Genomic DNA, 85,510 nt, shown 5'->3' on the forward strand with positions numbered 1-85,510 from the left:
TCCTTGGAGGTGGAGACGGGATTTGAACCCGTGTAGACGGCTTTGCAGGCCGTTGCCTCGCCTCTCGGCCACTCCACCAGGAGTGAGGGTTCGGGAAGATCCCCCACTTTCTGCGAGCGGACGACCAGGTTCGAACTGGCGACCTCAACCTTGGCAAGGTTGCGCTCTACCAACTGAGCTACGTCCGCTTGTCATTCCCGGTCCGCTTGCGCGTCCCGGCGACGTGTTGAACTCTAGCGGATTCCCGGGCCAGTACAAAAACGCGTTTGTGCAGCGTGCTGAGGTGCGCCTGCCCCGGCGCAGGTCATCGCGCGCCGCCCTAGACTCGACGACGTGCACGACCTCGCTCCAATAGCCCGCTTCGGCGGCCTCGTCGCGTCCGATCTGCGGGACGTGACCAGTGATCCCGCAGCCCTTGAATCGTCCGGTTTCTGGGCCGTATCCGCCGATTTCGAGGGCCGCCTCGTCTGCGCGCGCTTCGGCTCCGTACGCACCGAAGCGGTGCCCGCCCCCGTGCCCGGTGCCTGGCACGGGCCCGCGGCCGGTGACTGGACCTCGTCCCTGGACCGCGCCGCGTACATCGCGGGCGTACGGCGGATCCGCGAGTACATCGCGGCGGGCGAGGTCTACCAGGCCAACCTCTGCCGGGTGCTGACCGCGCCGCTGCCCGATCCGGACGCCGCCGACGTGGACGCGCTGACCGCGCTGCTGGCCCGCGGCAACCCCGCCCCGTACGCGGGAACGATCCGGCTGCCCGCCCACGGTGTGGAAATAGCCACCGCGTCCCCCGAACTCTTCCTGAAGCGGGACGGCCGGACCGTCGAATCGGGACCGATCAAGGGCACCGGGCGGACCGAGGGCGATCTGCTGGAGAAGGACCACGCGGAGAACGTGATGATCGTCGACCTGGTCCGCAACGACCTGGGCCGGGTCTGCGCGACCGGATCGGTCACCGTTCCCGACCTCTGCGTGGTCGAGAAGCACCCCGGCCTGGTCCACCTCGTCTCCACCGTGCGCGGGGAGCTCGCCGAGGGCGCCGGCTGGCCCGGACTCCTCGGCGCCGCGTTCCCGCCCGGCTCCGTCACGGGAGCACCCAAGTCCAGCGCCCTGCGGATCATCGAGGAGCTGGAGACCGCACCGCGCGGGCCCTACTGCGGGGGCATCGGCTGGGTCGACGCCGACCGCCGTACCGCCTCGCTCGCCGTCGGCATACGCACCTTCTGGGTCGACCGGACCGGTCCCGCGCCGGTCCTCCGCTTCGGCACCGGGGCCGGCATCACCTGGGGCTCCGATCCGGAACGCGAGTGGGACGAGACCGAACTCAAGGCGTCCAGGCTGCTCGCTGTAGCGTCGGGCGATCACGAAACAACCGGAAGGACCGCGTGATGAGGATTTGGGTCAACGGCGAACTGCGCGACGCCGAAGACGCCAGGGTGTCCGTGCTCGACCACGGACTCACCGTGGGGGACGGCATCTTCGAGACGGTCAAGACCGTCGACGGCAGGCCCTTCGCCCTCACCCGCCACCTCGACCGGCTGACCCGCTCGGCCCGCGGCCTCGGACTCCCCGCCCCCGACCTCGACGAGGTCCGCCGCGCCTGCGCCGACGTGATCGACGCCAACCCGATGGCACTCGGCAGGCTCCGCATCACCTATACCGGAGGGCTCTCCCCGCTCGGTTCCGACCGCGGCGACGCCGGACCCGGCCTCGTCGTCGCCCTCGGCGAGGCGGCCCGCCGGCCCGACACCACCGCCGTGATCACCGTCCCCTGGACGCGCAACGAACGCGGCGCGCTCACCGGTCTCAAGACCACCTCGTACGCCGAGAACGTCGTCGCCCTCGCCCGCGCACACGAGCACGGCGCCTCGGAAGCGCTCTTCGCCAACACCGCGGGGCAGCTCTGCGAAGGCACCGGGTCCAATGTCTTCGTCGTCCTCGACGGCCGGCTGCACACCCCGCCGGTCGCCTCCGGCTGCCTCGCCGGGATCACCCGCGCGCTGGCCGTGGAGTGGACGGGTGCGCAGGAGACCGAGCTGCCGTTCGACGTCCTGGAGCGGGCCGAGGAGATCTTCCTCACCTCCACCCTGCGTGATGTGCAGGCCGTCGACCGGGTGGACGGCCGGGAGCTGACCGGCGGGGTCGGCCCCGTGACCGCCAAGGCGATGCGGATCTTCGACGAGCGGGCCGGAAACGACCTCGACCCGTAGAGCCGGGCATGTCCGTACCGGAAATCGGGTGACGAGCCGGGCTCCAGTGGATAGAACATCTCCGATGACCACCACCCTCCGGCCGACCGGGCCGATCCAGCAAGGCGCCGACGGTGCGCAGTTCCGCACGTACGACGTGTGCGACAACGGACGGCCCGTCGGCGCCGTAGAGATCGGCACCGATCCCGGATTCGGTACGAAGGCGGGCGTGCTGCGCTCCCTGCGCATCGACGAGTCCCGCCGCAGGCGCGGTCGAGGCACCATCGCGGCGCTGGCGGCCGAAGAGGTGCTGCGCGGCTGGGGCTGCACCCGGATGACCGTGCTGGTGCCGGCGGACGATCCGGCGGGGCACGCGCTCGCCACCACGCTGGGGTACACCGAGCGCAGCAGGAACATGGTCAAGCAGCTGGAACCGACCCCGCCCGCCCTGCCCGGCGGCGTCACCGCCCGGCCGATGACGGAGGAAGAGTTCGCGCACTGGGAGCGCGACGCGATCACCGAGTACGCGCAGACCTGGATCGAACGCGGCGTCCCCGCGGATCAGGCCATGCGGAAGGCCGAGACCAGCCACGCCCAGAACCTGCCGAACGGCCTCGCAACCGAGGGAGCGCATCTGCATGTCCTCATGCACGAGGGCGAGGCCGTGGGACTGGTCTGGGTGGCACGGTACGAAATGCATCCGGGGATGCTGGTGGGCTACGTCTTCGACGTAGAGGTGCGTGCGGAGTTCCGGGGGCGGGGGTTCGGCCGGGCGCTGATGCTCCAGGCGGAGCGCATCGCGCTCGACGCGGGCGACGACCGGCTGGGACTGCACGTCCTCGCGTCCAACACGCCTGCCCTGCGGCTGTACGAGTCGCTCGGCTACCGGACGACTCGGTACAGCCTGGCCAAGAACCTCTGAGGACCGGGCCGCTCAGCCGCGCTCGGCGAGCAGCCGGTCGGCGATCTCCTCGATCCGCTCGCGCAGCCCGTCCTGGCTCTTGCCACCGTCCAGCCGCTCGTCGCCGATCACATACGTCGGGGTGCCGGTGACGCCGATCGCCTTGCCCTCGGCCTGGTCGGCGTCGACGATCAGCATGTGACGTCCGTCGATGAGCGCGGTGTCCATCTCCTCGGTGTCCAGGCCGAGTTCCCGTGCCACCTCGACGAGCAGCGGCTCACCGGTGCGGGCGAGATCGCCGGTACGGGCGAGCACCGCCTCGATGTACGGCCAGCCCTTCCCCTGGTCCGCAGCCTCCTCGGCGGCCTGCGCGGCGGCGTAGGCGTGCTTGTGCTTCTCCAGCGGGAAGTGCCGCAGCCGCACGTCCAGCCGGTCGCCGTACTTGGCCCGCAGGGCGTGCACATCGGTGAGGGCCTGGTGACAGTCGGGGCACTGGAGCTCGCACCAGACGTCGAGGACGACGGGGGCCGCAGGGGTGGAATCGCTCATGCGGCCAGTCTCCCAGGGCGTGCGCGAGCCTCCCAATCGGCACCCGGTCCGCCGGGTCTCCGTACGGCCGGCCCGGCACCGATCGGCACCTGGGGAGGATCCCGGCCCTGAAATGTCCCTGATGCGGTCCCGGATCGTGGCCACTGGGCCGGTCACCGGTGCAGGATGGAAGGGACGTTTCCCCGTGCGCCAGGAGGCACCGATGCTTGCCGAGACCATCTGCTCCGCGGTGTCCGCGGCGGGCCTGGGCATCGCCGCCGTCACCGCCTGGCGAAAGCGGTTCCTCGCCGCGACCCGCATCGCCGCCTACTCCCTCGTCCCGATCGCGCTGGTCCTGACCGGGATCGTGGACTGGGTAGCCGGGATCGCCTTCAAGCCGAGTGTCTGGCTCGGTTTCGGGCTGCTCGCGGTGGCCTGGCTGTTGTTCATGACGACCCGGACGATCGAGCGCCGCGGCGGCGGCACCCGCAAGGAGCGCCGGGCCGCCGCGCGGGCAGCGCAGGGCGAAGCGGTCGCCCCCGCGGCCTCGGCGCCGTCCCTGGGGGCAGGGCACCAGGGGACCGGGGCGCAGCCGAAGGCGAAGTCCCGGCAACAGTCCGCCGCGCCGGGTGAGGACTTCAGCGACATCGAGGCCATTCTGAAGAAGCACGGAATCTGATCCCTGCCACTGACTCCGCTCCTGACTCCGCCCCGGCTCCGGAGGGCCGGGGCAGTCGATCCACGGATGATGAATCGATTCATGGTCGATTGTTGACGGTGTACAGACGCAGAGCTAGCTTGTGGTGATCGGATTGAGACAATTCACTCCGTGGGAGAGGGGCGGCTCGGGGAGCCGGGCCCTCCGGTACGGGGCCGGCCCGTCCCGCAACGCCGTCCGTACGATGGGGACACGCCGCGGACCGGTGCGGCCGAAGGCATCAGTGGGGCAGGGCAAGTGGCGCGTGTGGCAGGGATCAAGGATGTGGCCCGGCAGGCCGGAGTCTCCGTGGGCACCGTGTCCAACGTGATCAACCGGCCCGAGGCGGTGCTGCCGGAGACCCGCGCCCGGGTGCTCGCCGCCATCGAGGAACTCGGGTACGTACGCAGCGAGTCGGCGCGCCAGCTCAGGGCGGGCCGCAGCCGGATCATGGCCCTGCTCGTCCTCGACATGGGCAACCCGTTCTTCGTGGACGTGGCCCGCGGCGCCGAGCGCGCCGCCCGGGCGGCCGGTCTCGGTGTCATGGTCTGCAACAGCGACCAGAGCCCGGCGGAGGAGGCCGAGTACCTCGGGCTCTTCGCCGAACAGCGGGTCTGCGGCGTGCTGGTCACCCCGGCCGACGCGAGCGGCCGGAACCTGGAGGCGTTCGCCCGGCACCGGATCCCCTATGTGCTGGTGGACCGGGTCGCGCCGGGCACGGGGACCTGCGCGGTCTCCGTCGACGACGTCCGCGGCGGCGCCCTCGCCGTCGGCCATCTGCTCTCGGCCGGCCACCGCTCGGTGGCGTACGTCAGCGGCCCTGGCGACCTCCATCAGATCCGGGACCGGCGCGAAGGCGCCCTGGCGGCTCTCGCGGACGCCGGACTGCCGCCCGAGGCGCTCGTCGAGATCCCCTCCGAGCGGCTGGACGTGGCGGCGGGCCGCGATGCCGGGGCCCGGCTGCTCGGCCTGGTGCCCCGGCCGACCGCGGTCTTCTGCGCCAACGACCTGCTCGCCCTGGGCGTGCTCCAGGCGCTGTACGCGGCGGGCGTCCGGGTGCCCCAGGACATCGCCATCGTCGGCTACGACGACATCGAGTTCGCCGCCGCCGCCGCGGTACCGCTCACCTCGGTCCGCCAGCCCGCGGTGGTCATGGGCCGGCTGGCCGCGGAGCTCCTGCTGGAGGAGTCGGACGACGAGGACGGCACGCACGAGCACCGCAGTGTGGTGCTCCAGCCGGAGCTCGTGGTGCGGGCGTCCAGCTCGACACCGCGCTGAGACGGCGGAGCGGAAGCGACCGGGCCGCGCCCACGGCAGCTCGAATTCGCCGTGTGCCAGGCGGTGTTGACCGGCGGTGACAGTGTCCTGGCGTTCCGCTCGGGGGAGTTGGGCGCACGGCGCTCCGGGCGCGGCACCGAATGTGTGGCGGGCGATCGGACGCCGGAGCGAATCCGGGCCGGTGCCGGGGTGGGTGAACTCCCGGTGCAAAAAGGCGTGTTGATCGCCAACGGGGGGTGGTCTGAGTCATGATCGTCCTGAGATGGTCGACACCACCCGGGGCGATGTCCCCGCAAGCCCTGACGAAGAGCCGCGCGGCTGCCTCTTCGCGCTCTCCCAGCCCCCTTTGATGATCTTCCTCGCGGTGGTCGGCAGCCTGTTGCTGATGGCCGCGTTGCACGATCTCTTCATGCTGTGAACGGTCAGCCGGCCGCTTCCTTGCGGCGTGCCCGGTACGCGGCCACATGCAGACGGTTGCCGCAGGTGCGGCTGGAGCAGTAGCGGCGGGAGCGGTTGCGGGACAGGTCCACGAAGGCGTGCCGGCAGTCCGGTGCCTCGCACCTCCGCAGCCGTTCCTGCTCGCCGGCCACCACGATGAAGGCCAGCGCCATGCCGCAGTCGGCGGCGAGGTGGTCGGCGATCGACGCGTCCGGGGCGAAGTAGTGCACATGCCAGTCGTAGCCGTCGTGATTGCTGAGCTGGGGTGTGGTGCCGGCGGCGGCGACGAGCGCGTTGACGAGCGAGGCGGCGGTCCGGGCGTCGTCCGTCGCGAAGATCTCGGCGAAGCGCGTCCGTACGTCCCGGACCGCCCGCAGGTCCTTGTCGTGGAGCTCGTCCACGCCGCTGATCCGATGGCGCCGCGCGAAGTCGTAGAGCGCTTCGATGTCGGCGAGGCCGTCGCTCCGCCCGCTCTCCGGCTGTCCGCCCTCCGGCGGCTCGCTCTCCGGTGCGGTGTTCACCAGTTCGACCACCGTGTCGAGGGCGATCCGGGTGTCGTGGGGGATCAGCACGCTTCAGCTCCCTGCCTCCGGCGGGCGGGTGTCCGCCGATGCGGGCTGACTCTACTGGCTCGGCCGTGCCGCACAGCGGCCCGAGACGGCCCGTGGAGCGTGCGGAGAGCGGATACCGGCCACGGGCGGGCATCCATGTCCGGTAGGCGTCCCCCGGGGCGCGAGGCGGGCGTCACGAGCCCCCCGGGCGCACGCCGACGCCGTCACCACGGTGGATTCCGTGATGACGGCGCCGGTGTCAGCCTTATGAGGTTTTCCGCGCGGCGCCGTCTCCCCGAGTCGGACGGCGCCGTGCAGCTCTCGGCCTGGCTCAGCTCTCGGCCAGGATGTGTGAGAGCTCCGTATCGAGGTCGAAGTGACGATGCTCGGTGCCTGGCGGAACCGCGGCGTCGGTCCGCTTCAGGAACGACTCCAGGGCCCTCGCCGGGGCTTCGAGCAGGGCTTCGCCCTCTGGGGAGCTCAGCGCGATGCAGACGACGCCCTGGCCGTGACTACGGGATGGCCAGACGCGGACGTCTCCGGTGCCGGTGGGCCGGTGCAGCCCCTCGGCAAGGAGGTCGCGGGCGAATACCCATTCGACCGTCTCCTCCGCTCCGGTATGGAAGGTGGCGTGCACGGCATACGGATCGGCCGTGTCATACCGCAGGCCCGCGGGTACAGGCAGTGAGGACTCGCTCGACACAACGAGGCGCAGGTGCAGCTCGCAGCTGACCGTGGTGTTCATAAGCGCCAGGGCCTTTCGCTCAGTGTGCGCTCGGGGATTCGCACGTCGGCGAAATCGACATGCCACCTACGGTGGCGTTGTAAACCCCTCTGACCTTTTTGTGTTCCTTCAGGTAGCTCGTACGGCGGTGTGTAACTTTCGGTTATGCGGCCATTCCGGTGATGAAGGCCGTTCCGGTAGGTTGGCTCTCATGAATGCGGAGCGTGACGTGCGGAACGGGGACGCCGCGTCGGCGACACCGGTGTCCGGTACGGGGGACAGGGCGGGCGTGACGGGTGAAGTCACCGAGGGTGTGACCAAGGAGCGGGAGCTCGGCTCCAGGGCGCCCGGGTTCATCAAGGCGTCCAGGACGCTGCACCTGAGCTGGCAGGTCGGCGTCTTCATCGTCGGCCTCGCCGTGGTCGTGGCGGGCATCATCATGCTGCCCCTGCCCGGCCCCGGCTGGCTGGTGATCTTCGGCGGCATGGCGATCTGGGCGACCGAATTCGTCTGGGCGCAGCTGGTGCTCCGCTGGACCAGGCGGAAGGTGACCGAGGCCGCCCAGCGGGCGCTCGACCCCAAGGTCCGGCGGCGCAACATCATCCTCACGTCGGTCGGCCTGGTGATCATCGCGGTGCTGGTGGGGATCTACGTCTGGAAGTTCGGCATCACCATGCCGTGGAAGATCCACGAGTGACCCGGGGGTGGTCATGGGGCGCCGCTGACATGGGGTAATGTTTGGCCTGCGCCCGGGCGATTAGCTCAGTGGGAGAGCGCTTCGTTCACACCGAAGAGGTCACTGGTTCGAACCCAGTATCGCCCACCCCGGACAGAGGGCCCGTGAGACCGCAGAGTCTCACGGGCCCTCTGCGTTTTCCGTTTCCGGCCGGCCTCCCGGCCCCTCGGCGGTGTTCCGGTGAGTGATTCGCAAGCGCTTTCGTGAACGATTCAATCCATGAGGTAGCGGACGGTCCGGGTCCGCAAAAGCGGGAGGGCCATCCGGATATCGGGGCCGGACGGACTTCCGAGGCCGCGGGAATTCCCGGAAAGGGATCGGTCCTCGGCGTCCGCGAGCAATGTCGCGGACGATTCGAGAACTCCGCCGGGAATTCCCGCCGCGGTGGCGGCGGGCGCGAACTGCTCGATTTCACGGGCGAGTTCACGCGGCCGCTGCCCGGGGCCGCCCCGTGATCCGGCCGGCCCCGTGCGACGCACCGTCAGCGCATCCGGCCCAGGGACTGCTTCAGCCGCCGCGCATCGCGCAGTCGCTGCTCGTACGTCGCCCCGACCACCAGCAACAGCAGCCCGGCCACAGCGGGCGGCAGCCAGCGCGGCAGCGCGCCGACCACCTGGACCACGTACGGCGCCAGTTCGTGCACCGCGTCCAGGCCCAGCACCGCGCCACCGACCAGCAGCAGCGCCTGGAGCCGCAGCCGGGCGCCCGCCAGGGTGATCACCAGGGCCGCCGCACCGAGCAGCAGCGGCCGCAGCCAGTGCGGATCGAGCCAGGCCGCGAAGAGGCTCGGCACCAGCGTCACCGTGAGACCCGCCCCGTACGCCGTCCACGACGACGCCTCCGGGTCGCGGCGCCGGCGCAGCACACCGACCACCAGGGCGGGCACCGTCACCGGCAGGGTGTACGCCTCCGGGTCCGACACCCCCGAGGCCGAGAGCCGCACCCAGGTCGCCAGGACGAACAGGGCCACCGCCAGGTACCCGGCCACCGGCCGGCGCTCGGCCCGTACGGCCGTGCCCGCCGCGAGCACCCCGCTCAGCGCCAGCACCAGCGCCAGGAACGGCCGGTCCGGCACCGCCATGACCACCGCCACCGCGGCCGCCATCGCCCCGGTCAGCTCGACCGGAAGAGCCGACGGGCGGTTCCGCAGCCGGGCCCCGAGCAGCACCGTCACCAGGGTGACGGCCAGCATCAGCGGCGCCGCCCGGTATCCGGCGAGCCCCAGCGACGCCCCGGCCGCACGGGCGAGCACCATCGCGCACAGCACGGCCCCGCAGGCCGACACCGACTGTGCGATCCGCAGCGTCCCCGCCGCACGCGCCACTCGGGCCTGCGGCGATTCCCGCGTCGGCGTCGCGGTGTCGTCGAGCAGCACCGCGACCGCCCCGAACACCAGCAACAGCACCGCGAACACCGCGTACGTGGCGGCCTGAGCCGCGAGCGAGAGGAGCCCCGTGCTCACCGCGCCGATCAGCCCGCACACCAGCGCGGCCGTCCCCGGCGCACCCGCCCCCCGGCGCAGGCCCCGCACCGCCACCGCGAACACCGCGGCGACCAGCACCGACTGCGCCGCCACGGCCGTGGCGTACGACAGTCCCAGCACCGCGGGCAGCGTGACGAGCCCCGCCCAGCAGAGCACCGTCGCGACGGTCCCCGCCGCACTCCGCCACGCCGGACCCGGCAGGACCACCGGACCGGCCGCCCCTGCCGGCCGGTCCCACGACCGGTGCGCCAGGCCGAGCAGACCGGCCACCACCAGCAGCACCAGCGGAGCCGCGGTCAGCTGGGACCACGCCGGACCCTCCGTGCCCAGGGCGGCCCGTACGCCACCGTCCGGCGCGCCGGACCACACGCGGGCCAGCTGCGACACCGTACCCATCAGCGACATCCCGACCGGCGGCGCCGAGGCCAGCACCGCGGCCGCGGTCACCGCCGACGAGGCCCACACCAGACCCTGCCCGACCGGCCGGGGCAGCGGCGCCCGTACCGACGCCAACAGCACCGCACCGCACAGCAGATACACCGGCACCGACCAGTCCCACTCCATCCCGGCGCGCAGCACACCGCCCACCGCGGCCACCCCGGCCAACCCGGCCAGCACACCGCCGGCCACCGCGAGGCCCCTGGGCGCACGCCACGCCCCGAACAGTGCGATCACCGCGCCCGCGAGCAGCAGTGCGGCCGGTGCCAGCGCGTCCGGCACCGCATCGGCGGACACCGACTGCGCCAGGGCCACCGCCAGTCCCAGCAGGCCCGTCGTCCAGCCGCCGACACAGGCCGTCACCCGGACCGCGAGGCCCGGCCCGCGCACCGCGATCGCGCAGTCCAGCGCCGCCGTCAGCAGCAGCGCCCAGCCGAACACCGAGGCACCCGCACCCGCCGACCAGGCCCACAGCAGCAGCGGCAGCTGAGCGCTCACCACCGCCAGCGGCAGCGGCAGCCGCAGCCGGTCGAGCAACAGCCCGTACCCGGCCCACAGCACCGCCAGAACGGCCGAGGCGGCCGCGGCGAAACCGGGCCCGTCGGCGTCCGGCACCGCGACCCGGTGCAGCGCGTAGGCGTCGAGGATCATCAGCACGGAGGCCAGAGCGCCGAGCGACTCGGCCGTCGCGGACAGCCCGCGGCGCAGCAGCACGGCGGGGGCGGCGAGCGCCGCGAGTGTCACCACGGCGAGCACCGCCGAACGGCCGGCGATCCCCATGTGACCCCAGCTGACCAGGGTGAACGCGATCGCCGCGATCGTCAGCAGCAGACCGCCCAGGGTGAGCAGCACGTTCTGCGCGCTGCGCGGTCCGGCCTGCGCGGCAGGAGACCCGGGCACAGCCGCGAACGGGGCCGCGGGCCGAGCTGTCGAGGGCGGCCCGAACGGGGCGGCGAACTGCGGAGCCGGCGGTCCGGCGGGAGGCCCGGCGGGAGACGTCAGCACGCTCAGCAGCCAGGCACGGCGAACCAGCAACTGGGACCGGCGGGCGTCCAGCCGGGCCAGTTCGCGATCGAGGAGCGCCAATTCCTCGGCGGGTGGCGGCACATGTTCCATGGACGCGAGTGTGGCGCGAGCCACAGGTTCGGACATGCGCTCGGATACTCAGTTGCCCGGCTGAGTACGAGCAGACTGGGGTCATGGACTGGAGCCACTACCGATTTGTGAGTGTCTGGGATCTTCCCGCACCGCCCGACGCCGTGTACGAGATCCTCGAACGCGCCGACGACTACCCGCGCTGGTGGCCGCAGGTCCGTGAGGTCACCTCGGTCGACGGCACCACCGGCACCACCCGTATCCGCTCGCTGCTCCCGTACGACCTCGTCCTGACCGTCCGCGAACGTCGCCGCGACCCCCGGGCCAGGGTGATCGAGGCGACGCTCAGCGGCGATCTGGACGGCTGGATCCGGTGGACGGTCGGCCCGCACGACGGTGGCAGCCGGGCCGTCTACGAGCAGGAGGTCGAGGTGCGCCGGCGGCTGATGCGGCTGCTGGCGGTGCCCGGACGCCCGGTGTTCCGGGCCAATCACGCCCTGATGATGCGTGCCGGGCGGCGGGGTCTCGCGGCCAGGCTGGAAGCAGTTTGAACCTGACCCGCAGAGACCTGTATGGTTCAACCCGTTCCCGGGCGATTAGCTCAGTGGGAGAGCGCTTCGTTCACACCGAAGAGGTCACTGGTTCGAACCCAGTATCGCCCACCCGGAAGAAGCCGGTCCGTCAGCAGAATCGACGGACCGGCTTCTGCGTGTGCGGAAGCGGACACCGGGCATCCGGTCACGCCGCGGCGGGCAGCTCCGGGCGCAGCGGCCAGGCCGGATCCACCGCCTCCGCCGTGCCGTTCTTCGCGAACCACGCCTGCAGCCCACGTGCCTGCGCCGCGTGCCACACGGCCTGCAGGGTGTGCAGCTCCGGCGGGGTCAGCCGGTCCAGCCGGGACGAGAACCGCCGCCCCACCGCCCGCACCAGCTCCAGCGAGGCCGCCGCGTCGGCCGCCGCGTCATGGGCGCCGTCGAGCACCACGCCGTACAGCTCGCAGAGATCGGTGAGGGTCCGCCGGCCCTTGCGGTAGCGGTCCAGATGTTTGTCGAGCACGCGCGGATCCAGCACGCACAGTGGGGAGTTCTGCAGATACGGCCCGAGCGACGAGGCGCGGTGACGCTTCAGCTCCCGGTCCAGCAGCGTCAGGTCGAACGGCGCGTTCATCACGACCAGCGGGCGCCCCGCCGCGCACTGCTCGGCCAGCGCACGGGCTATCTCCTCCACCACCGGCGCCGGCCAGCGGCCGTTGCGCTGAAGGTGATCGTCGGTCAGACCGTGGATCTCGGTGGCCCCCACGGGTACCGGTATCCCCGGATTCACCAGCCAGCGGGTGACGCGCATCCGCCCGCCCGCCGCGTCCTGGACGACCAGGGCGGCCGAGACGATCCGGTCCCCCTCGACGTCGACTCCTGTTGTCTCGGTGTCAAAAGCGGCCAGTGGCCCCTCGTACCAGTGAGTCATCCCCGAACTCCTCGTGCCCGAACGGCAGATGTGTGATTCCTCTGCCCGGTCCGGTGATACCCGCGCCCTTTGCCTGATACGCCGTTTGCGGGCCGTCCGGTGCGGTGACAACACAGGTGAGGGGTACGGAAGTTGTCCGTCGCCCCGCCCCGGAGAACCGATCGGCACAGCCCGGAAGGCACACGCAGCCATGGCGCTCGCGCAGCCCGAACCGAGCGGGCTGCTGTCACAGCGGATCGAACCGCTGCGCGGCACACTCGCAACCACCGCCTGCATGGAGACGCTCCAGGTGGGCTATCTGCACGCCGTCGCGGCCGCGGCGGGGTGCTCCCTGTCGCAGCCCTTCCCCGACAACGGCATCGACTGGCATGTCAGCCACGGCGCCCCAGGCCATGCCGTGGACGACGAAGTGACCATAAAGGTGCAGCTCAAGTGCACGTACCAGATCCCGCCGAACCCGCCGGGACCGACATTCGCCTTCACGCTCGACAACGCCCACCTCGTGAAACTGGCCCGGACGCCCGTGTCGGTGCACAAGATCCTCGTCGTGATGATCGTGCCGCGCAGCCAGGACGACTGGCTCCGCGCCGGACACGACCGGCTGGACCTGCGGCACTGCTGCTACTGGACCAACCTGGCCGGCCACGCGGTGACGGGCCGGCACCGGACGACCGTGCGGATCCCGACCTCGCGCATCTTCGACGACCGGGCGCTCTGCGAGATCATGACCCGCGTAGGGGCGGGAGGGAGACCCTGATGCACCGGCCGATGGGCGAATACGACGACTGCGCGGACGGAGCGGTCCCGCCGGCCACCCGCCCGCACCCCGCCGAGACCGCGGGACCGTGGCCCGACGCACCCGGACTCCCGGGGGGCGTCCCGGACCCCGCCAGGGTCGACCCCGCGGTGCTCGGCGCCCTGCTCGGCCGGCACGGCTGGCAGCGCCGGGGCGGGGCGGCCGGGCGCTACAGCCGCTGGACCCCTCCGGGCCCACCGGCCCCGCCCGGCGGCGGGACGAGCCTCCTGGTCCCCGACACCACCGCCTTCCCCGACAGCGAGGACCTCCTCGCCGAGGCACTGACCGCGCTCGCCCGCAGCGCCGCACCCTCGGCCCGCGAGGTCCTGGTCTCCCTCGCCGTGCCCAGCGACGAGATCCGCTGGTGGCGCGAGGTCCCCGAAGCGGTCGCGGGCGCGGCCGGCTGGGCCGGGGCGGAGCGGCTGCACACCGCCGCCCGGCAGATACTGCTCGCCGGAGCCCTGGCCGTACGCGAGAACGCCGGCTACCACGGCGCACGCCACCGCCGCAGGGCCCGGGCCGCGCTCGAAGGCCTCCTCGTCGGGCCCGCTCCCGGCGGCCGCGAACTCGCCGCGTTCGTGCCGGTCGAACCGGGCCGCGCCGTCGCCGTACGCCTCTACCAGGCGCTGCAGGCCACTCGCGAGGCTGTGGACTACCAGCGGGCCACCGGCGGCTACGAAGCCTTCGACACCGCTGTCGGGGCGGGCGTCAGCCGGGAGCTGACCGAGGCCGTCATCGCACTCGTCCGGGGCTCGGAAGGGGCTGGGATAGCGCTGGAGTGGGCGCCCGCCGCCGGGACGCCCGAGGGCTGCCCGGCGCGGCCCGAGCCGGTGGAGTTCTCGCCGGGCGACCTGCCCGCCCTGCGCCGGGCCGGCGCCCGCTACCTCCACGACGAGCCCGCCCTGGCGGTACGGATCACCGGCGCCGTCGTCCGGATGCGCCGCTCGGCACCGCGCGGCGCCGGGATCGTGCGGCTGCGGGTGCTGGCCGGCGCCGAGGTGCCGCACGTGCGGCTGGAGCTGGACGAGGAGGCGTACCGGATCGCGGGCCACGCCCATCTCGTGGGGCTGCCGATCCGGGTGGAGGGCAGGCTGGAGAGCCGCGGCGGCTTCCGGCGGCTGACGAGGACCTCGCACGTCGTGCCCGTGCAGGTCGACGACGCGGAACGGGACCGGCTGATGAAGTCGCTCCAGGAGAACGTCGACCACTTCGAGGAGGCCTGCACCGGCGAATAGGGCCCGGGGCCGGGGGCTCGCGGGGGAGCGGTGGGGCCGGCCGCCCAATCCGTTTCGCAGAGGGGGCCCGCGGCTCGGTACGATTCGTATCGCACGCGCACTGTGAACGCGTGCGTTCCCCCTGAGTCAGGAGAGACCGGTGTCAGACGTCCGTGTGATCATCCAACGCGATTCCGAGCGGGAAGAGCGCGTGGTGACGACGGGCACTACGGCGGCCGAGCTCTTTCCCGGCGAGCGCACCGTTGTCGCCGCCCGGGTCGCCGGTGAGCTGAAGGACCTCGAATACGTCGTCGCCGACGGCGAGGTCGTCGAGCCCGTCGAGATCTCCTCCGAGGACGGCCTGAACATCCTGCGGCACTCCACCGCGCACGTGATGGCGCAGGCCGTGCAGCAGCTCTTCCCCGAGGCCAAGCTGGGCATCGGTCCGCCGGTCAAGGACGGCTTCTACTACGACTTCGACGTCGAGAAGCCGTTCACGCCCGAGGACCTCAAGGCCATCGAGAAGAAGATGCAGGAGATCCAGAAGCGGGGCCAGAAGTTCTCCCGCCGGGTCGTGACGGACGAGGCGGCCCGCGAGGAGCTGGCCGACGAGCCGTACAAGCTGGAGCTCATCGGCATCAAGGGCTCCGCCTCCTCCGACGACGGCGCGGACGTCGAGGTGGGCGGCGGCGAGCTGACCATCTACGACAACCTCGACCCGAAGACCGGCGACCTGTGCTGGAAGGACCTCTGCCGGGGTCCGCACCTGCCGACCACCCGGTTCATCCCGGCGTTCAAGCTGATGCGCAACGCCGCGGCGTACTGGCGCGGCAGCGAGAAGAACCCGATGCTCCAGCGCATCTACGGCACCGCGTGGCCCACTAAGGACGAGCTGAAGGCGCACCTGGAGTTCCTGGAGGAGGCCGCCAAGCGCGACCACCGCAAGCTCGGCAACGAGCTGGACCTCTTCTCCTTCCCGGACGAGATCGGTCCCGGTCTCGCGGTCTTCCACCCCAAGGGCGGCATCATCCGCCGCGCCATGGAGGACTACTCGCGCCGGCGCCACGAGGAGGAGGGCTACGAGTTCGTCTACTCCCCGCACGCCACCAAGGGCAAGCTCTTCGAGAAGTCCGGCCACCTGGACTGGTACGCCGACGGCATGTACCCGCCCATGCAGCTCGACGACGGGGTGGACTACTACCTCAAGCCGATGAACTGCCCGATGCACAACCTGATCTTCGACGCGCGCGGACGTTCCTACCGTGAACTGCCGCTGCGCCTCTTCGAGTTCGGCACGGTGTACCGGTACGAGAAATCCGGCGTGGTGCACGGCCTGACCCGCTCGCGCGGCTTCACGCAGGACGACGCGCACATCTACTGCACCAAGGAGCAGATGGCGGAGGAGCTCGACCGTACGCTCACCTTCGTCCTGAACCTGCTCCGCGACTACGGTCTGACCGACTTCTACCTGGAGCTCTCCACCAAGGACCCGGAGAAGTTCGTCGGCTCCGACGAGATCTGGGAGGAGGCCACCGAGACGCTGCGCCAGGTCGCCGAGAAGCAGGGCCTGCCGCTGGTCCCGGACCCGGGCGGCGCCGCGTTCTACGGCCCGAAGATCTCGGTGCAGTGCAAGGACGCCATCGGCCGTACCTGGCAGATGTCGACCGTGCAGCTCGACTTCAACCTGCCGGAGCGCTTCGACCTGGAGTACACCGGCCCGGACGGCACCAAGCAGCGCCCGGTCATGATCCACCGCGCCCTGTTCGGCTCCATCGAGCGGTTCTTCGCGGTGCTGCTGGAGCACTACGCGGGTGCGTTCCCGGTGTGGCTGGCCCCGGTCCAGGCGGTGGGCATCCCGATCGGTGACGCGCACATCCCCTACCTCCAGGAGTTCGCGGCGAAGGCCCGGAAGAAGGGGCTGCGGGTCGACGTGGACGCCTCCTCGGACCGGATGCAGAAGAAGATCCGCAACCAGCAGAAGGCCAAGGTGCCCTTCATGATCATCGCGGGCGACGAGGACATGGCCAATGGCGCCGTCTCCTTCCGCTACCGCGACGGATCGCAGGAGAACGGCATCCCGGTCGAGGACGCCATCGCCAAGATCCAGAAGGCCGTCGAGGACCGCGTCCAGGTCTGACGTCCAGGTCTGACGGACACAGCAGGTGAGAGGCCCCCGGAGAGCTACCCGCCCTCCGGGGGCCTCTTCTCGTCCTCCCGCCGGAAGACCTGGAGCAGCCAGGACGAGAACGACCCCGTCACCGCCCCCAGCAGCGCCAGCCCGCAGACCATCAGCCCCGCGGCGACGACCCGGCCGCCGGGTGTGACCGGCACCGCGTCCCCGTACCCCACCGTCGTGAGCGTCTCGCACGCCCACCACACCGCGTCGCCGAAGGTATGGATCGTGGAATCCGGGACCTTGTGTTCCTGGTGGTAGACCGCGAGCGCCGCCGAGAAGCCGAGGAGCAGGGCGGACGCGCCGGCGTAGCTGATCACACGCGCGTACAGGCTCAGCCGCGGCTGCTCCCGGCGCTGCTGGACCGCGGTGTAGACCCGGATCAGGCGCAGCGGCCGCAGCAGCGGAAGCAGCAGCACCATCGTGTCCAGCCAGTGCACCCGGACGAAGCGGTGGCCGAGGCCGCTGAGCCGGAGCCGTACGGCGTAGTCCGCCGCGAAGACCAGCCAGGTGGTGCCGACCAGGACGAGGGCGATGTCCCGCCGGGGTTCGGCGTCGTCGGGGGCCAGGACCCAGAACGCGTAGCCGAGCAGGAAGAGCAGGGAAACACCGAAGAGCGGCACTTCGGTGCGTTGCTCCCAGCGCCGGAGGAGTGGGGAGGTGGAGTCGGCGGACCGGTCGCTCATCGCCTCAGCATCGCCGTACGCCGACGGGTGCGGCCCCGGCGACACGCACCCGGGGAGTGAAGCAATATGCTGATCGCCATGACGAGTGAGCCGGAGCAGCAGATCGGAGTGGGAACGCCCGATGCGTTCCAGCGCCTGTGGACGCCCCACCGGATGGCGTACATCCAGGGCGAGAACAAGCCGACCGGTCCGGAGGCCGGCGACGGCTGTCCGTTCTGCGGGATCCCGTCGAGTACGGACGAGGACGGGCTCGTCGTCGCGCGCGGCAAGTACGTCTACGCCGTGCTGAACCTGTATCCGTACAACGGCGGCCATCTGATGGTGGTGCCGTACCGGCACGTCGCGGACTACACGGAGCTGGACGGCCCGGAGACCATGGAGCTGGCCGACTTCACCAAGCGGGCGATGGTGGCGCTGCGGGCGGCCTCGGGAGCGCACGGATTCAACATCGGCATGAACCAGGGTTCGGTGGCGGGGGCCGGGATCGCGGCCCATCTGCACCAGCACCTGGTGCCGCGCTGGGGTGGCGACACCAACTTCATGCCGGTGGTCGGCCACACGAAGGTGCTGCCGCAGCTGCTCGCCGACACCCGCAAGATGCTGGCCGACGCCTGGCCGGCCGGCTGATCCCGGCCCTGGCTTCCGCAAGGGCCGCCCCGGCTGCTGTTTCCTGCCGGGGCGGCCTTCGCGCGTCGGGGCGCCCGGCTACGCGTCGTACAGGTCGGCCTTGCGCGGGGTCGGGTCCTGCACCGCGCCGCTCAGTATCATCGAGCGGTTGTCGAAGCGCTCGGTATCGACGCCGTTCTCCTTGAGGACGCGCAGGGCGGCGCTGTGGACGGCGCGCAGGACCGGCGTCGCGGCACGCATCGCGTCGTCCGCCATGAAGCGGTGGCGCCACGGCTTCTCGGCCCAGGCGTGCCGCAGGCCGAACGGTTCGGGCAGGGCGATCTTGCCGCCCAGGTAGTCCAGCAGCGGCGGGTACCAGGTGAACGGGGCGCGCAGGGCGAGCCGGACGACCTCGCCGGGCTCGACCAGGGGGAGGGTTATGTCGCGGGTCTCCCAGAACCGGACGGTCTTGTTGACCGTCTTGGTCTTGGCCGCGGGCTTGCTGGTGAAGAGCGAGTGGACCGGCCCGAGCGCGTGTCCGGTGACCTCGATGCGCAGCGTCTCGTGGAGCACCGTGACCGTGATCATCATCGTGATGATCAACTGGCCTTCCCAGAGGGTGAACTGGACGCCCAGATAGTGCCGGTCGCCGCTGCCGAACTGCTGGTGGTTGCAGATCCGCTGTATCTCGTGCGGCTTGACCTGGAAGGTGGCGACGTCCTCGCCGTCGGGGCGGGAGACCGAGCCGGCGTTCTCCCCGACGGGGGACACGATCCAGTGGGTGACCGACGGGGTGGGGAACCCCCCGGTGTTCAGCGGGCCGCGCTCCAGCACCTTGAGCTGGTCGTGGATGGCCCGGATCAGGTCCCAGCTGCGGAACTGGTGGAACTCCTTGCCGGGGTCCTTGGAGACGAGCTCCTCGGCGAGCTGCCAGCTGCCCCAGCGGGTGCCCATGCCGAGGATGCCCTTGGGGCCCGCGTAGAAGACCGAGTTGGACTGCTGCTCGGCGGTGAGCTTCTCCAGGCCCTGGCGGAGCGCCTCGCGGGAGGTCTCGTTGGGGTTCTTCGGCACTGCCTCGGGGATCTTGGCGATGACGCCGCCGCCGGAGAGCAGCCCCTCCCAACGGGCGCGCATGTCCTTGGCGGAGGACTCGGCGATCCGCTTGGCGATGAACCAGCCGATGACGGGGGCGATGATCATCGCCCGGACGTAGAGCGCCAGGAATCCGTTGAGCGGCAGGCCGACCAGGAAGACCAGCGCCACGATGCCGATGATCGGCAGCAGCGCGCTGCCCAGGGCGGAGAGGGCCTTGTCCTTGGTGCCGCCGAGGTAGTCGCGCAGGCGGAAGGCGAGGACCCACAGGATCATGCCGGGCAGGAAGACGAAGCCGAACAGCGCGGTGACGGCGGTGAGTTTGGTGTCGCGGCTCTTGCGGAGGCGGCTCGCGGACAGACAGTGCTCGACGACCGTCTGCGGGTCGGTCCCGAAGGACTGGATGAGGGCGCCGCGGGCGCCGCCCAGCATGCGTTCCTGGACGGCGCGGGAGAACGCCTCGCCGAGATTGGGCTTGAAATAGTCGGACTTGAAGAGCTTGGAACGGCCCACCTTGACTTCGGACTTGTGCCATTCACTGTTGGCTTCAAGGATTTTCTCCACCGGGCTGTCGCGGTACGCGGCGGAGGCGAGGGCGTTCGTCGCCACCGCCTGTCCGCCCGAACCCTGGAGCGGGATCTGCGCTCCGGGAGAGAAATCGAATCCGTCGCTGGCCACTGTCGCCCCCACTCGCCGCCGAGGAACTGCTCCTGCGGCTGTTTCCCAACTGCCGTGCCCGGCACACCTTCTGAGCTGGGACCAAAGCGTATCGTCCGGATCGCCGCGCCGCCCGCCCCTGTGGACAAAGACGGGCGGCATGGCCGGTCATGAGTCGTTAGGGTTGTTCTCCGGCTGTCCCCGGAGGCGTTCGGCGAGCTGCGGGGGCATCGCTTCGTGCCGGGCGTACGCCCGGTCGAACCGGCCGGCGCCATGGGAGAGGGAGCGCAGGTCGACCGCGTACCGGCCGATCTCCAGCTCGGGCACCTCGGCCCGCACCAGGGTGCGGCCGGTGCCGGACTGTTCGGTTCCGATCACCCTGCCGCGCCGCCCGGACAGATCGCTCATCACCGGCCCGACATAGTCGTCGGGTACCAGGACCCGGACCTCGGCGACGGGTTCGAGGAGCTGGATACGGGTGTCCGCGGCGGCCTCGCGCAGGGCCAGCGCGCCCGCGGTCTGGAACGCCGCGTCGGAGGAGTCCACCGAGTGGGACTTGCCGTCCCGCAGCGTGATGCGCACATCGACGAGCGGATGGCCGGCCGAGACCCCGCGGGCGGCCTGGGCCCGCACCCCCTTCTCGACGGACGGGACGAACTGACGGGGCACCGCCCCGCCGACCACCTTGTCGACGAATTCGATGCCCGAGCCCGGAGGCAGCGGCTCCACGTCGATCTCGCAGATGGCGTACTGGCCGTGGCCGCCGGACTGCTTCACGTGCCTGCCGCGCCCGGCCGACGGGGCCGCGAAGGTCTCACGGAGCGACACCTTGTGCGGTACGGCGTCGACCTGGACGCCGTAGCGGCTGCGCAACCGGTCCAGCGCCACGTCCTGGTGGACCTCGCCGAGGCACCACAGGACCACCTGGTGGGTGTCCTGATTCTGTTCCAGGCGCATGGTCGGATCCTCGGCGACCAGTCGGGCGAGCCCCTGGGAGAGCTTGTCGTCGTCCGCCTTGCTGTGTGCCTCGATGGCCAGCGGCAGCAGCGGGTCCGGGGTGGTCCAGGGATCCAGCAGCAACGGCCGGTCCGGGTCGGAGAGGGTGTCCCCGGTCTCGGCGCCGCCCAGTTTGGCGACGCTGGCCAGATCCCCCGCGATACAGGCGGTGAGCGGGCGCTGCTGTTTGCCGAAGGGGGAGGAGAGCGCCCCGACGCGCACCTCGGTCTCGTGGAAGGGGCGGGGCTCGCGGCCGGGGTCGGTGAGTCCGTGGCCGAAGACGTGGACGGTCTCGTCGGGACGCAGGGTGCCGGAGAAGACGCGGACCAGCGAGATCCGGCCGACGTAGGGGTCGGAGGCCGTCTTGACGACCTCGGCGACGAGCGGGCCGTCCGGGTCGCAGGTCAGGACCGGCCGTGACGCCCCGTGCAAGGGGGTGACGTCGGGGAGCGGGCGCTCCGGCGGGGCCGGGAAGCCACCGGTGATCAGGTCCAGCAGCTCGACGGTGCCGATGCCCTGGCGGGCGCCCGGAGCGGCGGGGGCGGCGGTGAGGACGGGGTGGAAGGTGCCCCGGGCCACGGCGCGCTCCAGGTCGTCGACGAGTGTCTTGATGTCGACCTCGGCCCCGTCGAGGTACCGGTCCATCAGGGTCTCGTCCTCGCTCTCGGCGATGATCCCCTCGACGAGGCGGTCGCGGGCCTCCTGGAGCGCCGGCCGCTGGTCCTCGGCGGGCGGGTTCTCCCGCCGCTCGCCCGAGGAGTAGTCGAGGATCCGCTGGGTGAGGAGTCCGGTGAGCCCGGTGAGCGGGGCGTGCCCGTCGGCGCCCTCGGGGCCGTGGACGGGCAGATAGAGCGGGAGCACGGCATCGGGGTCGTCGCCGCCGAAGATCTCGCCGCAGATCCGGGTCATCTCCTCGAACGGGGTGCGGGCCGTGTCGAGGTGGGTGACGACGATGGCGCGCGGCATGCCGACGGCCGCGCACTCCTCCCAGACGGCGCGGGTGGCACCCGCCACCGCGTCGGCCTCCTGCGCGGCGGACACGACGAACAGGGCCGCGTCCGCCGCGCGCAGACCGGCCCTGAGTTCCCCGACGAAATCCGCGTAGCCGGGGGTGTCCAGCAGGTTGATCCTGTACCCGCCCCATTCGACGGGGACCAGGGAGAGCTGTACGGAACGCTGCTGGCGGTGTTCGATCTCGTCGTAGTCGGAGACGGTGGCACCGTCCTCGACCCGGCCCGCCCGGTTGACGGCGCCCGCGGTCAGTGCGAGGGCCTCGACGAGCGTGGTCTTTCCGGAGCCGCTGTGGCCGACCAGCACCACATTCCGTACGGATGAGGGCCGGCCGGCCGTCGCTGCCCTGCCGGCGGCCCCGGTGTGTGCGTGTGCCTTGTCGCCCATGATGCGTGCCTCCCAGATAGTTGCGGGGAGCGGAAGAGAACCGACGCGATGTGGGGAGAGAGCTGCACGGGCACTGGGGAGCCGCCGCGGCGGCTGCGGCGACGCCCGCGGTAATTCGAGCTTTCCACTCGGGCCGGGCCGCGTCCATACATGGCACGTCGCCGCGCGACGCCGGGTGCCCGGACGGTGGAGTCCGGCGGTGGTGACTACGATGGGCCAGCCGGTGGCCGTAGGGGCCGCTCGGCCCACCGACCCTCGGGAAGGCCATGCTGAACAAGTACGCGCGTGCATTTTTTACGCGTGTCCTCACACCGTTCGCCGCGCTGCTGCTCCGTCTCGGCGTGAGCCCCGACGCGGTCACTCTGATCGGTACGGCCGGGGTGATGGCAGGTGCGCTGGTCTTCTTCCCGATGGGGGAGTTCTTCTGGGGCACGATCGTCATCACGATCTTCGTCTTCTCCGACCTCGTCGACGGCAACATGGCCCGGCAGGCCGGTATCTCCAGCCGTTGGGGCGCGTTCCTGGACTCGACCCTGGACCGGGTCGCCGACGGGGCGATCTTCGGCGGATTCGCGCTCTGGTACGCGGGCAACGGCGACGACAACGCGCTCTGCGCGGTCGCGATCTTCTGCCTGGCCAGCGGCCAGGTGGTCTCGTACACGAAGGCGCGCGGCGAGTCGATCGGGCTGCCGGTCGCGGTCAACGGGCTCGTGGAGCGCGCCGAGCGGCTGGTGATCTCGCTGGTCGCGGCCGGGCTCGCCGGTCTGCACAAGTTCGGTGTGCCCGGGATCCAGGTCCTGCTGCCGATCGCGCTGTGGATCGTCGCCGTGGGCAGCCTGGTGACGCTCGTGCAGCGGGTCGTGACCGTGCGCCGCGAGTCCGCCGAGGCCGACGCGGCCGAGGCCGCCGCCGCGGGGCCGGGGAGCGGGACCGACCGGTGAGCGAGGACCCGGCGCAGCCGCGCAACGGCCTGCGGGACCGGCTGACCGACGGGCTGTACGGGCTCGGCTGGGGCGCGGTCAAGAAGCTGCCCGAGCCGGTCGCCCGGGCTCTCTTCCGCACCATCGCCGACCAGGCCTGGAAACGGCGCGGCAAGAGCGTGTTGCGGCTGGAGTCGAATCTGGCCCGGGTCGTGCCCGGGGCGTCGCCGGCCCGGCTGGCCGAGCTCTCCAGGGCCGGGATGCGCTCGTACATGCGCTACTGGATGGAGTCGTTCCGGCTGCCCACCTGGAGTCCGGCGCGGATCAAGGCGTCCATAGAGGTGACGGACGCGCACCGGCTGACCGACGGTCTCGACTCCGGGCGCGGCGTCATCCTCGCCCTGCCGCACCTGGGGAACTGGGACCTGGCGGGAGCCTGGGTCACCACCGATCTCAAGGTGCCCTTCACCACGGTCGCCGAGCGCCTCAAGCCCGAGACCCTGTACGACCGGTTCGTCGCCTACCGCGAGGGGCTCGGCATGGAGGTCCTGCCGCACAGCGGCGGGGCGGCCTTCGGCACCCTGGCGAGGCGGCTGCGGGCGGGCGGGCTGGTCTGTCTGGTCGCCGACCGTGATCTGTCCGCCTCCGGGGTCGAGGTGACGTTCTTCGGCGACACCGCGCGGATGCCCGCCGGGCCCGCGCTGCTGGCCCAGCAGACCGGGGCGCTGCTGCTGCCGGTGACGCTCTCCTACGACGACACGCCCGTGATGAAGGCCCGGATCCACGCTCCGGTCGAGCTGCCCGAGTCAGGTGACCGCACCGAGAAGACGTCCTCGATGACACAGGCGCTGGCCGATGCCTTCGCCGTCGGGATCGCCGACCATCCGGAGGACTGGCACATGCTGCAACGGCTCTGGCTCGCCGATCTGGAGACCCGGGAGGACCGGACGTGAAGATCGGCATCGTCTGCCCGTACTCCTGGGACGTGCCCGGCGGGGTGCAGTTCCACATCCGCGACCTGGCCGAGCACCTGATCCGGCTGGGACACCAGGTGTCGGTGCTGGCGCCCGCGGACGACGAGACGCCGCTGCCGCCGTACGTGGTGTCGGCGGGCCGGGCCGTGCCCGTCCCGTACAACGGCTCCGTCGCCCGGCTGAACTTCGGCTTCCTCTCGGCCGCCCGGGTGCGCCGCTGGCTGCACGACGGCACCTTCGACGTGATCCACATCCACGAGCCGACCTCGCCGTCGCTGGGGCTGCTCGCCTGCTGGGCCGCGCAGGGGCCGATTGTCGCCACGTTCCACACGTCCAACCCGCGCTCCCGGGCCATGATCGCGGCGTACCCGATACTCCAGCCGGCGCTGGAGAAGATCAGTGCGCGCATCGCGGTGAGCGAGTACGCCCGCCGCACCCTGGTCGAGCACCTCGGCGGCGACGCCGTCGTCATCCCGAACGGCGTCGATGTCGGCTTCTTCGCCGCCGCCGAGCCCAAGGCCGAGTGGCAGGGCGGCACGATCGGCTTCATCGGGCGCATCGACGAGCCGCGCAAGGGCCTGCCGGTCCTGATGCGGGCCCTGCCCGCGATCCTCGACGCCCGCCCGGACACCCGGCTGCTGGTGGCCGGCCGGGGCGACGAGGAGGAGGCTGTCGCCTCGCTGCCCGCCCCGATGCGCGAGCGGGTCGAATTCCTCGGCATGGTGAGCGACGAGGACAAGGCGCGGCTGCTGCGCAGCGTCGATGTGTACGTGGCGCCCAACACCGGGGGCGAGAGCTTCGGGATCATCCTGGTCGAGGCCATGTCGGCCGGCGCCCCGGTCCTCGCCAGCGACCTGGACGCGTTCGCGCAGGTGCTGGACCTCGGCGCGGCGGGCGAGCTCTTCGCCAACGAGGACGCGGACGCGCTGGCCGCTGCGGCGATCCGGCTGCTCGGCGACCCGGAGCGGCGTGCGGAGCTGCGTGAGCGGGGCGCCGCGCACGTACGCCGGTTCGACTGGTCGACGGTCGGCGCGGACATCCTCGCGGTGTACGAGACGGTGACGGACGGGGCGGCCTCGGTGGCGGCCGACGAACGCACGGGGCTGCGGGCCCGGTTCGGACTGGCGCGGGAGTGAGGGCCGCCGGCCGGGGGCCGGGGAGCCGGGGCCGGGCTGCCACGCCGTCCGGGCCTCACCGGTAGCCTTGCCGCCCGTGATCGAAACCCTCATCTGGATCGCCGTCGCGATCGTCGCGATCGGTATGTACCTCAGCTGGACCGCCGGACGGCTGGACCGGCTGCACACCCGCATCGACGCCGCCCGGGCCGCCCTCGACGCGCAACTCCTGCGCCGTGCGTCGGTCACCCAGGAACTGGCCACGTCCGGTGTCCTCGATCCGGCCGCCTCCATCGTCCTGTACGAGGCCGCGCACGCCGCCCGCCAGGCGGAGGAGGAGCACCGCGAGGTCGCGGAGAGCGAGCTGAGCACCGCGCTGCGGGCGGTCTTCGGCGAGCCGGCGCAGGTGGAGGCCGTGAAGGAGATCCCCGGCGGTGAGGAGGCGGCGCTCGAACTCGCCGCCGCCGTGCGCCGCGTGCCCATGGCCCGGCGGTTCCACAACGACGCGGTGCGCGCGGCGCGCGCGCTGCGCCGGCACCGCAAGGTGCGGTGGTTCCGGCTGGCCGGACACGCCCCGTTCCCGCTGGCCTTCGAGATGGACGACGAACCCCCGGTGGCCCTCGCCGACCGCCCCGTCAGCTGACCGGACGGCCGTATTCACGCGTGACGGGGGCCACATCCCGCCACGTACGCGTTCAAAACGATCCACCGGCCTTCCATTGGCCCTTGCAGTGGACTGTTCCAGGAGAGTTTGCTCAGCACTGCATCAACCAGCGCTTTTCAGCAACTTTTTCTCCGAGTGAGGTCGATCCATGTCCACGCTTCCCACCACCCCGCAGTCCGCCGACTCCCCGGCCACGGGCACCGCGCGCGTCAAGCGCGGCATGGCCGAGCAGCTCAAGGGCGGCGTGATCATGGACGTCGTCAACGCCGAGCAGGCGAAGATCGCCGAGGACGCGGGCGCCGTGGCCGTCATGGCCCTGGAGCGGGTGCCGGCCGACATCCGCAAGGACGGCGGCGTCGCCCGGATGTCGGACCCGAACATGATCGAGGAGATCATCGAGGCCGTCTCCATCCCGGTGATGGCGAAGTCCCGTATCGGCCACTTCGTCGAGGCTCAGGTCCTGCAGTCCCTCGGCGTCGACTACATCGACGAGTCCGAGGTCCTCACCCCGGCCGACGAGGTCAACCACAGCGACAAGTTCGCCTTCACCACCCCGTTCGTCTGCGGCGCCACCAACCTGGGCGAGGCCCTGCGCCGGATCGCCGAGGGCGCGGCCATGATCCGCTCGAAGGGCGAGGCCGGCACCGGAAACGTCGTCGAGGCGGTCCGTCACCTGCGCCAGATCAAGAACGAGATCGCCCGCCTGCGCGGCTACGACAACAACGAGCTGTACGCCGCCGCCAAGGAGCTCCGCGCCCCGTACGAGCTGGTCAAGGAGGTCTCGGAGCTCGGCAAACTGCCCGTCGTGCTGTTCTCCGCGGGCGGTGTCGCCACCCCCGCCGACGCCGCGCTGATGCGCCAGCTCGGCGCCGAGGGCGTCTTCGTCGGCTCCGGGATCTTCAAGTCCGGCGACCCGGCCAAGCGCGCCGCCGCGATCGTGAAGGCCACCACCTTCTACGACGACCCGAAGATCATCGCGGACGCCTCCCGGAACCTGGGCGAGGCCATGGTCGGCATCAACTGCGACACCCTGCCCGAGACCGAGCGCTACGCCAACCGTGGCTGGTAATCACCGATGAGCGACACCCCTGTGATCGGAGTCCTGGCCCTCCAGGGCGACGTACGGGAACACCTGATCGCCCTGGCCTCGGCTGACGCCCTGGCCAGGCCGGTCCGGCGTCCCGAGGAACTCGCCGAGGTCGACGGCCTGGTCGTCCCCGGTGGCGAGTCCACCACGATGTCCAAGCTGGCTTCCCTGTTCGGCATGCTGGAACCCCTGCGTGAGCGGGTACGGGACGGCATGCCCGTCTACGGCACCTGCGCCGGAATGATCCTGCTCGCCGACAAGATCCTCGACCCGCGCTCGGGCCAGGAGACAATCGGCGGGATCGACATGATCGTGCGCCGCAACGCCTTCGGGCGGCAGAACGAGTCCTTCGAGGCGGCCGTGGAGGTCGCCGGGATCGAGGGCGGCCCCGTGGAGGGCGTGTTCATCCGCGCCCCCTGGGTGGAGTCCGTCGGTGCGCAGGCCAAGGTGGTGGCGGAGCACGGCGGCCATATCGTCGCCGTCCGTCAGGGAAACGCCCTGGCTACGTCGTTCCACCCGGAATTGACCGGAGACCATCGCGTTCACGCGTTGTTCGTGGACATGGTGCGCGCAGTCGGCTGACTCGATCCCGGTAGGATCTCTCGGGTTCGAATCGTTTTTGGTGACGCGAAGGAGAAGGCAGATGTCCGGCCACTCTAAATGGGCTACGACGAAGCACAAGAAGGCCGTGATTGATGCCAAGCGCGGCAAGCTCTTCGCGAAGCTGATCAAGAACATCGAGGTCGCGGCCCGCACCGGCGGTGTGGACCCCGAGGGCAACCCGACCCTCGTGGACGCGATCCAGAAGGCGAAGAAGAGCTCCGTACCGAACAAGAACATCGACTCCGCGGTCAAGCGCGGTGGCGGTCTCGAAGCGGGCGGCGTCGACTACCAGACGATCATGTACGAGGGTTACGGCCCCAACGGTGTCGCGGTGCTCATCGAGTGCCTCACGGACAACCGCAACCGTGCCGCGTCCGACGTACGGGTCGCGATGACCCGCAACGGGGGTTCGATGGCCGACCCGGGTTCGGTCTCGTACCTGTTCAACCGCAAGGGCGTCGTCATCGTCCCCAAGGGCGAGCTGTCCGAGGACGACGTCCTGGGCGCCGTGCTCGACGCGGGCGCCGAGGAGGTCAACGACCTCGGTGACACGTACGAGGTCGTCAGCGAGGCCACCGACATGGTCGCGGTCCGCACCGCGCTCCAGGAGGCCGGCATCGACTACGACTCCGCCGAGGCCAACTTCCTGCCCACCATGCAGGTCGAGCTGGACGAGGAAGGCGCGCGCAAGATCTTCAAGCTGATCGACGCGCTGGAGGACAGCGACGACGTGCAGAACGTCTTCGCCAACTTCGACGTCTCGGACGAGGTCATGGAGAAGGTCGACGCCTGAGCCGCGCTCGGCGCAGCCCTCAGCGACGGGCCGACGGGGACACACCCCGTCGGCCCGTCGCATTGTCAGTGCGAGCCGATAGCCTGCGGGAACAGTTGACCGATCGGTACGGAGGGGGCGTCCCATGCGGGTGCTGGGCGTGGACCCGGGGCTGACCCGGTGCGGTGTCGGCGTCGTCGAAGGCGTCGCCGGCCGCCCCCTGACGATGCTCGGCGTCGGGGTCGTGCGCACCCCGGCCGACGCCGAGCTCGGGCACCGACTGGTCGCCATCGAGCGCGGCATCGAGGAGTGGCTCGACGAGCACCGGCCCGAATTCGTCGCCGTGGAGCGGGTGTTCAGCCAGCACAACGTCCGTACGGTCATGGGCACCGCCCAGGCCAGCGCCGTCGCCATGCTCTGCGCCTCGCGCCGCGGCATCCCCGTCGCCCTGCACACCCCCAGCGAGGTCAAGGCGGCCGTCACGGGCAGCGGCCGCGCCGACAAGGCACAGGTCGGCGCGATGGTCACCCGGCTGCTGCGGCTCGACGCCCCGCCGAAACCGGCCGACGCTGCCGACGCCCTGGCCCTCGCCATCTGCCACATCTGGCGCGCCCCCGCCGTCAACCGCCTCCAGCAGGCCCACGCGGCAGCCGCCGCGTCCCGCACCCCGCGCGTCCCCCGTACACCCGCAGTTCCCGTCCGGAAGGTCCCCCGATGATCGCCTTCGTCAGCGGCCCCGTCGCCGCACTCGCCCCGACCACGGCCGTGATCGAGGTCGGCGGCATCGGCATGGCCGTCCAGTGCGCGCCGAACACCCTCGCCGGCCTCCGGATCGGCAAGGAGGCCAGGCTCGCCACCTCCCTCGTCGTACGGGAGGACTCCCTCACCCTCTACGGCTTCGCCGACGACGACGAGCGGCAGGTCTTCGAGCTGCTCCAGACCGCCAGCGGCGTCGGACCCCGGCTCGCCCAGGCGATGCTCGCCACCCACAGCCCGGACGCCCTGCGCACCGCGGTCGCCACCGGCGACGAGAAGGCGCTCACCGCCGTCTCCGGCATCGGCAAGAAGGGCGCACAGAAACTCCTCCTCGAACTGAAGGACAGGCTCGGCGAGCCGGTCGGCGCCCACATCGGCCGCCAGGGCATCGGTACCGCTGTCACCAGTTCCTGGCGCGATCAGCTCCAGGCCGCCCTGATCGGCCTCGGCTACGCCACCCGCGAGGCCGACGAGGCGGTCACCGCCGTCGCCCCGCAGGCCGAGGCGGCGATCGCCGAGGGCGGACAGGCCCCCGTGCCGCAGCTGCTGCGTGCCGCACTCCAGACCCTCAACCGCGCGCGCTGACCGGAGCGCCGCACCCCGGGGAACACCCCGACGCCGGGCCGGGCACCGCACGGCACCGAAACACCCGAGGCGGGACAGACTGAATGAACTGGGACGAGACCGGACCCGACACCGACGAGAGGCTCGACGAGAGCCTCGTCCATGCCGACGCGGACGGCGAGGACACCGCGGTCGAAGCGGCGCTGCGCCCGAAGGACCTGGACGAATTCGTCGGCCAGGAGAAGGTGCGCGAACAGCTCGACCTGGTCCTCAAGGCGGCCCTGGCCCGCGGCGCCACCGCCGACCACGTCCTGCTCTCCGGTGCCCCCGGTCTCGGCAAGACCACCCTCTCCATGATCATCGCGGCCGAGATGGGCGCACCGATCCGGATCACCTCCGGCCCCGCCATCCAGCACGCCGGCGACCTCGCCGCGATCCTCTCCTCCCTCCAGGAGGGCGAGGTCCTCTTCCTCGACGAGATCCACCGCATGTCGCGGCCGGCCGAGGAGATGCTCTACATGGCGATGGAGGACTTCCGGGTCGACGTCATCGTCGGCAAGGGCCCAGGCGCCACGGCGATCCCGCTGGAACTGCCGCCGTTCACCCTGGTCGGCGCGACCACCAGGGCCGGACTGCTGCCGCCGCCGCTGCGCGACCGGTTCGGCTTCACCGGCCACATGGAGTTCTACGCCCCCACCGAGCTGGAGCGTGTCATCCACCGCTCCGCCCGCCTCCTCGACGTGGAGATAGACGCGGACGGCGCCGCCGAGATCGCCGGCCGCTCCCGCGGCACCCCCCGGATCGCCAACCGGCTGCTGCGCCGCGTCCGGGACTACGCCCAGGTCAAGGCCGACGGACGGATCGACCGCCCGGTCGCCGCCACCGCCCTCGGGGTCTACGAGGTCGATGCCCGAGGTCTCGACCGGCTCGACCGCGCGGTGCTCGGTGCCCTGCTCAAGCTCTTCGGCGGCGGCCCCGTCGGGCTGTCCACCCTCGCGGTCGCCGTGGGGGAGGAGCGCGAGACCGTCGAGGAGGTCGCGGAGCCCTTCCTGGTACGGGAGGGTTTGCTGGCCAGGACGCCGCGGGGACGGGTCGCGACCCCCGCGGCCTGGGCCCATCTGGGGCTCGTACCTCCACAGCAAGGCGGAAAGGGACAACAGGGCCTGTTCGGGGCGTGATCTGTCACAGCTTGACCGGAGCAGGAACCACACGGCGTCGCTGGGCGTTGTTCCATCGATGCGGACTCGCTTAGACTCCGCCGATGCCGCCCTTACAGGTCGGTGTACCCACCCCCGTAGATACAGGCCGCCTTCGAGCGCGGTCGTGCGAAGGAAACTCGTCCCGTGAATCCCGTGACTCTCCTCCCCTTCATCGTGCTCATCGGGGCCATGTTCCTGATGACGCGGTCCGCCAAGAAGAAGCAGGCGGCCGCCGCCCAGATGCGCAACGAGATGCAGCCCGGCACCGGCGTCCGGACGATCGGGGGCATGTACGCCACCGTCAAGGAGCTGCACGACGACACGGTTCTCCTTGAGATCGCGCCCGGCGTCCACGCCATCTACGCCAAGAACGCCATCGGCGCCGTCCTCGACGACGCGGAGTACAACCGCATCGTCCACGGCGACGACGAGAACAGCCTCGACCTCGACGGCACCGTCGTCCCCGACGACGCCTCCTCGCTGACCGAGGACGACGCCGACAAGGACGCCTCGGACGAGGCCCGGATCGACCTCGGCAAGAAGACCGATGACGCCGAGCCGAAGGACGACGAGTCCGGCAAGAAGTCCGAGGGCAAGGACGACGGCGAGGCCGACGCGAAGTAACCCACGCCCGGGGATGCCGTGAGCCCACCGGCATCCGGCATTCCCGGGACCGTGCGGTCTTCTGCGGGGGCGGGTCCCCACTACACTTCGTGGCCGCTCGGGCGCGTACCCGGCGCGGGGCGGTTGGACAGGGAGAAACGAGAAGGTGGCAGCACCGAAGAAGAGCCGAGGGCCGGCGGGCGGTCAGGGCAGGCCGGGGCGTTCCCTGGCTCTGATCCTGATCGCCATGGTCGCGCTCACCGGCGGGATGTTCCTGGCCGATCAGCCGACCCCACGGCTGGGCATCGACCTGGCGGGCGGCACCTCGATCACGCTTGAGGCGAAGAGCGAGCCGGGCCAGGAATCGGCGATCAACAAGACCAACATGGACACGGCGGTCCAGATCATGGAACGCCGTGTCAATGGTCTTGGCGTCTCCGAGGCCGAGGTCCAGACGCAGGGCAAGAGCAACATCATCGTCAACATCCCCAAGGGCACGAATTCCGCCCAGGCCCGGGAGCAGGTCGGCACCACGGCCAAGCTCTACTTCCGGCCGGTGCTGACCGTCGCCCAGGGCACGCCCACCCCGACGCCCAGCGCCTCGACGTCCGGCAAGCCCACCCCGTCCGGCAGCCCCAGCGCCCCCACCGCCGACAAGGGCAAGACGTCGGCGACGCCGAACGCGAGCGCCACCACCCAGGGCCGTGCGGTCACCGGCGCCCTCAAGGCCGACTCCACGCCGACGCCCAAGGCGAGCACCACGCCGAAGGCCGACGCCACGCCGTCCGCGTCCGCCGCCGACGAGGCCGCCGCGGCCAAGCTGCAGAAGCAGTTCGCGGCGCTGGACTGCTCCAGCAAGGCGTCCCGCGCCGAGGCTGCACGGGGGGCCAAGCCCACCGACATGGTCGTCGCGTGCAGCTCCGAGGGTGACGCGAAGTACGTCCTGGGCCCGTCCGAGGTGTCCGGCACCGAGGTCGACAGCGCCAAGGCCGGCTTCGACCAGCAGCGCGGCATGTGGATCGTCAACATGGAGTTCACCAAGCAGGGCTCCAAGCAGTTCCAGACGATCACCAAGAAGCTCTCCGCGCAGCAGTCCCCGCAGAACCAGTTCGCCATCGCGCTGGACGGCGAGGTCGTCTCCGCGCCCCAGGTGAACACCACGCTCAGCGGCAGCGCCGAGATCTCCGGCAGCTTCACCCAGCAGTCCGCCGAGGACCTGGCCAACGTGCTCTCCTACGGTGCGCTCCCGCTCTCGTTCAAGGAGCAGAGCGTCACCACGGTCACCGCCGCGCTCGGCGGCGAGCAGCTCCAGGCCGGTCTGATCGCCGGTGCCATCGGTCTGGCCCTGGTGGTCATCTACCTGGTGGCCTACTACCGGGGCCTGGCGTTCATCGCGCTCCTGAGCCTCCTGGTCTCCGGCATCCTGACCTACACGCTCATGTCGCTGCTCGGCCCGGCCATCGGCTTCGCGCTGAACCTCCCGGCGGTCTGCGGCGCCATCGTGGCCATCGGTATCACCGCGGACTCCTTCATCGTGTACTTCGAACGGGTCCGCGACGAGATCCGCGAGGGCCGCACGCTCCGTCCGGCCGTCGAGCGGGCCTGGCCGCGCGCCCGGCGCACCATCCTGGTCTCCGACTTCGTGTCGTTCCTCGCCGCCGCGGTGCTCTTCGTCGTCACCGTCGGCAAGGTCCAGGGCTTCGCGTTCACGCTGGGTCTCACCACCCTGCTCGACGTGGTCGTGGTCTTCCTCTTCACCAAGCCCGTCATGACGCTGATGGCCCGTACGAAGTTCTTCGCCAGCGGTCACCCGTGGTCCGGCCTGGACCCGAAGCGGCTCGGCGCCAAGCCGCCGCTGCGCCGCTCGCGCCGTGTCAACGCCCCCACTGACCCGAAGGAGGCGTGAGATGTCGCGACTCGGCACTCTCGGCGCCCGTCTCTACCGAGGCGAGGTCGGCTACGACTTCATCGGCAAGCGCAAGATCTGGTACGGGATCTCGATCCTGATCACCATCACGGCCATCGTCGGCCTGGCGGTCAGCGGCCTGAACATGGGCATCGAGTTCAAAGGCGGCGCGGTCTTCACCACCCCGAAGACCAGCGTCACCGTCGCCAAGGCGGAGGACCTGGCCACGGAGGCCTCCGGCCACCAGGCGATCGTCCAGAAGCTCGGCAACGGCGGTCTGCGCATCCAGATCACCGAGGTCGACACCGCGAAGTCCGACGAGATCAAGAACACGCTCTCCAAGGACCTCGACGTTCCCGCGGAGAAGATCGCCGCCGACCTGGTCGGCCCCAGCTGGGGTGAGCAGATCGCCAACAAGGCCTGGACCGGCCTCGGCATCTTCATGGTCCTCGTGGTGATCTACCTGGCCATCGCCTTCGAATGGCGGATGGCCATCGCGGCCCTGGTCGCGCTGATCCACGACATCACCATCACGGTCGGTGTCTACGCCCTGGTCGGCTTCGAGGTCACCCCGGGCACCGTGATCGGTCTGCTGACCATCCTCGGTTACTCCCTCTACGACACGGTCGTCGTCTTCGACAGTCTCAAGGAGGGCACGAAGGACATCACCAAGCAGACCCGGTGGACGTACAGCGAGATCGCCAACCGCTCCATCAACGGCACGCTGGTCCGCTCCATCAACACCACCGTCGTGGCTCTGCTGCCGGTCGCCGGTCTGCTGTTCATCGGTGGCGGCGTCCTCGGCGCCGGCATGCTGAACGACATCTCCCTGGCGCTCTTCGTCGGCCTCGCCGCCGGCGCGTACTCCTCGATCTTCATCGCCACGCCGCTCGTCGCCGACCTCAAGGAACGCGACCCGCAGATGAAGGCCCTGAAGAAGCGGATCCTCGCCAAGCGCGCGGCAGCCGCGGCCAAGGGCGAGTCCGCCGAGGACGAGCAGCCGGACGACGACCACCCGCAGGACGCGGCGCCCGCCGCCGCGGTCGTCGGCCAGCGCCAGCAGCCCCCCAGGGGCCACGGCCGGACCCCGGGGAAGCGCCGATGACCAGCACCACCGAGAGCACCCGCGAGCTCCTGCTCAGCCGGATCCGCGACGTTCCGGACTACCCGAAGCCGGGTGTGCTGTTCAAGGACATCACCCCGCTGCTCGCGGACCCGGTGGCCTTCTCGGCGCTCACCGACACCCTCGTCGAGCTGTGCGTACGGCACGGCGCCACGAAGGTCGTCGGCCTGGAGGCGCGCGGCTTCATCCTGGCCGCCCCGGTCGCGGTCCGGGCCGGTCTCGGCTTCGTACCCGTCCGCAAGGCGGGGAAGCTGCCCGGGGCCACGCTCGGCCAGGCGTACGAGCTGGAGTACGGCACCGCCGAGATCGAGATCCACGCGGAGGACCTGTCCGCCGACGACCGGATCATGGTCATCGATGACATCCTCGCCACCGGCGGCACCGCCGAGGCCTCGCTGGAGCTGATCCGGCGGGCCGGTGCCGAGGTCGCGGGCGTCGCGGTCCTCATGGAGCTCGGTTTCCTCCCCGGACGGGCCCGGCTGGAGCAGGGCCTGCGGGGCGCGCCGCTGGAGGTTCTGATCACGGTCTGAGCAGTTCCGACCGTATCTGGCAACGGATCGTGCGAACAGGACGGGCACCCGGGAACAACCGGGTGCCCGTCCCGCGTTGTCAGGAGTCTCACGGTCCCCGGGGGAGGACCGGCCGCGGGGTCGATACGATGGCCTTTCCGGGTACCCGGATCCGCACGAGGAGCGCTCTTGCCAGACGAGGCCCAGCCAGTCGCCGCCCCGCAGCCCGACAAGCCCGCGGCGGCCTCAGCCACGCCCGGGAAGAAGCAGCCCGCGGACAAGCCGAAGCCCCCGGCCCCCGAGCCCGGCCCGGGCCGGGCGGGAGCCGCGGCCCCCGGGGCCGCCCCCGCTTCCCCCGCACAGCCGGCCGCACCGGTCTCCCCGGCGGCGTCCGCCCCGAAGCCGCCCGCGAAGCCCGCGGCCAGGCCGGTCGCGCCGACCGCCCCCACGACCCGCTCCGGCGGCTCGTCCAATCGGGTGCGGGCCAGGCTGGCCCGTCTCGGGGTGCAGCGCTCCAGCCCGTACAACCCGGTGCTCGAACCGCTGCTGCGCATCGTCCGGAGCAACGACGCCAAGATCGAGACGGCCACACTGCGCCAGATCGAGCGCGCCTACCAGGTCGCCGAGCGCTGGCACCGCGGCCAGAAGCGCAAGAGCGGCGACCCGTACATCACGCATCCGCTCGCGGTGACGACGATCCTCGCCGAGCTGGGCATGGACCCGGCGACGCTGATGGCCGGGCTGCTGCACGACACCGTCGAGGACACCGAGTACGGCCTGGACACCCTGCGCCGCGACTTCGGCGACCAGGTCGCCCTGCTCGTCGACGGCGTCACCAAGCTGGACAAGGTCAAGTTCGGCGAGGCCGCCCAGGCCGAGACCGTGCGCAAGATGGTCGTCGCCATGGCCAAGGACCCCCGGGTCCTGGTCATCAAGCTCGCCGACCGGCTGCACAACATGCGCACCATGCGCTATCTCAAGCGGGAGAAGCAGGAGAAGAAGGCCCGCGAGACGCTTGAGATCTACGCCCCGCTGGCGCACCGCCTGGGCATGAACACCATCAAGTGGGAGCTGGAGGACCTCGCCTTCGCGATCCTCTACCCCAAGATGTACGACGAGATCGTCCGTCTCGTCGCCGAGCGGGCCCCCAAGCGCGACGAATACCTCGCCATAGTGACCGACGAGGTCCAGGCCGACCTGCGCGCCGCCCGGATCAAGGCCACCGTCACCGGGCGGCCGAAGCACTACTACAGCGTCTACCAGAAGATGATCGTGCGGGGCAGGGACTTCGCCGAGATCTACGACCTGGTGGGCATCCGGGTACTCGTCGACACCGTCCGCGACTGCTACGCGGCGCTCGGTACCGTCCACGCGCGATGGAATCCGGTCCCCGGCCGGTTCAAGGACTACATCGCGATGCCCAAGTTCAACATGTACCAGTCGCTGCACACCACGGTGATCGGTCCCAGCGGCAAGCCCGTCGAACTCCAGATCCGCACCTTCGACATGCACCGCCGCGCCGAGTACGGCATCGCCGCGCACTGGAAGTACAAGCAGGAGGCCGTCGCGGGCGCGTCCAAGGTGCGTACCGACGTCCCCAAGAACACGGGCGGCGGCCGGAGCCAGGACACCGTCAACGACATGGCGTGGCTGCGCCAGCTCCTGGACTGGCAGAAGGAGACCGAGGACCCCAGCGAGTTCCTGGAGTCGCTGCGCTTCGACCTCTCCCGCAACGAGGTCTTCGTCTTCACGCCCAAGGGCGACGTCATAGCGCTGCCCGCGGGGGCGACCCCGGTCGACTTCGCGTACGCGGTGCACACGGAGGTCGGCCACCGGACCATAGGAGCACGGGTCAACGGGCGGCTCGTACCGCTCGAATCGACGCTCGACAACGGCGACCTGGTGGAGGTCTTCACCTCCAAGGCGGCCGGCGCCGGACCCTCCCGGGACTGGCTGGGCTTCGTCAAGTCGCCCCGCGCCCGCAACAAGATCCGGGCCTGGTTCTCCAAGGAGCGCCGCGACGAGGCGATCGAGCAGGGCAAGGACGCCATCGCGCGCGCCATGCGCAAGCAGAACCTGCCGATCCAGCGCATCCTGACCGGCGACTCCCTGGTCACCCTCGCCCACGAGATGCGCTACCCCGACATCTCGTCGCTGTACGCGGCGATCGGCGAGGGCCATGTCGCCGCCGCCGGTGTCGTGCAGAAGCTGGTCCAGGCGCTCGGCGGCGAGGACGAGGCCAACGAGGACATCGCGGAGAGCTCGCCGCCCTCGCGCAGCCGCAACAAGCGCCGTTCCAACGCCGATCCGGGCGTGGTCGTCAAGGGCGTCGAGGACGTCTGGGTCAAACTGGCCCGCTGCTGCACACCCGTCCCAGGCGATCCGATCATCGGCTTCGTCACCCGGGGCAGCGGCGTCTCCGTGCACCGCGCCGACTGCGTCAACGTCGACTCGCTGTCGCAGCAGCCGGAACGGATCCTGGAGGTCGAGTGGGCGCCGACCCAGTCCTCGGTCTTCCTGGTCGCCATCCAGGTCGAGGCACTCGACCGGTCCCGGCTGCTCTCGGACGTCACCCGCGTCCTGTCCGACCAGCACGTCAACATCCTGTCGGCGGCCGTGCAGACCTCCCGGGACCGGGTGGCCACCTCGCGCTTCACCTTCGAGATGGGCGACCCGAAGCACCTCGGCCACGTACTGAAGGCGGTACGCGGCGTGGAGGGCGTCTACGACGTCTACCGGGTGACCTCGGCCCGCAGACCGTAGCGGCGACGAAGCAGAAGGGCCCCGGTACGCATCGCGTACCGGGGCCCTCCGCTTCGTCCTGGCGGGGATCAGCCGCCGAACTCCTCAAGCCCCTTCAGAGCCTGGTCCAGCAGCGCCTGCCGGCCCTCCAGCTCCTTGGCCAGCTTGTCGGCCCGGGCGTTGTTGCCCGAGGCGCGGGCCGTGTCGATCTGCGAACGCAGCTTGTCCACGGCCGCCTGGAGCTGACCGGTCAGACCCGCGGCACGCGCACGCGCCTCCGGGTTCGTCCGCCGCCACTCCGACTCCTCGGCCTCCTGGAGCGCCCGCTCCACCGCGTGCATCCGCCCCTCGACCTTCGGGCGGGCGTCACGCGGTACGTGGCCGACGGCCTCCCAGCGCTCGTTGATGGCCCGGAACGCGGCCCTGGCCGCCTTCAGGTCCTTCACCGGCACCAGACGCTCGGCCTCGACCGCGAGCTCCTCCTTCAGCTTGAGGTTCTCGCCCTGCTCCGCGTCCCGCTCGGCGAAGACCTCGCCGCGGGCGGCGAAGAAGACGTCCTGAGCACCGCGGAAGCGGTTCCACAGATCGTCCTCGGCCTCGCGCTGGGCGCGGCCCGCCGCCTTCCACTCCGTCATCAGGTCGCGGTACCGGGCGGCCGTGGCCCCCCAGTCGGTGGAGCCGGAGAGCGACTCCGCCTCGACGACCAGCTTCTCCTTGGCCTTGCGGGCCTCCTCGCGCTGGGCGTCCAGCGACGCGAAGTGGGCCTTGCGGCGCTTGGAGAACGCCGAGCGGGCATGCGAGAAGCGGTGCCACAGCTCGTCGTCGGACTTGCGGTCGAGCCGCGGCAGGCCCTTCCACGTGTCGACCAGCGCGCGGAGCCGCTCGCCCGCGGAGCGCCACTGCTCGCTCTGCGCCAGCTCCTCGGCCTCGGCGACCAGGGCCTCCTTGGCGTGCTTCGCCTCGTCGGTCTGCTTCGCCTTCTGGGCCTTGCGCTCCTCGCGCCGCGAGTCGACCGTCGCGACGAGCGCGTCGAGCCGCTTGCGCAGCGCGTCGAGGTCACCGACGGCGTGATGCTCGTCCACCTGCAGACGCAGATGCTCGATGGCGGTCGTCGCGTCCTTCGCCGACAGATCGGTGGTCTTCACCCGCCGTTCGAGGAGGCCGATCTCGACCACAATGCCCTCGTACTTGCGCTCGAAGTAGGCCAGAGCCTCCTCGGGGGAACCCGCCTGCCACGATCCGACGACCTGCTCGCCGTCGGCTGTCCGCACGTACACGGTGCCGGTCTCATCGACACGGCCCCACGGGTCGCTGCTCACAGCGCCTCCTCCACCTGATGCCCGCGAGGGGGTTCGCCCCCCTGGCATCGTCCACAGTTTCCTGGGGCGGGCAGCGCCCGCCCTGCACAACGCCAATCTAGGCGACCGGCCGCCCGGCTGTCCGCACTCAGCGCGGCCGAAAAAAATCCGTCCCGCGCCCGTCGTCACCGGCCGGCCCGGTCCGGCCGCCCCCAGCCGGTCACGACTTGGCGACGGCCGCCTTCGAGATGTCCACGGCCTTCTTCGGCGCACCGTCGGCCGCGCCACCTGCCACGCCCGCCGCGCCGATGTCCTTGACGGCCTTCAGCGAGGCCTCGTCCATCGTGCCGAACGGGGTGTAGGTGGGCGGCAGTTTGCTGTCCTTGTACACCAGGAAGAACTGGCTGCCGCCGGTGTGCGGCTGGCCGGTGTTCGCCATCGCCACCGTGCCCGCCGGGTAGGTGACCGTGCCGTCCGCGCCGGCCTTGCCCAGCGCGGTCAGGTTCTCGTCCGGGATCGTGTAGCCGGGACCGCCGGTGCCGTCGCCCTTGGGGTCGCCGCACTGGAGGACGAAGATGCCCTGAGTGGTCAGGCGGTGACACTTCGTACCGTCGAAGAAGCCCTTGTCGGCCAGCGACTTGAAGGAGTTCGTGGTGTGCGGGGTCTTCGCCGCCTTCATCGCGAACGCGATGTCGCCCTGGCTCGTCTTGAGCGAGAACGTGTACTCGGCCTTCTTGTCGATCTTCATCGCGGGCTCGGGCGCACTGCTCTCCTTCGCCTCCGGCGACGCGCTGGCCGACGGGCTCGAACTCGCGGCCGCGTCCGCCTTGTCCTTCTTGTCGTCGTCACCGAGGGCGAGATAGGAACCCACGCCGATGACGGCCACCACGGCCACCACGGACGCGATGACGACCGTCAGCCGCCTCGTCCTGCGGCGGGCCTCCTCCCGGCGCTGCTGCTGCCGCTCGAACTTCTCCCTGGCGAGCTGCCGCCGCCGCTGATCGCTGCTGACCACCGGGTGATCTCCTTGTAGGTCGTGTGATGAGGCCTTGGCTGCCCCGTACCGTATATGGGTTAGCTGTGGAATGAGGAGCGCCGGTAGGCTCTGAACTGCCGCGACCTTCTCAGTCGCAATCCGCCGTCGGACGACCATTAAGGACGATCGTGCTCATTGCCGGGTTCCCCGCAGGGGCCTGGGGGACCAACTGTTATCTGGTCGCCCCGGCCGCAGGCGAGGAGTGCGTGATCATCGACCCGGGCCACCAGGCCGCGGCCGGAGTCGAGGAAGCGCTGAAGAAGCATCGGCTGAAGCCCGTCGCCGTCGTACTGACCCACGGCCACATCGACCACGTCGCCTCGGTCGTCCCGGTGTGCGGCGCGCACGACGTCCCCGCCTGGATCCACCCGGAGGACCGGTACATGATGAGCGACCCGGAGAAGGCCCTCGGCCGCTCCATCGGGATGCCGCTCATGGGCGAGCTGACGATCGGGGAGCCGGACGACGTCAAGGAGCTGAGCGACGGCGCCCTGCTGAAGCTGGCCGGTCTGGAGTTCGGTGTCGCGCATGCGCCCGGCCATACCAAGGGGTCGGTGACGTTCAGGATGCCCGAGGCCGCGGATGTTCCACAGATCCTCTTCTCGGGCGACCTGCTCTTCGCCGGCTCCGTCGGACGCACCGACCTGCCCGGCGGCGACCACGCCGAGCTGCTTGAGTCGCTGGCCCGCGTGTGCCTGCCGCTCGACGACTCGACCGTGGTGCTGTCCGGCCACGGACCCCAGACGACCATCGGCCGTGAGCGCGCCTCGAATCCGTATCTGCACGGTATGGACGCGCCCCGACGAGGAATGTGACGAGAGAAATCCCGTGAGCACTTTCAAGGCCCCCAAGGGCACGTACGACCTGACCCCGCCCGACTCCGCGAAGTATCTGGCGGTGCGCGAGGCGATCTCCGCCCCCCTGAAGAACTCCGGCTACGGCTACATCGAGACGCCCGGCTTCGAGGACGTCGCCCTGTTCTCCCGCGGTGTCGGCGAGTCCACCGACATCGTGACCAAGGAGATGTACACCCTCACCACCAAGGGCGGCTCCCAGCTGGCGCTGCGCCCCGAAGGCACCGCCTCGGTGCTCCGTGCCGCGCTGGAGGCCAACCTCCACAAGCTCGGCAACCTGCCGGTGAAGCTCTGGTACTCCGGCTCGTACTACCGCTACGAGCGCCCGCAGAAGGGCCGCTACCGCCACTTCTCGCAGGTCGGCGCCGAGGCGATCGGTGCCGAGGACCCGGCGCTGGACGCCGAGCTGATCATCCTGGCCGACCAGGCGTACCGCGCCCTGGGCCTGCGGAACTTCCGCATCCTGCTCAACTCGCTGGGCGACAAGGAGTGCCGCCCCGTCTACAGGGACGCGCTCCAGGGCTTCCTGCGCGAGCTCGACCTGGACGAGGAGACCCGCCGCCGCATCGAGATCAACCCGCTCCGGGTCCTCGACGACAAGCGGCCCGAGGTGCAGAAGCAGCTGACCGGCGCCCCGGTGCTGCGTGACTACCTCTGCGACGCCTGCAAGGCGTACCACGAGGAGGTGCGCGACCTGCTCTCGGCGGCGGGCGTCGTGTACGAGGACGACGAGAAGCTCGTCCGCGGCCTCGACTACTACACCCGCACCACCTTCGAGTTCGTCCACGACGGGCTCGGCTCGCAGTCCGCGGTGGGCGGCGGCGGCCGCTACGACGGCCTGTCCGAGATGATCGGCGGACCGGCGCTCCCGTCGGTCGGCTGGGCGCTCGGCGTGGACCGTACGGTGCTCGCGCTGGAGGCGGAGGGCATCGAGCTCGAACTGCCCGCTGCCACCAGCGTCTTCGCGGTGCCGCTCGGCGAGGAGGCCCGCCGGGTGCTCTTCGGGGTTGTCACGCAGCTGCGCCGCGAGGGTGTGGCGGCGGACTTCGCGTACGGGAACCGGGGCCTCAAGGGCGCGATGAAGAGCGCGAACCGGTCGGGGGCCCGCTTCACGATCGTCGCGGGCGAGCGTGACCTGGCCGAGGGCGCGGTCCAGCTCAAGGACATGGAGTCCGGCGAGCAGACGGCCGTGCCGCTGTCCGACGTGGTCGAGGCGGTCCGCGAGCGTCTGGCCTGAGACGTGGCAGGGGTGGCCGGCGGGATCATCCGGCCGGCCGCCCCGAAGCCACCCGCACCCGGGTCGTGCGCACCCCGGTCAGCCGTCGCGCCGGTCCTTCCACCGGAAGGTCAGCAGGCACGGCACAGGCCCGCCGGCGCACCGGGCGCCGAGGACCAGCGCGACCTTCCCGTACTCCCAGCTCCCGGCCTGTTCGACGACGGCCGCCGACTCGGGCAGGAAGACGCCGCGGAAGCCCTGGCACATCCACTTCAGCGGGAACAGCGCCCCGAGGTTCAGCATCCAGCCGGGCAGCGTGTCGACCGATATGTAGACACCGGAGATGAACTGCGTGACGAGGAAGGGCAGGACGACGGGCCAGGAGCCGGATCGGCTCCCAGAAGCGGCGGCGGGCCCCGGGGCCGAAGCCGGTGGTCGGCTCGTCCAGCAGCAGGAGTTCGGGGGAACCGATCACGCCGAGCGCCACGTCGAGACGGCGCCGCCGGCCGCCGGAGAGCTCCTTGACGCGGGCGCCGGCCTTCTGCTCCAGACCCACCAGCGCGATGACGTCCTCGCAGTCGCGCGGCCCGGGCAGTAGCGGGCGAAGTGCGCCACCGTCTCGCGTACCGTCAACCCGGCGGGTGCGGATTCATCCTGCCAGACGATGCCGACCGGGGAACGCCAACGGCGGTCGGCGCGGGCCGGGTCGACGCCGAGCACCGCGGCGGTCCCTTCGGCACGGCTGCGATGACCCCGCAGGATCTCCACGGTCGTGCTCCTACCGGCCCCGTTCGGCCCGAGGATCCCGAACACCTCGCCCCGCCGGATCCCAAGGTCCAGGCCGTCGACGGCGGTCAGTTCGCCGTAGCGCTTCCTCAGGCCGCGCACTTCAACCCCGAGTTCGGTCATGGTAGAGAGCCTCTCGCGGGCCCCTGAGTTCCGCGCCGGTCGTGCGCAGACCTTCGGGTACACCTTTATGTCCATCGAACAGAAGACTTGTGCCGTGGTACGGCACAATGACCGTGCCCAGCAGGCCACTCACTGATGGAACGGCGATATGACGACTGCAGCGGTTGACCATCCCTCCTCCGAACAGGACGAGGACGGCGGGAAGAGGACCATCGGCGGCGGTCGGGCGCTCGCACTGCTGCTGGTGATCACGGGCGCTGCCGGACTCCTGGCCGCCTGGGTCATCACGATCGACAAGTTCAAGTTGCTGGAGGACCCCAACTTCACCCCGGGGTGCAGCCTCAACCCGGTCGTCGCGTGCGGCAACATCATGAAGAGCGAGCAGGCGGCCGCCTTCGGGTTCCCGAACCCGATGCTCGGCATGGCCACCTACCCCGTGATCATCGGCATCGGGCTGGCGCTGCTCGCGGGCGCCCGCTTCCGCAGCTGGTACTGGCTCGGGATGAACGCAGGCACGCTGTTCGGTGTCGGCTTCTGCACCTGGCTCCAGTACCAGTCGCTCTACAACATCAACTCGCTCTGCCTCTGGTGCTGCCTGGCCTGGGTCGCGACGATCTTCATGTTCTGCTACATCACCACGCACAACATCAAGCACCGGATCATCCCCGCGCCGAACTGGCTGCGCAACGGCCTGACGGAGTTCCACTGGGTGCCGCCGGTCCTGTGGATCGGCATCATCGGCATGCTGATCCTGACCCGCTGGTGGGACTTCTGGACCAGCTGACCGGCCCCCGTCCCTCCCCGGGCCACCGGCCCGGCAGGGATGTCAGTCCCGTGGCATAGGCTTCAAAACGTGGAGCCCGACCTCTTTACCGCAGCCGCCGAAGACCGCCAGGAGAAGGACCCGTCCAGCAGCCCACTGGCTGTCCGGATGCGCCCCCGCACCCTCGACGAGGTCGTCGGCCAGCAGCATCTGCTCAAGCCGGGCTCGCCGCTGCGCCGCCTGGTCGGCGAGGGGAGCGGCGGGCCTGCCGGCCCGTCCTCGGTGATCCTCTGGGGCCCGCCCGGCATCGGGAAGACGACGCTGGCGTACGTGGTCAGCAAGGCCACCAACAAGCGCTTCGTCGAGCTCTCCGCGATCACCGCGGGGGTCAAGGAGGTGCGCGCCGTCATCGAGGGCGCCCGCCGCGCCACCGGCGGCTACGGCAAGGAGACCGTCCTCTTCCTCGACGAGATCCACCGCTTCTCCAAGGCGCAGCAGGACTCCCTGCTGCCGGCGGTGGAGAACCGCTGGGTGACGCTGATCGCGGCGACCACCGAGAATCCGTACTTCTCGATCATCTCGCCGCTGCTGTCCCGTTCGCTGCTGCTCACCCTGGAATCGCTCACCGACGACGATCTGAGCGGCCTGCTGCGGCGTGCCCTGGCCGACGAGCGCGGGCTGGGCGGTGCGGTGTCACTGCCCGAGGACGCCGAGGCACATCTGCTGCGGATCGCGGGCGGCGACGCCCGCCGGGCGCTGACCGCGCTGGAGGCCGCGGCCGGTGCCGCGCTGTCCAAGCAGGAGAAGGAGATCAGTCTCCTGACCCTGGAGGAGACCGTCGACCGCGCGGCCGTCAAGTACGACCGGGACGGCGACCAGCACTACGACGTGGCGAGCGCGCTCATCAAGTCGATCCGCGGCTCCGACGTGGACGCCGCCCTGCATTACCTGGCCCGGATGATCGAGGCGGGGGAGGACCCCCGGTTCATCGCCAGGCGGCTGATGATCTCGGCCAGCGAGGACATCGGTCTCGCCGACCCCACGGCGCTGCCCACCGCCGTCGCGGCCGCCCAGGCGGTCGCCATGATCGGTTTCCCGGAGGCGGCGCTCACCCTCAGCCATGCCACGATCGCGCTGGCCCTCGCCCCCAAGTCCAACGCGGCGACGCTGGCGATCTCCGCCGCCCAGGAGGACGTGCGCAGGGGTCTCGCGGGCCCTGTTCCGGCCCATCTGCGCGACGGTCACTACAAGGGCGCCGCCAAGCTGGGCCATGCCCAGGGCTATGTGTATCCGCACGATGTCCCCGGCGGCATCGCCACCCAGCAGTACGCCCCGGACGCCGTGCGCGACAAGCACTACTACCAGCCCACGCGCTACGGCGCGGAGGCGCGCTACGCGGATGTGGTGGAGCGGGTCCGCGAGCGGCTCGGCCGCACCGCCGGTGACGGCACCGGCCCGTCCGCGGGCTGAGGGAGCGCGGGGCAGCGCTCCCGTTCAGCGCGCCGCCGCCTCGAAGAGCGTGTACATCGCGTCACGCAGTTCATTGACGTCCCGCACCGGAGCGGGGAATTCGAAGCGGGCGTCGTAGCACTGCCCCCGGTCCTCGCGCAGACGCAGCCGCAGCCCGTGCCGGTCCAGCGCGAGCGGCACGACGGAAGGCAGATGGGCGGCGCAGCGGCCCTCCGCCCGCCCGCCCAGCAGCCCGCACAGCGTCGCCAGCTGCTCGCCGTGCGCCGCGTGCAGATGCTGCAGCAGCTCGGCCTCGTACCCGGTCAGCGGATCGGGGGCCGCGTCCCGGAAATCCTCCGGTTCGACCTCCTCGGCGCCCCACAGGTCGTCGACGTACGCCTCGCTCGTCTCCAGCCTGAGCGTCGTCCGGCCGGGTCCCGAGAGGCCGGGTACGGTGGTGAGCCAGCCGGAGACCCACGCGCGGCCGCGGATGCGGTGCGGGACGGAGACCGGGGCGACGTCCGTGAGCTCCAGCACAGCCGTCAGCTCGTCGTCCTCGGCGTGCGTCGCGGTCCGTACGGCCGGGGAATCGGCGGGGAGTTCGAGGAACAGATCTCCTTCGGGGCCGACGCTCCGGGTGAGCGGCACCAGCTGATCCCAGGCCGCTGCGTCCACCCCGGGGATGAGCAGCACCGACGAGCAGGTACTCTGTACGAGAGTTCGTGTGCGCTCGGCTGCTGACGGCATCCGAGTGTTTTCAAGCCCGCCGGGACGCGGCTGACCACGATCTGATCGGTCCTCCGTCGTATCGGCACCCCGAGGGGTGTCGACGCTGTCAGTGCTGTCCGTGATGTGACTGGTGTTCCCCGGGCGAGACATGCGATCTCCTTAAGTAAGGTGAGCCTAACCTAACCTACAACGGAGGTCTGGAGAACGTGCCTAACCAGTCGCGTCCCAAGGTCAAGAAGAGCCGCGCGCTCGGCATCGCGCTGACGCCGAAGGCCGTCAAGTACTTCGAGGCCCGCCCCTACCCGCCGGGCGAGCACGGCCGTGGTCGCAAGCAGAACTCGGACTACAAGGTCCGTCTGCTGGAGAAGCAGCGCCTGCGTGCGCAGTACGACATCAGCGAGCGCCAGATGGCGCGTGCCTACGACCGCGCCAAGAAGGCCGAGGGCAAGACGGGCGAGGCGCTCGTCGTCGAGCTCGAGCGCCGTCTCGACGCCCTGGTCCTGCGTTCGGGCATCGCCAAGACGATCTACCAGGCCCGCCAGATGGTCGTCCACGGCCACATCGAGGTCAACGGTGGCAAGGTCGACAAGCCGTCGTTCCGTGTCCGTCCCGACGACATCGTGATGGTCCGCGAGCGCAGCCGCGACAAGCACCCCTTCCAGGTGGCTCGCGAGGGTGGTTACGACACCGACGGTGAGACCCCGCGCTACCTGCAGGTGAACCTGAAGGCCCTGGCCTTCCGCCTTGACCGGGACCCGAACCGCAAGGAAATCCCCGTGATCTGCGACGAGCAGCTCGTCGTCGAGTACTACGCCCGCTGATCCAGGCGTAGCCACTCTCACCAGCGCTCAGGCCCGCCCCTCCCGGAAGTACGGGAGGTGGCGGGCCTCCGCGTTTTCCCGGGACCGGGCAGTGTCCCGGGCAGCCGCCCCGGAGCCTCCCGGCGGCCTGCGGGGCCGCTCGCCAGAGCCCTGGTCACCGCCGTGTCCGGATCCAGCTGTCCGCCCGCGCGCAGCCCCGCCTCGTAACGGTCGTCGCCCAGTTCCCGGCGGGCCAGCTCCTCGCAGCGCACCCGGGGCTGCCCGTAGTGCGCCGACCCGAACAGCGGCAGTCCCACCGACGGCCAGATCCGGTCGGCGGCCCCCTGGAGCACCGCCGCCTCCGCCGGATCGCCCTCGATGGCCGTGACCAGCGCCAGCAGTTCCAGGGCGAGCGCCGAGCCGAGCAGGTCGTGGAAGGTGTGGCTGATCGCCAGCGACTGGCCGAGCAGTTCCCGGGCCCGTTCCGGCCGGCCGCGCTGCAGCGCCGCGAAGGCCAGTACGTACAGCGCGTACGACAGGGCCCACCGTTCCCCGTGGTCCTCGCAGATCTCCCGGACCTCTTCGCAGATGGCGGCCGCCCCGTCCAGATCCCCCTGGAATCCGATCGTCATCGCGAGCTCGATCTGGGCCATCAGCACATTGCTGTTCAGCTCGCCGAGCTCCCGGTAGCGGCGCAGTGCCTCGTCCAGCAGCTCCTGGGCCCGCGCCATGTCGTCGGTGACGAGCGCCAGACAGCCCGTCCGGTGCACCGCGTACGCGAGCGCCGTGGAGTCACCGGCCCGCTCCGCCTCGTCCCGGCACTCCTGCAGCGCGGAGACCGCACCGACCGGATCGCCCTGCAGCACGGCCACGTAGCCGAGCACCCACAGCGCCTTCAGCCGCGAGGAGTCGTACGGGGTGTCCTCCTCCAGCACGTGGTCCAGCCAGTGCCGCCCCTCCGACAGCCGGCCGCAGCCCACCCAGAGGAACCACAGGGTGCCCGCCAGATACTGCGCGAGATGGGCCTCGCCCGGGCTCTCCAGCGAACACTCCATCGCCCGCCGCAGATTCGGCAGCTCGCTCTCGGCCCGGGCGGCCACCTCGCGCTGGCGCGGGCTGAACCAGTCGAGCTCGCACCAGGTCGCCAGCCCCAGGAACCAGTCCCGGTGGCGGCGCCGCAGCCGGTCGGTGTCATCGGTGGCCGCCAGCCACTCGGCGCCGTACTCCCGCACCGTGTCCAGCATCCGGTAGCGGGTGCCGTGCGCCGAGTCCTCGCGCAGCACGACGGACTGGGCGAGCAGCCCGGAGAGCACGTCGAGCACCGACTCGGCCGGCAGATCGGTGCCGCTGCAGATGTATTCGACGGCCTCCAGGTCGAACTGTCCGGCGAAGACCGAGAGCCGGGCCCAGAGCAACCGCTGCTCCGGAGCGCAGAGTTCATGGCTCCAGCCGATGGCCGTACGGAGCGTCTGGTGGCGTGCCAGCGCGCTGCGGCTCGAACCGGTCAGCAGCCGGAAGCGGTCGTCCAGGCGTTGCAGCACCTGGACGGTGGACAGGGCGCGCAGCCGTCCGGCGGCCAGCTCCAGGGCGAGCGGGATTCCGTCCAGGCGGCGGCACAGTTCCCGGGTGGTAGAGCGGTTCTCGTCGGTCAGCCGGAAGTCCGGCCGCACGGCGACGGCCCGCTCGGCGAAGAGCAGCATCGCGTCCTCGTCCGTCATCGGCGGGAGCGGGAAGGTGACCTCCCCGTCCAGTTCGAGCGGGAGCCGTCCGGCGGCCAGCACCCGCAGGTGCGGGGCCCGGCGCAGCAGTTCCCGTACGAGGTCGGCGCAGGCGTCGACCAGATGCTCGAAGCCGTCGATCACCAGGAGGAGGCGCCGGCCGGCCAGATGCTCGACGAGGGTGGTGCGGGGCGGTCTGCCGGTGTGGTCGGTGAGCCCCAGGGCGTCGACCAGGGCGTGTTCCAGCAACTCGGGGTCGTGGATGGCGGAGAGCTCGGCCATCCGGACACCGTCGCAGTACCGTTTCTCCAGAAGTGCGGCGATCCTGGCGGCGCAGCGGGTCTTGCCCACGCCGCCGACGCCGACCACGGTGACGAGCCTGGACTCTTCCAGGAGCTGGGCGAGGCGGACGAGTTCGTTCTCCCGGCCGACGAATCTGTTCAGTTCCGCCGGGAGGTTTCCGGGCGCGGTGGGGCCGTTCGGATCGTGGGGGGACGGAACGGAGCGCTGGGGGCGTCGCATGAGACACGCAGAGTACTGGCCCGAAAGCTCTCCGTACAATCTCCTTATGGCAACGCCCACCCTTTCCGCGGGTAATGCGGTACGGGGTGCGACCACCGGCGCGATAGGCTCGGGGGACGACGACCGGCCGCTGCGACGGCCGTCGCCGGAGAGACAGACAGAGACAGCGACAAGCTAGAGAGCGGTGCACTGTGTCCGGTGGAGAGGTGGCCGGGATCCTGGTGGCCGTCTTCTGGGCGATCCTGGTTTCGTTCCTCGCCGTCGTGCTGGTGAGGCTGGCCCAGACGCTCAGGGCGACCACCAAACTCGTGGCGGACGTGACCGAACAGGCGGTCCCGCTGCTCGCCGACGCCTCCGCGACGGTGCGTTCCGCGCAGACCCAGCTCGACAAGGTCGACGCGATCGCGACGGACGTCCAGGAAGTCACCTCCAACGCCTCCGCGCTCTCCACCACCGTCGCCTCGACCTTCGGCGGCCCGCTCGTCAAGGTCGCCGCGTTCGGCTACGGGGTGCGGCGGGCCATCGGCCGGAAGGCCGACCCCCAGCCGGAACCCGCCCGACGGGCCGTGGTCGTCGGCCGTACCGTGCCGTCGGCACGCGGCAGGAAGCGCAACGGCAGAAACTCCCGCGGATCGAAGGACTGACGCAGCCATGTTCCGCCGTACGTTCTGGTTCACCGCCGGCGCCGCCGCCGGTGTCTGGGCCACCGCCAAGGTCAACCGGAAGCTCAAGCAGCTCACCCCCGAGAGCCTCGCGGCGCAGGCCGCGGACCGCGCGATCGAGACGGGGCACAAGCTCAAGGACTTCGCACTGGACGTCCGCGAGTCCATGGCGCGGCGCGAGGCCGAACTGGGCGAGGCGCTGGGCCTTCAGGCGCCGGTCGACCCGGACCTCCCGGTGCGGCGGCACTACGTCGTCGAGGCGTCCGAGCCCGTCGGACCCGAAAGGTCCCTCGGGACCACCGAATACCGCAAGCTCCCCTACAAGTCGTACAACCGGAATGAGGACCACTGATGGAGTCGGCTGAAATTCGTCGCCGCTGGCTGAGCTTCTTCGAGGAGCGCGGTCACACCGTCGTCCCTTCGGCGTCGCTCATCGCGGACGACCCGACTCTGCTGCTGGTCCCCGCGGGCATGGTGCCCTTCAAGCCGTACTTCCTCGGCGAGGTCAAGCCGCCCGCCCCGCGCGTCACCAGCGTGCAGAAGTGCGTCCGTACGCCGGACATCGAAGAGGTCGGCAAGACCACCCGGCACGGCACGTTCTTCCAGATGTGCGGCAACTTCTCCTTCGGCGACTACTTCAAGGAAGGCGCCATCGGTTACGCCTGGGAGGCTCTGACGAGCTCCGTGGCGGACGGCGGCTTCGGTCTCGACCCCGAGCGGCTGTGGATCACGGTCTACCTCGACGACGACGAGGCCGAGGCCATCTGGCGCGACAAGATCGGTGTGCCGGCCGAGCGCATCCAGCGGCTGGGCAAGAAGGACAACTTCTGGTCCATGGGCGTCCCCGGACCCTGCGGCCCCTGCTCCGAGATCAACTACGACCGCGGCCCCGAGTTCGGCGTCGAGGGCGGCCCGGCCGTCAACGACGAGCGGTACGTGGAGATCTGGAACCTGGTCTTCATGCAGTACGAGCGCGGCGCCGGGGACGGCAAGGAGGACTTCCCGATCCTCGGCGACCTGCCGTCGAAGAACATCGACACGGGTCTGGGCCTGGAACGCCTCGCCATGATCCTGCAGGACGTACAGAACATGTACGAGACCGACACCCTGCGCGTCGTCATGGACAGGGCCACCGAGCTGACCGGCGTCCGCTACGGCGCCGACCACGGCTCGGACGTCTCGCTCCGCGTGGTCGCCGACCACATCCGCACCTCGGTGATGCTCATCGGCGACGGTGTCACGCCGGGCAACGAGGGCCGCGGCTACGTGCTGCGCCGGATCATGCGCCGCGCCATCCGCAACATGCGGCTGCTGGGTGCCACCGGACCGGTCGTCAAGGACCTGGTCGACGTCGTGATCGAGACGATGGGGCAGCAGTACCCGGAGCTGATCACCGACCGCAAGCGCATCGAGACCGTCGCCCTGGCCGAGGAGGCCGCCTTCCTCAAGGCCCTCAAGGGCGGCACCAACATCCTCGACACCGCCGTCACCGAGACCAAGTCCGCCGGCGGCAAGGTCCTCGCCGGTGACAAGGCGTTCCTGCTCCACGACACCTGGGGCTTCCCGATCGACCTCACCCTGGAGATGGCCGCCGAACAGGGCCTCTCCGTGGACGAGGAGGGCTTCCGCCGCCTGATGAAGGAGCAGCGGGACCGCGCCAAGGCGGACGCCCGCGCCAAGAAGACCGGTCACGCCGACCTGTCCGCCTACCGCGAGGTCGCCGACAACTCCGGCGCCACCGACTTCACCGGCTACACCTCCACCGAGGGCGAGTCGACCATCGTCGGCCTCCTCGTCGACGGTGTGTCCTCCCCGGCCGCGTCCGAGGGCGACGAGGTCGAGGTCGTCCTCGACCGCACCCCGTTCTACGCCGAGGGCGGCGGCCAGATCGCCGACCAGGGCCGGATCCGGCTCGACACCGGCGCCGTCATCGAGGTCCGCGACGTCCAGAAGCCGGTCCCCGGCGTCCACGTCCACAAGGGTGTCGTCCAGGTCGGCGAGGTCACCGTCGGCGCTCCGGTCCTCGCCTCGATCGACGTCAAGCGCCGCCGCGCCATCGCCCGTGCCCACTCCGCCACGCACCTCACGCACCAGGCCCTGCGCGACGCGCTCGGCCCGACGGCCGCCCAGGCCGGTTCGGAGAACCAGCCCGGCCGCTTCCGCTTCGACTTCGGTTCGCCGAACGCCGTCCCCGGCTCGGTCATGACCGACGTCGAGCAGAAGATCAACGACGTGCTCTCGCGTGAACTCGACGTCCAGGCCGAGGTCATGTCGATCGACGAGGCCAAGAAGCAGGGCGCCATCGCCGAGTTCGGCGAGAAGTACGGCGAGCGGGTCCGGGTCGTCACCATCGGCGACTTCTCCAAGGAGCTCTGCGGCGGTACGCACGTCCACAACACCGCCCAGCTGGGTCTGGTGAAGCTGCTCGGCGAGTCGTCCATCGGTTCCGGTGTGCGGCGCATCGAGGCCCTCGTCGGCGTCGACGCGTACAACTTCCTAGCCAAGGAGCACACGGTCGTCGCCCAGCTCCAGGAACTGGTCAAGGGCCGTCCCGAGGAGCTCCCGGAGAAGATCGCCGGAATGCTCGGCAAGCTGAAGGACGCCGAGAAGGAGATCGAGAAGTTCCGCGCGGAGAAGGTCCTCCAGGCCGCCGCCGGACTGGCCGAGTCCGCCAAGGACGTACGCGGCGTCGCCCTGGTCACCGGCCAGGTCCCCGACGGCACGACCGCCGACGACCTGCGCAGGCTCGTCCTCGACGTCCGGGGCCGCATCCAGGGCGGCCGGCCGGCCGTCGTGGCCCTGTTCACCACGGCCAACGGCCGCCCGCTCACCGTCATCGCCACCAACGAGGCCGCCCGTGAGCGCGGTCTCAAGGCCGGTGACCTGGTCCGTACCGCCGCCAAGACCCTCGGCGGCGGCGGTGGCGGCAAGCCGGACGTCGCCCAGGGCGGCGGCCAGGACCCCGAGGCCATCGGCGCCGCGGTGTCCGCCGTCGAACGCCTCGTCACCGAGACGGCGTGACGACGGGAATGACGCAGATGCGCCGCGGTCGTCGGCTCGCGATCGATGTCGGGGACGCCCGGATCGGGGTCGCCTCGTGCGACCCCGACGGGATCCTCGCCACGCCGGTGGAGACCGTTCCGGGGCGTGATGTCCCGGCGGCCCACCGGCGGCTCGGGCAGATCGTCGAGGAGTACGAGCCGATCGAGATCATCATCGGTCTGCCGCGGTCCCTCGGCGGCGGTGAGGGACCCGCCGCCGCCAAGATCCGGGTCTTCGCCCAGGAGGTCGCCCGTGCGGTCGCACCCATTCCGGTGCGACTGGTGGACGAGAGGATGACCACAGTGACGGCCAGTCAAGGGCTGCGCGCTTCGGGCGTGAAGTCCAAGAAAGGCCGATCCGTCATCGACCAAGCTGCCGCTGTGGTGATCCTTCAGAACGCTCTGGAGTCCGAACGGGCGTCGGGCCGGGCCCCCGGCGAAGGCGTCGAAGTGGTTGCCTGATCGCGATACGGTAACGTTCCGCGCGATGCGGCGGTGCCTCGAACAAACACCGCACAGCAAGAGACGGAACGTCGTCTCGCGGCTCTAGGGGATCGATGACTGAGTATGGCCGGGGCCCCGGCTCCGAACCGTGGCATCCCGAGGACCCCTTGTACGGGGACCAGGGATGGGGAGGACAGCAGCCCGCCCACGGCCAGGACCAGTACGGCGGCCAGCAGCAGCCCTACCCGCACGATCCGTACGCGCAGCAGACCCAGCAGCCGCAGGACCCGTACGCCCAGCAGCAGCCGCAGGATCCGTACGCCCAGCAGCAGCACTACCAGCAGCAGCCCGGCTACGGAGTCCAGCAGGACCCGTACGCGCAGCAGCCCCAGCAGCCGCAGCAGCCGCAGTACGACAACGGCGGCTGGGGCACCGGGCAGCAGCCCGCCGCGATGCCGTACGACGCCCAGCCGGCTGCCGACCCGTACGGCGGGGGACAGACCGGCTACGGCGAGACGCAGGACTACTACGGCACGCAGGAGGCCTACCCGCCGCCGCAGCCCCCGGGCCGTCGCGAGGCCGCTCCCCAGCAGGACCCGGCGCAGACTCCGGACTGGGACCCCAAGGTTCAGCCGGAGGAGACCCACCCGTTCTTCACGGGCGCCGACGACAACGGCGATCGCGATGACAACGGCGACGGCAAGGACGACGACTACGACGACGACCCGCGTGAGTCCCGCCGCGGCAGCCGCGGCGGGAACGAGCGCCGTGGCAAGGGCAAGAAGAAGAGCCGCAGCGGCTGTGCCTGTCTGGTCGTCTCGCTGGTCCTGGTCGGCGGCCTCGGCGGGGTGGGCTACTTCGGCTACTCGTACTGGAAGGACAAGTTCGGCGCGGCGCCCGACTACGCGGGCAGTGGCTCGGGTTCGGTCGAGGTGGAGATCCCCAAGGGTGCCTTCGGCTCCGACATCGGCAACATCCTGAAGAAGAAGGGTGTCGTCAAGAGCGTCGACGCGTTCGTCTCCGCGCAGAGCGAGAGCCCCAAGGGCAAATCGATCCAGGCAGGGGTCTATCTCCTCCACGAGAAGATGTCCGCGGCCGAGGCCGTGAAGATGATGGTCGACCCCAACAGCCAGAATCTCCTGGTGATTCCCGAGGGTTCCCGCAACACGGCCGTCTACGCGATGGTCGACAAGAAGCTGAGCCTCAAGAAGGGCACGGCCAAGGGAATCGCCACGGCCAAGAGGTCCGAACTCGGCCTGCCCGACTGGGCGGTCAACGGCAAGGACGTCAAGGACCCGCTGGAGGGCTTCCTCTACCCGGCCGCGTATCCGGTGACGAAGGAGACCAAGCCGGAGACGATCCTCAAGAAGATGGTCGAGCGGTCCAACGAGGAGTACAAGAAGCTCGACCTCGAAGGAACCGCCAAGAAGTACAAGCTGGACGGCCCGTGGCAGGTGCTCACCGTCGCCAGCCTGGTCCAGGCGGAGGGTCTCACACACGACGACTTCCGGAAGATGGCCGAAGTCGTCTACAACCGCCTGAAGCCGGACAACACGGTGACGAACCGCAAGCTTGAGTTCGACTCCGCGTTCAATTACCTCAACAACCAGAGCAAGATCAAGATCAGCACGAAGGAGATCCGGACCAACCCGGACCCGTACAACACCTATTACCACGAGGGGCTTCCGCCGGGTCCGATCAGCAATCCCGGTGACGAGGCCCTGCGGGCCACGCTCAGCCCCACCAACAATGGGTGGATGTTCTTCATCTCGCTCGACGGCAAGAAGACCGAGTTCACCAAGACCGCTGCCGAGCACGAGAAGCTCAACGACAAGTTCAAGGAAAAGCATGGCCTCGGCTGACCGGCGCCACCGGGCGGCCGCCCTCGGTTCGCCCATCGCGCACTCGCTCTCCCCGGTGCTGCACCGGGCCGCGTACGCCGAACTCGGCCTCGACGGCTGGACGTACGACCGGTTCGAGGTCGACGAGGCCACGCTGCCCGGCTTCGTCCAGGGGCTCGACTCCACGTGGGCAGGGCTCTCGCTGACCATGCCGCTCAAGCGGGCGATCATTCCGCTGCTGGACTCCGTCAGCGAGACCGCGTCCTCGGTGGAGGCCGTCAACACGGTCGTCCTCACCGAGGACGGCCGACTGGCCGGCGACAACACCGACATCCCCGGGATGATCGCCGCGCTGCGCGAACGCGGGGTGGAGAAGACCGAGTCCGCCGCCGTCCTCGGCGCCGGGGCCACCGCCTCGTCCGCGCTCGCCGCGCTCTCGCGGATCTCCACGGGACCGGTCACGGCCTATGTCCGCAGCCGCGAGCGCGGTGACGAGATGCGCGGCTGGGGCGAACGCCTCGGCGTGGACGTCCGGATCGCCGACTGGGCGGAGGCCGAGCAGGCGCTGCGCTCCCCGCTGATCATCGCGACGACCCCCGCCGGGGCGACCGACGGACTGATCGGCGCCGTCCCGGAACGTCCCGGCACGCTCTTCGACGTGCTGTACGAGCCCTGGCCCACCGGACTCGCGTCCGCCTGGACGGCCCACGGCGGCCCAGTCATCGGAGGTCTGGACCTCCTGGTACACCAGGCCGTCCTCCAGGTCGAGCAGATGACGGGCCGCTCCCCGGCGCCGCTGGCCGCCATGCGCCGGGCCGGCGAACAGGCGCTGGCCGCCCGCTGACCGTGGATCCGGCCCTCCGGACCGTCCGTCTGCTGGACCGGCGGCGGGCCGCGGTCCCCGGCCGTGGGAGGATCGAGGGTGGCGGGCCAGGGCCGCGCACCCGGTCGCGCCGTCGCAGTTCCAGGCGCGAGCATGAGGAGCACCGTTGAGCAGGTTGCGCTGGCTGACCGCGGGGGAGTCGCACGGCCCCGCACTCGTGGCGACGCTGGAGGGTCTTCCCGCCGGCGTCCCGATCACCACGGAGATGGTGGCGGACGCACTCGCCCGGCGGCGGCTCGGTTATGGCCGCGGCGCGCGGATGAAGTTCGAGAAGGACGAGGTCACCTTCCTCGGCGGGGTCCGCCACGGCCTCACCATGGGCTCCCCGGTCGCCGTGATGGTGGGCAACACCGAGTGGCCCAAGTGGGAGCAGGTCATGTCGGCCGACCCGGTCGATCCCGCGGTCCTGTCCGAGCTGGCCCGTAACGCCCCGCTGACCCGCCCGAGGCCCGGCCACGCCGACCTCGCGGGCATGCAGAAGTACGGTTTCGACGAGGCCCGGCCGATCCTGGAGCGCGCCAGCGCCCGGGAGACCGCGGCCCGCGTCGCGCTCGGCGCCGTCGCCCGGTCGTACCTCAAGGAGACCGCCGGCATCGAGATCGTCAGCCATGTCGTCGAGCTGGCCGCGGCCAAGGCGCCCTACGGCGTCTACCCGACGCCCGCCGACGTCGAGAAGCTCGACGCCGACCCGGTGCGCTGCCTGGACGCCGACGCGAGCAAAGAGATGGTCGCCGAGATCGACCAGGCCCACAAGGACGGCGACACCCTCGGCGGCGTCGTCGAGGTGCTGGCGTACGGGGTGCCCGTCGGGCTCGGCTCCCACGTCCACTGGGACCGCCGGCTCGACGCCCGGCTCGCCGCCGCCCTGATGGGCATCCAGGCCATCAAGGGGGTCGAGGTCGGCGACGGCTTCGACCTGGCCCGGGTCCCCGGCTCGAAGGCGCACGACGAGATCCTGGTCACCGAGGACGGCATCAAGCGGGCCTCCGGCCGCTCCGGCGGCACCGAGGGCGGTCTGACCACCGGCGAACTGCTCCGGGTCCGGGCCGCGATGAAGCCCATCGCGACCGTGCCGCGCGCCCTCGCCACCGTCGACGTCGTCACCGGTGAACCCGCCAAGGCCCACCACCAGCGCTCCGATGTCTGTGCCGTTCCGGCCGCGGGCATCGTCGCCGAGGCGATGGTCGCGCTGGTCCTGGCCGACGCCGTCGCGGAGAAGTTCGGCGGCGACAGCGTCGCCGAGACCCACCGCAACGTGCAGTCGTACCTCGACCACCTCCAGATCCGATGAGCGGCCCGCTGATCGTCCTCGTCGGCCCGATGGGCGTCGGCAAGTCCACGGTCGGTGAGCTGCTCGCCGGCCGGCTCGGCACCGGCTACCGGGACACCGACGCGGACGTCGTGGCCACGGCCGGCAAGCCGATCCCGGAGATCTTCTACGACGAGGGCGAGGAGCACTTCCGCGAGCTGGAGCGGCGTGCGGTGCACACCGCCGTCGCCGAGCACACCGGCGTCCTCTCCCTCGGCGGCGGCGCCGTGCTCGACGCGACGACCCGCGAGCTGCTTGCCGGCCGCCCCGTCGTCTACCTCTCGATGGAGGTGGAGGAGGCCGTCAAGCGGGTCGGCCTGAACACCGCCCGCCCGCTGCTCGTGGTCAACCCGCGCCGGCAGTGGCGCGAGCTGATGGATGCCCGCCGCCACCTGTACACCGAGGTGGCCCGGGTGACCGTCGCCACCGACGAGCGCACCCCCGAAGAGGTCGCCCAGGCGGTCCTCGACGCACTGGAACTGCCGGAGCGCACGGACGACCCCGTCACGCCCGGCCGGGAGAACACAGCCATGACCGAGCAGGGCCTCATCCGTATCCCGATCGCAGGCAGCGCGGGCACCGACCCGTACGAGGTGCTGGTGGGCCGGCAGCTGCTGGGCGACCTGCCCACGCTCATCGGGGACCGTGCCAAGCGCGTCGCGGTGCTGCACCCCGAGGCGCTCGCCGAGACCGGTGAGGCGGTCCGCCAGGACCTCGCCGAGCAGGGCTACGAGGCGATCGCGATCCAGCTGCCGAACGCCGAGGAGGCCAAGACCGTCGAGGTCGCGGCGTACTGCTGGAAGGCGCTCGGACAGACCGGCTTCACCCGCACCGACGTGATCGTCGGCGTCGGCGGCGGCGCCACCACCGACGTGGCGGGCTTCGTCGCGGCGACCTGGCTGCGCGGGGTGCGCTGGATCGCCGTGCCCACCACCGTGCTCGCCATGGTCGACGCGGCCGTCGGCGGCAAGACCGGCATCAACACCGCCGAGGGCAAGAACCTCGTCGGCGCCTTCCACCCGCCGGCCGGGGTGCTCTGCGACCTCGCCGCGCTGGACTCGCTGCCCGTGAACGACTACGTCAGCGGCATGGCCGAGATCATCAAGGCCGGCTTCATCGCCGACCCGGCGATCCTCGACCTGATCGAGGCCGACCCGGAGGGCGCCCGCACGCCCACCGGACCGCACACCGCCGAGCTGATCGAACGCGCCATCCGGGTCAAGGCCGAGGCCGTCTCCAGCGACCTGAAGGAATCCGGACTGCGCGAGATCCTCAACTACGGCCACACCCTGGCCCACGCGATCGAGAAGAACGAACGCTACAAGTGGCGGCACGGCGCGGCGGTCTCGGTCGGCATGGTCTTCGCCGCCGAGCTGGGCCGGCTGGCCGGCCGGCTCGACGACGCCACCGCCGACCGGCACCGCGCCGTCCTGGAGTCCGTCGGACTGCCGCTCACCTACCGCGGCGACCAGTGGCCCAAGCTGCTGGAGAACATGAAGATCGACAAGAAGTCCCGCGGCGACCTGCTGCGCTTCATCGTCCTGGACGGCCTCGGCAAGCCCACCGTCCTGGAGGGCCCCGACCCGGCCGTGCTGCTGGCCGCCTACGGGGAGGTGTCGGCGTGACCCGCAGGGTGTTCGTCCTCAACGGACCGAACCTCGGCCGGCTCGGCTCCCGCGAGCCCGATGTCTACGGAGCCACCTCGTACGCCGGACTCGTCGAGACCTGCCGCACCCTCGGCAAGGAGCTCGGCTTCGACGTCGACGTCCGCGAGACCAACGACGAGGGGGAGCTGATCCGCTGGCTCCACGAGGCCGCGGACGGATCAATTCCGGTCGTTCTCAACCCGGGCGCCTTCACCCACTACTCGTACGGGATGCGGGACGCGGCGGCCCAGCGCACCGCCCCGCTGATCGAGGTGCACATCTCGAACCCGTACGCACGTGAGGAATTCCGCCACAACTCCGTGGTCGCACCGGTGGCCACGGGGACAGTGGCCGGATTCGGCATCGGTTCCTACCGCCTCGCCCTGCGCGCCCTCGCGGACGAGCTGACCGGCTGACGGACCGGTTTCCCGGCCATCCGGGCACCGTTGCGCGTTCCCGGCCGTTGTCCCAGCGGCGGCCGGGAACGGTACGGTTGCCGTTCCATCAGCGCCAGTTGCCTGTACGAGACGGAGTGGCACCGGATGCAGCACGCAGTGGGGGCCCCGCTGCCGCCGCCCCAAGGACCCGGAAGCGGACCTGTCGGCTGGTCGCACCAGGCCCAGCACCCCGGCCACCCCGGTCCGCCGGGGCCGCCGCCCATCACCCCGCCCGCGCCCGGCGGCTGGAGCGGGCCGGCCCCGCACCACGCCCCGGGCCCTCCCCTCAGGGAGACCACGGGACACGTCCAGCTGCCGCCCGGCGGCCCGGTCCCGTTGCCCGCACCGCCCGCCGAGCCCGGCACCGGCAGCGCGACCCTCGCGGTCCTCCTGATCGGCCCCGCGGGCGCCGGCAAGACCACCGTGGCCAAGCTCTGGGCCAGCCGCCGCCGGGTGCCCACCGCCCATGTCAGCCTCGACGACGTCCGCGAATGGGTCTGCTCCGGTTTCGCCGACCCGCAGGCCGGGTGGAACGACCACTCCGAGGCCCAGTACCGCCTGGCCCGCCGCACCTGCGGCTTCGCCGCCCGCAATTTCCTCGCCAACGGCATCTCCTGCATCCTCGACGACGCGGTCTTCCCCGACCGGCCGGTGGTCGGACTCGGCGGCTGGAAGCGCCATGTCGGCCCCGGACTCCTGCCCGTCGTGCTGCTGCCCGGCCTGGAGATCGTGCTGGAGCGCAACGCCGCCCGCAGCGGGAACCGCCGCCTCTCGGACGAGGAGGTCGCCAGGATCCACGGCAGGATGGCCGGCTGGTACGGCTCCGGGCTGCCGATCATCGACAACTCGACGTACGACGTGGAGACCACCGCCCGCGTCCTGGACGACATACTCGCCCGCTCCATAGCCAGCCCGCCGACCTGGTGAACCGTCACCGGGCGGTGCTCCCGGCGCCCGGCCGCCCCCCCCGGTCGGGTGCGCTGACCGCGCAGGCCCGCGCCACCGCTCGTAGGCTCGTGGCATGTCAGAGGTGTACGCCGTCCGCCGCGGGCTGCTTCGCGACCGGTGCGCCGCCGTCGGATCCGCGGCCGCTCTGGTCTCCCGCCCCGCCAACGTCCGCTATCTCGCGGGCGGAGCGCCCCCGGGTGCCGTGCTGCTGCTCGGACCCGGCGGGGACGTCCTGATCTCTCCCCGGGACCCGGGCGGTGATCCCGCCGACGGGCGCACCGACGACCAGCTGAGGGTCTCCCCGCTGCCGGCCTCCGACGGTGATCCGGCGGTCGCGGCCGCCGATCTGGCCGGCTCCTCGGGCGCGGAGTCGCTGGCCGTCGAGGAGCACCATCTGACGGTCGCCCGCCACCGGGCCATGGGCTCGGTGGCCCCGCGGCTGAGGCTGGCCGATCTCGGTGCCACCGTCGAGCAGCTGCGGGTGGTCAAGGACGAGGAGGAGATCGCCTGCCTGCGGATCGCCGCCGAGATCACCGACCAGGCCCTGGGCGAACTCCTCGAATCCATCCTGGTGGGCCGCACCGAACGGCACCTCGCCCTGGAGCTGGAGCGCCGCCTGGTGGACCACGGCGCCGACGGCCCCGCCTTCGCCACCTCCGTGGCCACCGGACCGAACTCGGGCCAGGGCCGCCACCGCCCCTCGGACCGGCGGGTGGAGGAGGGAGATTTCCTCTCCGTCTGCCTCGGCGCGAACTACCGCGGCTACCGCTGCGAGATCGGCCGTACGTTCGTCATCGGGACGACGCCGGCCGACTGGCAGATCGAGCTCTACGACCTGGTTTTCGCCGCTCAGCGGGCCGGGCGCGAGGCCCTCGTACCGGGCGCGGCCTACCGCGACGTGGACCGTGCGGCCCGGCATCTCCTGGACTCCGCGGGGCACGGCGGGGGTCTGGCACCCTGGACCGGGCACGGGGTGGGACTCGAAATCGACGAGGACCCGCAGTTGGCACCTGCGGCCATGGGTAAACTGGACGCTTGTGTGCCGGTCACCGTCGAACCGGGGGTCCACCTCCCGGGCCGGGGCGGGGTCCGGATCGATGACACGCTCGTCGTGCGCCCCGAGGCGGACGGCGGACCCGAGCTACTCACCATTACGACCAAGGAGCTGCTCGCGCTCTAGCGCGCATCCTCGGTCGTTCCACCAGCTTCAGTCCAGGAGATTCCGCAACCGTGGCTTCCACGAACGACCTCAAGAACGGCCTGGTGCTCAAGCTCGACGGAGGCCAGCTCTGGTCCGTCGTCGAGTTCCAGCACGTCAAGCCCGGCAAGGGCCCGGCCTTCGTGCGCACCAAGCTCAAGAACGTGCTCTCCGGCAAGGTCGTCGACAAGACGTTCAACGCCGGCGTGAAGGTCGAAACGGCCACCATCGACCGTCGCGACATGCAGTTCTCGTACATGGACGGCGAGTACTTCGTCTTCATGGACATGGACACCTACGACCAGCTCATGGTCGACCGCAAGGCTGTCGGCGACGCCGCCAACTTCCTGATCGAGGGCTTCACCGCCTCGGTGGCGCAGCACGAGGGCGAGGTGCTCTACGTCGAGCTCCCGGCCGCCGTCGAGCTCGTCATCCAGGAGACCGAGCCGGGCGTCCAGGGCGACCGCTCCACCGGTGGCACCAAGCCCGCCACCCTGGAGACCGGTTACCAGATCCAGGTCCCGCTCTTCATCACCACCGGTGAGAAGGTCAAGGTCGACACCCGCACCAGCGACTACCTCGGCCGGGTGAACAGCTAACCGTGGCTGCCCGGAACAAGGCCCGCAAGCGTGCCTTCCAGATCCTCTTCGAGGCCGACCAGCGCGGCGAGTCCGTGCAGACGGTCCTCGCGGACTGGGTGCGGCACTCGCGGGCCGACACCCGTCAGCCGCCGGTCACCGAGTACACGATGGAGCTGATCGAGGGGTACGCGCAGTACGCGGACCGGATCGACGACCTCATCGTGACCTACGCGGTGGACTGGGAGATCGACCGCATGCCGGTCGTCGACCGGAACATCCTGCGGCTCGGCGCCTACGAGCTGATCTGGGTGGACGGCACCCCGGACGCGGTGGTGATCGACGAGGCGGTCCAGCTCGCCAAGGAGTTCTCCACCGATGACTCCCCGTCCTTCGTGAACGGGCTGCTGGCCCGCTTCAAGGACCTCAAGCCGAACCTCCGCCGGGAGCAGTAGCCTCCGGCGGCGTTCAGCCGACGAAGGGCCCACGGTCGCTCGACCGTGGGCCCTTCGGCATGCTGCGGCCGGCCACGCGCGAAGCACCGTGCGGCCGCCACGTACGAAAAAGCCGTGCCGGCGCGGGCACCCGATGGGGTGAACCGCGCCGGCACGGCGGCACGTTTCTTCAGGGGGCCCTCAGCCCTCTTCGTGGGCCACGGCGCGACGCGCGTCCGCGTCCAGCACTCCCCAGCTGATCAGCTGCTCCGTGAGCACGGACGGCGACTGGTCGTAGATCACGGCCAGTGTGCGCAGGTCGTCCTGGCGGATCGAGAGCACCTTGCCGTTGTAGTCACCGCGCTGGCTCTGGATCGTCGCCGCGTAGCGCTGCAGCGGACCGGCCTTCTCCGGCGGGACGTGGGCGAGGCGCTCCAGGTCCAGAACGAGCTTCGGCGGCGGCTCGGCGGCACCGCCGGGCGTCGTACCGGGCAGGAGCTCCTGGACCGGGACCCCGTAGAAGTCCGCGAGCTCAGCGAGGCGCTGTACGGTCACGGCACGGTCGCCGCGCTCGTACGAACCGACCACGACGGCCTTCCAGCGGCCCTGGGACTTCTCCTCCACGCCATGGAGGGAGAGGCCCTGCTGGGTGCGGATGGCACGGAGTTTGGCCCCGAGCTGTTTTGCGTATTCGCTGGACATAAGGCTCCCCGGACGCTGGGACATTTCGCGGCTCCGCCGCGTTGCTGGTAACTCACTGTGAGGTTACGCAGCGTTACTTGGATGCGTCAAGCCGAATGGTCCGGACCGGCACCTCCCGGGGGCGGGAGCGGGGGCCGGCGCAAGCCCTGGTAACGTGGATGACGCAATTTCGACGTCCTTTAAGGTCCGTCCCGTGAGACGGAGAAGGAGGTCCGTTTCTTATGGACGCACAGCACGACGCCACCGGCAATGCGGCACGCCCCGTTCTGGAGGCTCCCGACATCGCCCGGGTACTGACCCGGATCGCCCACGAGATCGTCGAACGCGCCAAGGGCGCCGACGACGTGGTTCTCCTCGGCATCCCGACGCGGGGCGTGTTCCTCGCCCGTCGGCTCGCCGAGAAGCTCGAAGAGATCACCGGCGGGAAAATGCCGGTCGGCTCCCTCGACATCACCATGTACCGCGACGACCTGCGGCTGCGCCCGGCGCGCGCCCTGGCCCGCACCGAGATCCCCGGCGAGGGCATCGAGGGCCGGCTGGTCGTGCTCGTCGACGACGTCCTGTTCTCGGGACGCACGATCCGCGCCGCCCTCGACGCCCTGGGCGACATCGGCCGGCCCCGTGCGGTGCAGCTCGCGGTCCTCGTCGACCGGGGTCACCGCGAACTCCCGATCCGCGCCGACTACGTCGGCAAGAACCTCCCCACGTCGCTGCGGGAGACGGTCAAGGTCCAGCTCGCCGAGGAGGACGGCCGGGACGCCGTGCTGCTCGGAGTGGAGCGGACCGCCCCGACGGGCGAGCAGTAGCCCCACCACCCCCGTACGGCCCACCACGAGCCACTACGGCTGCTTCCGCACGCCCGCATGCCTGAACCCTCCAGCCCCCGGAGAACACCCAGATGAAGCGCCACCTCATCTCGGCCGCCGACCTCACCCGCGACGACGCCGTCCTGATCCTCGACACCGCCGAGGAGATGGCCAGGGTCGCGGACCGGCCGATCAAGAAGCTCCCGACCCTGCGCGGCCGTACCGTCGTCAACCTCTTCTTCGAGGACTCGACACGTACCCGCATCTCCTTCGAGGCCGCCGCCAAGCGCCTCTCCGCCGACGTCATCAACTTCTCCGCGAAGGGCTCGTCCGTCTCCAAGGGCGAGTCGCTCAAGGACACCGCGCTCACCCTGGAGGCGATGGGCGCCGACGCCGTCGTCATCCGGCACGGTGCCTCCGGCGCCCCGTACCGCCTCGCCACCTCCGGCTGGATCGACGGCGCCGTCGTCAACGCCGGTGACGGCACCCACGAGCACCCCACCCAGGCCCTGCTGGACGCCTTCACGATGCGCCGCCGCCTGGTCGGGGCCGACAGCGGCCTGGGCCGGGATCTCGACGGCCGCCGGATCACCATCGTCGGCGACATCCTGCACAGCCGGGTGGCCCGCTCCAACGTCCACCTGCTCAACACGCTCGGCGCCCACGTCACCCTGGTGGCCCCGCCGACCCTCGTCCCGGTCGGCGTCGAACAGTGGCCGTGCGACGTCAGCTACAGCCTCGACGAGGTGCTGCCGGAGTCCGACGCGGTGATGATGCTGCGTGTGCAGCGCGAACGGATGAACGCCGCCTACTTCCCGACCGAGCGCGAGTACTCCCGCCGCTACGGCCTGGACGCCGACCGGATGGCGCGGATGCCCGGGCACGCCATCGTCATGCACCCCGGCCCGATGGTGCGCGGCATGGAGATCACCGCCGAGGTCGCCGACTCCGACCGGTGCACGGTCGTCGAGCAGGTCGCCAACGGCGTCTCGATCCGCATGGCCGTCCTGTATCTGCTGCTGGGCGGGTACGAATCCGCCGCCCCCGCCGCCCCGTCCCGTACCGAGGAGAACAAGTAACCATGAGCAAGATCCTTATCCGCGGCGCGAAGGTCCTCGGCGGCGAACCCCAGGACGTCCTGATCGACGGCGAGACCATCGCCGCCACCGCCCGGCAGGGCGAAATCGACTGGAGTGGCACCGGCATCGAGGCCGGTGACGCGACCGTCGTCGAGGCCGCGGGACAGATCCTCCTGCCCGGCCTGGTCGACCTCCACACCCACCTGCGCGAGCCCGGCCGCGAGGACTCCGAGACCGTCCTCACCGGCACCAAGGCCGCGGCCGTCGGCGGCTTCACCGCCGTGCACGCCATGGCCAACACCTTCCCGGTGGCCGACACCGCCGGTGTCGTCGAGCAGGTCTGGCGGCTCGGCAAGGAGTCCGGCTACTGCGACGTGCAGCCGATCGGCGCCGTCACCGTCGGCCTGGAGGGCAAGAAGCTCGCCGAGCTCGGTGCCATGCACGACTCGGCCGCCGGGGTGAAGGTCTTCTCCGACGACGGCAAGTGCGTCGACGACGCGGTGATCATGCGCCGCGCGCTGGAGTACGTGAAGGCCTTCGACGGCGTCGTCGCCCAGCACGCCCAGGAGCCGCGCCTCACCGAGGGCGCCCAGATGAACGAGGGCGTCGTCTCCGCCGAACTCGGTCTCGGCGGCTGGCCCGCCGTCGCCGAGGAGTCGATCATCGCCCGTGACGTGCTGCTCGCCGCCCACGTCGGCTCCCGGGTGCACATCTGCCACCTGTCGACCGCCGGGTCCGTCGAGATCGTCCGCTGGGCCAAGTCCAAGGGCTGGAACGTCACCGCCGAGGTCACCCCGCACCACCTGCTCCTCACCGACGAGCTCGTACGGTCCTACAACCCGGTCTACAAGGTGAACCCGCCGCTGCGCACCGAGGCCGACGTCATGGCCCTGCGCGAGGCGCTCGCCGACGGCACCATCGACTGCGTCGCCACCGACCACGCCCCGCACCCGCACGAGGACAAGGACTGCGAGTGGGCCGCCGCCGCCATGGGCATGGTGGGCCTGGAGACCGCGCTCTCCGTCGTCCAGCAGACGATGGTCGAGACCGGAATGATCGACTGGGCGGGCGTCGCCGACCGGATGTCGTTCCGCCCGGCCGCCATCGGACGGCTCGACGGACACGGCCGGCCCGTCTCGGCCGGCGAACCCGCCAACCTCACCCTGGTCGATCCGGCTTACCGTGGTGTCGTGGACCCCGCGGGCTTCGCCTCCCGCAGCCGCAACACTCCGTACGAGGGGCGCGAGCTGCCGGGCCGAGTCACCCACACCTTCCTGCGGGGCCGTGCCACGGTCGTCGACGGGAAGCTCGCGTGACATCACTCATCCCTCTGTACCAGCTCGCCGCCGACCGGAAGTCGGCCGAGGTGACCGACTGGTCCGCCCGGATCAGCTGGGTCGTCGGACTGATCGTCCTGATCGCCTTCGTCTACTGGCTGATGCGCCAGGGATGGAAGTGGCGGGGCAGCCTCCAGTCCGACCTGCCGGAGCTCGCCGCCACCCCGGAGGGGTACGCGGACGGCGAGAAGCTGCTCACACTGACCGGCCGCTACCACGCCTCGACCACCGCCGGGCAATGGCTCGACCGGATCGTCGCCCACGGCCTCGGCACCCGCAGCCGCGTCGAGCTCACCCTGACCGGACAGGGCCTCGACGTCGTACGCCCCGGCGCGGCCGACTTCTTCGTGCCGGCCGCCGCCCTGCGCGAGGCCCGGCTCGACAAGGGCATCGCCGGCAAGGTCCTCCCCGAGGGCGGCCTGCTGATCATCACCTGGGCGCACGGCGACAAGCTGATCGACTCCGGATTCCGCTCCGACCACTCCGCCGAGCACCCGGCCTGGGTCGAGGCCATCAACCAACTCACCAGCACTACGGAAGGCACCGCACGATGACGATCTCCACCCGGGGAGCCGCCAAAGCTCCCGCCGTACTCGTCCTGGAGGACGGCCGCGCCTTCCGCGGCCGCGCCTACGGGGCCGTGGGGGAGACCTTCGGCGAGGCGGTTTTCTCCACCGGCATGACCGGCTACCAGGAGACGCTGACCGACCCCTCGTACCACCGCCAGGTCGTCGTGATGACCGCCCCGCACGTCGGGAACACCGGGGTGAACGACGAGGACCCCGAGTCCGGACGGATCTGGGTCTCCGGCTACGTCGTCCGCGACCCCGCCCGGGTGCCCTCCAACTGGCGCTCGCAGCGTTCGCTCGACGAGGAGCTGGAGCGCCAGGGCGTCGTCGGCATCAGCGGTGTCGACACCCGCGCGCTCACCCGTCACCTGCGCGAGCGCGGCGCCATGCGCGTCGGCATCTTCTCCGGTGACGCCGTCGCCGACGAGGCCACGCTGCTGGCCCGTGTCCTGCGGGCCCCCGAGATGGTCGGCGCCGACCTCTCCGCCGAGGTCGCCACCAAGGAGACGTACGTCGTCCCCGCGATCGGCACCAAGAAGTTCACCGTCGCCGCGATCGACCTCGGCATCAAGGGCATGACCCCGCACCGGATGGCCGAGCGCGGCATCGAGGTGCACGTACTGCCCGCGACCGCCACCCTGGAGGAGGTGTACGCGGTCGGGCCCGACGGCGTGTTCTTCTCCAACGGCCCCGGCGACCCGGCCACCGCCGACCACCCGGTCTCCGTCATGCAGGGCGTCCTGGAGCGGAAGACCCCGCTCTTCGGCATCTGCTTCGGCAACCAGATTCTGGGCCGCGCCCTCGGCTTCGGCACCTACAAGCTGAAGTACGGCCACCGCGGCATCAACCAGCCCGTGCAGGACCGCACGACCGGCAAGGTCGAGGTCACCGCGCACAACCACGGCTTCGCCGTCGACGCCCCGCTCGACAAGGTGTCCGACACGAAGTTCGGCCGCGCCGAGGTCTCCCACGTCTGCCTGAACGACCAGGTCGTCGAGGGGCTCCAGCTCCTCGACCAGCCGGCCTTCAGCGTCCAGTACCACCCCGAAGCAGCCGCCGGCCCGCACGACGCCGCGTACCTCTTCGACCGTTTCGTCTCCCTGATGGAGGGCCAGCGTGCCTAAGCGCTCCGATATCCAGTCCGTCCTGGTCATCGGCTCCGGCCCGATCGTCATCGGCCAGGCCGCCGAGTTCGACTACTCCGGCACCCAGGCCTGCCGCGTACTCAAGGCCGAGGGCCTGCGCGTCATCCTGGTGAACTCCAACCCGGCGACGATCATGACCGACCCGGAGATCGCCGACGCCACGTACGTCGAGCCGATCACCCCCGAGTTCGTCGAGAAGATCATCGCCAAGGAGCGCCCCGACGCGCTGCTCCCCACCCTGGGCGGCCAGACCGCGCTCAACACCGCGATCTCCATGCACGAGAACGGTGTCCTGGAGAAGTACGGCGTCGAGCTCATCGGCGCCAACGTCGAGGCCATCAACAAGGGCGAGGACCGCGACCTCTTCAAGGGCGTCGTCGAGGCCGTCAAGGCGAAGATCGGTTACGGCGAGTCCGCCCGCTCGGTCATCTGCCACTCCATGGACGACGTGATCGCCGGCGTCGAGACGCTCGGCGGCTACCCCGTCGTCGTCCGCCCCTCCTTCACCATGGGCGGCGCCGGCTCCGGCTTCGCCCACGACGAGGACGAGCTGCGCCGCATCGCCGGACAGGGCCTCACGCTCTCGCCGACCACCGAGGTGCTCCTGGAGGAGTCCATCCTCGGCTGGAAGGAGTACGAGCTGGAGCTGATGCGCGACAAGAACGACAACGTCGTGGTCGTCTGTTCCATCGAGAACTTCGACCCGATGGGCGTCCACACCGGCGACTCGATCACGGTCGCCCCGGCGATGACGCTCACCGACCGTGAGTACCAGCGGCTGCGCGACATCGGCATCGCGATCATCCGCGAGGTCGGCGTCGACACCGGCGGCTGCAACATCCAGTTCGCCATCGACCCGACCGACGGCCGGGTCATCGTGATCGAGATGAACCCGCGCGTCTCCCGCTCCTCGGCGCTCGCCTCCAAGGCCACCGGCTTCCCGATCGCCAAGATCGCCGCCAAGCTGGCCGTCGGCTACACGCTCGACGAGATCCCCAACGACATCACCGAGAAGACCCCGGCCTCCTTCGAGCCGACCCTCGACTACGTCGTCGTCAAGGCCCCCCGCTTCGCCTTCGAGAAGTTCCCCTCCGCCGACTCCACCCTCACCACCACCATGAAGTCGGTGGGCGAGGCCATGGCGATCGGCCGGAACTTCACCGAGGCGCTCCAGAAGGCGCTCCGCTCGCTGGAGAAGAAGGGCTCGCAGTTCTCCTTCGTCGGCGAGCCCGGCGACAAGGCCGAGCTGCTGGCCGAGGCGGTCCGCCCGACCGACGGCCGGATCAACACCGTCATGCAGGCGATCAGGGCCGGCGCCACCCAGGAAGAGGTCTTCGACGCCACGAAGATCGACCCCTGGTTCGTCGACCAGCTCTTCCTGATCAAGGAGATCGCCGACGAGCTCGCCGCCGCCGACGAGCTGGGCCCCGAGCTGCTCGCCGAGGCCAAGCGGCACGGCTTCTCCGACGCGCAGATCGCCGAGATCCGCAGCCTGCGCGAGGACGTGGTGCGCGAGGTGCGGCACGCGCTGGGCATCCGCCCGGTCTACAAGACGGTCGACACCTGCGCCGCCGAGTTCGCCGCGAAGACGCCGTACTTCTACTCCTCCTACGACGAGGAGAACGAGGTCGCGTCCCGCACCAGGCCTGCGGTGATCATCCTCGGCTCCGGCCCCAACCGCATCGGCCAGGGCATCGAGTTCGACTACTCCTGCGTCCACGCCTCCTTCGCGCTGAGCGAAGCGGGCTACGAGACCGTGATGGTCAACTGCAACCCGGAGACCGTCTCCACCGACTACGACACCTCCGACCGCCTGTACTTCGAGCCGCTGACGCTGGAAGACGTGCTGGAGATCGTGCACGCGGAGACCCTCGCCGGACCGGTCGCCGGTGTCATCGTCCAGCTCGGCGGCCAGACCCCGCTGGGCCTGTCGCAGGCGCTCAAGGACAACGGCGTGCCGGTCGTCGGCACGTCCCCGGAGGCCATCCACGCCGCCGAGGACCGCGGCGCCTTCGGCCGCGTCCTGGCCGAGGCCGGGCTCCCCGCCCCGAAGCACGGCACGGCCACCACGTTCGACGAGGCCAAGGCCATCGCCGACGAGATCGGCTACCCCGTCCTGGTCCGCCCCAGCTACGTGCTCGGCGGCCGCGGCATGGAGATCGTGTACGATGAGACGCGGCTCTCCTCGTACATCGCCGAGTCCACCGAGATCAGCCCGACCCGGCCGGTCCTGGTCGACCGCTTCCTCGACGACGCCATCGAGATCGACGTCGACGCGCTCTACGACGGCACCGAGCTCTACCTCGGCGGCGTCATGGAGCACATCGAGGAGGCCGGCATCCACTCCGGCGACTCCGCCTGCGCGCTGCCCCCGATCACGCTCGGCGGCTACGACATCAAGCGGCTGCGGGCCTCCACCGAAGGCATCGCCAAGGGTGTCGGCGTACGCGGACTGATCAACATCCAGTTCGCGCTCTCCGGCGACATCCTCTACGTCCTGGAGGCCAACCCGCGCGCCTCCCGCACCGTCCCCTTCACCTCGAAGGCGACCGCGGTCCCGCTCGCCAAGGCCGCCGCCCGCATCTCGCTGGGCGCGACCATCGCCGAACTGCGCGCGGAGGGACTCCTCCCGGCCAACGGTGACGGCGGCACCCTCCCGATGGACGCGCCGATCTCCGTCAAGGAGGCCGTGATGCCGTGGTCGCGCTTCCGCGACATCCACGGCCGCGGCGTCGACACCGTCCTCGGCCCGGAGATGCGCTCCACCGGTGAGGTCATGGGCATCGACTCGGTCTTCGGCACGGCGTACGCCAAGTCGCAGGCCGGCGCGTACGGCCCGCTGCCCACCAAGGGCCGCGCGTTCATCTCGGTCGCCAACCGGGACAAGCGCTCGATGATCTTCCCGGCGCGCGAACTCGTCGCGCACGGCTTCGAGCTGCTCGCCACCTCCGGCACCGCCGAGGTCCTCAAGCGCAACGGCATCAACGCCACGATCGTGCGCAAGCAGTCCGAGGGCGTGGGCCCGCAGGGCGAGAAGACCATCGTCCAGCTGATCCACGACGGCGAGGTCGACCTCATCGTCAACACGCCGTACGGAACGGGCGGCCGACTCGACGGCTACGAGATCCGCACCGCGGCCGTGGCCCGGTCCGTACCGTGCCTGACGACGGTCCAGGCGCTCGCCGCCGCCGTCCAGGGCATCGACGCACTGACCCACGGGGGCGTCGGCGTCCGTTCCCTCCAGGAACACGCCGAGCATCTGACCGCGGCCCGCGACTAGCAGCCGACAGGGGGACACCGGGAACGGTGTCCCCCTCTCCGTGAGGACACCGAGGACACCCCGATGTACAAGTTCTTCTTCCGCCTGGTCTTCAAGCGGATGGACCCGGAGCAGGCCCACTACCTGGCCTTCCGGTGGATCCGCCTCGCCGCCCGGACCCCCGTGCTGCGTACCTTCGTCGCCGCCGCGCTCGCGCCCCGGTACGAGGAGCTGCGCACCGAGGCCCTCGGCCTGCGGATGCACGGCCCGTTCGGCCTCGCCGCCGGTTTCGACAAGAACGCCGTCGCGATCGACGGCATGGCGATGCTCGGCTTCGACCACGTCGAGATCGGCACGGTCACCGGCGAGCCGCAGCCCGGCAACCCCAAGAAGCGCCTCTTCCGCCTCGTCGCGGACCGCGCGCTGATCAACCGCATGGGCTTCAACAACGAGGGCTCGGCCGCCGTCGCCGCCCGCCTCGCCGCCCGCCGGCCGGTCTTCCGGACCACGGTCGGCGTCAACATCGGCAAGACGAAGGTCGTGCCGGAGGCCGAAGCGGCCGGCGACTACGTGAAGTCCACCGAGCGGCTCGCCGCCCACGCCGACTACCTCGTCGTGAACGTCTCCTCGCCCAACACCCCGGGGCTGCGCAACCTCCAGGCCACCGAGTCGCTGCGGCCCCTGCTAAGCGCCGTGCGCGAGGCGGCCGACCGGACCGTCACCGGGCGCCGGGTCCCGCTGCTCGTCAAGATCGCCCCGGACCTCGCGGACGAGGACGTCGACGCGGTCGCCGACCTCGCGGTCGAACTGGGCCTGGACGGCATCATCGCCACCAACACCACCATCGCCCGCAGCGGCCTCGGCCTGAAGTCCTCGCCGTCCCTGGTCCAGGAGACCGGCGGGCTCTCCGGCGCCCCCCTCAAGGCGCGCTCCCTGGAGGTGCTGAGCCGCCTCTACGCGCGCGTCGGCGACCGGATCACCCTGGTCGGTGTCGGGGGCATCGAGAACGCCGAGGACGCCTGGCAGCGCATCCTGGCCGGCGCCACGCTCGTCCAGGGCTACAGCGCCTTCATCTACGAGGGCCCGTTCTACGCCCGCGCCATCCACAAGGGCCTGGCCGCGCGCCTCGCCGCCTCCCCGTACGCCACCCTCGCCGAGGCCGTCGGCGCAGAGACCAGGAAGGCCACCGCATGAGCCCCGAACCGTTCGGCGCGCGCCTGCGCCGCGCCATGGACACCCGCGGCCCGCTGTGCGTCGGCATCGACCCGCACGCCTCGCTGCTCACCGCCTGGGGCCTGAACGACGACGTCGCCGGGCTCGAACGCTTCACGCGCACCGTCGTGGAGGCGCTGGCCGACCGGGTCGCCGTGCTCAAGCCGCAGTCCGCCTTCTTCGAGCGCTTCGGCTCGCGGGGCATCGCCGTCCTGGAGAAGGCGGTCCAGGAGGCGCGGGCGGCCGGCGCGCTGGTGCTGATGGACGCCAAGCGCGGCGACATCGGCTCCACCATGGGCGCCTACGCGGCGACCTACCTGGAGAAGGACTCGCCGCTGTTCTCGGACGCGGTCACCGTCTCCCCGTACCTCGGCTTCGGCTCGCTGCGCCCGGCGCTCGACGCGGCGGTCCTCTCCGGCGCGGGCGTCTTCGTGCTGGCCCTCACCTCCAACCCGGAGGGCGCCGAGGTGCAGCGGGCCACCGCCGCGGACGGCCGCTCGCTGGCCCAGCTCATGCTCGACCACATGGCCGCCGAGAACGAGGGGATGACCCCGCTCGGCTCCGTCGGCGCGGTGGTCGGAGCCACGCTCGGGGACGCCGGGGCGAATCTGGCGATCAACGGCCCGCTGCTCGCTCCCGGGATCGGGGCGCAGGGCGCGACGCCCGCGGATCTGCCCGGCGTCTTCGGCGCCTCGGTGGGCAATGTGGTGCCCAGCGTGAGCCGCGGAGTGCTGAGTCAGGGGCCGGACACGGCGGCGCTCCGGGAGGCCGCCGAACGGCTCACGGACGAGATCCGGGCGGCCGTGGCGGGTAGCTGACCATGCCACGTAACCGGGTGTTGACTCTTTCCTGACCAAAAAACTCGGTTGTTATGCCAGAAATGTCCTGGTCGGCCAAGGCTGACCAGGACTTTTCGTTGGTTCTCGCTGACTCGGGCGTCCTTGGCCGCTAGTCTCCGTCGAGAGCCGACGTACACAAGTTGTCCGTCGCTCACCTGGTGTGGAGCGTTCAGCTTCCTCACCGGTCCGTATCCGACAGATCGACATCCGAGGTGACGTAGGCGTGGCTCTTCCGCCCCTTACCCCTGAACAGCGCGCAGCCGCGCTCGAAAAGGCCGCCGCGGCTCGCCGGGAGCGGGCCGAGGTCAAGAATCGACTCAAGCACTCCGGCGCCTCCCTCCACGAGGTCATCAAGCAGGGCCAGGAGAACGACGTCATCGGCAAGATGAAGGTCTCCGCCCTCCTGGAGTCCCTGCCGGGCGTGGGCAAGGTCCGCGCCAAGCAGATCATGGAGCGGCTCGGCATCTCCGAGAGCCGCCGGGTCCGGGGTCTCGGCTCGAACCAGATCGCATCCCTGGAGCGTGAGTTCGGCGGCAGCCCCGCCTGACGTTCTCAGGCACTCCTGAGAACCTGGATAATCGCTCCATGGCTGCAACATCCCGGGGGACGTCCCCCGTACCCCCGGACGTACGTCCGCGGCTGACCGTGCTCTCCGGCCCCTCCGGGGTCGGCAAGAGCACGGTCGTCGCTCATATGCGCAAGGTCCACCCCGAGGTCTGGCTCTCGGTGTCGGCGACGACCCGCAAGCCGCGCCCCGGCGAGCGCAACGGTGTCCACTACTTCTTCGTGGACAACGAGGAGTTCGACAAGCTGATCGCCAACGGTGAGCTGCTGGAGTGGGCCGAATTCGCGGGCAACCGCTACGGCACGCCCCGCCGCGCCGTGCTCGACCGCCTGGAGGCGGGCGAGCCGGTGCTGCTGGAGATCGACCTCCAGGGCGCCCGCCTGGTCCGGCAGTCCATGCCGGACGCACAGCTGGTCTTCCTGGCCCCGCCGAGCTGGGAGGAGCTGGTCCGCCGGCTCACCGGCCGCGGGACCGAGGCGCCCGAGGTGATCGAGCGCCGGCTCGCCGCCGCCAAGATCGAACTGGCCGCCGAGGCCGAGTTCGATACGACGCTGGTCAACACCTCCGTCGAGGATGTGGCCCGTGAGCTGCTAGCCTTGATGCTGGAGGTTTCCGGCCACAGTGCCGACAGCGACTGACGAAGTCGCCGAAGCCGGTACGTGCCACCGCAGATCTCCGCATCGTCAAAGATTTCTTTGATCTTTACCCCCTTCGGAAGGCAGAGAGTGTCCTCTTCCATCACCACGCCCGAGGGCATCATCAACCCGCCGATTGATGAGCTCCTTGAGGCCACCGACTCGAAGTACAGCCTCGTGATCTACGCCGCCAAGCGCGCGCGCCAGATCAACGCGTACTACTCGCAGCTCGGCGAGGGTCTCCTGGAGTACGTCGGTCCGCTCGTCGACACCCACGTGCACGAGAAGCCGCTCTCGATCGCGCTCCGCGAGATCAACGCGGGCCTGCTCACCTCCGAGGCCATCGAGGGCCCCGCGCAGTAAGCAGGAATTGCATCTTCATCTCAGGCCCGGCGGCCGCGACCGCCGGGCCTGAGGTGTGTCCGGGGCGACAGCGTCGGACCGGTCGTGGTGAGGCAGCATGGGGGTGTTCGTATCCGAGTGCGGGGAGACGCAGTGGACAAGCCGAAGGTCGTTCTGGGGGTCAGCGGAGGCATCGCCGCGTACAAGGCGTGCGAACTGCTGCGCCGGCTGACCGAGTCCGGTCACGACGTGCGCGTCGTACCGACCGAGTCGTCGCTGCACTTCGTGGGGGCGGCCACCTGGTCCGCGCTCTCCGGCCACCCGGTCTCCACCGAGGTCTGGAACGACGTCCACGAGGTGCCGCACGTCAGGATCGGCCAGGGCGCCGATCTGGTGGTCGTCGCCCCCGCCACCGCCGACATGCTCGCCAAGGCGGCCCACGGACTCGCCGACGACCTGCTCACCAACACGCTGCTCACCGCCCGCTGTCCGGTCGTCTTCGCACCCGCCATGCACACCGAGATGTGGGAGCACCCCGCCACCCAGGAGAACGTCGCCACGCTGCGCCGCCGGGGCGCCGTCGTCATCGAGCCCGCCGTCGGCCGGCTGACCGGTGTCGACACCGGCAAGGGCCGGCTGCCCGACCCCGGGGAGATCTTCGAGGTCTGCCGCCGGGTACTGGCCCGCGGGCCCGTCGGACCCGACCTGGCCGGCCGCCATGTGGTGATCAGCGCGGGTGGTACGCGTGAGCCGCTCGACCCGGTGCGCTACCTCGGCAACCGCTCCTCCGGCAAGCAGGGCTACGCCCTGGCCCGTACCGCGGTCGCCCGCGGCGCCCGGGTCACCCTCGTCGAGGCCAACACCGGCCTGCCCGACCCGGCAGGCGCCGACGTCCTGCGCGCGGGGACCGCCGTGCAGCTCCGCGAGGCCGTGCTGAAGGCCGCCGCGGACGCCGACGTGGTCGTGATGGCGGCGGCGGTCGCGGACTTCCGCCCCGCCGAGTACGCCACGGGGAAGATCAAGAAGAAGGACGGCCAGGAGCCCGCGCCCATCACGCTCGTCCGCAACCCCGACATCCTCGCCGAGGTGGCCGGCGAACGCGCCCGGCCGGGGCAGATCGTCGTCGGTTTCGCCGCCGAGACCGACAACGTCCTCGCCAACGGCCGGGAGAAGCTCCGCCGCAAGGGCTGCGACCTCCTGGTCGTCAACGAGGTGGGGGAGCGCCGGACCTTCGGCTCGGAGGAGAACGAGGCCGTGGTGCTCGCGGCCGACGGCGGCGAGACCCAGGTGCCGTACGGACCCAAGGAAGCACTCGCCGACACGGTCTGGGATCTCGTGTCGTCGCGTCTCGGATGAAAATCTTGTGACGCGCCCGCGGCCGGGCCGAAACCCTTGAAATATGGGCGTAAATGGCATCGCCCGACGGGGATCGGCCCGCGTCGGAGGGCCGTGCCACAGGTCACAGAACTCCCAAAGGGCGAGACACGCTGTCCGCCGGACGGAAGCGACCGATAAACTGATCCCGGACCGTGCCGGGCGCAGCTCCCGGCGGTCCGCCAAATGATCAGCCAGCAGCCGCTGCAACCCCAGGGAGCGATGTGTCCCGCCGTCTCTTCACCTCGGAATCCGTCACCGAGGGTCACCCCGACAAGATCGCTGACCAGATCAGCGACACCATTCTCGACGCGCTGCTCCGCGAGGACCCCCGGTCCCGCGTCGCCGTCGAGACCTTGATCACCACCGGTCTGGTGCATGTTGCGGGTGAGGTCACGACCAAGGCCTACGCCGACATCCCGACCCTCGTACGCAACAAGGTCCTGGAGATCGGCTACGACTCCTCGAAGAAGGGCTTCGACGGCGCCTCCTGCGGTGTCTCGGTGTCCATCGGGGCGCAGTCTCCCGACATCGCGCAGGGCGTCGACACCGCGTACGAGAAGCGGGTCGAGGGCGATGAGGACGAGCTCGACAAGCAGGGCGCCGGCGACCAGGGCCTGATGTTCGGCTACGCCTGCGACGAGACGCCCGAGCTCATGCCGCTCCCGATCCACCTCGCGCACCGGCTCTCCCGCCGGCTCTCCGAGGTCCGCAAGAACGGGACCATCCCGTACCTGCGTCCCGACGGCAAGACCCAGGTCACCATCGAGTACGACGGCGACAAGGCCATTCGTCTCGACACGGTCGTCGTCTCCTCGCAGCACGCCAGCGACATCGACCTCGACTCGCTGCTCGCGCCCGACATCCGCGAGTTCGTCGTCGAGCACGTGCTCGGGCAGCTGATCGAGGACGGCATCAAGCTGGACACCGACGGCTACCGGCTGCTGGTCAACCCGACCGGGCGCTTCGAGATCGGTGGCCCGATGGGCGACGCCGGTCTGACCGGCCGCAAGATCATCATCGACACCTACGGCGGCATGGCCCGCCACGGCGGTGGCGCCTTCTCGGGCAAGGACCCGTCGAAGGTGGACCGCTCGGCCGCGTACGCCATGCGCTGGGTCGCCAAGAACGTCGTCGCCGCGGGCCTCGCCGCCCGTTGCGAGGTGCAGGTCGCGTACGCGATCGGCAAGGCCGAGCCGGTCGGTCTGTTCGTCGAGACGTTCGGCACCGCCGCCGTCGAGACGGAGAAGATCGAGCACGCCATCGGCGAGGTCTTCGACCTCCGCCCGGCCGCGATCATCCGCGACCTCGACCTGCTCCGCCCGATCTACGCCCAGACCGCGGCCTACGGCCACTTCGGCCGTGAGCTTCCCGACTTCACCTGGGAGCGCACCGACCGCGTGGACGCGCTGCGCGCGGCGGCCGGGCTGTAGGCCGGCCGGCTTTCCGTCCGTACGCCGGGGCCCGGACACCGCACATGGTGTCCGGGCCCCGGCGCGTCCGGCCCCGGTCCCGCCTCGACGGGGCCGCTGTCAGTCGTCTCTGGTAGGAATTTGGCTGTGAGCAGCGACAACGAGCGATCCGCGGACCCCGGCGACGGGGCCCCGGAGCAGCTTGCGCTGATCCGGGAGACGGTGCGGAAGGCCAAGGTGCCCCGGGCCAAGCCGCGGACCTGGCGCGGCGCCGCGCTCGCCAAGGAGCTGCCCGTCGCCCGGGTGGTGGTCAACAAGGGCGTGCTCCATCTCGACCAGTACTTCGACTACGCGGTGCCCGAGGAGCTCGACGCCGAGGCACAGCCCGGTGTGCGGGTGCGGGTGCGGTTCGGAGCCGGGAAGCGCAATGTGCGCGGTGGCCGGCGCGAAGGGGGCGGTCTGATCGACGGCTTCCTCGTCGAGCGGCTCGCCGAGTCGGACTACACGGGCGCGCTCGCGGCGCTCGCCTCCGTCGTATCGCCCGAACCGGTGCTGGGGCCGGAGCTGCTCGCGCTCTCGCGGGCCGTCGCCGACCGCTACGCGGGCAGCCTCGCCGATGTGCTCCAGCTCGCCGTCCCGCCCCGCAACGGCAAGGCCGAGTCCAGACCCTCGCCCGAGCCCCTGCCACCGCCGCCCGCGCCGGCGGCGGGCACCTGGGAGCGGTACGAACAGGGGCCGGCGTTCCTGCGGGCGCTGGCCGGGGGCGGGGCGCCCCGGGCCGTGTGGACCGCGCTGCCCGGACCTCACTGGCCTCAGGAGATCGCCAGGGCCATGGCCGCGACCCTCGCCTCCGGTCGCGGCGCCCTCGTCGTCGTTCCCGACGGCCGGACCGCCGGGCGGGTGGACGCCGCGCTCACCGAGCTGCTCGGAGCGGGACGCCATGCGTTGCTGACCGCCGACTCCGGACCGGAGAAGCGGTACCGGGAGTGGCTCGCCGTGCGGCGCGGCTCGGTGCGGGCGGTCGTCGGGACGAGAGCGGCGATGTTCGCCCCGGTCGCGGACCTCGGCCTGGTCGCCGTCTGGGACGACGGGGACTCCAGCCACAGCGACGACAACGCCCCCTTCCCGCACGTCCGCGAAGTGCTCGAACTGCGTGCCGCGCACGGCCGCTGCGCATTCCTGCTCGGCGGTACGAACTGCACGGTGGAGGCCGCCCAGCTGGTGGAGAGCGGCTGGGCGCTGCCGCTGCGCGCGGACCGGGAGCAGCTGCGGATCGCGGCGCCCCTGGTCCGTACGGTCGGCGACGGGGAGCTGGCGCGGGACGGCGCCGCGCGGGCCGCCCGGCTGCCCAGCCTGGCCTGGCAGACGGTGCGGGACGGGCTGCGCAGCGGCCCCGTCCTGGTCCAGGTGCCGCGCCGGGGATACGCGCCGCGGCTGGCCTGCGAGCGCTGCCGCGAACCCGCCCGGTGCCGGCACTGCTCGGGGCCGCTGGAGGCACCGGACCAGCGGGATCTGAACTGCGCCTGGTGCGGGCGGGCGGAGACCGCCTGGCACTGCGTCGCCTGCGGCTCCAGCCGGCTGCGGGCCCGGATCGTCGGCGCCCGCCGGACGGCCGAGGAGCTCGGCCGGGCGTTCCCGGCCGTGCCGGTGCGGACGTCCGGCCGTGACCACATCCTCGACTCGGTGCCGGACGCACCCGCGCTGGTCGTCAGCACCCCCGGCGCCGAACCCGTGGCCGAGGGCGGCTACGCGGCCGCGCTGCTGCTGGACGGCTGGGCGATGGTCGGCCGCCCCGACCTGCGGGCCGGCGAGGAGGCGCTGCGCCGCTGGACGGCCGCTGCCTCGCTGGTGCGCGGTCAGCCGGCGGGCGGCACGGTGGTGGTCGTCGCCGAGCCGACGCTGCGGCCGGTGCAGGCCCTGGTGCGCTGGGATCCGGTCGGCCATGCCCGCCGCGAGCTGGCGGAGCGGGCCGAGCTGGGCTTTCCCCCGGTGTCCCGGATGGCCGCGGTGACCGGCGCGCCCGAGGCGCTGGCCGCGTTCCTCGCGGCGGCCGAGCTGCCGCGGGAGGCCGAGGTGCTGGGCCCGGTGCCGGTCCCGGTCACCGGACCGGGCAGGCCCCGCAGACCCGGGGACGCCCCTCAAGGGGAGTCCTGGGAGCGGGTGCTGCTCCGGGTGCCTCCGGGCAGCGGGGCGGCGCTGGCGGCCGCGCTGAAGGCCGCGCAGGCGGCCCGGATGTCCCGGGGGAGCGGCGAGCAGGTCCGGATCAGGGTGGACCCGCCGGACATCGGGTGACGGGCGGAGTGCCGGGGGCGGCCGGGCCCGGGGCCAGGAGCCCGGAGCCCCGGTGCCGGCATGCCCGGCGGGGCGGGCGGCCCGGCGGACGCCGGGTGATGCCGGGTGGGGCGACGGAACGCGCGGCGCCCGGGAGCACGGGAAGCCAGGAGTCCGGAGCCCGGGAGCCGGTGTGCGGCTGCCCCGCCGGGCGGCGGGCGCGGCGGGGCAGTGGATGGAGTGGGGGTCGGTCAGCCGTTGCGCGGGCCGGGGAAGACGCCGGGGCGCAGGTCGTCCCGGAGTGACGGGCGGTCCGCCGACGGCTGCGGCGGCATGGAGCGCGCGGCAGGCACCACGGGCGGCAGCCCGGACGGGCCGGCGGACCGCGGCAGGGGGCGCGGCACCGCGGTCTCCGCGCCGGATTCGGCCGCCCCGGGCTGGCGGGCGTTGCGGCGTGCGCCGTAGCGGCGGTGCACCGCCTGCTTGGTGACCCCGAGCGCGGAGCCCACCGCGTCCCAGGAGAAACCCAGCGAGCGGTCGAAGTCGACTGCCGCGGTGACCAGGGTCTCGACGCTGTCGCGCAGCTCCTGGGCCAGCCTGACGGTGGGGGCCGGGGCCCTGCCGTAGACGACGAAGCCCGTGGACGGGCCGGAGCGGCGCGGGCGGTAGACGTTGCCCAGTTGGGCGGTGAGCGTGCGCAGCGCGTCCACCTGCCGCCGGACCCGCTCGATGTCCCGCACCAACAGATGCAGACTGGCCCTCGCTTGGGCGTCGTGGGTTGCGTGGTCGGCCATGAAGAAGCCTCTCGAACCGGCGTTGAAAGGGATCGGGCCGCACCAGGGCGGCTCGCTTCGGTCAATCTCTCTTGACCAACGCCTCAGCTGTGGATCTGGTCACGCTTCAGGGGCGCGTGCGCCCTTCAAAGGGGCGCACGGCCATGCGTACGCCCCCCGGCCGCGGGGCCCATAGACTTGTGCGTTGCTCGTCACCGCACGTTCCGGCCCGAGAGGCAGTCAGCCACCCATGAAGCTCGTCTTCGCAGGCACCCCCGAGGTAGCCGTACCCGCCCTGGACGCCCTGATCGCCTCCGACCGGCACGAAGTGGCCGCCGTGGTGACCCGGCCCGACGCCCCCGCCGGGCGGGGCCGTCGCCTGGTCGCCAGCCCCGTCGCCGAGCGCGCCGAGGAGGCCGGCATCGAGGTGCTCAAGCCCGCCCGGCCGCGCGAGGAGGGCTTCCTCGCCCGGCTGCGGGAGATCGCCCCGGACTGCTGCCCGGTCGTCGCCTACGGTGCGCTGCTCCCCAAGGAGACGCTCGCCGTGCCTGCCCGGGGCTGGGTCAACCTCCACTTCTCGCTGCTGCCCGCCTGGCGGGGCGCGGCCCCCGTACAGCACTCGATCATGGCCGGGGACGAGGTGACCGGCGCCTCGACCTTCCTGATCGAGGAGGGGCTCGACTCCGGCCCGGTGTACGGCGTGCTGACCGAGGAGGTGCGTCCCACCGACACCAGCGGCGACCTGCTCACCCGGCTGGCGTTCGCCGGTGCGGGGCTGCTCGTCGCCACGATGGACGGCATCGAGGACGGCACCCTGCACGCCGTGCCGCAGCCCGCCGACGGGATCACCCTCGCGCCGAAGATCACGGTCGAGAACGCCCAGGTCGACTGGTCCGCCCCCGCCCTGCGGGTCGACCGCGTGGTGCGCGGCTGCACGCCCGCGCCCGGCGCCTGGACGCTGTTCCGGGGGGAGCGGCTGAAGCTGATCCAGGCGGCGCCCGTGCTGGACCGTGCCGACCTGGCGCCCGGCGAGCTGTCGGCGGCCAAGAACAACGTGTACGTGGGCACCGGATCGCACGCGGTCGAGCTGCTCTGGGTCCAGCCCCAGGGCAAGAAGCCGATGCGGGCCGCCGACTGGGCCCGCGGGGTCCGGATCGTCCATGGCGAGCTGCTCGGCAGCTGAGCCGTCGGGGGCCGGGACGGCGACGTAGGCTGGGAGGGTTCGCCCCCTCACCATCAGCGGAGCACCTTTCACGTGAACGACCAGCAGCGTCGCCGTCCCGCCAAGCCGCATCGCCGTCCCAAGAAGGACCCCGTCCGGTTCCTCGCCTTCGAAGCCCTCAGGGCCGTCGACGAACGGGACGCGTACGCCAACCTCGTGCTGCCCCCGCTGCTGAAGAAGGCCCGCGCCAAGGGCGACTTCGACAGCCGGGACGCGGCGCTGGCGACCGAGCTGGTCTACGGGACGCTGCGCCGCCAGGGCACGTACGACGCGATCGTCGCGGCCTGCATCGACCGGCCGCTGCGCGAGGTCGACCCGCCGGTCCTGGACGTGATCGACATGGGTGTGCACCAGCTGCTCGGCACCCGCATCCCCACCCACGCGGCGGTCTCCGCCAGCGTGGAGCTGGCCCGGGTGGTGCTCGGCGAGGGCCGGGCCAAGTTCGTCAACGCGGTGCTGCGCAAGGTCTCCGCGGACGACCTCGACGGCTGGGTGGCCAAGGTGGCCCCGTCGTACGAGGAGGACGCCGAGGACCACCTCGCGGTCGTGCACTCGCATCCCCGGTGGGTCGTCTCCGCCCTGTGGGACGCGCTGGGCGGCGGCCGCGCCGGGATCGAGGACCTGCTCGAAGCCGACAACGAGCGGCCCGAGGTCACCCTGGTCGCCCGCCCCGGCCGCTCCACCACCGATGAGCTGCTCACCGCCCTCGGCGACGAGAACGGCCTGCCGGGCCGCTGGTCCCCGTACGCCGTACGGATGGCGGAGGGCGGCGAGCCCGGCGCGCTCACCGCCGTCCAGGAGGGCCGGGCCGGAGTCCAGGACGAGGGCAGCCAGCTGGTGGCCGCCGCCCTCGCCAACGCACCCGTGGAGGGCGACGACAGCCGCTGGCTCGACGGCTGCGCCGGCCCCGGAGGCAAGGCCGCCCTGCTCGCCGCGCTCGCCGCCGGACGCGGCGCCGCCCTGCTCGCCGCCGAGAAGCAGCCGCACCGGGCCCGCCTCGTCGAACGCGCGCTGGCCGGCAACCCCGGCCCGTACCAGGTGATCACCGCCGACGGTACCCGCCCGCCGTGGCAGCCCGGCAGCTTCGACCGGGTCCTCATGGACGTGCCGTGCTCGGGTCTCGGCGCCCTGCGCCGCCGCCCCGAGGCGCGCTGGCGCCGCCGCAAGGAGGACCTGGAGAACTTCGCCCCGCTCCAACGCGGCCTGCTGCGCGAGGCGTTGAAGGCGGTACGGGTCGGCGGCGTCGTCGGCTACGCGACCTGCTCGCCGCACCTCGCGGAGACCCGGGTCGTCGTGGAGGACGTGCTCAAGGGCCGTGGCGGTCAGCCCGTCGAGGCCGAGTGGGTGGACGCCCGCCCGCTGATGCCGGGCGTGCCCGCGCTGGGCGACGGCCCCGACGTCCAGCTGTGGCCGCATCTGCACGGCACCGACGCGATGTACCTGGCGCTGCTGCGACGTACCGCCTGACCGCTTCGACGGGCCTCGGGGGCCCTGCGGCCGCTCCGCGCGCTCCGCCGGCGACGGGCCCCCGGAGCACCCGCACGGGACCGAAACGCCCGGATCGTGCGGCCGGGAGCCCCGGATCGCGCGAACTGTAATGATCCCGTGAGGCTTTGGCCCGCACCGGGGCGGGGAAGTGGCGCGGAACATGGCAGGCTTGGGACATGGCCCAGATCAACCCCAGCATCCTGTCCGCCGACTTCGCCCGTCTCGCCGAGGAGGCGAAGGCGGTCGAAGGCGCCGACTGGCTCCACGTCGATGTGATGGACAACCACTTCGTGCCCAATCTGACCCTCGGCGTGCCCATCGTCGAATCGCTCAGCCGGGCCACGGACACCCCGCTGGACTGCCATCTGATGATCGAGGCCCCGGACCGCTGGGCGCCCCAGTACGTCGAGGCCGGTGCCGGTTCGGTCACCTTCCACGCGGAGGCCGCGGCGGCCCCCGTACGGCTGGCGCGGGAGATCCGGGCCAAGGGCGCCCGTGCCTCCATGGCGCTCAAGCCCGCGACGCCCATCGAGCCGTACGAGGACCTGCTCCCCGAGCTCGACATGCTGCTGATCATGACGGTGGAGCCGGGCTTCGGCGGCCAGGCCTTCCTGGACATCATGCTGCCGAAGATCCGCCGCACCCGTGAGCTGATCTCCAAGCACGGCCTCGAACTGTGGCTCCAGGTCGACGGCGGCGTCTCCGCTTCCACCATCGAGCGGTGCGCCGAGGCCGGGGCGGACGTCTTCGTCGCGGGTTCGGCGGTGTACGGGGCGACGGACCCGGCCGAAGCCGTGCGGGCCCTGCGTGCCCAGGCCGACGGGGCCACCGCCTCGGCGGCCTGGGCGTGCGCCCACTGACGCCGCGGCCGGCGCCCGCTCCCGATTGCGGGTCCGCCCGGCCAAGGACAGATGAACTCGGTCCGACGGGACCGATCAAGGAACGCCGGATCTGACAGGATGAACGGCGTATCGAGAGTGTGAACAGCAGTGAGGAGATCGCGGTGTCTGCAATGTCGGCGGGCAGGTCCGCCCTGCGGATGGGGCCCGCGGAGCTGGTGCAGGCGGCGGCCATGGCCCGCCGCTTCTACCTCGAGGGCAAGTCGAAGATCCAGATCGCCGAGGAGTTCGGCGTCAGCCGCTTCAAGGTGGCCCGGGTCCTGGAGACGGCCCTTGAGCGCGACCTCGTACGGATCGAGATCCGCGTCCCCGCCGAACTCGACGCCGAGCGCTCCGACGCGCTCCGCGCCCGCTACGGGCTGCGCCACGCGGTCGTCGTCGAGTCCCCGGCCGAGGAGCAGGACGACGCACCGGACCCGGAGAACCTGGGCGAGGTCGCGGCCGATCTCCTCGGCGAACTGGTGAACGAGGGCGATGTGCTCGGGCTGGCCTGGGGCCGGTCCACCATTCACATGGCGGCGGCGCTCGACCGGCTGCCGCCGTGCACGGTCGTGCAGCTCACCGGGGTGTACGACGCGGGGACGGCCGAGCGCGGCTCCGTCGAGGCGGTCCGGCGGGCCGCCCAGGTGTCCGGCGGCGAGGCCCACCCCATCTACGCGCCGATGCTGCTGCCCGACCCGGCGACGGCCGCCGCGCTGCGCCACCAGACCGGTATCGCCCGCGCCTTCGACTACTTCGACAAGGTGACGGTCGCGGCGGTCTCCATCGGCTCCTGGGAGCCGGGCATCTCGACCGTCCACGACATGCTCAGCGACGAGGAGCGGGCGCACTACGCCTCGCTCGGTGTCGCGGCGGAGATGTCGGCGCACCTCTTCGACACCGAGGGGCGGCGGGTCGGCCGGGACCTGGGGGAGCGGTGCATCACGGTCGAGGCCGACCGGCTGCGCCGGATCCCCGAGGTGGTGGCGATCGCGGGCGGCCAGCGCAAGGCCGCGGCGATCGGGGCGGTGCTGAGGTCCGGGCTGGTCACCAGCCTGGTGACGGACACGGCGGCGGCCGACTACCTGCTGACGGAGTCGGCGGCGCCGCAGCGGCCGGCGCTGGAGCGGGCCGACCCGGACGGCGACTGAGCGGCACCGGGGCGGCCGCCGCCGCCCCGGTCGCGGACACGGAAACGCCCGGACGGCGCACC

The 85,510-nt window shown here is 71.2% G+C and carries 77 protein-coding genes, 4 tRNA genes and 2 pseudogenes; 65 read left to right on the plus strand and 18 right to left on the minus strand.

Going from position 1 to position 85,510, the window contains the following annotated elements; genetic code table 11:
• Positions 1-4 precede the first annotated feature (4 nt).
• Both EES42_RS15425 and EES42_RS15430 read right to left on the minus strand, forming a co-directional pair.
• A tRNA-Cys gene (locus EES42_RS15425) sits at positions 5-78 on the minus strand.
• Positions 79-115: 37 nt separating this feature from the next.
• Positions 116-188, minus strand: a tRNA-Gly gene (locus EES42_RS15430).
• A gap of 163 nt (positions 189-351) precedes the next feature.
• On the opposite strand from EES42_RS15430, the gene EES42_RS15435 reads away from it, so the two are divergent.
• From EES42_RS15435 to EES42_RS15445, 3 genes are all read left to right on the plus strand, one after another.
• The gene (locus EES42_RS15435; RefSeq protein ID WP_124719376.1) at positions 352-1,386 is read left to right on the plus strand and encodes a chorismate-binding protein; all 1,035 of its coding nucleotides are present in this window, start codon (positions 352-354) and stop codon (positions 1,384-1,386) included.
• Entirely contained in the window at positions 1,386-2,207 is an 822-nt protein-coding gene (locus EES42_RS15440; RefSeq protein WP_124718804.1) for an aminotransferase class IV, read from the plus strand. Before EES42_RS15435 ends, EES42_RS15440 begins: the two co-directional genes overlap by 1 nt.
• A 64-nt stretch (positions 2,208-2,271) precedes the next feature.
• Positions 2,272-3,108 (plus strand): GNAT family N-acetyltransferase, encoded by an 837-nt coding sequence (locus EES42_RS15445; protein WP_124718805.1) that lies wholly within the window; start codon positions 2,272-2,274, stop codon positions 3,106-3,108.
• 12 nt (positions 3,109-3,120) lie between these two features.
• Here the strand turns inward: EES42_RS15445 and EES42_RS15450 are convergent, their stop codons facing one another.
• Positions 3,121-3,636, minus strand: a complete 516-nt coding sequence (locus tag EES42_RS15450) for a DsbA family protein (protein WP_124718806.1) — start codon at positions 3,634-3,636, stop codon at positions 3,121-3,123.
• Positions 3,637-3,838: 202 nt separating this feature from the next.
• On the opposite strand from EES42_RS15450, the gene EES42_RS15455 reads away from it, so the two are divergent.
• The 3 genes from EES42_RS15455 (at position 3,839) to EES42_RS44720 (ending at position 6,008) form a co-directional block, all read left to right on the plus strand.
• Positions 3,839-4,294, plus strand: coding sequence for a hypothetical protein (locus EES42_RS15455; protein ID WP_124718807.1), 456 nt, complete (start codon positions 3,839-3,841; stop codon positions 4,292-4,294).
• Positions 4,295-4,570: 276 nt separating this feature from the next.
• A complete protein-coding gene (locus tag EES42_RS15460; RefSeq protein WP_124718808.1) occupies positions 4,571-5,590 on the plus strand; it encodes a LacI family DNA-binding transcriptional regulator in 1,020 nt (339 codons plus the stop codon).
• Between the two features lie 262 nt (positions 5,591-5,852).
• On the plus strand, positions 5,853-6,008 hold the full coding sequence (locus EES42_RS44720; RefSeq protein ID WP_164495243.1) for a hypothetical protein: 156 nt from the start codon (positions 5,853-5,855) through the stop codon (positions 6,006-6,008).
• Positions 6,009-6,012: 4 nt separating this feature from the next.
• Here EES42_RS44720 and EES42_RS15465 read toward each other — a convergent pair whose 3' ends face one another.
• Both EES42_RS15465 and EES42_RS15470 read right to left on the minus strand, forming a co-directional pair.
• Positions 6,013-6,600: a CGNR zinc finger domain-containing protein gene (locus EES42_RS15465; protein WP_124718809.1), complete on the minus strand. Its 588-nt coding sequence runs from the start codon at positions 6,598-6,600 to the stop codon at positions 6,013-6,015.
• A gap of 310 nt (positions 6,601-6,910) precedes the next feature.
• Positions 6,911-7,324, minus strand: coding sequence for an SsgA family sporulation/cell division regulator (locus EES42_RS15470; protein WP_003959770.1), 414 nt, complete (start codon positions 7,322-7,324; stop codon positions 6,911-6,913).
• A gap of 190 nt (positions 7,325-7,514) precedes the next feature.
• Here EES42_RS15470 and EES42_RS15475 point away from each other — a divergent pair, with 190 nt between their 5' ends.
• On the plus strand, positions 7,515-8,000 hold the full coding sequence (locus tag EES42_RS15475; RefSeq protein WP_124718810.1) for a TIGR02611 family protein: 486 nt from the start codon (positions 7,515-7,517) through the stop codon (positions 7,998-8,000).
• 54 nt (positions 8,001-8,054) lie between these two features.
• Positions 8,055-8,126 (plus strand) — tRNA-Val (locus tag EES42_RS15480).
• A gap of 394 nt (positions 8,127-8,520) precedes the next feature.
• On the opposite strand, the gene EES42_RS15485 is transcribed toward EES42_RS15480, so the two are convergent.
• Entirely contained in the window at positions 8,521-11,076 is a 2,556-nt protein-coding gene (locus EES42_RS15485; protein ID WP_206433480.1) for an SCO7613 C-terminal domain-containing membrane protein, read from the minus strand.
• Between the two features lie 83 nt (positions 11,077-11,159).
• On the opposite strand from EES42_RS15485, the gene EES42_RS15490 reads away from it, so the two are divergent.
• Positions 11,160-11,606, plus strand: coding sequence for an SRPBCC family protein (locus tag EES42_RS15490; RefSeq protein WP_124718812.1), 447 nt, complete (start codon positions 11,160-11,162; stop codon positions 11,604-11,606).
• A 39-nt stretch (positions 11,607-11,645) separates the two neighbouring features.
• Positions 11,646-11,717, plus strand: a tRNA-Val gene (locus EES42_RS15495).
• Positions 11,718-11,793: 76 nt separating this feature from the next.
• Here the strand turns inward: EES42_RS15495 and EES42_RS15500 are convergent.
• Entirely contained in the window at positions 11,794-12,519 is a 726-nt protein-coding gene (locus EES42_RS15500; RefSeq protein WP_124718813.1) for a 3'-5' exonuclease, read from the minus strand.
• A gap of 190 nt (positions 12,520-12,709) precedes the next feature.
• Between EES42_RS15500 and EES42_RS15505 the strand changes: the two genes are divergently transcribed.
• The 3 genes from EES42_RS15505 (at position 12,710) to thrS (ending at position 16,666) form a co-directional block, all read left to right on the plus strand.
• Positions 12,710-13,276 (plus strand): DUF4365 domain-containing protein, encoded by a 567-nt coding sequence (locus EES42_RS15505; protein WP_124718814.1) that lies wholly within the window; start codon positions 12,710-12,712, stop codon positions 13,274-13,276.
• On the plus strand, positions 13,276-14,550 hold the full coding sequence (locus EES42_RS15510; RefSeq protein ID WP_124718815.1) for a hypothetical protein: 1,275 nt from the start codon (positions 13,276-13,278) through the stop codon (positions 14,548-14,550). Before EES42_RS15505 ends, EES42_RS15510 begins: the two co-directional genes overlap by 1 nt.
• A 139-nt stretch (positions 14,551-14,689) precedes the next feature.
• On the plus strand, positions 14,690-16,666 hold the full coding sequence (gene thrS, locus EES42_RS15515) for a threonine--tRNA ligase (RefSeq protein WP_124718816.1): 1,977 nt from the start codon (positions 14,690-14,692) through the stop codon (positions 16,664-16,666).
• Between the two features lie 44 nt (positions 16,667-16,710).
• On the opposite strand, the gene EES42_RS15520 is transcribed toward thrS, so the two are convergent.
• A complete protein-coding gene (locus EES42_RS15520) occupies positions 16,711-17,388 on the minus strand; it encodes a potassium channel family protein (protein WP_124718817.1) in 678 nt (225 codons plus the stop codon).
• A 66-nt stretch (positions 17,389-17,454) separates the two neighbouring features.
• Between EES42_RS15520 and EES42_RS15525 the strand changes: the two genes are divergently transcribed.
• Positions 17,455-18,015, plus strand: coding sequence for an HIT family protein (locus EES42_RS15525; RefSeq protein ID WP_124718818.1), 561 nt, complete (start codon positions 17,455-17,457; stop codon positions 18,013-18,015).
• A gap of 78 nt (positions 18,016-18,093) precedes the next feature.
• On the opposite strand, the gene EES42_RS15530 is transcribed toward EES42_RS15525, so the two are convergent.
• The gene (locus tag EES42_RS15530; RefSeq protein ID WP_124718819.1) at positions 18,094-19,764 is read right to left on the minus strand and encodes a hypothetical protein; all 1,671 of its coding nucleotides are present in this window, start codon (positions 19,762-19,764) and stop codon (positions 18,094-18,096) included.
• Positions 19,765-19,911: 147 nt separating this feature from the next.
• The gene (locus tag EES42_RS15535) at positions 19,912-22,137 is read right to left on the minus strand and encodes an elongation factor G-like protein EF-G2 (protein WP_124718820.1); all 2,226 of its coding nucleotides are present in this window, start codon (positions 22,135-22,137) and stop codon (positions 19,912-19,914) included.
• Positions 22,138-22,403: 266 nt separating this feature from the next.
• On the opposite strand from EES42_RS15535, the gene pgsA reads away from it, so the two are divergent.
• The 15 genes from pgsA to EES42_RS15610 all read left to right on the plus strand — a co-directional run bounded on the left by pgsA (position 22,404) and on the right by EES42_RS15610 (position 37,695).
• Entirely contained in the window at positions 22,404-23,078 is a 675-nt protein-coding gene (gene pgsA / locus EES42_RS15540; protein ID WP_124718821.1) for a phosphatidylinositol phosphate synthase, read from the plus strand.
• Positions 23,075-24,010 carry a phosphatidylinositol mannoside acyltransferase gene (locus tag EES42_RS15545; protein WP_124718822.1) on the plus strand — a complete coding sequence of 312 codons (936 nt, stop codon included), beginning with the start codon at positions 23,075-23,077 and terminating at the stop codon, positions 24,008-24,010. The genes pgsA and EES42_RS15545 overlap by 4 nt, the downstream gene beginning before the upstream one ends.
• Entirely contained in the window at positions 24,007-25,167 is a 1,161-nt protein-coding gene (locus tag EES42_RS15550) for a glycosyltransferase family 4 protein (protein WP_124718823.1), read from the plus strand. The genes EES42_RS15545 and EES42_RS15550 overlap by 4 nt, the downstream gene beginning before the upstream one ends.
• A 124-nt stretch (positions 25,168-25,291) precedes the next feature.
• The gene (locus EES42_RS15555; protein WP_124719377.1) at positions 25,292-25,789 is read left to right on the plus strand and encodes a hypothetical protein; all 498 of its coding nucleotides are present in this window, start codon (positions 25,292-25,294) and stop codon (positions 25,787-25,789) included.
• Between the two features lie 169 nt (positions 25,790-25,958).
• Entirely contained in the window at positions 25,959-26,879 is a 921-nt protein-coding gene (pdxS, locus tag EES42_RS15560; protein ID WP_124718824.1) for a pyridoxal 5'-phosphate synthase lyase subunit PdxS, read from the plus strand.
• A gap of 6 nt (positions 26,880-26,885) precedes the next feature.
• Positions 26,886-27,479, plus strand: a complete 594-nt coding sequence (pdxT, locus tag EES42_RS15565; RefSeq protein ID WP_124718825.1) for a pyridoxal 5'-phosphate synthase glutaminase subunit PdxT — start codon at positions 26,886-26,888, stop codon at positions 27,477-27,479.
• 61 nt (positions 27,480-27,540) lie between these two features.
• Positions 27,541-28,293 carry a YebC/PmpR family DNA-binding transcriptional regulator gene (locus EES42_RS15570; RefSeq protein WP_093541068.1) on the plus strand — a complete coding sequence of 251 codons (753 nt, stop codon included), beginning with the start codon at positions 27,541-27,543 and terminating at the stop codon, positions 28,291-28,293.
• Between the two features lie 124 nt (positions 28,294-28,417).
• A complete protein-coding gene (gene ruvC, locus EES42_RS15575; RefSeq protein WP_124718826.1) occupies positions 28,418-28,990 on the plus strand; it encodes a crossover junction endodeoxyribonuclease RuvC in 573 nt (190 codons plus the stop codon).
• Positions 28,987-29,613 carry a Holliday junction branch migration protein RuvA gene (ruvA, locus tag EES42_RS15580; protein ID WP_124718827.1) on the plus strand — a complete coding sequence of 209 codons (627 nt, stop codon included), beginning with the start codon at positions 28,987-28,989 and terminating at the stop codon, positions 29,611-29,613. Before ruvC ends, ruvA begins: the two co-directional genes overlap by 4 nt.
• 83 nt (positions 29,614-29,696) lie before the next feature.
• Positions 29,697-30,770: a Holliday junction branch migration DNA helicase RuvB gene (gene ruvB, locus EES42_RS15585; RefSeq protein ID WP_124718828.1), complete on the plus strand. Its 1,074-nt coding sequence runs from the start codon at positions 29,697-29,699 to the stop codon at positions 30,768-30,770.
• A gap of 165 nt (positions 30,771-30,935) precedes the next feature.
• Positions 30,936-31,415, plus strand: coding sequence for a preprotein translocase subunit YajC (yajC, locus tag EES42_RS15590; protein ID WP_124718829.1), 480 nt, complete (start codon positions 30,936-30,938; stop codon positions 31,413-31,415).
• A 145-nt stretch (positions 31,416-31,560) separates the two neighbouring features.
• Positions 31,561-33,300: a protein translocase subunit SecD gene (secD, locus tag EES42_RS15595; protein WP_124718830.1), complete on the plus strand. Its 1,740-nt coding sequence runs from the start codon at positions 31,561-31,563 to the stop codon at positions 33,298-33,300.
• A gap of 1 nt (position 33,301) precedes the next feature.
• Positions 33,302-34,405, plus strand: a complete 1,104-nt coding sequence (gene secF / locus EES42_RS15600; protein WP_124718831.1) for a protein translocase subunit SecF — start codon at positions 33,302-33,304, stop codon at positions 34,403-34,405.
• Positions 34,402-34,953, plus strand: a complete 552-nt coding sequence (locus EES42_RS15605; RefSeq protein ID WP_124718832.1) for an adenine phosphoribosyltransferase — start codon at positions 34,402-34,404, stop codon at positions 34,951-34,953. Before secF ends, EES42_RS15605 begins: the two co-directional genes overlap by 4 nt.
• 168 nt (positions 34,954-35,121) lie before the next feature.
• The gene (locus EES42_RS15610) at positions 35,122-37,695 is read left to right on the plus strand and encodes a RelA/SpoT family protein (protein ID WP_124718833.1); all 2,574 of its coding nucleotides are present in this window, start codon (positions 35,122-35,124) and stop codon (positions 37,693-37,695) included.
• Between the two features lie 68 nt (positions 37,696-37,763).
• Here EES42_RS15610 and EES42_RS15615 read toward each other — a convergent pair whose 3' ends face one another.
• Together EES42_RS15615 and EES42_RS15620 are read right to left on the minus strand one after the other, a co-directional pair.
• Complete coding sequence (locus tag EES42_RS15615) at positions 37,764-38,993, minus strand: DUF349 domain-containing protein (protein WP_124718834.1); 1,230 nt, start codon at positions 38,991-38,993, stop codon at positions 37,764-37,766.
• 199 nt (positions 38,994-39,192) lie between these two features.
• The gene (locus EES42_RS15620; RefSeq protein WP_124718835.1) at positions 39,193-39,987 is read right to left on the minus strand and encodes a peptidylprolyl isomerase; all 795 of its coding nucleotides are present in this window, start codon (positions 39,985-39,987) and stop codon (positions 39,193-39,195) included.
• A 149-nt stretch (positions 39,988-40,136) separates the two neighbouring features.
• On the opposite strand from EES42_RS15620, the gene EES42_RS15625 reads away from it, so the two are divergent.
• Positions 40,137-40,823, plus strand: a complete 687-nt coding sequence (locus tag EES42_RS15625; RefSeq protein WP_124718836.1) for an MBL fold metallo-hydrolase — start codon at positions 40,137-40,139, stop codon at positions 40,821-40,823.
• Between the two features lie 13 nt (positions 40,824-40,836).
• On the plus strand, positions 40,837-42,099 hold the full coding sequence (gene hisS / locus EES42_RS15630) for a histidine--tRNA ligase (RefSeq protein ID WP_124718837.1): 1,263 nt from the start codon (positions 40,837-40,839) through the stop codon (positions 42,097-42,099).
• 78 nt (positions 42,100-42,177) lie between these two features.
• Here hisS and EES42_RS46125 read toward each other — a convergent pair.
• Both EES42_RS46125 and EES42_RS46130 read right to left on the minus strand, forming a co-directional pair.
• Positions 42,178-42,453, minus strand: a pseudogene (locus EES42_RS46125) (ABC transporter permease); the annotation flags it as partial.
• Position 42,454: 1 nt separating this feature from the next.
• A pseudogene (locus tag EES42_RS46130) lies at positions 42,455-42,987 on the minus strand (ABC transporter ATP-binding protein); the annotation flags it as partial.
• A gap of 148 nt (positions 42,988-43,135) precedes the next feature.
• Between EES42_RS46130 and EES42_RS15640 the strand changes: the two are divergent.
• Positions 43,136-43,771 (plus strand): vitamin K epoxide reductase family protein, encoded by a 636-nt coding sequence (locus EES42_RS15640; protein WP_124718838.1) that lies wholly within the window; start codon positions 43,136-43,138, stop codon positions 43,769-43,771.
• Between the two features lie 69 nt (positions 43,772-43,840).
• The gene (locus EES42_RS15645) at positions 43,841-45,220 is read left to right on the plus strand and encodes a replication-associated recombination protein A (protein ID WP_124718839.1); all 1,380 of its coding nucleotides are present in this window, start codon (positions 43,841-43,843) and stop codon (positions 45,218-45,220) included.
• Positions 45,221-45,244: 24 nt separating this feature from the next.
• Here EES42_RS15645 and EES42_RS15650 read toward each other — a convergent pair whose 3' ends face one another.
• The gene (locus tag EES42_RS15650) at positions 45,245-45,946 is read right to left on the minus strand and encodes a DUF2470 domain-containing protein (protein ID WP_124718840.1); all 702 of its coding nucleotides are present in this window, start codon (positions 45,944-45,946) and stop codon (positions 45,245-45,247) included.
• Positions 45,947-46,134: 188 nt separating this feature from the next.
• Between EES42_RS15650 and rpsD the strand changes: the two genes are divergently transcribed.
• The gene (gene rpsD / locus EES42_RS15655; RefSeq protein WP_018103888.1) at positions 46,135-46,749 is read left to right on the plus strand and encodes a 30S ribosomal protein S4; all 615 of its coding nucleotides are present in this window, start codon (positions 46,135-46,137) and stop codon (positions 46,747-46,749) included.
• A 17-nt stretch (positions 46,750-46,766) separates the two neighbouring features.
• On the opposite strand, the gene EES42_RS15660 is transcribed toward rpsD, so the two are convergent.
• On the minus strand, positions 46,767-48,968 hold the full coding sequence (locus EES42_RS15660) for an ATP-binding protein (RefSeq protein ID WP_124718841.1): 2,202 nt from the start codon (positions 48,966-48,968) through the stop codon (positions 46,767-46,769).
• 206 nt (positions 48,969-49,174) lie between these two features.
• Here EES42_RS15660 and EES42_RS15665 point away from each other — a divergent pair, with 206 nt between their 5' ends.
• From EES42_RS15665 to nusB, 13 genes are all read left to right on the plus strand, one after another.
• Positions 49,175-49,612, plus strand: a complete 438-nt coding sequence (locus tag EES42_RS15665; RefSeq protein WP_124719378.1) for a DUF948 domain-containing protein — start codon at positions 49,175-49,177, stop codon at positions 49,610-49,612.
• 7 nt (positions 49,613-49,619) lie between these two features.
• Positions 49,620-49,982 carry a DUF6167 family protein gene (locus EES42_RS15670; protein ID WP_124718842.1) on the plus strand — a complete coding sequence of 121 codons (363 nt, stop codon included), beginning with the start codon at positions 49,620-49,622 and terminating at the stop codon, positions 49,980-49,982.
• A complete protein-coding gene (gene alaS, locus EES42_RS15675) occupies positions 49,982-52,651 on the plus strand; it encodes an alanine--tRNA ligase (RefSeq protein ID WP_124718843.1) in 2,670 nt (889 codons plus the stop codon). The genes EES42_RS15670 and alaS overlap by 1 nt, the downstream gene beginning before the upstream one ends.
• Entirely contained in the window at positions 52,648-53,133 is a 486-nt protein-coding gene (ruvX, locus tag EES42_RS15680; RefSeq protein WP_124718844.1) for a Holliday junction resolvase RuvX, read from the plus strand. The genes alaS and ruvX overlap by 4 nt, the downstream gene beginning before the upstream one ends.
• Positions 53,134-53,228: 95 nt before the next feature.
• On the plus strand, positions 53,229-54,977 hold the full coding sequence (gene mltG / locus EES42_RS15685) for an endolytic transglycosylase MltG (RefSeq protein ID WP_124718845.1): 1,749 nt from the start codon (positions 53,229-53,231) through the stop codon (positions 54,975-54,977).
• Positions 54,964-55,800, plus strand: coding sequence for a shikimate dehydrogenase (locus EES42_RS15690; RefSeq protein WP_124718846.1), 837 nt, complete (start codon positions 54,964-54,966; stop codon positions 55,798-55,800). The genes mltG and EES42_RS15690 overlap by 14 nt, the downstream gene beginning before the upstream one ends.
• A 145-nt stretch (positions 55,801-55,945) precedes the next feature.
• Positions 55,946-57,130 (plus strand): chorismate synthase, encoded by a 1,185-nt coding sequence (gene aroC, locus EES42_RS15695; RefSeq protein WP_124718847.1) that lies wholly within the window; start codon positions 55,946-55,948, stop codon positions 57,128-57,130.
• Complete coding sequence (gene aroB, locus EES42_RS15700; RefSeq protein WP_124718848.1) at positions 57,127-58,773, plus strand: 3-dehydroquinate synthase; 1,647 nt, start codon at positions 57,127-57,129, stop codon at positions 58,771-58,773. The genes aroC and aroB overlap by 4 nt, the downstream gene beginning before the upstream one ends.
• Positions 58,770-59,210, plus strand: a complete 441-nt coding sequence (gene aroQ / locus EES42_RS15705) for a type II 3-dehydroquinate dehydratase (protein WP_124718849.1) — start codon at positions 58,770-58,772, stop codon at positions 59,208-59,210. Before aroB ends, aroQ begins: the two co-directional genes overlap by 4 nt.
• Before the next feature lie 126 nt (positions 59,211-59,336).
• The gene (locus EES42_RS15710) at positions 59,337-60,158 is read left to right on the plus strand and encodes a Pro-rich N-terminal domain-containing protein (protein ID WP_124718850.1); all 822 of its coding nucleotides are present in this window, start codon (positions 59,337-59,339) and stop codon (positions 60,156-60,158) included.
• A gap of 94 nt (positions 60,159-60,252) precedes the next feature.
• Positions 60,253-61,359, plus strand: a complete 1,107-nt coding sequence (locus EES42_RS15715) for an aminopeptidase P family protein (protein ID WP_124718851.1) — start codon at positions 60,253-60,255, stop codon at positions 61,357-61,359.
• A gap of 50 nt (positions 61,360-61,409) precedes the next feature.
• Positions 61,410-61,976: an elongation factor P gene (gene efp / locus EES42_RS15720; RefSeq protein WP_093541039.1), complete on the plus strand. Its 567-nt coding sequence runs from the start codon at positions 61,410-61,412 to the stop codon at positions 61,974-61,976.
• A 2-nt stretch (positions 61,977-61,978) separates the two neighbouring features.
• Entirely contained in the window at positions 61,979-62,410 is a 432-nt protein-coding gene (nusB, locus tag EES42_RS15725; RefSeq protein WP_124718852.1) for a transcription antitermination factor NusB, read from the plus strand.
• 180 nt (positions 62,411-62,590) lie between these two features.
• On the opposite strand, the gene bldD is transcribed toward nusB, so the two are convergent.
• The gene (gene bldD / locus EES42_RS15730; protein WP_014044812.1) at positions 62,591-63,091 is read right to left on the minus strand and encodes a transcriptional regulator BldD; all 501 of its coding nucleotides are present in this window, start codon (positions 63,089-63,091) and stop codon (positions 62,591-62,593) included.
• Between the two features lie 221 nt (positions 63,092-63,312).
• On the opposite strand from bldD, the gene pyrR reads away from it, so the two are divergent.
• The 14 genes from pyrR (at position 63,313) to EES42_RS15800 (ending at position 79,957) form a co-directional block, all read left to right on the plus strand.
• Positions 63,313-63,897: a bifunctional pyr operon transcriptional regulator/uracil phosphoribosyltransferase PyrR gene (gene pyrR, locus EES42_RS15735; protein ID WP_124718853.1), complete on the plus strand. Its 585-nt coding sequence runs from the start codon at positions 63,313-63,315 to the stop codon at positions 63,895-63,897.
• A 92-nt stretch (positions 63,898-63,989) separates the two neighbouring features.
• The gene (locus tag EES42_RS15740; RefSeq protein ID WP_124718854.1) at positions 63,990-64,976 is read left to right on the plus strand and encodes an aspartate carbamoyltransferase catalytic subunit; all 987 of its coding nucleotides are present in this window, start codon (positions 63,990-63,992) and stop codon (positions 64,974-64,976) included.
• Between the two features lie 2 nt (positions 64,977-64,978).
• Positions 64,979-66,292 carry a dihydroorotase gene (locus EES42_RS15745; protein ID WP_124718855.1) on the plus strand — a complete coding sequence of 438 codons (1,314 nt, stop codon included), beginning with the start codon at positions 64,979-64,981 and terminating at the stop codon, positions 66,290-66,292.
• Positions 66,289-66,867 carry a PH-like domain-containing protein gene (locus EES42_RS15750; protein WP_124718856.1) on the plus strand — a complete coding sequence of 193 codons (579 nt, stop codon included), beginning with the start codon at positions 66,289-66,291 and terminating at the stop codon, positions 66,865-66,867. The genes EES42_RS15745 and EES42_RS15750 overlap by 4 nt, the downstream gene beginning before the upstream one ends.
• Entirely contained in the window at positions 66,864-68,006 is a 1,143-nt protein-coding gene (gene carA, locus EES42_RS15755) for a glutamine-hydrolyzing carbamoyl-phosphate synthase small subunit (RefSeq protein WP_124718857.1), read from the plus strand. Before EES42_RS15750 ends, carA begins: the two co-directional genes overlap by 4 nt.
• Positions 67,999-71,307 (plus strand): carbamoyl-phosphate synthase large subunit, encoded by a 3,309-nt coding sequence (gene carB / locus EES42_RS15760; protein WP_124718858.1) that lies wholly within the window; start codon positions 67,999-68,001, stop codon positions 71,305-71,307. Before carA ends, carB begins: the two co-directional genes overlap by 8 nt.
• Positions 71,308-71,370: 63 nt before the next feature.
• Positions 71,371-72,480 carry a quinone-dependent dihydroorotate dehydrogenase gene (locus EES42_RS15765; RefSeq protein WP_124718859.1) on the plus strand — a complete coding sequence of 370 codons (1,110 nt, stop codon included), beginning with the start codon at positions 71,371-71,373 and terminating at the stop codon, positions 72,478-72,480.
• Positions 72,477-73,316, plus strand: a complete 840-nt coding sequence (gene pyrF, locus EES42_RS15770; RefSeq protein WP_124718860.1) for an orotidine-5'-phosphate decarboxylase — start codon at positions 72,477-72,479, stop codon at positions 73,314-73,316. The genes EES42_RS15765 and pyrF overlap by 4 nt, the downstream gene beginning before the upstream one ends.
• A gap of 244 nt (positions 73,317-73,560) precedes the next feature.
• Positions 73,561-73,884 (plus strand): integration host factor, encoded by a 324-nt coding sequence (locus tag EES42_RS15775; protein WP_003970367.1) that lies wholly within the window; start codon positions 73,561-73,563, stop codon positions 73,882-73,884.
• A gap of 38 nt (positions 73,885-73,922) precedes the next feature.
• On the plus strand, positions 73,923-74,540 hold the full coding sequence (gene gmk / locus EES42_RS15780) for a guanylate kinase (RefSeq protein ID WP_124718861.1): 618 nt from the start codon (positions 73,923-73,925) through the stop codon (positions 74,538-74,540).
• A gap of 87 nt (positions 74,541-74,627) precedes the next feature.
• Positions 74,628-74,900 carry a DNA-directed RNA polymerase subunit omega gene (gene rpoZ / locus EES42_RS15785; RefSeq protein WP_003970369.1) on the plus strand — a complete coding sequence of 91 codons (273 nt, stop codon included), beginning with the start codon at positions 74,628-74,630 and terminating at the stop codon, positions 74,898-74,900.
• Between the two features lie 132 nt (positions 74,901-75,032).
• Positions 75,033-76,235 carry a bifunctional phosphopantothenoylcysteine decarboxylase/phosphopantothenate--cysteine ligase CoaBC gene (gene coaBC / locus EES42_RS15790; RefSeq protein ID WP_124718862.1) on the plus strand — a complete coding sequence of 401 codons (1,203 nt, stop codon included), beginning with the start codon at positions 75,033-75,035 and terminating at the stop codon, positions 76,233-76,235.
• Between the two features lie 242 nt (positions 76,236-76,477).
• On the plus strand, positions 76,478-77,686 hold the full coding sequence (gene metK, locus EES42_RS15795) for a methionine adenosyltransferase (RefSeq protein WP_124718863.1): 1,209 nt from the start codon (positions 76,478-76,480) through the stop codon (positions 77,684-77,686).
• Between the two features lie 126 nt (positions 77,687-77,812).
• A complete protein-coding gene (locus tag EES42_RS15800; protein ID WP_124718864.1) occupies positions 77,813-79,957 on the plus strand; it encodes a primosomal protein N' in 2,145 nt (714 codons plus the stop codon).
• Positions 79,958-80,187: 230 nt separating this feature from the next.
• Here EES42_RS15800 and EES42_RS15805 read toward each other — a convergent pair whose 3' ends face one another.
• Complete coding sequence (locus tag EES42_RS15805) at positions 80,188-80,730, minus strand: hypothetical protein (protein WP_124718865.1); 543 nt, start codon at positions 80,728-80,730, stop codon at positions 80,188-80,190.
• 229 nt (positions 80,731-80,959) lie between these two features.
• Between EES42_RS15805 and fmt the strand changes: the two genes are divergently transcribed.
• The 4 genes from fmt to EES42_RS15825 all read left to right on the plus strand — a co-directional run bounded on the left by fmt (position 80,960) and on the right by EES42_RS15825 (position 85,448).
• Positions 80,960-81,892, plus strand: a complete 933-nt coding sequence (fmt, locus tag EES42_RS15810; protein ID WP_124718866.1) for a methionyl-tRNA formyltransferase — start codon at positions 80,960-80,962, stop codon at positions 81,890-81,892.
• A gap of 72 nt (positions 81,893-81,964) precedes the next feature.
• The gene (locus tag EES42_RS15815) at positions 81,965-83,398 is read left to right on the plus strand and encodes an RsmB/NOP family class I SAM-dependent RNA methyltransferase (RefSeq protein WP_124718867.1); all 1,434 of its coding nucleotides are present in this window, start codon (positions 81,965-81,967) and stop codon (positions 83,396-83,398) included.
• A gap of 197 nt (positions 83,399-83,595) precedes the next feature.
• Positions 83,596-84,279, plus strand: a complete 684-nt coding sequence (gene rpe, locus EES42_RS15820) for a ribulose-phosphate 3-epimerase (RefSeq protein ID WP_124718868.1) — start codon at positions 83,596-83,598, stop codon at positions 84,277-84,279.
• A gap of 152 nt (positions 84,280-84,431) precedes the next feature.
• Positions 84,432-85,448, plus strand: coding sequence for a sugar-binding transcriptional regulator (locus tag EES42_RS15825; RefSeq protein WP_093541023.1), 1,017 nt, complete (start codon positions 84,432-84,434; stop codon positions 85,446-85,448).
• The last annotated feature ends 62 nt before the right edge of the window (positions 85,449-85,510 follow it).

The sequence above is a fragment of the Streptomyces sp. ADI95-17 genome, assembly GCF_003846175.1.
Classification (GTDB): domain Bacteria; phylum Actinomycetota; class Actinomycetes; order Streptomycetales; family Streptomycetaceae; genus Streptomyces; species Streptomyces sanglieri.

Bases quoted from the DNA above. Each gene is read 5' to 3' on its own strand.
- EES42_RS15440 (WP_124718804.1), top strand. From the start codon at position 1,386: ATGAGGATTTGGGTCAACGGCGAACTGCGCGACGCCGAAGACGCCAGG.
- EES42_RS15445 (WP_124718805.1), top strand. From the start codon at position 2,272: ATGACCACCACCCTCCGGCCGACCGGGCCGATCCAGCAAGGCGCCGAC.
- EES42_RS15450 (WP_124718806.1), bottom strand. From the start codon at position 3,636: ATGAGCGATTCCACCCCTGCGGCCCCCGTCGTCCTCGACGTCTGGTGC.
- EES42_RS15455 (WP_124718807.1), top strand. From the start codon at position 3,839: ATGCTTGCCGAGACCATCTGCTCCGCGGTGTCCGCGGCGGGCCTGGGC.
- EES42_RS44720 (WP_164495243.1), top strand. From the start codon at position 5,853: ATGGTCGACACCACCCGGGGCGATGTCCCCGCAAGCCCTGACGAAGAG.
- EES42_RS15470 (WP_003959770.1), bottom strand. From the start codon at position 7,324: ATGAACACCACGGTCAGCTGCGAGCTGCACCTGCGCCTCGTTGTGTCG.
- EES42_RS15475 (WP_124718810.1), top strand. From the start codon at position 7,515: ATGAATGCGGAGCGTGACGTGCGGAACGGGGACGCCGCGTCGGCGACA.
- EES42_RS15485 (WP_206433480.1), bottom strand. From the start codon at position 11,076: ATGGAACATGTGCCGCCACCCGCCGAGGAATTGGCGCTCCTCGATCGC.
- EES42_RS15490 (WP_124718812.1), top strand. From the start codon at position 11,160: ATGGACTGGAGCCACTACCGATTTGTGAGTGTCTGGGATCTTCCCGCA.
- EES42_RS15500 (WP_124718813.1), bottom strand. From the start codon at position 12,519: ATGACTCACTGGTACGAGGGGCCACTGGCCGCTTTTGACACCGAGACA.
- EES42_RS15505 (WP_124718814.1), top strand. From the start codon at position 12,710: ATGGCGCTCGCGCAGCCCGAACCGAGCGGGCTGCTGTCACAGCGGATC.
- EES42_RS15510 (WP_124718815.1), top strand. From the start codon at position 13,276: ATGCACCGGCCGATGGGCGAATACGACGACTGCGCGGACGGAGCGGTC.
- EES42_RS15520 (WP_124718817.1), bottom strand. From the start codon at position 17,388: ATGAGCGACCGGTCCGCCGACTCCACCTCCCCACTCCTCCGGCGCTGG.
- EES42_RS15525 (WP_124718818.1), top strand. From the start codon at position 17,455: ATGCTGATCGCCATGACGAGTGAGCCGGAGCAGCAGATCGGAGTGGGA.
- EES42_RS15535 (WP_124718820.1), bottom strand. From the start codon at position 22,137: ATGGGCGACAAGGCACACGCACACACCGGGGCCGCCGGCAGGGCAGCG.
- pgsA (WP_124718821.1), top strand. From the start codon at position 22,404: ATGCTGAACAAGTACGCGCGTGCATTTTTTACGCGTGTCCTCACACCG.
- EES42_RS15555 (WP_124719377.1), top strand. From the start codon at position 25,292: ATGTACCTCAGCTGGACCGCCGGACGGCTGGACCGGCTGCACACCCGC.
- pdxS (WP_124718824.1), top strand. From the start codon at position 25,959: ATGTCCACGCTTCCCACCACCCCGCAGTCCGCCGACTCCCCGGCCACG.
- pdxT (WP_124718825.1), top strand. From the start codon at position 26,886: ATGAGCGACACCCCTGTGATCGGAGTCCTGGCCCTCCAGGGCGACGTA.
- EES42_RS15570 (WP_093541068.1), top strand. From the start codon at position 27,541: ATGTCCGGCCACTCTAAATGGGCTACGACGAAGCACAAGAAGGCCGTG.
- ruvC (WP_124718826.1), top strand. From the start codon at position 28,418: ATGCGGGTGCTGGGCGTGGACCCGGGGCTGACCCGGTGCGGTGTCGGC.
- ruvA (WP_124718827.1), top strand. From the start codon at position 28,987: ATGATCGCCTTCGTCAGCGGCCCCGTCGCCGCACTCGCCCCGACCACG.
- ruvB (WP_124718828.1), top strand. From the start codon at position 29,697: ATGAACTGGGACGAGACCGGACCCGACACCGACGAGAGGCTCGACGAG.
- secF (WP_124718831.1), top strand. From the start codon at position 33,302: ATGTCGCGACTCGGCACTCTCGGCGCCCGTCTCTACCGAGGCGAGGTC.
- EES42_RS15605 (WP_124718832.1), top strand. From the start codon at position 34,402: ATGACCAGCACCACCGAGAGCACCCGCGAGCTCCTGCTCAGCCGGATC.
- EES42_RS15640 (WP_124718838.1), top strand. From the start codon at position 43,136: ATGACGACTGCAGCGGTTGACCATCCCTCCTCCGAACAGGACGAGGAC.
- EES42_RS15650 (WP_124718840.1), bottom strand. From the start codon at position 45,946: ATGCCGTCAGCAGCCGAGCGCACACGAACTCTCGTACAGAGTACCTGC.
- EES42_RS15660 (WP_124718841.1), bottom strand. From the start codon at position 48,968: ATGCGACGCCCCCAGCGCTCCGTTCCGTCCCCCCACGATCCGAACGGC.
- EES42_RS15670 (WP_124718842.1), top strand. From the start codon at position 49,620: ATGTTCCGCCGTACGTTCTGGTTCACCGCCGGCGCCGCCGCCGGTGTC.
- alaS (WP_124718843.1), top strand. From the start codon at position 49,982: ATGGAGTCGGCTGAAATTCGTCGCCGCTGGCTGAGCTTCTTCGAGGAG.
- mltG (WP_124718845.1), top strand. From the start codon at position 53,229: ATGACTGAGTATGGCCGGGGCCCCGGCTCCGAACCGTGGCATCCCGAG.
- EES42_RS15690 (WP_124718846.1), top strand. From the start codon at position 54,964: ATGGCCTCGGCTGACCGGCGCCACCGGGCGGCCGCCCTCGGTTCGCCC.
- aroB (WP_124718848.1), top strand. From the start codon at position 57,127: ATGAGCGGCCCGCTGATCGTCCTCGTCGGCCCGATGGGCGTCGGCAAG.
- EES42_RS15710 (WP_124718850.1), top strand. From the start codon at position 59,337: ATGCAGCACGCAGTGGGGGCCCCGCTGCCGCCGCCCCAAGGACCCGGA.
- EES42_RS15715 (WP_124718851.1), top strand. From the start codon at position 60,253: ATGTCAGAGGTGTACGCCGTCCGCCGCGGGCTGCTTCGCGACCGGTGC.
- bldD (WP_014044812.1), bottom strand. From the start codon at position 63,091: ATGTCCAGCGAATACGCAAAACAGCTCGGGGCCAAACTCCGTGCCATC.
- pyrR (WP_124718853.1), top strand. From the start codon at position 63,313: ATGGACGCACAGCACGACGCCACCGGCAATGCGGCACGCCCCGTTCTG.
- EES42_RS15740 (WP_124718854.1), top strand. From the start codon at position 63,990: ATGAAGCGCCACCTCATCTCGGCCGCCGACCTCACCCGCGACGACGCC.
- EES42_RS15745 (WP_124718855.1), top strand. From the start codon at position 64,979: ATGAGCAAGATCCTTATCCGCGGCGCGAAGGTCCTCGGCGGCGAACCC.
- carA (WP_124718857.1), top strand. From the start codon at position 66,864: ATGACGATCTCCACCCGGGGAGCCGCCAAAGCTCCCGCCGTACTCGTC.
- EES42_RS15765 (WP_124718859.1), top strand. From the start codon at position 71,371: ATGTACAAGTTCTTCTTCCGCCTGGTCTTCAAGCGGATGGACCCGGAG.
- pyrF (WP_124718860.1), top strand. From the start codon at position 72,477: ATGAGCCCCGAACCGTTCGGCGCGCGCCTGCGCCGCGCCATGGACACC.
- gmk (WP_124718861.1), top strand. From the start codon at position 73,923: ATGGCTGCAACATCCCGGGGGACGTCCCCCGTACCCCCGGACGTACGT.
- EES42_RS15805 (WP_124718865.1), bottom strand. From the start codon at position 80,730: ATGGCCGACCACGCAACCCACGACGCCCAAGCGAGGGCCAGTCTGCAT.
- fmt (WP_124718866.1), top strand. From the start codon at position 80,960: ATGAAGCTCGTCTTCGCAGGCACCCCCGAGGTAGCCGTACCCGCCCTG.
- rpe (WP_124718868.1), top strand. From the start codon at position 83,596: ATGGCCCAGATCAACCCCAGCATCCTGTCCGCCGACTTCGCCCGTCTC.
- EES42_RS15825 (WP_093541023.1), top strand. From the start codon at position 84,432: ATGTCGGCGGGCAGGTCCGCCCTGCGGATGGGGCCCGCGGAGCTGGTG.